The sequence below is a fragment of the Rhodococcus sp. OK611 genome, assembly GCF_003050885.1.
Classification (GTDB): Bacteria; Actinomycetota; Actinomycetes; order Mycobacteriales; family Mycobacteriaceae; genus Rhodococcus_G; species Rhodococcus_G oryzae.
The window spans coordinates 1-115,343 of record NZ_QAOZ01000001.1 but is presented as its reverse complement, the minus strand read 5'-3'; the positions used below and the strand labels follow the sequence as shown (position 1 = coordinate 115,343).

Annotated in this window: 66 protein-coding genes and 2 pseudogenes (1 of these 68 running past the window's edge); 38 read left to right on the top strand and 30 right to left on the bottom strand. The window is 68.9% G+C overall.

Going from position 1 to position 115,343, the window contains the following annotated elements; all coding sequences use genetic code 11:
* Positions 1-567 carry the 3' portion of a polyprenol monophosphomannose synthase gene (locus C8K38_RS00330; protein WP_097209717.1) on the top strand. 210 nt of this gene lie to the left of the window's left edge, so only the last 567 of its 777 coding nucleotides appear in the window; its start codon lies beyond the left edge, outside the window; its stop codon occupies positions 565-567.
* Positions 568-739: 172 nt separating this feature from the next.
* On the opposite strand, the gene C8K38_RS00325 is transcribed toward C8K38_RS00330, so the two are convergent.
* Positions 740-1,078, bottom strand: a complete 339-nt coding sequence (locus C8K38_RS00325) for an RNA polymerase-binding protein RbpA (protein ID WP_027501343.1) — start codon at positions 1,076-1,078, stop codon at positions 740-742.
* 218 nt (positions 1,079-1,296) lie between these two features.
* Between C8K38_RS00325 and C8K38_RS00320 the strand changes: the two genes are divergently transcribed.
* The 3 genes from C8K38_RS00320 to C8K38_RS00310 all read left to right on the top strand — a co-directional run bounded on the left by C8K38_RS00320 (position 1,297) and on the right by C8K38_RS00310 (position 29,231).
* Positions 1,297-1,629 (top strand): hypothetical protein, encoded by a 333-nt coding sequence (locus C8K38_RS00320; RefSeq protein ID WP_097209716.1) that lies wholly within the window; start codon positions 1,297-1,299, stop codon positions 1,627-1,629.
* A gap of 183 nt (positions 1,630-1,812) precedes the next feature.
* Positions 1,813-28,680 carry a non-ribosomal peptide synthetase gene (locus tag C8K38_RS00315; RefSeq protein WP_097209715.1) on the top strand — a complete coding sequence of 8,956 codons (26,868 nt, stop codon included), beginning with the start codon at positions 1,813-1,815 and terminating at the stop codon, positions 28,678-28,680.
* Between the two features lie 35 nt (positions 28,681-28,715).
* Positions 28,716-29,231: a hypothetical protein gene (locus C8K38_RS00310; protein ID WP_097209714.1), complete on the top strand. Its 516-nt coding sequence runs from the start codon at positions 28,716-28,718 to the stop codon at positions 29,229-29,231.
* Between the two features lie 71 nt (positions 29,232-29,302).
* Here C8K38_RS00310 and C8K38_RS00305 read toward each other — a convergent pair whose 3' ends face one another.
* From C8K38_RS00305 to C8K38_RS00270, 9 genes are all read right to left on the bottom strand, one after another.
* Positions 29,303-29,878, bottom strand: a complete 576-nt coding sequence (locus tag C8K38_RS00305; protein WP_257016943.1) for a MerR family transcriptional regulator — start codon at positions 29,876-29,878, stop codon at positions 29,303-29,305.
* Positions 29,833-30,087 carry a MerR family transcriptional regulator gene (locus tag C8K38_RS27445; protein ID WP_257016942.1) on the bottom strand — a complete coding sequence of 85 codons (255 nt, stop codon included), beginning with the start codon at positions 30,085-30,087 and terminating at the stop codon, positions 29,833-29,835. Before C8K38_RS27445 ends, C8K38_RS00305 begins: the two co-directional genes overlap by 46 nt.
* A 23-nt stretch (positions 30,088-30,110) precedes the next feature.
* Entirely contained in the window at positions 30,111-31,331 is a 1,221-nt protein-coding gene (locus tag C8K38_RS00300) for a serine hydrolase domain-containing protein (protein ID WP_097209713.1), read from the bottom strand.
* A 126-nt stretch (positions 31,332-31,457) separates the two neighbouring features.
* Positions 31,458-32,450, bottom strand: coding sequence for an AurF N-oxygenase family protein (locus C8K38_RS00295; protein ID WP_179800402.1), 993 nt, complete (start codon positions 32,448-32,450; stop codon positions 31,458-31,460).
* Positions 32,447-33,322, bottom strand: a complete 876-nt coding sequence (locus tag C8K38_RS00290; protein WP_097209953.1) for a prephenate dehydrogenase/arogenate dehydrogenase family protein — start codon at positions 33,320-33,322, stop codon at positions 32,447-32,449. The genes C8K38_RS00295 and C8K38_RS00290 overlap by 4 nt, the downstream gene beginning before the upstream one ends.
* 77 nt (positions 33,323-33,399) lie before the next feature.
* On the bottom strand, positions 33,400-35,484 hold the full coding sequence (pabB, locus tag C8K38_RS00285; RefSeq protein ID WP_097209712.1) for an aminodeoxychorismate synthase component I: 2,085 nt from the start codon (positions 35,482-35,484) through the stop codon (positions 33,400-33,402).
* Positions 35,485-35,489: 5 nt separating this feature from the next.
* Positions 35,490-35,864 (bottom strand): chorismate mutase family protein, encoded by a 375-nt coding sequence (locus C8K38_RS00280; RefSeq protein ID WP_097209711.1) that lies wholly within the window; start codon positions 35,862-35,864, stop codon positions 35,490-35,492.
* 230 nt (positions 35,865-36,094) lie between these two features.
* Positions 36,095-36,850 carry an MBL fold metallo-hydrolase gene (locus C8K38_RS00275; RefSeq protein ID WP_097209710.1) on the bottom strand — a complete coding sequence of 252 codons (756 nt, stop codon included), beginning with the start codon at positions 36,848-36,850 and terminating at the stop codon, positions 36,095-36,097.
* A 45-nt stretch (positions 36,851-36,895) separates the two neighbouring features.
* Complete coding sequence (locus C8K38_RS00270) at positions 36,896-38,386, bottom strand: flavin-containing monooxygenase (protein ID WP_097209709.1); 1,491 nt, start codon at positions 38,384-38,386, stop codon at positions 36,896-36,898.
* A gap of 105 nt (positions 38,387-38,491) precedes the next feature.
* Here C8K38_RS00270 and C8K38_RS00265 point away from each other — a divergent pair, with 105 nt between their 5' ends.
* Complete coding sequence (locus tag C8K38_RS00265; RefSeq protein WP_097209952.1) at positions 38,492-40,540, top strand: phage holin family protein; 2,049 nt, start codon at positions 38,492-38,494, stop codon at positions 40,538-40,540.
* Here the strand turns inward: C8K38_RS00265 and C8K38_RS00260 are convergent.
* Positions 40,537-41,439, bottom strand: a complete 903-nt coding sequence (locus C8K38_RS00260; protein ID WP_097209708.1) for a LysR family transcriptional regulator — start codon at positions 41,437-41,439, stop codon at positions 40,537-40,539. The two genes, C8K38_RS00265 and C8K38_RS00260, sit on opposite strands and share 4 nt — an antisense overlap.
* Before the next feature lie 137 nt (positions 41,440-41,576).
* Between C8K38_RS00260 and C8K38_RS00255 the strand changes: the two genes are divergently transcribed.
* Positions 41,577-42,893: an NAD(P)/FAD-dependent oxidoreductase gene (locus tag C8K38_RS00255; protein WP_097209951.1), complete on the top strand. Its 1,317-nt coding sequence runs from the start codon at positions 41,577-41,579 to the stop codon at positions 42,891-42,893.
* 79 nt (positions 42,894-42,972) lie between these two features.
* Entirely contained in the window at positions 42,973-44,259 is a 1,287-nt protein-coding gene (locus C8K38_RS00250; protein ID WP_097209707.1) for an MFS transporter, read from the top strand.
* A 23-nt stretch (positions 44,260-44,282) separates the two neighbouring features.
* Here the strand turns inward: C8K38_RS00250 and C8K38_RS00245 are convergent, their stop codons facing one another.
* Positions 44,283-44,669 carry a hypothetical protein gene (locus tag C8K38_RS00245; RefSeq protein WP_097209706.1) on the bottom strand — a complete coding sequence of 129 codons (387 nt, stop codon included), beginning with the start codon at positions 44,667-44,669 and terminating at the stop codon, positions 44,283-44,285.
* Between the two features lie 440 nt (positions 44,670-45,109).
* Here C8K38_RS00245 and C8K38_RS00240 point away from each other — a divergent pair, with 440 nt between their 5' ends.
* Positions 45,110-45,451, top strand: coding sequence for a transglycosylase family protein (locus C8K38_RS00240; RefSeq protein WP_097209705.1), 342 nt, complete (start codon positions 45,110-45,112; stop codon positions 45,449-45,451).
* A 108-nt stretch (positions 45,452-45,559) separates the two neighbouring features.
* On the opposite strand, the gene surE is transcribed toward C8K38_RS00240, so the two are convergent.
* From surE to C8K38_RS00215, 6 genes and pseudogenes are all read right to left on the bottom strand, one after another.
* The gene (surE, locus tag C8K38_RS00235) at positions 45,560-46,147 is read right to left on the bottom strand and encodes a 5'/3'-nucleotidase SurE (protein ID WP_257016938.1); all 588 of its coding nucleotides are present in this window, start codon (positions 46,145-46,147) and stop codon (positions 45,560-45,562) included.
* Between the two features lie 133 nt (positions 46,148-46,280).
* Positions 46,281-46,346, bottom strand: a pseudogene (locus C8K38_RS27440) (hypothetical protein); the annotation flags it as partial.
* On the bottom strand, positions 46,343-47,308 hold the full coding sequence (locus C8K38_RS00230; protein ID WP_097209704.1) for a PfkB family carbohydrate kinase: 966 nt from the start codon (positions 47,306-47,308) through the stop codon (positions 46,343-46,345). The gene C8K38_RS00230 and the pseudogene C8K38_RS27440, both read right to left, overlap by 4 nt.
* A 51-nt stretch (positions 47,309-47,359) precedes the next feature.
* Positions 47,360-47,746, bottom strand: coding sequence for a hypothetical protein (locus C8K38_RS00225; RefSeq protein ID WP_097209703.1), 387 nt, complete (start codon positions 47,744-47,746; stop codon positions 47,360-47,362).
* 31 nt (positions 47,747-47,777) lie between these two features.
* A complete protein-coding gene (ku, locus tag C8K38_RS00220) occupies positions 47,778-48,692 on the bottom strand; it encodes a non-homologous end joining protein Ku (RefSeq protein ID WP_097209702.1) in 915 nt (304 codons plus the stop codon).
* Between the two features lie 45 nt (positions 48,693-48,737).
* Entirely contained in the window at positions 48,738-48,974 is a 237-nt protein-coding gene (locus tag C8K38_RS00215; RefSeq protein ID WP_143548361.1) for a hypothetical protein, read from the bottom strand.
* 238 nt (positions 48,975-49,212) lie between these two features.
* On the opposite strand from C8K38_RS00215, the gene C8K38_RS00210 reads away from it, so the two are divergent.
* Positions 49,213-49,578 carry a DUF6292 family protein gene (locus tag C8K38_RS00210; protein WP_143548360.1) on the top strand — a complete coding sequence of 122 codons (366 nt, stop codon included), beginning with the start codon at positions 49,213-49,215 and terminating at the stop codon, positions 49,576-49,578.
* Positions 49,579-49,614: 36 nt separating this feature from the next.
* Complete coding sequence (locus tag C8K38_RS00205; RefSeq protein ID WP_097209699.1) at positions 49,615-49,842, top strand: hypothetical protein; 228 nt, start codon at positions 49,615-49,617, stop codon at positions 49,840-49,842.
* A 21-nt stretch (positions 49,843-49,863) separates the two neighbouring features.
* Here C8K38_RS00205 and C8K38_RS00200 read toward each other — a convergent pair.
* From C8K38_RS00200 to C8K38_RS26995, 3 genes and pseudogenes are all read right to left on the bottom strand, one after another.
* Positions 49,864-50,507, bottom strand: a pseudogene (locus C8K38_RS00200) (endonuclease).
* Between the two features lie 59 nt (positions 50,508-50,566).
* Positions 50,567-50,983: a Rieske (2Fe-2S) protein gene (locus tag C8K38_RS00195; RefSeq protein WP_097209698.1), complete on the bottom strand. Its 417-nt coding sequence runs from the start codon at positions 50,981-50,983 to the stop codon at positions 50,567-50,569.
* Positions 50,980-51,366, bottom strand: coding sequence for a hypothetical protein (locus tag C8K38_RS26995; RefSeq protein WP_179800401.1), 387 nt, complete (start codon positions 51,364-51,366; stop codon positions 50,980-50,982). Before C8K38_RS26995 ends, C8K38_RS00195 begins: the two co-directional genes overlap by 4 nt.
* Before the next feature lie 103 nt (positions 51,367-51,469).
* Here C8K38_RS26995 and C8K38_RS00185 point away from each other — a divergent pair, with 103 nt between their 5' ends.
* The 10 genes from C8K38_RS00185 (at position 51,470) to C8K38_RS00140 (ending at position 58,542) form a co-directional block, all read left to right on the top strand.
* On the top strand, positions 51,470-51,799 hold the full coding sequence (locus C8K38_RS00185; RefSeq protein WP_097209697.1) for an ArsR/SmtB family transcription factor: 330 nt from the start codon (positions 51,470-51,472) through the stop codon (positions 51,797-51,799).
* A complete protein-coding gene (locus C8K38_RS00180) occupies positions 51,799-52,515 on the top strand; it encodes a cation diffusion facilitator family transporter (RefSeq protein WP_097209950.1) in 717 nt (238 codons plus the stop codon). The genes C8K38_RS00185 and C8K38_RS00180 overlap by 1 nt, the downstream gene beginning before the upstream one ends.
* Before the next feature lie 24 nt (positions 52,516-52,539).
* Entirely contained in the window at positions 52,540-52,890 is a 351-nt protein-coding gene (locus tag C8K38_RS00175; protein ID WP_097209696.1) for a DUF3703 domain-containing protein, read from the top strand.
* 35 nt (positions 52,891-52,925) lie between these two features.
* Positions 52,926-53,549, top strand: a complete 624-nt coding sequence (locus tag C8K38_RS26990) for an OB-fold domain-containing protein (protein ID WP_108168795.1) — start codon at positions 52,926-52,928, stop codon at positions 53,547-53,549.
* Positions 53,546-53,818 carry a hypothetical protein gene (locus tag C8K38_RS00165; protein WP_143548359.1) on the top strand — a complete coding sequence of 91 codons (273 nt, stop codon included), beginning with the start codon at positions 53,546-53,548 and terminating at the stop codon, positions 53,816-53,818. The genes C8K38_RS26990 and C8K38_RS00165 overlap by 4 nt, the downstream gene beginning before the upstream one ends.
* Before the next feature lie 98 nt (positions 53,819-53,916).
* Positions 53,917-54,363, top strand: a complete 447-nt coding sequence (locus tag C8K38_RS00160) for a helix-turn-helix transcriptional regulator (RefSeq protein ID WP_097209693.1) — start codon at positions 53,917-53,919, stop codon at positions 54,361-54,363.
* Between the two features lie 5 nt (positions 54,364-54,368).
* Entirely contained in the window at positions 54,369-54,779 is a 411-nt protein-coding gene (locus tag C8K38_RS00155; protein WP_179800399.1) for a VOC family protein, read from the top strand.
* A gap of 19 nt (positions 54,780-54,798) precedes the next feature.
* The gene (locus C8K38_RS00150; RefSeq protein WP_097209949.1) at positions 54,799-55,416 is read left to right on the top strand and encodes a glyoxalase; all 618 of its coding nucleotides are present in this window, start codon (positions 54,799-54,801) and stop codon (positions 55,414-55,416) included.
* 54 nt (positions 55,417-55,470) lie between these two features.
* On the top strand, positions 55,471-57,861 hold the full coding sequence (locus tag C8K38_RS00145) for an ATP-binding cassette domain-containing protein (protein ID WP_097209691.1): 2,391 nt from the start codon (positions 55,471-55,473) through the stop codon (positions 57,859-57,861).
* A gap of 285 nt (positions 57,862-58,146) precedes the next feature.
* On the top strand, positions 58,147-58,542 hold the full coding sequence (locus tag C8K38_RS00140; protein WP_257016936.1) for a nitroreductase family deazaflavin-dependent oxidoreductase: 396 nt from the start codon (positions 58,147-58,149) through the stop codon (positions 58,540-58,542).
* Between the two features lie 13 nt (positions 58,543-58,555).
* Here the strand turns inward: C8K38_RS00140 and C8K38_RS00135 are convergent, their stop codons facing one another.
* Positions 58,556-59,383 (bottom strand): alpha/beta fold hydrolase, encoded by an 828-nt coding sequence (locus C8K38_RS00135; protein ID WP_097209690.1) that lies wholly within the window; start codon positions 59,381-59,383, stop codon positions 58,556-58,558.
* 125 nt (positions 59,384-59,508) lie between these two features.
* On the opposite strand from C8K38_RS00135, the gene C8K38_RS00130 reads away from it, so the two are divergent.
* Positions 59,509-60,030: a hypothetical protein gene (locus C8K38_RS00130; protein ID WP_097209689.1), complete on the top strand. Its 522-nt coding sequence runs from the start codon at positions 59,509-59,511 to the stop codon at positions 60,028-60,030.
* On the opposite strand, the gene C8K38_RS00125 is transcribed toward C8K38_RS00130, so the two are convergent.
* Positions 60,027-62,147, bottom strand: a complete 2,121-nt coding sequence (locus C8K38_RS00125) for a catalase (protein WP_097209688.1) — start codon at positions 62,145-62,147, stop codon at positions 60,027-60,029. The genes C8K38_RS00130 and C8K38_RS00125 overlap by 4 nt on opposite strands.
* A 259-nt stretch (positions 62,148-62,406) precedes the next feature.
* On the opposite strand from C8K38_RS00125, the gene C8K38_RS00120 reads away from it, so the two are divergent.
* The 9 genes from C8K38_RS00120 to C8K38_RS28025 all read left to right on the top strand — a co-directional run bounded on the left by C8K38_RS00120 (position 62,407) and on the right by C8K38_RS28025 (position 96,281).
* Entirely contained in the window at positions 62,407-89,331 is a 26,925-nt protein-coding gene (locus C8K38_RS00120; protein ID WP_097209948.1) for a non-ribosomal peptide synthetase, read from the top strand.
* Positions 89,332-89,481: 150 nt separating this feature from the next.
* Positions 89,482-90,372, top strand: a complete 891-nt coding sequence (locus C8K38_RS00115) for a universal stress protein (protein ID WP_097209687.1) — start codon at positions 89,482-89,484, stop codon at positions 90,370-90,372.
* Positions 90,373-90,503: 131 nt separating this feature from the next.
* Entirely contained in the window at positions 90,504-91,058 is a 555-nt protein-coding gene (locus C8K38_RS00110; protein ID WP_097209686.1) for a flavodoxin domain-containing protein, read from the top strand.
* 109 nt (positions 91,059-91,167) lie between these two features.
* The gene (locus tag C8K38_RS00105; RefSeq protein ID WP_373560211.1) at positions 91,168-92,346 is read left to right on the top strand and encodes a 4Fe-4S dicluster domain-containing protein; all 1,179 of its coding nucleotides are present in this window, start codon (positions 91,168-91,170) and stop codon (positions 92,344-92,346) included.
* On the top strand, positions 92,343-92,831 hold the full coding sequence (locus C8K38_RS00100; protein ID WP_097209685.1) for a Crp/Fnr family transcriptional regulator: 489 nt from the start codon (positions 92,343-92,345) through the stop codon (positions 92,829-92,831). Before C8K38_RS00105 ends, C8K38_RS00100 begins: the two co-directional genes overlap by 4 nt.
* A gap of 4 nt (positions 92,832-92,835) precedes the next feature.
* Complete coding sequence (locus C8K38_RS00095) at positions 92,836-93,666, top strand: FAD/NAD(P)-binding protein (protein ID WP_097209684.1); 831 nt, start codon at positions 92,836-92,838, stop codon at positions 93,664-93,666.
* Positions 93,666-94,457, top strand: a complete 792-nt coding sequence (locus C8K38_RS00090; protein ID WP_097209683.1) for an oxidoreductase — start codon at positions 93,666-93,668, stop codon at positions 94,455-94,457. Before C8K38_RS00095 ends, C8K38_RS00090 begins: the two co-directional genes overlap by 1 nt.
* Positions 94,450-95,742 (top strand): Ni/Fe hydrogenase subunit alpha, encoded by a 1,293-nt coding sequence (locus tag C8K38_RS00085; RefSeq protein WP_097209682.1) that lies wholly within the window; start codon positions 94,450-94,452, stop codon positions 95,740-95,742. The genes C8K38_RS00090 and C8K38_RS00085 overlap by 8 nt, the downstream gene beginning before the upstream one ends.
* Complete coding sequence (locus C8K38_RS28025) at positions 95,739-96,281, top strand: hydrogenase maturation protease (RefSeq protein WP_097209681.1); 543 nt, start codon at positions 95,739-95,741, stop codon at positions 96,279-96,281. Before C8K38_RS00085 ends, C8K38_RS28025 begins: the two co-directional genes overlap by 4 nt.
* On the opposite strand, the gene C8K38_RS00075 is transcribed toward C8K38_RS28025, so the two are convergent.
* The gene (locus C8K38_RS00075; RefSeq protein WP_257016935.1) at positions 96,214-97,950 is read right to left on the bottom strand and encodes a GAF domain-containing sensor histidine kinase; all 1,737 of its coding nucleotides are present in this window, start codon (positions 97,948-97,950) and stop codon (positions 96,214-96,216) included. The genes C8K38_RS28025 and C8K38_RS00075 overlap by 68 nt on opposite strands.
* A 49-nt stretch (positions 97,951-97,999) precedes the next feature.
* Complete coding sequence (locus C8K38_RS00070) at positions 98,000-98,638, bottom strand: response regulator (protein WP_097209679.1); 639 nt, start codon at positions 98,636-98,638, stop codon at positions 98,000-98,002.
* A gap of 214 nt (positions 98,639-98,852) precedes the next feature.
* On the opposite strand from C8K38_RS00070, the gene C8K38_RS00065 reads away from it, so the two are divergent.
* A complete protein-coding gene (locus C8K38_RS00065; RefSeq protein WP_181320849.1) occupies positions 98,853-99,311 on the top strand; it encodes a GNAT family N-acetyltransferase in 459 nt (152 codons plus the stop codon).
* Positions 99,312-99,329: 18 nt separating this feature from the next.
* Here C8K38_RS00065 and C8K38_RS00060 read toward each other — a convergent pair whose 3' ends face one another.
* Positions 99,330-100,310 (bottom strand): Acg family FMN-binding oxidoreductase, encoded by a 981-nt coding sequence (locus tag C8K38_RS00060; protein WP_097209677.1) that lies wholly within the window; start codon positions 100,308-100,310, stop codon positions 99,330-99,332.
* Positions 100,311-100,548: 238 nt separating this feature from the next.
* On the opposite strand from C8K38_RS00060, the gene C8K38_RS00055 reads away from it, so the two are divergent.
* From C8K38_RS00055 to C8K38_RS00045, 3 genes are read left to right on the top strand one after another with little or no spacing between them, the layout of a single operon-like run.
* Positions 100,549-101,424: a universal stress protein gene (locus C8K38_RS00055; protein WP_097209676.1), complete on the top strand. Its 876-nt coding sequence runs from the start codon at positions 100,549-100,551 to the stop codon at positions 101,422-101,424.
* 42 nt (positions 101,425-101,466) lie between these two features.
* On the top strand, positions 101,467-102,372 hold the full coding sequence (locus tag C8K38_RS00050; protein WP_097209675.1) for a universal stress protein: 906 nt from the start codon (positions 101,467-101,469) through the stop codon (positions 102,370-102,372).
* Between the two features lie 23 nt (positions 102,373-102,395).
* Positions 102,396-105,614, top strand: a complete 3,219-nt coding sequence (locus C8K38_RS00045) for a beta-phosphoglucomutase family hydrolase (RefSeq protein ID WP_097209674.1) — start codon at positions 102,396-102,398, stop codon at positions 105,612-105,614.
* Between the two features lie 36 nt (positions 105,615-105,650).
* Here the strand turns inward: C8K38_RS00045 and C8K38_RS00040 are convergent, their stop codons facing one another.
* The 3 genes from C8K38_RS00040 to C8K38_RS00030 form a co-directional block, all read right to left on the bottom strand.
* Entirely contained in the window at positions 105,651-106,292 is a 642-nt protein-coding gene (locus tag C8K38_RS00040; RefSeq protein WP_097209673.1) for a hypothetical protein, read from the bottom strand.
* Positions 106,292-107,296, bottom strand: coding sequence for an inorganic phosphate transporter (locus tag C8K38_RS00035; protein WP_097209672.1), 1,005 nt, complete (start codon positions 107,294-107,296; stop codon positions 106,292-106,294). The genes C8K38_RS00040 and C8K38_RS00035 overlap by 1 nt, the downstream gene beginning before the upstream one ends.
* A gap of 453 nt (positions 107,297-107,749) precedes the next feature.
* The gene (locus tag C8K38_RS00030) at positions 107,750-108,982 is read right to left on the bottom strand and encodes a serine hydrolase domain-containing protein (protein ID WP_097209671.1); all 1,233 of its coding nucleotides are present in this window, start codon (positions 108,980-108,982) and stop codon (positions 107,750-107,752) included.
* A 213-nt stretch (positions 108,983-109,195) separates the two neighbouring features.
* On the opposite strand from C8K38_RS00030, the gene C8K38_RS00025 reads away from it, so the two are divergent.
* The 4 genes from C8K38_RS00025 (at position 109,196) to ppsA (ending at position 115,149) form a co-directional block, all read left to right on the top strand.
* Positions 109,196-110,299 (top strand): 3-oxoacyl-ACP synthase III family protein, encoded by a 1,104-nt coding sequence (locus C8K38_RS00025; RefSeq protein WP_097209670.1) that lies wholly within the window; start codon positions 109,196-109,198, stop codon positions 110,297-110,299.
* Complete coding sequence (locus tag C8K38_RS00020) at positions 110,283-111,194, top strand: 3-oxoacyl-ACP synthase (RefSeq protein WP_097209669.1); 912 nt, start codon at positions 110,283-110,285, stop codon at positions 111,192-111,194. The genes C8K38_RS00025 and C8K38_RS00020 overlap by 17 nt, the downstream gene beginning before the upstream one ends.
* 180 nt (positions 111,195-111,374) lie before the next feature.
* Positions 111,375-112,778 (top strand): WS/DGAT/MGAT family O-acyltransferase, encoded by a 1,404-nt coding sequence (locus C8K38_RS00010; RefSeq protein WP_097209667.1) that lies wholly within the window; start codon positions 111,375-111,377, stop codon positions 112,776-112,778.
* Positions 112,779-112,842: 64 nt separating this feature from the next.
* Entirely contained in the window at positions 112,843-115,149 is a 2,307-nt protein-coding gene (gene ppsA / locus C8K38_RS00005; protein ID WP_097209666.1) for a phosphoenolpyruvate synthase, read from the top strand.
* Between the two features lie 99 nt (positions 115,150-115,248).
* Here ppsA and C8K38_RS27430 read toward each other — a convergent pair.
* On the bottom strand, positions 115,249-115,343 hold a 95-nt coding region (locus tag C8K38_RS27430; protein WP_257016999.1), incomplete at its 5' end, for a hypothetical protein.

Genomic DNA, 115,343 nt, shown 5'->3' with positions numbered 1-115,343 from the left:
ATCCACGTCATGCACCGGACCGAGAAGAACGGCCTCGGCGCGGCCTACATCGCCGGTTTCAAGTGGGGCCTCGAGCGCGACTACCGCGTCATCGTCGAGATGGACGCCGACGGCAGCCACGCCCCCGAGCAGCTGCACCGGCTGCTCGACAAGATCGACGCGGGCGCCGACGTGGTCGCCGGCTCGCGCTACGTGCCCGGCGGCTCCGTGGTGAACTGGCCGAAGCGACGCGAGTTCCTCTCCCGTGGCGGCAACATCTACTCCCGGCTGGCGCTGGGCGTGAAGATCAAGGACATCACCGGCGGCTTCCGCGCCTACCGGCGCGAGGTGCTCGTGGCACTCGACCTCGACTCCATCGAGTCGCACGGCTACTGCTTCCAGGTCGACCTGGCCTGGCGCGCGATCCAGCACGGCTTCACCATGGTGGAAGTGCCGATCACGTTCACCGAGCGCGAGTTCGGCGAGTCCAAGATGGACGGAAACATCGTGCAGGAAGCGTTGCTCAAGGTCACCGTCTGGGGCATGCGCAACCGGTGGCACAAGGCGAAGGCGCTGTTCGGTAAGTAGGCAAGGCGTTCGGATACGACAACGCCGCCCCCGGGGATCTCCCCGGGGGCGGCGTTGATTCGTTCAGGTGAAGCGGCGCCTGAGGCGCCGGCTCCGCTACGCTCCGCGTCGCGGTATCTCAGGCGCCGGCTCCGCTACGCTCCGCGTCGCGGTATCTCAGGCGCCGGCTCCGCTACGCTCCGCGTCGCTTGGTCTTCAGCAGGTCCAAACGCTCCTTGAGCAGCTCCTCGAGCTCCTCGACGGAACGACGCTCGAGCAGCATGTCCCAGTGGGTACGCGGGGGCTTGACCTTCTTGGCCTCCGGCGCGGTGCCCTCGAGGAGGCTGCCCTCCAGACCGTTCTTGCACAGCCAGGTGCCGGGGATCTCGGCATCGTCAGAGAAGGGGACATCGAACTCTTCGCCGTTGTCGCAGCGGTACCGGGCCATGCGGCGGGGCGCCAGGTCGTGGTCGCGATCGGTCTCATAGCTCACCGCTCCGAGTCGACTTCCTCGAAGTACGCGATCTGCCATGGTGGTGTCCTCTCCCTAGGTCGGCACGCGAGCGCACTGGATCGGCAGTACCTCACCGATCAGCAGGCATTCACTCATCTTCAACGCCACGGACGCTGGAATGGTTCCCGGGCGTCGCACAGACGCAACCGCACCATCTTACCGGTTTGTGAATGTCGAACAGCACAGCATCGTCGCCCGGCACGGCGTCGTCGGCAGGCACAGTAAGGTGACTGTCCGTGGCAGGCCCCTCTCGCAGACTTGATTCGTGCGTGTGGTGTGGGCGCGAGGTCGCCGACGTCGGCATCGGGAGACGCCGCCGCTACTGCCGCCAGTCCTGCCGACAGCGCGCATACGAACAGCGCAGCGCGGTCAAGGGCACGTCGATTCCCGCCGACGCCGTGGTCCTGACCGCAGACGAGGCGGCGGCGCTCGTGGATCGGATGTTCGAGGTCCGCTGCGCCGCGGAAGACGTCGAGACCGCCGTGGCGGAGGGCGCGGAGCAGTCCGAACTTGCGTCGATGTGCGCTCGGCTGGTCGAACTCGCGCGAGAGGCCGAGCGCTTCCGCTGATCCGGGCGAGGGGCCGCCGCGCGCGAACGTGCAGGCCATGTAACCAAAGGCCGAAACGGACGACAATAGCAGCCCACGGCCGATACTCTGTGTAACGCGGCCGACACAAATCTGGACATACAAAATAGTGCGCAACCTGCGCCGAATACACCTTCGAGTTTGTCTACTCGCTTGGGGAGTGCGATGACGACTACACCTTCGCAGGGGCCAGCCCAAGACCCTTACGGGCAGTACACGGCATTTCCGCTGTCGGCAGTCCAACGGAGTATGTGGTTCGCACAGCAACTCAGCCCCACCGTCCCGGAGTTCATCGCGCACTACATCGAACTGCACGGCGACCTGGACCTCGAACTGCTCCGCCGGTCGGTCGATGCCACCGCGCTCGAATTCGAATCCCCGATGCTGAAGATGGTGGACGTCGACGGCGAGCCCTATCAGGTGATCGACCCGAACTGCGACACCTCCACCGGATATATCGACTTCCGTGGGGAACCCGATCCGACCGCCGCCGCCCACGCGTGGATCGAGGGGGAGTACACGACGCCGGTCGACCTGGCCCGTGACCGACTCATCGATACCTCCGTCCTCCAGGTCGGCGACCGAGATTACTTGTGGTACGCGCGAATTCACCATGTGGTCCTCGACGGTTACGGCGGCGCGACGCTGATCAACAGGATCGCGGCGCACTACACGGCGGCGGTCAACGGCACCGAGCCGCCACCGAATCGCGCCCTGCCCGTGCGCGACCTCTACGACCTGGATCAGAAGTACCGCAGTTCCGACCGATTCACCGCGGACCGCAACTACTGGGCGGAACACATCGTCGGCATCGAGTCGGGTTCCACGCTGGCGCAACGGGAGGCAGCCGCGACCGCGCGTGTCTCGCTGGTGAGTGCTCGCCTGTCGGATGCGGGCCTGTCCGCACTCGAGGACTCTGACCACCGGGTCGGAGCGACCTCGGCCGCGGTGATCATCGCGGCCTTCGGCTGCTACCTCGGGCGGATGACGGGCGAGCGCGACCTCCTGATCAACCTGCCCGTGTCCGGCCGGACGACGGCACAGTTGCAGCGATCCGGGGGCATGCTCGCCACCGTCGCGCCGCTGCACATCACGGTGGACGAAACCGACACCGTGACCGAGCTCGTCGGGCGGGTCCAGCTCGAGCTCATGGGGGCACTCCGGCATCAGCGGTGCAGCGTCGAGGACATCCGCCGCGATGCCGGGCTGACCGGCTCCTCGCGTGGGCTCGCGGGCCCGATGGTCAACGTCATGCTCTTCAACCAGGTGGTCACCCTCGGTCCCATCGTCGGCGGCTATCACATCGTCACCTCCGGACCCGTTGAAGACCTGCTGGTCAACATCTACAAGAGCGGTGCCGACGAGCGCACCCTCGTCGACTTCCGTGGCAACCCGAACCGATACGACGACGACGAGCTGCGGACGCACCACGCCCAGTTCGTCGAGCTGCTCGAGGAGTTCCTGGCCGCCACACCGAGCACCCGGCTCGGCGACATCCACGCGACCAGCGCGGAGGCGGGCGTCCGCCAACGCAGGATCAACGAGGACCGCGACTATTGGACCCGCGCACTCGCCCACCTGCCAACGGCCGCGTCGGTTCCCCTCGATCGTCCTCGGCCCGTACGGCAGTCGGGACCGACGGGGCACGTCGACCTCGAGATCGACCGACGCATCCACCGCCGGATGGCCGACCTGGCCTGGCGGTCGGACTCGAGCGTCTTCGCGGTGATGCACACCGCGCTCGCCGTATTGCTCGGCCGGCTCGCGGACACCGACGACGTCGCCCTCGGCACCGTGGTCAACCGCAGGCAGGCGACCGAGCCACCCGACACCACCGACCCGGACAACCCGGTGGTGTTGCGAAATACGGTCTCGGGGGCCTCCACGTTCACCGACCAGCTCGCCGCCGTCCGCGATTCGGACCGGATGGCGCTGCGACACTCCGATCTTCCGTACGAGAAGGTCGTCGAGGAACTGGTCGCCGCTGCGGGTGGACCGATTGAACCGCCCTTCCGGGTCCTGTTCGAATTCGGGAACAAGGGCGACCCCGAATCCGGCCCGGACAGCCTGCGGATCGGGACGGGAGAGGTCGACGTCCGCCTCGTCTTCACCGAACTGACCACCCACGCCGGGGAACCGGCCGGGATCGCGGGCCGCATCCTCTTCCAGACAGACCTGTACGACCGCACCACCATCACCGAGTTCGCGGACCGGATCGACCGGATCCTGCAGAGCGCCACCGCCGACCCCGATCTGCCGGTCGGCGATATCAGACTCCTCGGACCGGCCGAGTTCGATTCGCTCACACCCGTCCTGGGCGCGCCAGGAGTCCCGCCACGGCCACTGCCCGACCTCCTCTCCGCTGCCGCCGCGATCACACCCGGCAACGACGCCATGAGGTTCGAGGGCACCAGCCTGACGTATCGCGAACTCGACGATCGGTCCACCCAGCTGGCACGTCTGCTGATCGATCGCGGGGTCGGCCCGGAATCCGTTGTCGCGCTGTCGATCGCCAGATCGATCGACTCGGTGCTCGCGCTGTGGGCGGTCACCAAGACCGGCGCGGCCTTCGTGCCGATCGACCCCAACTATCCGCAGGACCGCATCGCGCACATGCTCACCGATTCCGGCGCGGTCCTCGGACTCGCCGCAGGCGACGGCGAACGGTCCGACACCACCCCGTGGCTGGATCTGCACGACCCCGAACTGGGTCGCCTGTGGTCCGAGCAGTCGACGGCGCCGATCGCCGATGCGGACCGCACCGGCCCACTGCGGATCGACCATGCGGCATACCTGATCTACACGTCCGGGTCGACCGGCCTGCCCAAGGGTGTCGTCGTCACCCACCGGGCCCTGGCGAACCTGGCCGCCGATGCTCGCGAGCGGTTCGCCGTCACGCCCGAATCGCGGACCCTGCACTTCAGCTCGCCCAGTTTCGACGCGTCGATCATGGAGCTGTTCATGACCGTCTGTGCCGGTGCGACGATGGTCATCGCCCCGTCCACTCTGTACGGCGGTGCCGAACTGGCCGAGTTGCTCAGCCGCGAGCGGGTCACGCACGCGTTCGTCATCCCGGCCGTACTCGCATCGGTCGATCCGGCAGGACTCGACCACATCGAGTGCATCCTCACCGGGGGAGACGTCTGTCCACCGGCACTCGTCGAACAGTGGGGCCGGGGCCGGACGCTGTTGAACGGGTACGGCCCGACCGAGGCCACCATCATCGCGAGCGCCAGCGGGCTGCTGTCACCCGGAGAGCGGGTCGGCATCGGCCGCCCCTTCGTCGGCTTCGGCTTGATGGTGCTCGACTCCCGCCTGAACCCGGTCCCGGTCGGTGTACCCGGCGAGCTGTACATCTGCGGTCCCGGGGTGGCCAGGGGCTACCACCGGCGACCGACGACCACCGCCGAGCGATTCGTCGCGAACCCGCACTCGCGCTCCGGGGCACCGATGTACCGCACCGGTGACCTGGTGCGGTGGACGGATACCGGCGGCGGGATCTCCCTCGAGTATCTGGGGCGCACCGACTTCCAGATCAAGATCAGGGGCTACCGGATCGAGCTCGGGGAGATCGACGCGGTGCTGCGCTCGCACCCGAGCGTCGGTTTCGCGCTGACCACCGGCCACCCGGGCCCCTCGGGCGACACCGTGCTGGTGAGCTACCTCGTGCCCGAACCGGGACAAGAGGTCGACGAACCCGGAGTCCTCGCCCAGGCCGCGGCCGCGCTGCCTGCGCACATGGTGCCCGCCAGCATCACCGTCCTCGACGAGGTGCCCTTGACCCCGGCGGGCAAGGTGGACCGAAAGGCGCTGCCCGCGCCTCGTTTCGACGGGAGCGTCGCCGGATACCGTGCGCCGAGGGGCGAGACCGAGGAGGCGATCGCGGCGGTCCTCGCGGGCGTGCTGCAGCGCGAGCGAATCGGCGTCGACGACAGCTTCTTCGATCTCGGTGGCAACTCACTGGTCGCCACCAAGGTGGTGACCCGGATCAACGCCGCCCTCGGCACCGAGATCGGGGTGCTCGACCTGTTCGAGGCACCGACCGTCGCGAGCCTCGCGGAGCGAATCGGAGCCGGCGGCGTGCGCACGGCGCCGGGACCCGTCCTGCGGGCGGTACCGCGGACCGGTCCGGTGCCGGTATCGCTGGCCCAGCAACGGATGTGGATCGTCAATCAACTCGACACCTCCTCGGCCGCCTACAACATCCCGATCGCCGTGTCCCTGTCGGGCGAGCTGGACGTGGCCGCGCTCCGGATGGGGCTCGTCGATGTCCTCACCCGTCACGAATCGCTGCGCACCGTATTCCCGAACAGCGAGAACGGCCCGGTCCAGGTGGTGCTCCCCGCCGAGAGGGCAATCCCCGATCTCGAGGTGACCGCCACCGGCGAGGCCGAGCTCGACGAGCGCCTGAAGCTGATCGCGACGGCGGGATTCGACGTCGCCGAGGACCTCCCGGTCCGGATCAGGCTGCTCAGCACCGGCCCCACCGAGCACGTCCTTGTCATCGTGGCCCACCACATCGCGGCGGACGGACTGTCGATGCCGCCGCTCGCGCGCGACGTCATGACTGCATACGTCGCCCGTACGGCGGGCCGGGCACCGGAGTGGGCGCCACTCGAGGTCCAGTACTCGGACTTCGCGGTGTGGCAGCGCGAGATCCTCGGCTCCGAACGCGATCCGGAGAGCCGGCTCTCTCGGCAGCTCGACTTCTGGACACACGCACTCGACGGCGCACCGGAGCTGCTCGAACTGCCCACAGATCGACCTCGGCCCGCTCAGCCGACCGTTCGCGGTGGCGTCGTCGACTTCACCATTCCGGCGCACCTGCATCGCGGGCTGCTCGAGATCGCGGGAGCGCGGAACGCCAGCCTGTTCATGGTCTTGCACGCGGCGCTCGCGGTGCTACTGGCGAGGGCGAGCGATTCGACCGATATCTCGATCGGCACCCCGGTCGGCGGTCGCGGCGAGGCGGCGCTCGACGACGTGGTCGGCATGTTCGTCAACACCCTCGTGCTTCGCACGCAGGTGGACGGCGGCGGCACCTTCTCGGACCTGCTCACCCAGACCCGCACCACCGACCTCGAGGCCTTCGGACACACCGACCTCCCGTACGAACTACTGGTGGAGGCGCTGCACCCCAATCGCTCCGCCGCGCATTCGCCGCTGTTCCAGGTGATGCTCGTCCTGCAGGGGCTCGAGGGCACCGAACTCGAACTGCCCGGCCTCGACGTGCGGGTCAGCGATGTGGACACCCAGACCGCGAAGTTCGACCTCCAGGTGATCCTCACCGAGAACTGGGAGGACGCGGACTCACCCGATCGCGACGGTCAGCGCGAACCAGGGCCGATCACCGCCCAGTTCTCCTATGCCCGTGACCTGTTCGACCCCGCCTCGATGTCCGGGCTGGCCGAGCGGTTCGTCCGCATCCTCGAGGCGGTGACCGCCGACGCCGACGCTACGGTCGGCGACATCGCATTGCTCGGTGCCGACGAGCGGGAGCGGGTGCTGGAGGGATGGAACAACACCGCCGCCCTGGTCCCCGACACCACGCTCGTCGGGCTCCTCGACGACCAGGCGGCGCGCACGCCGGATGCGGTCGCCCTCGTGGTCGACTCCGAACAACTCACCTACGCGGAGTTCGACGCGCGGGTCAACCAGCTGGCCAGGGAGCTGATCTCCCGGGGTGTCGGGCCCGAATCGCGCGTGGCCGTTGCCATCCGGCGCTCCACCGAGCTCGTGATCGGCATCCACGCGATCGTCAAGGCAGGCGGTGCGTACGTTCCGCTCGACCCCGACCACCCCGCGGCCCGAACCGAGTACGTGCTCGACAGCTCCGCACCCGTGTGCGTGCTCAGCACCACGGCCGACCAGGCCGAACTGCGCAGCACCGTCGAGATACTGCAGATCGATTCGATGGACCTGTCCAGGCACTCGACTGCTCCGATCACCGACGCCGACCGGACCGCACCGCTGCGACCCGACAACACCGCCTACGTCATCTACACCTCCGGCTCCACCGGCCGGCCGAAGGGTGTCGCGGTCTCCCACCGGGCCATCGTCAACCGCCTGATCTGGATGCAGGAGACGTACGGTCTGGATCCGACCGATGCGGTCCTGCAGAAGACCCCGGCGACGTTCGACGTGTCCGTGTGGGAGTTCTTCTGGCCGTTGCAGACCGGCGCCAGGCTGGTCGTCGCGGCACCCGACGGACATCGTGACCCCGGCTATCTCTCTCGCATCGTCGAGGCCGAGCAGGTCACCACCATGCACTTCGTGCCCTCGATGCTGGCCGCATTCACCTCGGAGGCCGACCCCGCGCGGTGCGGCTCGCTGCGCCGGGTGTTCTGCAGCGGCGAGGCGCTGCCGCCCGCCACCGCCGATGCCTTCCGCCGGTTCAACGGTGCGGACCTGCACAATCTCTACGGCCCCACGGAGGCCGCGGTCGACGTGACCTCGTGGGAGTGCAGCGAATACGACCGTGTCACCGTGCCGATCGGCGCACCGGTGTGGAACACCGGCGTGTACGTCCTCGACTCGCGTCTGCACCCGGTTCCGCTCGGGATCCCCGGCGAGCTCTACCTCGTCGGTAGCCAGCTGGCCCGCGGCTATGTGGGCCGCAGCGGGCTCACCGCGGACCGATTCGTGCCCAGTCCCTTCGGCGCCCCCGGCGAGAGGATGTACCGGACCGGTGATGTGGTCCGGTGGCGGCGCAACTGGGAGGCCGTCGGATCGCTGGAGTACATCGGTCGATCCGATTTCCAGGTCAAACTCCGCGGGCTGCGAATCGAACTCGGCGAGGTCGAGTCGGCCATGTTCGTCGACCCCGCGGTGGCGCAGGCCGTGGTTGTCGTGCACGAGAGCCCCATCACCGGGGAGAGCCTGGTCGGCTACGTGATCGCGGAAACCGGCTCCGAGGTGGACACGACCGAACTGCGGGAGTCCCTGGGGAAGATACTGCCCGGCTACATGGTGCCCGCGCAGATCATGGTGCTCGACGAGTTCCCGCTCGGCGCGACCGGCAAGCTCGATCGAAAGGCCCTGCCCGCACCCGATTTCCTGGTCTCCGGCGCGGAATACCTGGCACCGCGCAACCCGATCGAGGAGATCCTCGCGACGATCACCGCGGACCTCCTCGGCAGGCCGCGGATTGGGGTGCTCGACAACTTCTTCGATCTGGGTGGGAATTCGCTGATCGCCACCAGGCTCGTCGCGCGCGCCAACTCGGCGCTCGGGTCGCAGCTCGGGGTGCGTGAGGTCTTCGACTCCCTCACGGTGGCGGGCATGGCGGCCCGCATCGAATCCCAGGCCTCCCACGAGAGCGGCAGGCCCGAACTGGTCGCGGGGGCACGCCCCGCCCCGGTGCCGGTTTCGCTGGCCCAGAAGCGAATGTGGTTCATCAACCAGTTCGACACCGATTCGCCTGCCTACAACGTGGCGATGGCGGTGCGGCTGACCGGACGGCTCGACGAGGACGCGTTGCGGGCGGCCGTGACGGACGTACTCGAGCGGCACGAATCGCTGCGCACACTCTTCCCGTCCGTGGACGGCGAACCGACCCAGGTCATCGTGTCGACCTCCGAGGCTTTGCCGGATCTTCCCACCGAGGAGGTGCTCGCGGCGGAGCTCGACACCCGGATCGCCGCGCTGGCAGGCTCCGGTTTCGATGTGACGGCCGCGGTTCCGTTGCGCGCAGGGTTGTTCCGCACCGGCCCCGATGAGCACGTGCTTTCCCTCGTCGTGCACCACATCTGCGCGGACGGATTCTCGCTTGCCCCCCTCGCGCGGGACCTGATGGTCGCGTACACCGCCCGCTCCGACGGGCACGGCCCGCAGTGGGCGCCGCTTCCCGTCCAGTACGCCGACTTCACACTGTGGCAGCACCGGGTTCTCGGTGACTTCACGGATCCGGGCAGCCTGCTCTCGATTCAGCTCGACCACTGGCGACAGGAGCTCGACGGCATGCCGGAGCTGCTGGCGCTGCCGACCGATCGCCCGCGGCCACAGGTCCCGTCGATGCGCGGCGCCGTGCAGGAATTCGCCGTCGACCAGCAGGTTCACCAGCAGTTGGTGCGGCTGGCCCGCGAACACAGTTCCAGCGTGTTCATGGCCGTGCATGCGGCACTCGCGGTGTTGCTCGCGCGCTCGTGCGACACCGACGACGTGCCCATCGGTACCCCCATCGCGGGCCGCGGCGAGGCCGCCCTCGACGACATGGTCGGCATGTTCGTCAACACCCTGGTACTGCGGAGCAGGGTGGGGAGCGACACCAGCTTCGCCGACCTGCTGGCGCGGACCCGCGAGACGGACCTGCGTGCCTTCCATCACGCGGACCTCCCGTTCGAGCGTCTGGTCGACGCCCTGTCTCTGGAGCGTTCGACCTCCTACACCCCGCTTTTCCAGGTGGTGTTCGAGTTCCGTAACAACGACCGGGCGCGGCTGGAGCTGCCGGGTCTGACGGTCGAGGGCATCGATCTGGGCACCGAGATCTCCAACTTCGACCTCCAGCTCACCTGCACCGAGGAGTTCGACGAGACAGGGGCACCCGCGGGCATCTCCGCCGGGTTCACTTACGCGACCGACCTTTTCGACCCCGCCACCGTCGCCGGGTTCGGTCGGCGACTGGTGGCGATCCTCGCCGCGGTCACCGCCGATCCCACCGTCGCGATCGGAGACATCGATCTGCTCGATGCCGCCGAACTCAGCGCGCTGGCTCCCGCACGCGGTCCGGAGTCCGTGCCCGCGCGCACCCTTCCCGAGATCCTCGCCGCCCCGCTCGCGCTCGCGCCCGACTCGCTCGCACTGGTCACCGAGGATCACGAGCTGACCTACCGCGAGATCGACGAGCGGGCGAACCGGCTGGCCCGCATCCTGATCGCGGAGGGTGTCGGTCCGGGCTCCGTGGTGGCGATCGCGATACCCAGGTCGGTCGAGTCGGTGCTGTCGGTGTGGGCCGTGGCGAAGACGGGTGCCGCCTTTGTCCCCGTCGACCCGGACTATCCGGCGGAACGGATCGAGCACATGCTCGCCGACTCCGGCGCGACCGTGTGCCTCACGGTCACCGAATACGGCCGGCGGCTACCCACGCTCGCCCGATACCTCGAACTCGATGCGCCGGACATGCAGGCGGGACTGGCCGCCGCAGCGGCCGCAGCGGTGACCGATGCCGACCGGATCGCCCCGCTGACCCTCGACCACCCGGCGTACGTGATCTACACATCGGGGTCCACCGGCACGCCGAAGGGTGTCGTCGTCCCGCACCGAGGGCTGGCCAATCTCGCGGCCTCGATGCGAGACCGGTTCACCATCACCCCGCCGTCGCGAACGCTGCATCTCGCCTCGCCCAGTTTCGACGCATCGGTCCTCGAGTTGGTGATGGCGTTCGGCGCGGGCGCGACGATGGTCATCGCCCGACCGGGCGTCTACGGCGGAACCGAACTCGCCGACCTGCTCCGCAGCGATCGGGTCTCACACGCCTTCGTCACCCCCGCCGCACTGGAATCGGTGGATCCGCACCAGCTGGACGACCTGGAGTGCGTGGTGACCGGCGCCGACACCTGCCCACCGGACCTCGTCGGTAAGTGGGTCACGGCCAGGAGGCGGATGTTCAACGGCTACGGCCCGACCGAGGCGACGGTCGTGGCGACCGTGAGCCCGCCGATGAGCCCCGGCGACCCCGTGGTCATCGGGCGGCCGATCCGGGGCTGCGGCCTGCTGGTCCTCGATTCGAGGCTGCGAGCGGTGCCGCTCGGGGTCCCGGGCGAGCTGTACATCAGCGGGCCCTCGCTCGCGCACGGCTACCGCAATCGCGCGGGCACCACCTCCGACCGGTTCGTGGCCAACCCGTTCGGCGGACCGGGGGAGCGGATGTACCGGACCGGGGACCTGGTCCGGTGGGTTCGCGCCGTCGGCGACACGACGGGGGTCGACGGGACCGTGCCGGTGGGCGACCTCGAGTACCTGGGCCGCACCGACTTCCAGGTCAAGATCCGCGGGTTCCGGATCGAGCTCGGCGAGATCGAGGCGGCGCTGGCCAGCTACGAGGGCGTCTCCAGCGCGGTCGCGACCGCGCACTCGAACGGCTCCGGCCCCGGCCGGCTGGTCGGCTACGTGGTCCCCGAGCCGGGGGTGGAACTCGACGAGGCCTCGATCCTCTCGTTCGTCAGCGGCATCCTGGCGCCCTACATGGTGCCCGTCGCGCTGATCGTGCTCGACGGCCTGCCGCTCACCCCGGTCGGCAAGCTCGATCGGAAGGCGTTGCCGAAGCCGGACTTCGGTGCCCTTGCCACGCCCGGCCGGGCGCCGGACTCCGAACTCGAGGCCGTCCTGGCGACGTTGTTCGCCGACGTGCTCGGTCTGGATGCGGTGGGCGTGGACGACTCGTTCTTCGCGCTCGGCGGCGACAGCATCATGTCGATCCAGCTCGTGTCGCGAGCCAAGGCCGCCGGTGTGGTGCTGACCCCGCGAGACGTGTTCGAAGCCAAGACTGTCTCGAAGCTGGCCCTGGTCGCAGGGCTCGGCGAGACCTCGGCGGCCGTCACCCTCGAGGAACTGGCAGGCGGCGGCGTCGGCGAGATGCCCCTGACCCCGATCGTGGCCTGGCTGCTCGAACGCGGCGGCAACTTCGGCCGGCTCACCCAGTCCGCTCTGCTCGTCGCCCCCGAGGACCTCACCGACACAGGGGAACTCGGCCGCGTGCTCCAGACCGTGCTCGATCGACACGACATGTTGCGGGCCAGGTTGCACACGAACCGGGCAGCCGGTCCGGACACGCGTGCGGACGCGAGGATGGAGGTGGCCGAGCCGGGGTCGGTCGACGCCGCCGACCTCATCCGCCGGATCGAGGTGGCCGCGACACCCGAGGATCCCGAATTCGACGCCGAGGTGGTCGCGCAGTTCGAGGCGGCCGAGCAGCGACTGGACCCGGCCGCGGGCGTCATGATGCAGGTCGTGTGGCTCGATTCCGGCGCGGGCGTCGGCCGAATCCTGATGGTGGTCCACCACGCCGTGATCGACGGGGTGTCGTGGCGCGTGTTGGTGCCGGACCTGGCGTCGGCATGGGCGCAGATCCGCGCGGGCCAGGATCCGGAGCTGGACCCAGTGGGAACCTCGATGCGGCGCTGGGCGCACGCCCTCGTACAGGAAAGCGAGAACAGGACCGACGAGCTGGTCCGCTGGCGCGAGATGCTGTCCGGGACCGACCCGGTGATCGGTTCGCGCGCACTGGATCCCGCGGTCGACACGAACCAGACCGTGCAGAAGATCAACGTCGAACTGTCGACCGAGGTCACGGACGCGGTACTCACCCGGATTCCCGAGGCATTCCACGGCAGCGTCAACGACGGACTGCTCACCGCGCTGGCGATGGCCGTGTCCCGGTGGCGTCGCGACCGCGGAGTGCATGCGACCGCGACGGTGGTCAACCTCGAAGGGCACGGCCGCGAGGATCAGGTGGTCCCCGGCGCCGACCTGTCACGCACCGTGGGCTGGTTCACCACGGTCTTCCCCATGCGGCTCGAGCTGTCCGACATCGATCTCGACGACGCCTTCGCAGGCGGCCGCGACGCCGGTGCCGCGGTGAAGGCTGTCAAGGAACAACTGCTCGCGGTCCCCGACCACGGCATCGGCTTCGGCATGCTGCGGTACCTGAGCGAGCATGCGCTCGAACTGGGAGAGCTGCCGACGCCACAGATCAGCTTCAACTACCTCGGACGCCTGACCGCGGGCGGCACCGACGACGGGCCGAGCATCGGGTGGAGCCCGGTCGCGGACACCGATCTGGACCTGGTCGGCACCGTCGACATGCCACCGTCAGCGGTCCTGGACATCAACGCGGTCACCACCGAGACCCCCGACGGCCCTCGCCTGCGGTCCACCTGGGCATTCCCCGGCGAGGTCCTCACCGCCGCGGAGGCGATCGACCTCGCGGACCTGTGGGCCGAGGCGCTGACCGCGCTGACGCGGCACGCCGCCACCCCAACCGCGGGCGGGCTCACCCCGTCGGACCTCGACCTGGTGGACCTCGAGCAGGGCACCATCGAACGGCTCGAGGACCGCTACCCCGACCTCGCCGACATCTGGTCGCTGTCGCCGCTGCAGACCGGACTGCTCTTCCACGCGCTGCTTGCCGAGCAGTCGGTCGATCAGTACACCGTGCAACTCGCGCTGGATGTTCGGGGCGCGGACCCCGAGCGAATCTGGCGGGCGGGCCAGGCCCTGATCGACCGGCACCCGAACCTGCGCACGTCCTTCATCGCCGACATCGACGGTGTGACCGTGCAGGTGCAGCACCGGCACGTGCAGCTGCCGTGGACCGAGCTCGACCTGACGACGCTCGACGACGGGGATCGTGAGGCCGAGGTCGCACGCGTCCTGGACGAGGACAGGCACCACGGATTCGACATGGAATCGCCGCCGCTGCTGCGATTCCTGCTCATCCGGACCGGCCCGGACACCCACCGACTGGTGATGACGAACCATCACATCCTGCTCGACGGCTGGTCTGCGCCGCTGATGCTGCGGGAATTGCTGGCCCTGTACGCGACCGACGGCGACGCGACGGCGCTGCCGCGGGCCAACGCCTACCGGGACTACCTGAAGTGGTTGTCCCAGCGCGACTCCGAGAAGTCGATGGACGTGTGGATGCAGGCCCTCGCCGGAGTCGATGAACCCACGCTCGTCGCACCGCTGGACCGCGCCAGGCTGCAGTGGGACAGCGCGCTCTCGGTTCTCGTCGAGATGGGGGTCGAACGGACGCAGCGCCTGCGGGCCGTGGCCCGCGAGCGCGGTCTGACCCTGAACACGCTCATCCGTGCCGCGTGGGGCATCATCATCGCCGAGCTGACCGGCCGCGACGACGTGGTCTTCGGCAGCACCGTCTCCGGGCGACCCCCGCAGATCCCCGGCATCGAGTCGATGATCGGCCTGTTCATCAACACGCTGCCCGTCCGGATCACCCTCGACCCGTTCGAGAACCTCGGCGAGCTGCTGAACCGAATCCAGGACGAGCAGACCGCCCTGCTCGATCACCACTACCTCGGACTCAGCGACATCCAGGACGCGGCGGGGCCCGCGGCCACCTTCGACACGTTGACCGTCTTCGAGTCGTACCCGTTCGACCGGGCGGCGCTGACCGCCGACGTCGACATCGCCGGGCTGCGCGTGCTCGGGATCCCCGAGATCAACGATGCCGCCCACTATCCGCTGGCCCTGGTCGCCTCCGCGGAGGAGCAGTTGCGGCTCAAGGTCGAGTACTTCCCGGATCTGTTCGAGCGCGCGGACGCGGAGACCATCGCCGCGCGCACCGCGCGGGTGCTGGACGCCTTCGCCGACACCCCGGACCTTCCACTGTCCCGGCTGCGGCTGCTCTCGCCCGAGGAGGAAATCGAACTGCTCCCGGTCGACGGCGGCGCGATCGTGAGCGCGCGGACGCTGCCCGAGCTGTTCACGGACGGAGCGGGGATCGACCCCACCGCGGTGGCGCTGACGATGGCCCGCCGCGAGATGTCCTATCGCGAGCTCGACGAGCGGTCGAATCAGATCGCCAGGAGTCTGCTCGCGCGGGGCCTCGGGCCGGGTTCGGTTGTCGCCCTCGCGATCAGGCGTTCCATCGAATCGGTCATGTCGGTCTGGGCGATCACCAAGACGGGAGCAACCTTCGTCCCGGTGGACCCGAACTACCCGTCCGATCGGATCGAGCACATGCTCTCCGACTCGGGCGCGACCTTCGGACTGACCGTCGCCGAGTACCGCGACCGCCTACCCGGGACCGCAGCATGGTCGGTCATCGACGATCCGGAGGCCTCGGCCGAGTTCGACGGCAGGTCGGCGGCCGCGGTCACCGACGCCGACCGCCCGCGCCCCCTGCGGGTCGACGACATCGCGTACGTGATCTACACGTCCGGCTCGACGGGGCTCCCGAAGGGCGTGGTGGTCTCGCACCGGTCGTTCGAGAAGCTCGTCGCCGTGCAGCACGATCTGTTCGCCCCGAACTCGGCATCACGCACCCTGCATTTCGCCAGTCCCAGCTTCGACGCGTCGGTCTTCGAGTACCTGCTCGCCGCGGGCGCGGGAGCGACGCTGGTGATCGTGCCGCCCACGGTGTACGGCGGGATCGAACTGGCCCGGCTGCTCAAGCAGGAACGGGTGACCCACGGCTTCATCATCAGCTCGGCGCTCTCGGGGATGGACCCCGCCGGTCTCGACGACTTCCAGGATGTCCTGTTCGGCGGCGAGGCCGCGCCACCGGAGCTGGTGCCGCGCTGGGCTCCAGGGCGCCGACTGTGGAACGCGTACGGCCCCACCGAGGGCACGATCGTGACGAACTTCAGCGATCCGGTGTCGGTGGACGAACCGGTCACCATCGGCGGACCGCTGCGCGGGATCCAGGAGATCCTGCTGGACGCCTTCCTGCGTCCCGTCCCGATCGGGGTGCCCGGCGAGCTGTACATCGCAGGGCACAACGTGGCGCTCGGCTATCACCGTCGCACCGGCCTCACCGCCGGTCGATTCGTGGCGAATCCGTTCGGCGGCCCCGGCGAACGGATGTACCGCACCGGCGACGTCGTTCGGTGGCGGCGCTCCCCGGAATCCGGCCGACTCGTGATCGAGTACATCGGACGCAGCGACTTCCAGGTGAAGGTCCGCGGGTTCCGCATCGAGCTCGGCGACATCGACAGCGCCCTCGGCGAGCACGAGGGCATCGACTTCTCCGTGACCATCGGGCACGGATCGGCGAGCAACGCCGTCCTGGCCTCGTACGTGCTGCCGGCAGCCGGACACCGGATCGAGCCGGCCGAGGTCCGCGAGTTCCTCTCGACCCGGCTGCCCTCGCACATGGTGCCCTCGAGCGTGATGATCCTCGACGACATCCCGCTGACCCCCGTCGGCAAGCTGGACCGCGCCGCGTTGCCCGCGCCGGAGTTCGCCGCCACCACCGAGTTCCGGGCGCCGACCACTGCCCTCGAACGCACCATCACCGATGTCTTCGCCGCCGTCCTCGGCCTCGACCGCGTCGGCCTCGACGACAGCTTCTTCGACCTCGGCGGCAACTCGCTGAGCGCGACCCGCGTCACCGCGCGGCTGTCGTCCGCACTCGAGGTCGACCTCAGCGTCCGCGCCCTGTTCGAGGCGCCCACCGCAGGCACCCTCGCACAGCGTGTCGCACTGTCCGACGGTGAGCACCGGCGCCCGTCGCTCGAGGCGACCGACCGGCCCGAACGACTGCCGCTGTCGTTGGCGCAGCAGCGGATGTGGTTCCTCAACCAGTTCGACACCGAGTCCGCCGCGTACAACATCCCGCTCGCCGTACGCCTGACCGGGCACCTCGACACCGACGCGCTGCGCAGCGCCGTCGCCGACGTCGTCGACCGGCACGAATCGCTGCGCACCCTGTTCCCCATGGTCGACGGTCAGCCCACCCAGGTGATCGTGCCCGCGGCAGCCGCGGTACCGGACCTCACCGCGATCGACACCACCGAGTCCGAACTGCCGCAGCGCATCTCCGACCTGATCTCGGGCGGATTCGATGTCACCGACGCGGTGCCCGTGCGCGCGGCCCTGCTGCGCATCGGCTCAGACGAGCACGTGCTGGTGCTCGTCGTCCACCACATCAGCGCCGACGGTTTCTCGATGTCCCCGCTGGCCCGGGACGTGATGGCCGCCTACACCGCGCGGGTGTCTGGTGCCATGGCACCGTGGTCCCCGCTGCCGGTCCAATACGCCGACTACGCGCTGTGGCAACACCGCGTCCTCGGCTCCGAGGACGATCCCGAGTCCCTGCTCGCGCGCCAGCTCGACCACTGGACGGAAGTCCTCTCGGGGTTGCCGGAGGTGATCGCGCTGCCCACCGACCGACCGCGGCCGGTCTACCAGAGCTTCCACGGCGAACGATTCGACTTCACCGTGCCGCCAAGGGTGCACCGCGCCCTCGTCGACCTGGCACGGCAACACAACTCGACGATGTTCATGGCCGGCCACGCCGCGCTGTCGCTGCTGCTCGCGAAGCTCTCCGGAACCACCGACGTCGCCGTCGGCACCCCGATCGCGGGACGCGGCGAGGCGGCGCTCGACGATCTGGTCGGCATGTTCGTCAACACCCTGGTGCTGCGCAACGAGGTGGATCCACGGGCATCGTTCGGGGAGCTCCTCGACAACGTGCGCGAGGTGGACGTCGCCGCGTTCGCGCATGCGGACCTGCCGTTCGAGCGACTCGTCGAGGCACTCGCCCCCGAACGGTCCACCGCACACTCGCCGTTGTTCCAGGTACTGCTCGAGTTCCAGAACAACGAGCCGCCCCACCTGGAGCTGCCCGGACTGACCGCGGACGGAATCGATCCCGACCTGGCCGTCGCCAAGTTCGACCTGCAGCTGACACTCGCCGAGCGGTACGGGGAGGACGGGCGCCCGGCCGGGATCTCGGCGATGTTCACCTACGCCGACGATCTGTTCGACCCAGGCACCGTGCACGGCTTCGCCCGGCGACTGTGCGACCTCCTCGAATCGGTCACCACGGATCCCGACCGCGCGGTCGGGGACATCGAGATCACCGACCCGGCCGAGCGCGACGCGATGGCCTCGCTCTGGAACGTCGCGGGCGTGCCTGCACCGACGGGCACCCTGGTGGACCGGTTCGCGAGCACGGTCGCCCGGCAGCCGGCAGCGGTCGCCGTGTCCTGCGACGGTGAAACCCTGACCTACGCGCAACTCGACGACCGGGCCAACCGGCTCGCCCGGGTCCTGATCGGCAGGGGCGCCGGACCCGAATCCCTCGTCGCGGTCGCGCTGCCGCGCACCAACGACCTGATCGTGGCGCTGCTGGCCGTCGTCAAGTCCGGTGCCGGCTATCTGCCCGTCGACGTGACGTACCCGGCCGACCGGCTGATCTTCATGCTCGAGGACGCGGATCCGATCTGCATGATCTCCACCGGTGCCGACCTCGAACGCCTGCCTGACACCGACGTGCCCGTCGTGGTGCTGGATTCGGACGAGTTGACCACCCGACTCGCCACGGAATCGGGCGCGCCCGTCACCGACACCGATCGGCTGGCCCCGCTCGACCCGGCGGACACCGCCTACGTGATCTACACCTCCGGGTCGACCGGGCAGCCGAAGGGCGTCGTCGTCTCGCACCGCAACGTGCTCACCCTCTTCGCGAACACCGAAGAGAAGTTCGGGTTCGACGAGTCCGATGTGTGGACGATGTTCCACTCCTACGCATTCGACTTCTCGGTCTGGGAGCTGTGGGGCCCACTCCTGTACGGCGGCACCCTGGTGGTCGTCGACTACTACACCGCCCGCTCGCCGGAGATGTTCCTCGAACTCTTGCGGCGCGAGCGGGTGACGGTGCTCAATCAGACGCCGACCGCGTTCTACCAGCTGGCCGAGGCCGACCGGCTGGCCACGGGTGACTCACCGGCTTTGGCCCTGCGTTACGTGATCTTCGGTGGTGAGGCGCTCGATCTCGGTCAGCTCGGCCGCTGGTACGCCAGGCATGGCGAGACTGCGCCTGCGCTGGTCAACATGTACGGCATCACCGAGACCACCGTGCACGTCAGTCACCTCCCACTCGACCGCGCCTACGCCGCCGAGGCGTCCGCGTCCGTCATCGGCCGGGCGATCCCCGGTTTGCGGGTGTCGGTGCTCGATCAACGACTGCATCCGGTCCCGCCAGGGGTGACGGGGGAGATGTACGTCGCGGGAGATCAGGTCTCGCGTGGCTACCTCGGCCGGGCGGCGCTGACCTCCGCGCGGTTCGTCGCGGATCCCATGGGTGCCGCCGGTGCACGGATGTACCGAACCGGTGATGTGGCCCGCTGGAATCGGGATGGTCAACTGGAGTACCTGGGCCGCAGCGACTTCCAGGTGAAGGTCCGCGGGTTCCGGATCGAGCTGGGCGAGATCGAGGCGGTCCTGCTGCGGTTCCCTGGCGTCGCGCAGGCCGTGTCCCTCGTGAGCGAGGACCCGCGGGGCAACCGGTTGATCGCCTACGTGGTCCCGGAGCCGGGGTTACGCCCGGACGAGAACGAGGTGCTCGAGTTCGCGGGCACTCAACTCGCCTCGCACATGGTGCCCGCGGCGGTGCTGGTCATCGACGAACTCCCGCTGACCGCGAACGGCAAACTGGACAGAAAGGCACTGCCGGAACCGGATTTCGCGACGCGGGTCCATGCCGGCCGCGCGCCGAGCACCGAGACCGAGACCGTGTTGGCGACCCTGTACGCCGAGGTGCTCGGTCTGGATTCGGTGGGCGTGGAGGATTCGTTCTTCGCGCTCGGCGGCGACTCCATCATGTCGATCCAGCTCGTGTCCCGGGCCAAGGCTGCCGGTGTCGCGATCTCGCCGCGGGAGGTCTTCGAACACAAGACGGTCGCCGCGCTCGCCGTCGTGGCCGAATCGGCCGAGGTCGGGGACGCGATCGTGCTCGACGAGCTCGCGGGCGGGGGCGTCGGCGAGCTGCCGTTGACCCCGATCATGCACTGGCTGACCGATCGGGCCGGGGCCGCTGGGGACATCAACCGCTACACCCAGACGGCACTGCTCACGCTGCCGCCAGGGGCGGACGCGGACACCGTCGAGCGCACGCTGCAGGCAGTGCTCGACCACCACGACATGTTGCGGTCCAGGCTGATCCAGCGCGATCCCGACCGCGAACCGGCGATGACGGTCGCCGAACAGGGGTCGGTGCCCGCCGCGTCGGTACTGCGTAGGGTCGCGGTCGCAGGTGTGGAGGGCCCCGAGTTCTCCGCGATCGCGGCGGCCGAACTCGACGCGGCGGCGGACCGACTCGACCCGTGGACAGGCACGATGCTGCAGGTGGTCTGGTTCGATCCCTCGGACTGCGGCGAACCCGATGCCCCGGGCCGACTGCTGATGGTCGTGCATCACGCGGTGATCGACGGGGTGTCGTGGCGCGTGCTGGTGCCGGACCTGGCGTCGGCGTGGGCACAGATCCGCGCGGGTCAGGATCCCGTCCTGGCCCCGGTGGGGACCTCGATGCGCCGCTGGACGCACGCCCTGGCCGAGGCGAGCGCGACCAGGTCCGGGGAGATGGACCTGTGGCGGCGGATGCTGGCCGGTCCGGATCCGGTGATCGGTTCGCGTGCACTGGATCCGGCGGTCGACACCAACGAGACCGTGCAGAAGATCACCGTCGAACTCCCGAGCGAGGTCACGGAGTCGCTGCTGACGCGGCTTCCGGAGGTATTCCACGGCAGCGTCAACGACAGCCTGCTCACGGCGCTTGCGATGGCCGTGTCCCGGTGGCGCTCCGCCCGCGGCGAAGAGGTGTCGGCGACGGTGGTCAATCTGGAGGGCCACGGCCGCGAGGATCACGTGATCGCGGGCGCCGATCTGTCGCGGACAGTGGGCTGGTTCACCACGATCTTCCCGGTCCGGCTCGATCTGTCCGACATCGATCTCGACGACGCCTTCGCGGGCGGGCCGGACGCGGGCACCGCGGTCAAGGTCGTGAAGGAACGGTTGCTCTCGATACCCGATCACGGCATCGGCTTCGGGATGCTCCGATACCTGAGCGAACACCGGAACGAATTGCGCGAACTGCCTGCGCCGCAGATCAGCTTCAACTACCTCGGCCGGATGACGGACGGAGCCGGGACGCTGGACCCCGGCACCGGCTGGACCCCGGTCACCGACACCGGCCTCGACGACGCCCCGAGCAAGCAGATGCCGGTCGCGTCGGTCCTGGACATCAACGCGCTGACCCTCGGATCCCCGGACGGGCCGCGGCTGCGCGCAACCTGGTCGTTCCCGACGCGGGTCCTGCGCGCCCTCGAGGTCCGCGAGCTGGCGGACCTGTGGGCCGAGGCGCTGACCGCGCTGGCCCGGCACGCCGCGGCGCCGACCGCGGGCGGGCTCACACCGTCGGACCTCGCCCTGGTGGATCTCGAGCAGGACACCATCGAGCGACTCGAGGGCCGGTTCCCCGGCCTCGCCGACGTCTGGTCGCTGTCCCCGTTGCAGTCCGGCCTGCTCTTCCACGCGCAGATGTCGGACGCGTCGGTCGATCCGTATCTCGTCCAACTCACCATCACCCTGCGGGGCACGGTCGACCCGGACCGCATCCGCAGGGCCGGTCAGGCACTGCTCGATCGGCACCCGAACCTGCGGGCGGCGTTCGTCGCCGAACAGGGCGGTGTCGCCGTCCAGGTCATCGCGGATCACGTCGAGCTGCCGTGGCGTGAGATCGATCTCGCCGAGACGGCATCCGAGGACCGCGAGGACGCCCATGCCGCGGTCGTGGCGGCCGACCGGGCAGCGAGGTTCGACATGTCGTCCGCGCCGCTCCTGCGCCTGATGCTCGTGAAGTTCGACGAGGACGAGTACCGGTTGACGCTGACGAACCACCACATCCTGATCGACGGCTGGTCGACACCGATCGTCATCCGGGACCTGCTGACCCTGTACGCGACCGACGGGGACGCCTCGGCACTTCCGCCCGTGCACCCCTACCGCGACTACCTGGTCTGGATGTCCCGGCGTGACATCGGTCAGTCGACAGAGGCGTGGCGGCAGGCACTCTCGGACGTCGAGGAACCGACCGTGCTGGCGCCCGCGAACGACGGTCGTCCGCATTCGGGCAGCCAGGAGTTCGGGCTGACGCTGTCCGAAGCGGAGACCAGCCTGCTGCGACTGTTGGCGGGCGAGCGCGGCCTCACCCTCAACACGATGCTCCAGGCCGCATGGGGAATCGTGCTCGGCGCGCTGACCGGCCGCGACGACGTGGTGTTCGGCAGCACCGTCTCGGGCAGGCCGCCGGGGATCGCCGGCATCGAGTCGATGGTCGGCCTGTTCATCAACACCCTTCCTGTCCGGGTCATCCTCGATCCGTACGAGAGCCTCGGCGGATTGCTCGACCGGGTCCAGCACGAGCAGGTCGCGCTGCTCGACCACCACTACCTCGGGCTGGCGGACATCCAGAAGGTCGCCGCACCCGCCGCCGCGTTCGACACCCTCACCGTGTTCGAGTCATACCCGATCGATCGCGCCGGCCTGACCGAACAGACCGACATCGCGGGCATGCGCATCGCGGGCTTCGACGGACGGGATTCGGCTCATTACCCGCTGGCCATCGTCGCCTCCGGTGAGGAGAACCTGCACCTGAAGCTCGAGTACCTCGCCACGGCCTTCGACGTCGCCGCCGTGGAGTCCATCGCGGCCCGGGTACGGCGGGTACTGGTCGCGATGGCCACCCACCCCGACCTCCAGCTCGCGCGGATGGACCTGCTGTCGGCGGACGAGCGCGTCGCCCTTGTCCCCGTGCACGGCAGGCCGGGTGTCTCGGCCAGGACGCTCCCGGAGTTGTTCGAGGACGCGGCGGCCGCGAGTCCGGAGGCCACCGCGCTGGTCCACGAGGGACGCCACGTCAGCTATCTCGAGCTCGACATGCGTTCGACGCAGTTGGCGCGCCTGCTGATCGCGAGGGGCGCGGGTCCGGAAACCTATGTTGCTCTTGGCATCCCTCGATCCATCGAATCGGTGCTCGCGGTGTGGGCGGTGGCCAAGACCGGCGCGGCGTTCGTGCCCGTCGACCCCAACTACCCGCAGGACCGGATCGAGCACATGCTCACCGACTCCGGCGCGACCCTCGGACTCGCCATGACCGCGGATCGCGCGCGGCTGCCCGACTCCGTGCCGTGGCTGCTCCTCGACGGGCCCGACTGCACCGCCGAACGGGCGGCCCAGTCCACCCGTCGGGTGGTCGACGCGGACCGGGTCTCGCCGATCGGCATGAACAACGCCGTCTATGTCGTCTACACCTCGGGTTCGACCGGAACACCCAAGGGCGTGGTGATCACCCACGTCGGCCTGGAGAACTTCGCCACCGACCAGCGCGAACGGTTCAACACGACGCCGATGTCGCGGACCCTGCACTTCTCGACGCCGAGCTTCGACGGCGCCGTCTTCGAATACCTGCAGGCGTTCGGGCTGGGTTCGACGATGGTGATCGCACCGCAGTCCGTGTACGGCGGAGCCGAACTCGCGCACCTGATCAAGGTCGAGGGGGTCACCCATGCCTTCGTGACGACCGCCGCGCTGGCGACGGTGGACCCGGGGGGACTCGTCGAATTCCAGCACGTGGCCTTCGGCGGTGAGGCCTGCCCGCCGGAGCTGGTCACGCGGTGGGCGCCGGGACGCAAGCTGACCAACGCGTACGGCCCGACCGAGACCACGATCATGGCCAACATCAGCGACCCGATGACGGTGGGGGAGCCCATCACGCTCGGCGGCCCGATCCGCGGGGTGTCCGAGGTCGTACTGGACGGGTACCTGCGGCCGGTTCCCGCCGGCGTCCCCGGCGAGTTGTACATCGCGGGTGTCGGACTGGCGCGCGGATACCACCGGAGGGGCGCGCTGACCGCGGACCGCTTCGTGGCGAATCCGTACGGGCAACCGGGAGATCGGATGTACCGCACCGGGGACATCGTCCGCTGGCGGGTGGAACCCGGGTCCGGCGAACGCACGGTCGAGTACATCGGGCGCAGCGATTTCCAGCTGAAGGTGCGCGGCTTCCGGATCGAGCTCGGCGAGATCGACTCCGAGATCATGGCGTACCCAGGAGTGAGCTTCGCGGTGACCGTCGGCGTGCCTGGTCCGTCCGGCGACACCGTGCTGGCCAGCTACGTGGTGCCGATGGCGGACGTACCGGTGCGGGTACCGGCGTTGAGCGATCACCTGGCGGGCCGGCTGCCGTCCCACATGGTGCCGTCGAGCATCGTCCTGATCGACGAGATCCCACTGACCCATGTCGGCAAGCTCGATCGGTCGGCGCTGCCGGAGCCCGAGTTCCTCGGCACCGCCACCGAGTACCGCGAACCGAGCACACCGCTCGAACGCACCATCGCCGAGGTGTTCGCCGCGGTCCTCGGTGTCGATCGGATCGGCCTCGACGACAGCTTCTTCGACCTCGGCGGGAACTCGCTCATCGCCACCCGCGTCACGGCACGACTCGGGACCGCGCTCGGTGCCAAGATCGGCGTCCGTGCACTCTTCGAGTCGCCGACGATCACCGCGCTGGCCGCCCTGCTCGCGCCCGAGCGCACCGGCACCGATGCGCGGCCTCCGCTCACCGCGATCGAGCGCCCGCCGGTGATCCCGGTGTCACTGGCCCAGAAGCGGATGTGGTTCCTGAACCAGTTCGACACCGCCTCGCCCGCATACAACATCCCGCTGGCGGTCAAGCTGTCCGGTCGCCTCGACACCGAGGCGCTCGGCGCCGCGATCCGGGACGTGCTCGACCGACACGAGTCGCTGCGCACGATGTTCCCCGTCCACGACGGCGAGCCCACACAACTCGTGGTGCCCACCGACCAGGTCCTGCCCGCACTGACGACGATCTCCGTCACCGACGCCGAACTGAACTCGCGCATCATCGAACTCGCGGGCGCAGGCTTCGACGTCACCGCCGCGGTACCGGTGCGGGCCGCGTTGCTCCGGCTGGGCGAGCTCGAACACGTTCTGACCATCGTGGTGCACCACATCTGCGCCGATGGTTCCTCCCTCGGTCCGCTCGCCAGGGACGTGATGGTCGCCTACAACGCCCGGGTCAACGGCTCGGCCCCGGGATGGGACCCGCTGCCGGTGCAGTACGCCGACTACACCCTTTGGCAGCACCGGATGCTCGGCGCCGAGGACGATCCGGGGTCACTCATCACCGCGCAACTCGAGTACTGGAACCAGAACCTCGCGGACCTGCCGGACGTGATCGCGCTGCCGACCGACCGCCCGCGTCCGCTGCAGCAGACCTTCCGCGGCGACCGCATCGAGTTCGCGATCGACGCCGGGCTGCACGCCCGCATCGGCGACCTGGCGCGGGCGAACAACTCGACCGTCTTCATGGTGATGCACGCGGCACTCGCGGTCCTACTGGCCCGGCTCGGCGACACCGACGACGTCGCCATCGGTACCCCGATCGCCGGCAGGGGCGAGGCCGAACTCGACGAGATGATCGGCATGTTCGTCAACACCCTCGTGCTGCGCACCCACGTCGACCCCGACGCCGACTTCCTCGAGCTGCTCGAATCGGCCCGTGAGACGGACCTCGCGGCGTTCGCACACGCCGACCTCCCGTTCGAGCGGATCGTCGAGGCGCTGAACCCGGCCCGATCCACGTCCTACCAGCCCCTCTTCCAGGTCGCGCTGGAGTTCCAGAACACCGAACGGCCGCACCTGGCACTTCCGGGCCTCGAGGTCGACGGCGTCGACCTCGACATCCGGGTGGCGAAGGAGGACCTGGAGCTGATCCTCGCCGAGAACGTCGCGGCGGACGGCACGCCCGCGGGTGTTCGTGGCGGTATCGACTACGCGACAGACCTGTTCGACCCCGAGTCCGTGCACGCCTTCGCGGATCGTTTCGTCCGGGTTCTCGATGCGGTGACCGCCGACCCGCACCGGGCGATCGGCAACATCGGCATCCTCGGCGAGGTCGAGATGTCCGATATGGCACCGGCGCTCGGACCCGAGGGTGGTGCGCCGCAGCTGTGGCCGGACATCCTGTCCGCCGCCGCGGCCGCGGCACCCGAGTCGCTCGCGTTGTCCTTCGAGGATGAGCACCTGACCTATCGTGAGCTCGACGAGCGGTCGAACCGGTTGGCCCGGGTGCTGCGAGGGTCCGGGGTCGGCCCGGAGACCTTCGTCGCGCTCGGCCTGCCCCGCTCGATCGAGGAGATCGTGTCGATCTGGGCGGTGGCGAAGGCAGGCGCCGCGTTCGTACCCGTGGATCCGACCTATCCGCCGGAACGAATCGAGTACATGCTGGTGGATTCCCGCGCCGTCGTCGGGCTGACCGTCGCATCGCGGCGCGGGCAGCTCCCCGACACGATTCCGTGGCTCGTGATGGACGCCCCCGACTTCCTCGCGTCCATGTCCGCGTCGTCGCCGGCCCCGGTCATCGATGCGGACCGGATCGTCCCCCTGCACCTCGCCCACCCGGCCTACCTGATCTACACCTCCGGATCCACCGGTCTGCCCAAGGGCGTCATCGTCACGCATCAGGGCATCGCGAACCTGACCGCGGAGGAGAACAGCCGGTTCGGCGTCACCGAGCGGTCGAGGGTCTCGCACCTGGCGTCCCCGAGCTTCGACGCCTCCGTGTTCGAGCTGATGATGGCGTTCGGCACGTCCGCGGGCGTGGTGATCGTGCCGCCCACCGTGTACGGCGGCCCCGATCTCGAGGACCTGCTCCGGCGCGAGCACGTCACCCACGCCTTCATCACCCCGACCGCCCTGGCGTCGATGGAGGACCGGGATCTGTCGGAGCTGGAGGTCCTCGCGGTCGCCGGGGAGGCGTGCCCGCCGGACTTGGTGGACGTCTGGGCGCGGGGGCGCCGGATGTTCAACGGCTACGGGCCGACCGAGACCACCATCCAAGCCAGCGTCAGCGACCCGATGGAGAGTGGGGTGCCGGTCAACATCGGCAACCCGGCCATCGGTTTCGGCGAGGTCGTGCTCGACGCCCACCTGCAGCCGGTCCCGGTCGGGGTGCCCGGCGAGATGTACATCCTCGGTCTCGGGCTGGCCCGCGGTTATCACAACCGGATCGGGTTGACCTCCGAACGCTTCGTGGCGAGCCCGTTCGGTGATCCGGGGCAGCGGATGTACCGCACCGGGGACATCGTCCGCTGGCAACGCGACCCCCGCACCGGAGATCACACCATCGAGTACATCGGCCGCAGCGACTTCCAGGTGAAGGTGCACGGCTTCCGCATCGAACTCGGCGAGATCGACACCGTGCTGACGCACCACCCCGACATCGCGTTCTCGGCCACCATCGGTCAGACCGGGCCGTCCGGGGACACACTGCTGGCGTCTTACGTGCACCCGGTCGAGGGTCGCACGCTGGTGCCCGCCCAGGTCAGGTCCTTCGCCTCGGGCCGCCTGCCCGCCCACATGGTGCCGTCGGCCGTCGTGGTCCTCGACACGATACCGATGACGCCCGTCGGCAAGCTCGATCGAAAGGCATTGCCGACACCCGAGTTCGGTGCTCGCGCCGACGAATACCGCGCGCCGGTCACACCGAGCGAACTGGCGATCACCGAGGCCTACGCCGAGGTGCTCGGCGTCGAACGCGTCGGTGTCGACGACAGCTTCTTCGACCTCGGAGGCACCTCGATCGTGGCCACCCGGGTCGTCACCGAGCTCCGCGCGCGGTTCGGGGACCGGATCCAACTGCAGTCGATCTTCCTCGATCCGACCCCGGCCGGGCTCGCGCACCGCCTCGACGAGGAGTCGGCGCAGTCGGCCGCCGATGAGGCTCTGCAGGTGGTGATCCCGCTGCGGCCGAGCGGTACCAAGCCCGCCCTGTTCTGCGTGCACCCCGGCATCGGTCTGAGTTGGGGTTACGCCGGGCTGGTCCAGCACCTCGCCCAGGACCGCCCCGCGTTCGGCCTGCAGCTGCCGCTCATCAGCGGGGGGCCGCGCTTCGAGTCGATCGAGCAGCTGGCGCACCGGTACGTGCAGGAGATGCGCGCGGTCCAGGGCCACGGCCCGTACCACCTGCTCGGCTGGTCCCTCGGCGGCGTGATCGCGCACGCCATGGCCGTGGAGCTTCGGCGGGACGGCGACGAGGTGGCGACGCTCGCCATCATGGACAGCTATGTCACCGCCGACGGGATCCCGCAGGTGCTGACAGTCGAGGAGCTGTTGCAGGGCCTCGGGCTCGACCTCCGCACCCCCGACGGCGAGGAGCTGACCTACGCGCGGGCGGTCGAGCTGCTCGACGAGTCCCTCGGACAGCGCACCGGCCTCACCGCCGCGCATCTCGAGCGGATCAGCGCCGGCTTCACCAATTCGGCGCAGATCATGGACCGATTCCGTCCCGCGGTCTTCGACGGCGACCTGCTCTTCTTCAGCGCGGCAGGCGGTTCCGGGAACGGAGAACATTCCCCCGAGGAGTGGCGTCCGGCGGTCACCGGCGGAATCCGCGAGGTCCAAGTGGACTGCGGCCACAACCAGATGATCGAACCCGAGTCGTTGGCCGTGGTCGGTCCCGCGCTCGAGAAGTACCTCTCCTCACATTGATCGGTCACGGTCGCCGGGTCGCCACATCTCCCGCCATGCTTGCGATCATCCTGGCAGGAGTCTTGCTGACGGGTGGGTGCGGACAACCAGGGACGAACCAATTGCCACAGGAGGTTCTGGTCCCGTTGGAGGCCGTACAGAATCACTTCCCGGAGATCGCCACCCAGAACCCGCCGAGTGAGAACACCAATGCCGCCGGCATCCCCGATGCGACGCGAATGGCGATCTACGAAGGGGACGACGGCAAAAAGGTGACTGTTTCAGTCGATCGATATCCCGGCCCCGACTCGGCCTCGACCGCATTCGAGGAGGCGATCGACAAAAGCGAGGCCGTCCAAGGTTTCGCCGCGCTGCCTCCGCCGATCGACGTCGGTGACAGAGCATTCGCCGGCACCGTGAGTCAGGGAGATGACACACACATCGGATACGGCGCGCTCGCAGGCGAATACGTCATCGGAGTGACCTCGGCCGGCTATCCGGCTACCACCGAGAACACCGCAAAACTGATCGATCTCACCCGCGAGGCGGTCGGGAAAGCAGGAACGGCATAGGGGGCCGCTCGAGCGAAGCCTGTGGGCAGGCCCGGCAGGTCGTCGAGCCGAAGGACCGGAGCACGGCGCCGTCAGCGGGAGTCCGGTCTGGGGATTTGGATGCCGGCGGCGCGGAGTCTGGTCTCGAAAAGCGCCGTCGCCCGCATCGTGGCCGGTATCTGCTCTTCGCCGTGGTGGGCAATGAGCCTGTAACGAGTCGCAGTGTCGCTGCGAGCTTGCAGAGCGGTCACGACTTTCAGGTGTGCGGGGTTGGCGAGGTAATGGTCGGCTAGGGCGGTGGCGAGCTCGTCGACGCGGGGGTCGTCGGGTTCCCAGGCCACGGCCTCGGCGGCACGCTTGATCAAGGCGACGTACTGGGCGTCGTCGAGGGCGTGCTCAAGGTAGGTGAGGTAGTCGTCGAAGCCTTCCGGGACCAGGGCCTTGGCCAGCACCCAACCCTGCCTGGCGTTCGCGACCTCGTCCACAGGGAAGCCGAGGTCGGCCATCCGCTGAAGCAACGCCACGGCGCGGTCGCCCAGTAGCGCACGGTCGCCGTCGGCGAGCCGTTGCAACGTGTCTCGTCGCGCGATCAGCTCCTCGATCCGTTCGGTGAGCTGTCGCTCTACGCCGGCGAGCGCGGCGGCGTAGAGCGTGGCGTCGGCGTCCACCAGGGGCGGGATCTGGCCAGCGGCACCCCGGCAGCGGCGAGCGTCCGGACCTGCACCAACCGCAACAACTCGGCCGATCCGTATCTCCGGTACCCGGAGCTGTCACGTTCGGGCTCCTTCACCAGGCCGAGCTTGTGGTAGTGCCTCACCGTCTTGACTGTGACACCGCCGAATGCTGCCGCCTGCCCGATCGTGACTCCGTTCCTCATCTGCTCAGCCTGCCTTAGATGGTTCATTCAGTCGGCTGCGCCGGATCGGCCTGTCCACCGCAGAAGACGGCGTTGAGGAGCCCTTGCTGAGCGGTCTGGAACGCTGCCGCGATGGACAGGTCGGCGTCGTCCACACAGTTCAGCGCTGCGGTCAGGGTCTGGCTGCCGTCGGGTGTGCTGTACATCAGTGCTGCGTGGCCCACGGCGGCGCCATTGTGTGAGATGACGGTGCCGCCGCCGTCGGTAGACACCACGAACACCCCCAGGCCGTAGTCCATGTTCGGAATGCCCGTCGGGTGCGGAGTGCACATCTCGGTGAGCAACGGGGCGGGCAGGAGCTTGCCGCTCATCAGCGCGGAGATGAAGGTGTGCAGGTCCTTGGTGGTCGAGATCATGTCACCACCCGTGGAGATCCAGGACGGGTTCTGGCGGGTGATGTCGACCGTCTTCTGCTCGCCGGCCTCCTCGTACCGGTAGTAGGCGTGGGCGTGGGGCTCGGGGATCTCCGGCGAGGCGTCCGGCACCGCGGTGCCCGACAACCCGAGCGGGTCCAGGATCAGCCGCTGCATCTCCTCGGCGAGCGCGCGGCCGGTGACCTTCTCGATCAGCAGCCGGGCGAGCACGTAGTTGGTGTTGGAGTAGCTCCAGTCCGTCCCCGGCTCGAACCGGGCCGGCTTGGACAACGCCAACTCCACCAGCGCCTGCGGCCGATAGGTCTTCAGCCGGTTATCCATCCACTCGGTGCCCGCGGGGCCGTAGGGCATGGGGCTTCCCAGCACCATCGTCCCGTCGTTGTAGACCTCGCCGGTGAAGTTGAACAATCCGCTGGTGTGCTGCAACAGCATTCGCACCGTGATCCGCGCATCCAGCCCGAACTCTGGCAGGTACTCGGTCACCGGGGTATCCAGCCCGATCTTGCCCTCGGCCACCAGTTGCAGCACCACGGTCGCGGTGAAGGTCTTCGTGTTGCTGCCGATCCGGATGTGCCCGTCTACCGGAGGCTTCGTAGTCCCGCCCAGCTCGGCCGCCCCTGCGCTGCCGACCCATTCGCCCCGCTTATCGTGCACGCGCAGCGACACCCCGACGAAACCGGAATCGACGATGTCTTCGATGGCCTTCTGAAGTTCCGGGCAATCCTGCCCAACAGCGGCCTTCAGCACGGCCCCGCTGTTCGGGACCGAGGCGGCGTCGAGGGCTGCGGCCCGCAGGGTGCACTTGTCCTGGTCGGAGAAGGTGATGGACATGGTGGTTTGCTCCCAATCTGTTCCGTCCGGTCGGCGTCGTGCCGCTGAGACGAGCTTCCACCCTGACCCAAGGTCAACCTCAACCATGATCTAGATCACAGTTGCTTTCGGAGGGACCGGGACCCCTCACCATTCGTCGCGAATGTCCTCAGCGACGCCCAGTCGCTCGCACAGCCGCCGAATCGCGCTGCAGTCCTGCACCATCGGCTTCCGGTCGCCGTCCGCCGTGACGTCCGCGATGATCGTCCCCGCGCCGGTGACCCGTTCCTGGTCCAGGATGGCCCGCCAGGTGGTGAGGTCGCTCGCGGTGAACGCGTCCACCCCCTCGCGCAGACCCTCGAGCAGGGTGTGCCGGTCGTCCGCATCGAGAGTGTCGTACACCAGCGTCACCAGGTCGCCGGTGATGGAGGAGTGGCACTGCTCGTCTCGTCGGTGCAGCGCCACGGTCGCCCGGTTCAACGGCTGCACCGCCTCGTCCCCGGTCATCAGGCCCAGGTAGGCGCTGATCGATGTTTCGGCGACCGTGGTGTAGGCGAGGGTCGTCAGCGCCGCGGCCCGCGGATCGGTGTGCCGGGCCACGGCCGCGTGATGGCGGCGGACAGTCTGGGCGGCGGGCAGCGCGTCCTCGCGCAACGGCCACCCGCGGTGGCGACGCGTCGCGGCGCTCGCGTTGAGGTGCATCAGGGTGTGGTACTCCTCGTCGACCATCGACTGCAGCGCCGCCGCGCGGTGGCCGTCGCCGAGCCCGGTGCCGAACGCGTCGCGGGAGAGCAACTGGAAACCCGGGTTGACCACGAACTGCTCGATGTCCATCACGTTCTTGTTGTAGGCGATCCACCCCCAGGCCCGCAGCCGGTCCTTCTTCGACTCGTCCAGGCAGCGGTAGAGGTCGTGCTCGCGGAACGGGAGCAGCGCCTCGGGGAAGTCGGCCTTGGCCGGATCGAAGAAGTCGTCGAGCTCGGGTTCGACCCTCCGCACCGTGGCTCGGCGCGGCCAGCTCCTGACCAGGCCGCGGATCACCGCGCTCTCGACCGGATTCGACTCTTCGCATTCGGGCAGGGAGGGCGGCGACAGCAGGCCCTCGAACGTCCCGCCGTGTAGCTCGAACGGACCGGTCACGACTCGATCACCTCCGATCGCACCGACACGTCCTCGGATGCCAGGCCGTGAAAGATCTCCGCACACAAATCCCCGTACCGGCGGGCGCGATCGCCGAGGGGTCGACTCGCCGCGGCCACCAGCGCGTCGAAATCGGCCTCGGTGCCGTGCTCGACCACCGACGACAATCGGGTCACCGCCGCCGCCAGCGCATCACGTGCCCTGCCCGCCAACGGATTCCCGGCCTGGACGTCGCGGTACACCGCCGGGTTCCCGAGCCCGATCCGAGCCAACAGCGCCAGCGCCACCGTGTGCGGCGGGGTCGCGCTGGCGGCCAGCTCCTCGTTCGTCACGTCGAGCTCGGTCAGCGCGAGGCCGAAGGCCAGCACCGCCGCGTGCGTGAGCGCCTGCGTCGCCGCCACGATCCGGTCGTGCTGTTCCGGTGCGAGCCGGACGATCTCGGCCCCCCATCCGGACAGGGAGGCGAGGAACCGGTCGACCTGCTGACCCCCGCAATACGTGACCGCGGCCACCGGCCTGCCGGCCATACCCAGGTCGGGTGCGAACATCGGGTTGACCCCGACGGCCGCAGTCCCCGGCGCGGATTCCGTGAGCGCACACGCGAACCGCGTCTTGACCGACAGCGTGTCGACGAGCACCGCGCCGGGGGAGAGAAGTCCGGGGAGAGCCGGGGCGGCGGCCAGCGCGACCGACTCCGGCACGGCCAGCACCACCAGGTCCGCGGAGCGCAGCGCCGCGACGAGCTCCCCGGTCGGGGCCGTCAGGTCCGCGGCCATGGCATCCGGATCGGTGATGGCGTCCGTGCGTGCCGCACAGCGGGGATCGACCACCAGGACCCGGACCCCGTCGCCGCGCAGCAACGCCACCAACATCGCGCCGACCGATCCCGCACCGCCGACGACGGCGGCGGTGCGGAACTGCGACGATGCCCGCGCAGATCCCGTGTCGATCACGGTCCGGCCTGGTCCTGATGGTCGGTGTTCATGGACAGGCAACGTTTCATGGTGACGGCCTTGACCATCGTCTCCTCGTACTCCTCGTCCGGGTCGGACATCGCCATGATCGCGCCACCGGCACCGAACGTCACCTCGTCGGCGGTTGCGACCAGGGTCCGGATCACGATGGAGAAGTCAGCGGTGCCGGTGAGCGAGAAGTACCCGATCGCACCCGAGTAGACCCCGCGCGGGCCGTCCTCGAGCTTGTCGAGGATCTCGAGGGTCCGCACCTTCGGTGCCCCGGTCATCGAACCGCCGGGGAAGGTCGCCCGGATGCAGTCCACCACCGATACACCCGGCCGCAGGGTGCCGCGGATGGTCGAGACCAGTTGGTGCACGGGCGCATAGGTCTCGACGTCGAACAGCTTCGGGACGTGCACCGAGCCCGGCACGCAGACACGCGAAAGGTCGTTGCGGACCAGATCGACGATCATCAGGTTCTCGGCGCGATCCTTCTCGGCCTCACCCAGGTCGCGGCGCAGGGCCTCGTCGGTGTCCGGCGAGAACGACCGCCGCCGGGTGCCCTTGATCGGCTTGGACTCGATCACCCGATCCGCGCCGATCCGCAGAAAGCGCTCGGGCGAGGCGCTCAGGACCGAGATCCCCGAGAACTGCAGGAGCGCGTTGTACGGGGTCGGGCTGATCTCGCGCAGGCACGCATAGCGGTCCAGCGGGTCGATCGGCCCGTCCACGGTCCCGGTGTTGGTGAGGCACACCTCGTAGGACTCGCCGGACCGGATCTCGCTGAGGCACTGCTCGATCAGCGCGAGATAGGCGTCCCGGCTGTGCCGGAACCGTGGCTCGGGGTCGGCATCGAGATGGACCAGCGGGGGCGGCGCCGGCGGTTCGTGGGGGACCACGTCGAACTCCGACAGCGCGGCGGCCGTCTCGGTCAGCCAGCGGGTGCCCGCCGGGTCTCCGGAACCGTCGTCGAGCGCGAGCAGGTAGCAGCAGTCGGCCTCGTGGTCGAGCACCAGGGCTCTGTCCGCGAAGACGACGGCGGCGTCCGGGTTCGACGAGGTGTGGACGAGCTGCCCACAGGTGTCTGCCTTCAGCTCGTAGCCGAGGTACCCGACGTACCCGAGGCAGAAGCCGAACGGGAGGTCGGGGCGGGGGGCCACCGCGCGGGCGCGCAGCTGCTTGTCCATGTAGTCGAAGAAGGTGCTGTGGACCTCCCGCGCGAGCTTTCCCTGCTGGTGCACCCGCACCGTGGTCTCGGTGACGCTGTAGGTGACGTACTCGGCCAGCGGGCCCGAGCAGTCGCCCATGACGGAGAACCGCGAGTCCGGCTCGAGCGCCGCGCTGCCGTCCAGCCAGAAGCTGTTCGGGCCGTGGGCGAACAGCGCCTCGTAGATCTCTTTGGGATCGAATGGCCGGTCGATGCGCATGCTGTCGACGCGATAGCGGGGTTCGGCCAGCGGCAGCGGTATCGGGCGTGCCGTCGCCCGGCGGGAGCGCGCCCGCGGGGTCAGGTCCCGGAAATTGGTCAGCAGCGCGCGACCGTGATCGGTGCAGATGGACTCCGGGTGGAACTGAACGCCCCAGAGCGGCCGCTCCTTGTGGCGCACCGCCATCAAGAGGCCGTCGCGCGTGTGTGCCAGCGCCTCGAGCCGATCGTCGAGATCCTCGACGATCAGGGAGTGGTACCGGACCGCGCGGAAGGGCGAGGGGATTCCCGCGAACAGTCCTTCCCCGGTGTGATGGACCTCGGAGACCCGCCCGTGCATGGGGAACGGCGCGGGCAGGACCTGGCTCCCGAACAGGTGGCACAGCCCCTGGTGCCCGAGACACACTCCGAGAACGGGCAGATCGCCCTCGGTGATCGTGGCGGCGCTGATGCCGAAATCCCGATCCCGGTCCGGCCTTCCCGGCCCCGGCGAGATGACGATGTTGTCGTGGTCGGCCAGGTTCACCGACGCCCAGTCGACATCGTTCGACACCACGGTCGGCGGTACGCCGTTCACCTCGGCCAGCAGACTGTAGAGGTTGTAGGTGAAGGAGTCGTAGTTGTCGATGAGGAGCGTTCGCGTCGGCGTCATGGGCGTCAGCCCCCACGTCCAGACGGCCCGCGCGCCCCCTCGGGCTCGGATCCGTCGGCGTCGATGATCAGGTCCTCGACCCGGCAGGTCTCACGGATCAGCAGCTCGTAGAGCGAACGAAAGAAGTCCGGGGACAGCTCGTGCTCGACCGCATAGGTCTGCGCGCGGTCCTGGACCACCCCGATGCGCTGCGGCTGCATCATCGGTATGGAGTTCCGCCTCTTGAGTCGGGCGATCCGGGTACACACGTCGATACGTGCGCGGACGTCCTCGAGCAGGTGCTGGTCCACGTCGTCGAGCTCGGTTCGCAACACCTCGAGCTCGCGCTGCGCCGCCGAGAATCCGTTTCCGGCCCCGTGGGAACCATTCGACGTGTCCATCCGCCGCCGCCTTAGCAATCTGGGCTGACCTGCACCGACTTCGATCGATGCACACCAGCCGAGGTTCGTCAGCCTCGAGCAGAACTCCGGGTAGAGAATCTTCCAATCTTCTCACGGGGGAATACGCCCAAGCCACCCTTTTCATCGAATCCTCGACCCCCGACGTTACCCAGTTCCTGGTCTGTCCTGCGGCCGATGCGGTCTCTCTTGGGTTGCTCTTGCCGGTCGCCTCAGCTCGACTCGCCAGGACGCAGTTCGGTGGCGGTGAGACCCGCCTCCTCCATCCGGCGGACGAACTCGGCGCCGGGCCCGTAGAAGCGATCGGGGCGCACGGAATCGAACCCCATCGGCCAGAGCGTGCCGAAGTGCACCGGGATCGCGGTGCGGGCACCGACCGCGACCGCCGCGCGGACGGCCGCGGCCGGGTCGAGGTGCCCCGGCCCGAGACTCGGCCCCCACCCGCCGACCGGGACGAGCGCCACATCGCACTCGGGGATCCAGTCCGACATCGATCCGTACAGCGCGGTGTCCCCGGCGAAATACGTACGCCCCTCGCCCTCGATCACGTAGCCGAGCGCCCGCACCCGGTGCGGCCCGCGAGGCCAGCGACGACCGTCGTGTTCGGCAGGGACGGCGCGGACCAGCACCCCGCCGATCCGCACCTCGTCGCCGGGACTCACCTCGATCAACCGATCGCCGAACGCCCGGAGCCCCGACACCTGGCCGACCGCGCCGGTGGGAACGAGGATCGGGACGTCGCCGCCGATCAGCCTCAGCGAGGGCAGATGCGTGTGGTCCGCGTGCAGGTGGGACAGCACGACCGCGTCCGGGAGCAGGGGAGTGTCGAGCGGGTTGGGCCCGCGGCGCCGCCGCAGGTGCGCGACCCGGTCGGTCAGGATCGGGTCGGTGAGGATGGTGGTCCCGCGGTCCGTGATCGAGACGGTGGCGTGCCCGTGCCATCGGGCCCGCGGTGTTCGATCAGACATGGCACCCACGATCCCAGACCAGCCGATCCGCCGCCCGGCGAGTGATCAGCCCACGACGTCCGCACGACGGGCACCCGCAGCATCGGCCCGGACGAATTCCATCGCGTCCTCGACGGATCCGAACTTCAGCATCGCGATGTCGAGGGCGTAGTTCTGGTAGAGCCGCCACGGCTTCTTCGATCCCTGTTTCGGGAACTCGTGGATCGAGCGCTGCACGTACCCGGACGAGAAGTCGATGATCGGCATCGTGGTGATGGACGGATCGACGTTGCGGGGCGTGCACTGCCGGTAACCGTCGGCGGCCATGTGATTGAGCAGCCTGCACACGTACTCGCATGTCAGGTCGCACTTGAGCGTCCACGACGCATTGGTGTAGCCGATGCAGCTGGCAAAATTGGGGACGTCGCTCAGCATCATCCCCTTGTAGCTCAGTGCCTTTGCGGCATCGACGGGGGCGCCGTCCACGCTCAGCTCGACCCCGCCACCGACGATCAGCTTCAGCCCGGTGGCCGTCACGATGATGTCGGCCGCGAGCTCCGTCCCCGACGCGAGGCTGATTCCCCGTTCGGTGAACGTCTCGATCCGATCGGTGACGATGTCCGCCCGGCCGTGCCGGATCGCCCTGAACAGATCGCCGTGCGGCACGAAGCACATGCGCTGATCCCACGGGTCGTAGCGAGGCGTGAAGTGGGCATCGACGTCGAACCCGGCGGGCAGTTGCGCCTGCACCTGCCTGCGGAGCAGTCGCTTGACAACTCCGGGCGCCCGGCGGCTCATCGTGAAGAAGAGCATGAAGCGCAGCACGTTCTTCCAGCGGACGATGCCGTAGGCGAGCTTCGACGGCAGGACCGCGCGCAACCGATTCGCCATCACGTCCTCGTCCGGCACGGACAGGACATAGCTGGGCGAACGCTGCAACATCGTGACGTGGGCGGCGGACTCCGCGATCGCCGGGACCAGCGTCACCGCGGTCGCGCCACTGCCGATCACGACCACGCGTTTGCCCGCCCAATCGATGTCGTCGGGCCAGTGCTGTGGGTGCACGACCCGGCCCGCGAATCGGTCGACCCCCGCGAACTCGGGGGTGTAGCCCTCCCGGTAGTCGTAGTAACCGCTGCACATGAACAAGAAGTTGCACGTGAGGCGCACGACCTCGGCGGTGGGGCCGCGCTGCGCCTCGACCGTCCACCTGGCGTCCGCGCTGGACCACTCCGCGCGGATCACCCGATGGTCGAACCGGATCTTCCGGTCGATTCCCTGTTCCCGCGCGGTGTCGCGGACATAGCTCAGGATCGACGGGCCGTCGGCGATGGACTTCGCGTCCGTCCACGGCCGGAACGAGTACCCGAGGGTGTACATGTCGGAGTCCGATCGAACACCGGGATATCGGAACAGGTCCCAGGTCCCGCCGATCGCGCCGCGCGCCTCGAGGATCGCGTACGTCTTGTCCGGGCATCTCGCCTGCAGGTGATACCCGGCCCCGATCCCGGACAGGCCGGCACCGACTATCAGGACGTCGAAATGGTCGATCGCCATGGCTGCCACCGCCGTCGTGGGGAGTGTTCCACCTCGAACCTAGCACCGCGCCACACTGCATTCCGGCCCGTTGGACACCTACGATCCAGGTGAATGGAGGTGTGCATGCGCACTCTGGGATCGGCGGCCCGAACCGTCACCGAGTTCCTCGTGCTGTGGCTGATATCGGCCGCGGCACTGATGGTGATCGACGCGGTGCTGCCCGGCGTCGAGCTGGCCAGCACCGGCGCGCCGGGCCCCCTCGGATCGGCTCCGAGCGCGCTGGCACTGGCCCTGCTGTTCGGTCTGCTCAGCACGGTGCTCTGGCCGATCCTGCTGAGAGCCATGCTGTGGGTCGGACCGGCGCTGCTCTTCCTGTTCGTCTTCGTCGGCAGCGGTCTGATCATGCTGCTCTCCGTGCGCATCCTGCCGCTCGCCACGGCGGAGAGCGTCACCGACATCATCATCCTCGCGGTGCTGTTGTCGCTGGTGAGCTCGGCGGTGTCCGGTGCCATCGCTTCGCGGCGCGACGACACCTACCGCATGATGCTGGTGCGTCGACAGCGGTTTCGATTGCGCCGCAAGAGGTCACCCGACAGTGGTTCGGATCGTCCGGGACTGCTGTGCATCCAGATCGACGGGCTTGGTCACAAGGTGTTGCAGCGCGCGATGCGATCGGGGGTGGTCCCCACCCTCGCCGCGATGGTCCGCGACGAGTCCCACCGTCTGATGCCATGGCACACCGACTGGAGCAGCCAGACCGGTGCCAGCCAGCTCGGGATCCTGCACGGCAGCAACCACAACGTGCCGGCCTTCCGGTGGTACGACAAGGCCACCAAGAGGATTGCGGTGTTCAGCAATCCGAGCGACAACGCCGAACGCGAGCGTGAACGCGCGTCGATACCCGGACTGCTCGCCGACGGGGGAGCGAGCCGCGGAAACCTGTTCTCCGGCGGCGCCGAGGACAACGTCCTGGTGGTCAGCAGAATGAAGGGCGCCCGGATGGGCGGCGGCGGCACCGGATATGCGGACTACTTCATCGATCCGGCGAGTGCGGTCCGTACCTTCATCCGACTGGTCGCCGAGGTGCTGCGCGAGATCCGCCAGGCCTGGCACCAGCGCAGACGGGACATCCGGCCGCGGGTCCGCCGCGGCGGGATCTACCCGCTGGTGCGGGCCTTCACGACCGTCGTCGAGACCGACGTCGTGGTGGCCGCGGTCATCGGCGACATCATCAAGGGCCGCAACGTGATCTACGTCGACCTCGTCGGCTACGACGAGGTCTCACACCATTCCGGGGTGGAGCGGCCGGAGACCCTCGCGGTGCTGCGCAAGCTCGACGCGGAGATCGGCATGATCGCCGCCGTCGCGGCACAGGCCGACCGCCCGTACAACATCGTCGTCCTCTCCGATCACGGCCAGAGTCAGGGCGAGACGTTCACCGGCCGCTTCGGCGAGACCCTCGAGGCCCTGGTCCTACGCGAGTGCGAGGCGGGTCGGCCGCAACCCCAGCACGGTCGGTGGCTGCACCACGACAAGGATGTCCCGGACCTCGGCGCGCAGGGCCGAGGCGCCGAGGGCCTCGGGTACGCCGCCGCGAGCCTGCGGGCCACGCCGCCGCCGGACCGGGTCACCGCGCCGCCCGAGCGACCGGTGGTGCTCGCGTCGGGGAACGTCGGACTGGTGAGCTTCCCGCTCGCCGCCGGTCGCGCGACGATGCGCTGGATCACCGAGCACCATCCATCCTTGCTGCCCGCCCTCACCACTCATCCCGGGGTGGGGTTCGTCCTCGTGGCCCGCGAGGGCAAGGGATCGATCGTGCTGGGAGCGCACGGCAGCGTGGAAGTCGACACCGGATTCGTCGCGGGCCAGGATCCGTTGGCGGACTTCGGCCCCGGCACCCTCGAGCGGATCCGCAGGACCGACGGCTTCGACAACGTCGCCGACATCATGATCAACGGCCGGTACTGGCCGGACACCGGCGAGATCGCGGCGTTCGAGGAACAGGTCGGCTCGCACGGCGGGCTCGGTGGTCCGCAGACCCGGCCGTTCCTGCTCTATCCCGCGCACCTGCCCGAGCCGCCCGACGAGCTGCACGGCGCGGAGCAGGTACACCGGGTGTTGAGCGGCTGGCGCGACCTCGCGGCGGCCGAGGCGCGCGCCGGCTTCGGCTAGTCCTCGGTCTGACCCGTCGGGCCGCCGTCCATCGATTGGCGGAGCGCGTGCATGACGCTGGCAAGGGCGGGCGAGTCCGCGCCGCCGGTACGCACCACCCCGCACACCGGGATCCGGAGCCTGCTGTTGGCCTCGCGCATGAAGCAGAGCCCGGTTCGGGGCGTCTCGGCCGCCGTGCTCGCGTACAGCACGGTCCACGCCCGCGGGTTGGTGATGACCTCGAGCGTCGCGGCGTGGTCACTGGCGATCGACGGCCCCAGCGAGACGCGGCGCCCGATCTCACGGAAGGCGTCCTCGACCACGGTGTGCAGCAGCACCTGGCTGCTGCGCGGCGGGAGCAGCAGCTGATACGGGGCCAGCTCGCCCAACTCGACCGTCGAGAACGCGGACAGCGGGTGTCGGCGCGAGGTCACGATCACCAGGTCGTCGACGCCGAGCCGCACCGTCTCCAAGCCCGGCCGATCCGCCCGCCCGCGGATCAACGCGATGTCGGCGTCGCCCGAGGCGACCGCGTCGATACGCTCGGTGAAGCTCTTGATGACGAACTCGATGTCCACGTCCGGATGCGACTCGCGCACGCGGGCGATCGCGTCGAGGCTCTGCGCCGCGAAGCTCATGTTCGCGGTGATCCGGATCCGGTTCCTGGGCTCGCGCACGACGGAGTACGCCTTGGTCTCCAGACTCAGCACCTGCTGGGCGATGGGGATCAGGCGGGACCCGGCCGGGGTCAGCCGCACCACCCGCGTCGACCGCTCGAACAATGGGGCGCCGAGCTCCTGCTCGAGCCGGGTGACCTGGTGGCTGACGGCGGATTGCGAGATGAAGCACCGTTTCGCGGCCCGACTGAAGCTCAGCTCCTCGCTGACGGCCAGGAAGTAGCGCAGCTGCCGAAAGTCCATGCTCACATTCTATTCATTAGCAATCCAGATAAGAGAATTCTCGATACCCGGAGCTAGCTGGCGAAACACCGGAATGCATCCCTACGGTGTAACTCATACATCAGATCGAGCTGGAGGTTGTCGTGGTCGACGCAGGGATGGACCGGACCGAGGTCGTCATCGTGGGCTCGGGGTTCGGCGCGCTCGCGGCGGCGAAGAAGCTGGCGAAGGCCGGCACGCCGTTCGTCCTCATTTCCGAGACCACCGAGCACCTGTTCCAGCCGCTGCTCTACCAGGTGGCGACCGGCGTGCTCTCGGCAGGCGAGATCGCTCCCTCCATCCGCGCGATCCTCGCGAAGTACCCGAACGCCGACGTCCGGCTCGGCCGGGTCGTGGATGTGCACGCCGACGCGAAGGAACTCGTCTACGAGGCCGCGGGTGAACGGCACACCCTCGGCTACAACTTCCTCATCGCGGCCACCGGTGCGCGCCAGTCGTACTTCGGCCGCGACGAGTTCGCCAAGGTGACCTACGCGCTCAAGACCGTCAACGACGCGAAGCGGCTGCGCGACCAGATCGTGCGCTGCTTCGAGGAGGCGCACACCACCACCGACCCGGAGCGCGCCAAGAACCTGCTCAGCTTCATCGTGATCGGCGCGGGCGCGACCGGCGTCGAGCTCGCCGGTCAGATCAAGGAGCTCGCCGGCCGGTACTTCGAGCAGTCGATCCGCGGCATCACCGCCGACGACGTCACCGTCACCCTGGTCGAAGGCGCCGGTGTCGCGATGCCCGCGTACGGCGGCAAGCTCAGCGAGTACACGAAGGCCTCGCTGGAGAAGTCGGGTGTCGAGGTAGTGCTGAACACGCTGGTCACCGACATCGACGAGCACGGCGCCACCTTCAAGGCGCACGGCAGCGAGGCCGGGGTGCGGCGCACCGCCGAGACGATCGTCTGGTCGGCGGGCGTACAGGCCAACGACTTCGCGGGCGTGCTCGCCGAGCGCACCGGCTGCGACACGGACCGGGCGGGCCGGCTGCTGGTCAACCCGGACCTGACGGTCGGCGGCCGCGCGGACATCTTCGCCGTCGGCGACATGACCTCGCTGAACAACCTGCCGGGCCAGTCCCCGGTGGCCATGCAGGGTGGACGCCACGTCGCCAAGACCGTTCTCGGCAAGACCCCGCGCGGCACCGCCTTCAAGTTCCGCGACAAGGGCTCGATGGCGATCATCAACCGCTTCCGTGCGGTGACGAAGGTGAAGAGCATCGAGCTCACCGGCTTCATCGCCTGGGTGCTGTGGCTGGCCGTGCACATGGTCTACCTGGTCGGGTTCCGCAACCGGTACATCGCGGTGATGTCGTGGTTCGGCTCGTTCCTCGGCCACCGGCGCCCGCACTTCCACTACGCGCAGGAGCCGTCTCCGGTGGGAACGGTCGACGCCGACGCCGACGACGAGGTGCCGGTCGCCGCCTAACCGGGCGTGACCGTCGGGGTCGGACGCGCGGCGCAATAAGCTGAGTGCGCCCGCGCGTCCCGACCCCCGAAAGACACTGATGGACACCACCTCTCCCGTCCTCGTCGACGATCTCCGGGCGAGCACCCAACGCCGCACGCTGATCGTGGTGGTGACCTCGCAGATCCTCGGCGGCGCCGGACTGGCCGCGGGCGTCACCGTCGGCGCGCTGCTCACCAAGGAGATGCTCGGGTCGAGCCGATACGCCGGGCTGTCCTCGGCCCTGTTCACCCTCGGGTCCGCGGCCGCGGCGCTGCTCGTCGGGCGGGTCTCGCACCGCCTCGGCCGCCGGACCGGGCTCAGCATCGGCTACCTCGCGGGCGCGGCGGGCGGCGCCGGGGTGGTGCTCGCCGCGGTCATGGACAGCCTCCCGCTGCTGTTCGTGTCGATGTTCGTCTACGGATCCGGTACCGCCACCAACCTCCAGGCCCGGTACGCGGGAACCGACCTGGCCGAGGCCTCGCATCGGGGCCGGGCGGTCAGCACGATCATGGTCGCGACCACCTTCGGCGCGGTGGCGGGGCCGAACCTGGTTGAGGTGATGGGTGACCTCGCGGACGGGTGGGGCATTCCCGTGCTGGCGGGCCCGTTCATCCTGTCCTCGGCCGCATTCGCCGCCGCGGGCATGTTCCTCTTGGCGTTCCTGCGGCCCGATCCGCTGCGCGTCGCGCGACAGCTGCAGTCCGAGCCGGTCGTCGCGGGCGGGGAAGTACCGCCGGAGCCCGACCGGGACACGCAGCGCCGGGGCATCCTCGTCGGCGCCACCGTGATGGTGGTGACGCAGATCGTGATGGTCGCGATCATGACCATGACCCCGATCCACATGATGGATCACGGACACGGCCTCGGACAGACCGGGATGGTCATCGCGATCCATGTCGCGGCCATGTTCCTGCCGTCGCCGCTGACCGGCATGCTCGCCGACCGGTACGGACGGATCCCGGTCGTGGTCGCGGCCGGTGTCACCCTGCTCGCGGCGGGCATCCTCGCGGCCCTCGCACCCGCCGATTCCGTGGTGCTGCTCTCCGTCGCGCTGGGTCTGCTGGGGCTCGGCTGGAACTTCGGGCTGATCAGCGGCACCGCCATCCTCACCGACTCGACCCCGCTGGCGACGCGGGCCCGCACCCAGGGTTCAGTCGACCTGTGTATCGCGCTCGCCAGTGCGGGTGGCGGCATCGTCAGCGGGATGGTGGTCGCCTCGAGCAGCTTCGCGGTCCTCTCGCTCGGCGGCGGGCTGATCGCGCTGGCGCTGATCCCCGTGCTCGCACTGAACCGCAGGCAGGCGCAGGCGGCACCCGAACCCGCTCGGGCCGGCACCACGTCATGACCTCGGACTGACCGCAGCGCCTCTCATGGCATCCGCAACCGGGGCACCGGCGGGACCCAGTCGGGGTCGCGGGTCGTGACCGCGAGCTCGTCGATCACATGGGTGGACCAGGCCAGGAGCCCCGTGATGTCGAGGGCGTGCGGCGGCCGGTCCTCGTACGACCCGACCAGATCCCGTCCCCTCCGCAGCCGGGCCGCCGCCACAAGGGATTCACCCCGCAGCGCCCGCTCCATGCCATCCGCCAGCTGCCACAGGCCCTGCCAGAGTTCCAACTCCTCAGGGGGCGCGAGCACCGATTCGGCCTCCAGCAGGTCCCGCGCCCGCGCGGGATCGCCGTGATCCATCAGTCGCTGCGATTCGGTGATCGCGGCGCCGAGGTCGAGCTGTGGCCCCCAGGAAACATCGGCCATGTACCGAATCTAACCCCTCCGACACGCGGCGACCAGGGTCCACGGGGGACATCACGACCGAACTGAGAGTGTCACGAACGGGTCCAACGCAACCCGACATGCGGTACCATACGAGTGACCTTCGTCACATTCAGGTAACGAAATGGATACGTTTCGAGATGTTTAGATCTCGGTCGTGACCTGCGGGGGAGGCGGAGACAGCCCTCGGATCTGGACGGGTGTCCGTGCGTCGGGACCGCCAACCGAGGGGTGCGAGGGCCCCCGAACTGCGGCTACCGTCGCTTCCGGTTCACAAACGAGAACCGCCACCGGCTCGCCCACCTTCGCGAACTGCCCAGCGAGATCCGGTCCGACGCAACACATCAGGGCAGTGACGAGGCCAACATCGCCGCGGGGCAAGACCCCGCCGCCCGCCTCGGATGCAGGAGAGGACCCATCACATGTCGATCAACCATGCACGCCGGACCGCCACCAAGACCCTCGGCTGGATCGCCGCGACCGGCGCCCTCGTCGCCATCCCGATGGGACTGGCCGGCGGCACCGCGAACGCGGCAGGTCACAATTGGGACGCGGTCGCCGAGTGCGAGAGCAGCGGCAACTGGGGCATCGATTCGGGCAACGGATTCTCCGGTGGCCTGCAGTTCACCCCGAGCACCTGGGCCGCCTACGGTGGCCAGGGCCACGCCGCGAACGCCTCCCGCGAGGAGCAGATCCGCGTCGGCGAGAACGTGCTCGCGAGCCAGGGCCCGGGCGCATGGCCCGTGTGTGGCCAGTACCTCTGATCCGACCCGGTTGCCGCCCGAGATTCTCGGGCGGCGGCCCCAACGGGCACTCCGGCGCCCTGCGGGTGTGACAGGCAGTGTCCCGAGCGGGCACTGACCCAGTCGACCTCACGCGCTCCCCGGCATCGGGTCGAGGTCCTCGCCCGCACAGGTCAGCGCCTCGATATCGATCTCCGCGGGCTCGAACGATGCCCGCACCGCGGTCGCGGTCACCCAGCCGCGGCGCAGGAGCCCCGCGTCGGTCCTCTCCGCCTCACTGATCTCCGCCTCACCGCGGCGGATCTGGGTGAAGGTGACCGTGAAATGGTGCTGGTCCCGCCGATCCAGCTCCGCCTGGACCGCGCCGAAGGCGGCAAGTGGAGCCGCCCGCAGGCCGCGTACCTCCGATAGCGGGAGGTCAGCCGCATTCACGTTGAGCACGACGCCCGGTACACCCCTCGAGGCCGCCCACTCGATCGCGCGCCTGGCGACGGCGGCCGCTGTCTCCCAATGCTCCGGGCGAGGGCTGTCGACCGACAGGGCGACCGCCATTGCGCCCAGACCGGCGCCGGTGAGCGCGGCACCGACCGTCCCCGAGTGCAGGATCGCGTTGCCCGTGTTCGGCCCGTGATTGATCCCGGAGAGCACGAGATCCGGCGCAGGACCGAACGCGCCTTCGGAAGCGACGAACACGATCAGTGCCGGAGACGCCTCCACGGCGGTCACCTCCACATCGGGCGTTCCGTCGAACCGCCGCGGAGACAGCACCAGGCGACCCCCGTCCTCCAACGCACTGAACGCGGTCGACGTGCGGCGCCGCCACCACCACCTCCAGACCTGCGTCGACGGCGACGCGGGTCAGCAATTGGATGCCGGCGCTGTCCACGCCGTCGTCGTTCACGACCAGCGCCCTCATCGACGGGACCATCCCGCGGCGGGCCTGACGACGACCGTGTCGGCCAGCTTCGTGATCACCTCTCGCTGCCCGGACCCCAGACCCCGCCGGGTCACATTCAGAGCGCCTGCGGCCGCGCCGAGCTTGAGCGCGTCCCTCATACACGCCCCGGACGCGACCGCAACGGCGATACCGGCAGTCATCGAATCTCCCGCGCCCCGGTGATCCGCCGGTCGTAGCGGCGGGGGCGGCACCTCCCACAACTCTCCGCCCACCAGTGCGAGCGCAGGATCGCCCGCGCGGGAGACGACGACGGTCTCGGCGCCCTCCGCGTGCAGCCGTTCCATCGCCGTGCCCAGCGAACCGACGTCCGCCGAGGCCGCGAATCCGTCCTCGACGAGTTCTGTGTGACTGACCTTGAGGACCGTCAACCCGCCGCGCAGCGCGGCCGACAGCGTCGCTCCCGACAGATCGGCGATCACCGGAACACCGAGCTCCCTCAGGTCACCGACCAGGCGCGTGTAGACCTCGACCGGAACCACGTTCTCGGACCGGCTCCCCGCGAGCACCGCAACGCTCGACGACATGCCCTCACCGAGTGCCGTGCCGTACAGATCGTCCGCCTCATGCCTAGACAGACCGATCGGATCGATCTCGACGATGACCTCCCTCGTCCCATCGCGGCGATCGTGGATGTAGGACCCGTTCGGGCCTGCGACCGGCACGCCGCGCACGTCGATGCCTTCCCCGGCGATCAGGTCGGTCAGGATTCCACCCGTCTCGCCGCCGAAAGGGCCGCACAGCCGCACCGCGAGTCCCAGCGTCATCGCCATCCGGCCGATCCAGCAGCCCTGGCCGCCCGCGTGGACGTGCAGCTCCGGACCACCATCGGGTCGCGGCTCGATCGTGATGGTCAACACGGGGTCGGGAGCGAACACGAAGGCAGAACGTTCCTCCGTGGCGCCGCTGTCGCCGGCGGCCATGGGCGACTCCTCAGATGCCGAACCGCCCAGACGCAGGGCGGTCCCGCGCTGTCAGGTTCGCTGCTCCCGGTCTGGCGGCGCGATCCGCTGGGTCGCGTCGGGGTCGATGGCGTCGGCCCGTTCGAACTGCCCGTCCAGTTCCTCGCGTGACTTGGCGGCATCGGTCGCTCGGGCTCGAGCGCGCTCCTGCAACCGCTCGGCTTCGGCCTTCTTCACGTCGGCCTCTGCCTCGGCGATTCGTGCACGCGCGGCTGTCTTGTCCGCCAGCGCCTCCTCCTGACCGACCTCGTGAGATTGCGCGGTGGCCCGTTCACGAAGGTCGGCTGCCTCGGCGCGCTGATGCCGTGCCCGTGCGTTCCTCGTCATCCAGACCGCCGCGGCCGCGAGCACCACGATCACCACAATCACGACGATCCAGATGACAACGTCCCTGTCCATGTCGATGTGCCTCCTCGTACGGAGTCCGGCCTCACGATGAGGCCGACTTCTTCTTCGAGCGCGTACTGCGACGTCGCCCGTCCTTGCTCCCCGACTTCCTGGTTCCCGCTCTGGCCCTGCTGCCACCCGACTTGCTCGTCTTGCGTGACTTGGGCGACGTGGCGTTGCGTCCTCCCGAGGCCTCCACGCTCGCGGACAAGGCATCCAACAACGAGGAGATCTCCTCGTCGGCCTCGGCGGCCGGCGCCTGGGGCTCGGTGACCTCGTCGCCCGCGACCTTCGCCTCGATCAGCTTCTGCAGTGCCGCGCGGTAGTCGTCGTCGAATCGCTCCGGTTCGAACACCGGCTCGGACATCGCCTCGATGAGCGAACCCGCCATCGCCTTCTCCTTCGGCTTCACCTGGGGCGCATCCTCTTTCACGAAGGCGAAGTCGGGCGTCCGGACCTCGTCGGGCCACCGCATGGTGTTCACCATGATGACGTCGCCGTAGACACGGAGCACCGCAAGGGATTCGCGCTGCCGGATCGCGATCTTCGACACCGCGACCTGACCCGACTTGTGCAGCGCATCGCGCAGCATCACGTACGGCTTGAGTGCAGATTGCTGCGGCGCGAGGTAGTAGCTCTTGTCGAAATAGATCGGATCGATCGATTCGAGCGGCACGAACTCCACCACCTCGACGGTTTTGGCGCTGGACAGCGGGAGGACGTCGAAATCCTCATCGGTGAGGATCACGACGCCGTCGTCGGTCTCGAAGCCTTTCGCGATCTCCTCATAGGGCACCTCGGCGTCGTCGAGGGTGCAGACCCGTTGGTATCGGATCCTGCCCCCGTCGGCGGCGTGCACCTGGTGCAGGGGGACGTCCTTGTCCTCGGTCGCCGCGTAGAGGCTGACCGGGATCGCGACGAGTCCGAACGTCACCGTGCCCTTCCAGATCGAGCGCACACCGTCACCCTCTCCACCTCGTATTGGCCACGCCTGCCGGCAATGTCAGAGCGTGCAATCGATGATGCGCATGCCGTGCATCGACGGCTTGGCGCTCACTGCATGGGTGCTCTCGGTGTTCTCGAGCAGCCTGCGTCCTTCGGCCGTGTTCAAGCAGCACACCCCCAGCTTGGCCGCCGCGCTGAGCACGAGGGCGTCGTCCGGGGTGCAATTCCCATCGAGCACGTCCTCGGTCGCGATCGCGCACAGCGAATCGGAGCCGACGTCTTGGGTCACGCTCACGCCGTGAGCGCTCGCCCATTCCGAGAACTCAGACAGTTCCGACGGGTCTCCGATGAGCACGACACTTCGCCTGCCTGGCTCGGATCTCATGAGGTAGCCCTTCTCGCCGGGGCGGCAGTCATCTCCGCCCTCTATCCCAGGATTGCCCGTAAGGACCCCACCGAAACCCGCGCACGGGAACGCGACGATGTGCATCCCGACCGGTTTCGGGATCCCCTGGGATGGGAACACCCGTGGCATGAGCAGGCGGAGGCGGCGAGCGCACGACAGTGCGGATTTCGACGTCAGCAACGAACCCGGGTTCCGGCGCTACGTCGAGGCGGTTTCCGCCGCGGTCGGGGCAGATCCCGAGCACGTGCACTGCACGTTCTGCACAGCGGGGCCGGCCTCGGAGGCCTACATCGCGGTGCCGGGCCGGCGGGACGCGTTCCCTGGGCGGGAGGTCGCGTTGCTCTGGGTGCCGTCCGGCGGATGGCAGCTCGCCGTCGAAACCTCCTCGACCGAGGACATGATCATCCTCGGGAGTACGACCGGAAGCCCGGTACCTCAGCCGAGTGCCGTGATGGCGTTGTGCGAGGACTACCTGCACCCGAGTCCGAGATGACCGTCGACGAACCGCCCACGGGCGAGGGGAGTGACCATGAGTAGCAAACCGGAGTTCGTCGCGAACCGGCTCGACGAGATCATTCACGAGTACGAGTCGGACGCCCCGGCAGGTCCCGGCGCCGGGGCACCCGATGGGACGACGGAAGGCCCCCTGGTGATCGCGCAGCGCCGCAGGGCGGAGCTCGATACCGCCACCGACGAGCGCGTCGACGAGATCGCCGCGGAGTATCCCTCCATCGCGGAAGCCTGGTCCGCAACCTGATCCGCCCTGCGTGCGTGGACGTCACGTCCGGCCTGTCTGCGCGCGAAGGTCCTCGTCGAGCGACGCCCGGACGAGCGCTGCGGCCAGTTCGCCGAGCCGGTCGGGCGGGGCGAGTTCGGCGAGCCTGTGCGGATCGGTCGGCAACCGGAGGCCTTCGGCCGATTGCGCGGCTCGCTCGTCGAAGTACGGCCGAACCCAGCTCCACACGTCCTGGACCGCAGGAAGATCGCGGCTCCGACCGGCCCGATCCCGTCGAAGTCGGTGAGAAGCCGGGTCGCCTTCGCGACATCGTGATCGCTCTCGCGGGCGAGCCTCCGTAGGTCGTCGCGGTACAGATCCTCGACGCGGGCGGCTGCGTTCTTGAGACGGGTCGCCGTGCGCTCGTCGTATCGGACATAGTGGCCGCGCCCCAGCGCGGCGATGATGGTGCGGCGCTCTGCCGCGCGCACGGCGCGTGGGCTGCGGAGACGCGCGCGGAACAGCTCTGCCGCGGCAGCGACCGCGATGTCGGCGGAGATCCTGGTGCTGAGCAGCAACGCGAGAATCAACAACTGGAACAGCGGCGCGGGGGTGTCCTTCAACCGGATTCCGGCTTGCGCCGCGTAGGTGTTCCCCGCCTCGTCCAATAGCGCCGAGACGATCGTGCGGTCGGTGTCGCTTCGCATGAACCGAGGGTTGCCCGGAAGTCGGGATCGAAACCGCGCAGGCCGCCCCGACCCGCTCGTCACTCGACGGTGAGCATGTCCCCGGCGCGGGTGACCGCGTAACCGGCGAGCGCCTCCCGCGCCGGTGTGCGGACCACCGAACCGTCGGCGATCGAGAAGCGACTGCCGTGGCAGGCGCAGTTGATGGTGCCGTCGCTCACCTCGGACACGAGGCAGCCCTGGTGGGTGCACACCGCCGCGAACGCCCGGTAGACGCCCGGTTCGGGCTGGGTCAGGACCAGTTGGTGCTCGGCCAGGACGATCCCGCCTCCGACCGGGACCTCGGAAACCGGAACCCGCGCGGGTTCGGTGCTCCGGTCCTTGCCGACGGCCGCCACCCCGGTGCTGCAGCCCGCGACGGCCAGGCAGCCGGTCGCGCAGGAGGCGGCCAGGAAGGCTCGGCGGGGCATCGAGCCCGCCTGATCGACGTCGGTCATGCGGGAACCACCAATCCGGTCAGGTACATCAGCATGATTCCAACGCCGATCCCGCCCAGGACCACCGGGTCCACGGACGTGCGATCGCGGCCGTGCAGGGACGGCGTGATCTGGACGATCACCTGGATGATCGCGCCGACACCGACACCGACACCGACACCGAGCAGCAACGCGGAGACCTCGGCGTTGCTGACGCCCGCCCCGAGGGCGAGCTCACCGACGGCATAGGCGGATCCGTTGGCCAGGCGCCCAGCAGCAGGCCCGCCGAACCCGCCAGCGCCCCTCCGATCAGCAGCTGACGCCGCGACGGCGCGCTCGCCGAGCCGCCCTCGATCGGGGCGACGGGCATGGCGCGCGCAAAATTTCGATTGATCACATCGCAAAGTTTGAAACACCTAACTTAAGTGTTCATGCCATCTTCATCGCCGGAGCCGGCAAGTTCGATGCAGGGTGTTGTTAATACAGATAAATCTGTATTATTGACATATGGACACCCTGGTGAGCAGCGACGCACTATCGCGGTTCGGATACGCGCTGTCGGACTCGACGCGGTCGCAGATCCTCTTGAGCCTGCGCAACGGGCCCGGATACCCGTCCGATCTCGCCGACAAGATCGGCGTCTCACGACAGATCCTGTCCAACCATCTCGCGTGCCTGCGCGGCTGCGGCCTCGTGATCGCGGTTCCGGAAGGCCGCCGTAGCCGGTACGAACTCGCCGATCCGCGGATCGGCAGAGCGCTCGAGGACCTGATCGGCCTCGTCCTCGCGGTCGATCCGTCGTACTGCCCCGACGCCGCGACCGAGGAATGCTGCTGATGGCGTCGAACCTCGGACTGCCCGCAGCGCGTCCACGGCCAGGGGCACCCGCACCCGACGAGGCACGTAAGCGGGTCCTCTCGCGCCGGATCCGGCTGTTCGTCGGCGCCACGATCAGTTACAACATCATCGAGGCAGCGATCGCGCTGACCGAGGGCACCCGGGTCTCGTCGGCGGCGTTGATCGGGTTCGGCCTCGACTCGGTGATCGAGGTGTCCTCCGCGGCGGCGGTTGCCTGGCAGTTCGCGGGCCGCGATCCCGAGGCCCGCGAGAAGGTCGCCCTGCGGATCATTGCCTTCTCCTTCTTCGCCCTGGCCCTCTACGTCAGCATCGACGCGCTCCGGTCCCTGTTCGGTCTCGGCGAGGCCCGCCACTCGACCGTGGGCATCGCGCTCGCCGCCGTCAGCCTGGCCGTCATGCCCGTCCTGTCCTGGGCGCAGCGGCGAGCCGGCCGCGAACTGGGGTCGCTCTCCGCGGTGGCGGACTCCAAGCAGACCCTGCTCTGCACCTACCTGTCGGCGGTGCTGCTGGTCGGGCTCGCCCTCAACAGCCTGTTCGGGTGGTCCTGGGCCGACCCGATCGCGGCCCTCGTCATCGCCGTGATCGCGGTGAGGGAGGGAATCAACGCCTGGCGGGGCGATCCCTGCTGCCCCACTCCGGCGGCCGGACGGCCGAGCGACGACACGGCCGATCCCGACTGCGACTGCTGCGACTGAGCACCGAGACACCGGGAGACCCCGATGCGGGCCATCACCCCACCCGCCCGAGCGCTGTACGACCACGAGATGACCGCTGGCCGGACCGCGCCCACCGCGCAAGAAAGGTGGCGGCACCTCGAGCGCGCCCACATCATTTCGCAGCCACACCCCTGGTTGCACACCCGCAACCATGTCGCGATGCTCGCACTCGCGCTGGCCCAGCGGGATCGGGGAGAGGCGCTCGGCCAGGTCGTCCGGATCATCGTGGCCGCCCCAGGCTCACTGTCCGGGCGCTACCCGGAGGGGAACACCGGGCGCGCATCCGCGGGACTCACGACCCCCATGCGGATCCCTGACGACCTGGCCGAGACCGTCACCTCGTTCGTCGCCTGACACCTGGTCCACACACCCCCGGACCGGCACGTGTGATGCACCTCACACGCAATACAGGCATGTACCCAGGTAGTCCGACCGTTGTCGGGTACCCGCGCCTGCGGGCAATGTGTCGTACACGGGGCGAAGGTTACGAAGGTGAGGTTTCCGCGATGTACCAACACCAACTGCTACACCCGCGCGTGACGTGTCGGGTCGACGAGATCGGCCGGCGAGACGCCCGCGCCGGGAGTGGTGAGGTAACCGAGGAAGCCACGTTCACCGGAGCTCCGTCGTCGGGATCCGGTTCGATCGTGTCGTGGATGGTGGTCGAACCCGCCATGAACGAGATGCACGCGGAACCGCTGCCGACCACGATCGCGATCGTCGATCTCGACAGCGGCGGACGGATCTACGCGTCGATCGAGGGCGAGGTCCTGGTTCGAACGGGCCAGCGAGTGCGCGTGCTGCTGCACCCGGCGATCCGGGGCGCGAGATTCCCCCTCCGCGGCGTGGTCGGCTCGATCGCCTGCGATTGCCGTCGGGAGAAGGCGCCAACACACGAACCGCCACCCCGACAGCACCACACGCACAACGCGGGCGACATCCTGGAGTGGTTCCTGCGCCGGCGAAGCTGGACCACCTGGACGCGTACGACCGAGGTAGAGAGGTCGCGATGATGTGGAGCCCATGCACATACGCGCGGCGTTGGCCCGAGTTGTGGGAGCCGCTGAGCGAAGCGGACCGGTGGGTGCTGTCGCAGACGCTGGCAGACGATCATTCCGAGGACGTGAGCCGCGAGGAGGTCGCGGATCTGGCTCGGTATCTGGCCGGCGACATCACGGCCGACGAATACGAGCTGCGAGCAGCCTGGCGACAGGTCGGCGCGGACACCGTGCAGCTCGATCGCGGTGCGGTCGGCCCGCTCCGCCTCGACACCGTCGCCTGAGCCGTCGCCGACCCGGTGACACCGGGGGAGCCGGACGCAACCGGGGTGGGACGCCTGCGGTGCTAGGCAACCGCGGTGGGACGTGCCACCATCGTGAGGTGACCAGCACACCCGCCGAGCCACAACGCCTTCGTGACCTCGCCCGGCTGCGCGGTGTCCGCGACCGGATGGACCGGGAGTATGCGCAGCCACTGAATGTCGAGGCGCTCGCCCGCGACGCGCACATGTCGGCCGGGCATCTCAGCCGCCAGTTCCGTCTCGCCTACGGCGAGTCGCCGTATTCCTATCTGATGACGCGGCGCATCGAGCGCGCGATGGCATTGCTGCGTCTCGGCGATCTCAGCGTCACCGAGGTCTGCTTCGCGGTGGGCTGCTCGTCGCTGGGCACCTTCAGCACCCGATTCACAGAGTTGGTCGGTATGCCGCCGAGCGCATACCGGGACCAGACGCGCCCCGGGGGGGAGATGCCGTCCTGCGTCGCGAAGCAGGTGACCAGACCGATCAGGAATCGAGAAGCGCAGGCGGTGTCACCCCAATTAGCGTGACTGCCATGGACATCAGAATTCACTCGGCCTTCCTCCCACACAACGACCGCGACGCCGCCCTGACCTTTTACCGCGACACCCTCGGCTTCGAGGTCCGCAAGGAGGTCGGCTACAACGGGATGTACTGGATCACCGTCGGCCACCCGGACCAGCCCGACACCTCGCTCGTCCTGCACCCGCCCGCCGCCGACCCCGGCGTCACCGACGACGAGCGGCGCATGATCACCGAGATGATGGCCAAGGGGACCTACGCGATCCTCACGTTGGCCACCCCCGACCTGGACGACACCTTCGGCAAGCTGGTGGCCAACGGCGCGGACATCGTCCAGGAACCGATCGAGCAGCCGTACGGCATCCGCGACTGCGCTGTGCGGGACCCCGCAGGGAACCTTCTCCGAATCAACGAGGTGCGCTGACATGACTTCCACCAAGCCCATGACCGCCATCAAGTCCGTCGTCCTCGAGGTGCCGGACCCCTCGTCCGCCGAGGCCTTCTACGCCGCATTCGGGGTCGGCGATCATGTCGGCGTACGCGCCGCGGAGGCACCGACCACCGGATTCCGCGGCTACACCCTGTCGCTCGTGGTGTCCCGGCCGAACATCGTCGATGCCTTCGTCGGGGCCGCCCTCGACGGCGGCGCCACCGCCATGAAGCCGGCCAAGAAGGGGTTCTGGGGCTACGGCGGCGTCGTGCAGGCCCCGGACGGCGCGATCTGGAAGATCGCGACGTCCACGAAGAAGAACGACGGACCGGCCACCCGGCAGATCGATGACATCGTGCTGTTGCTCGGCGTCGAGGACGTCAAGGCGACCAAGCAGTTCTACGTCGACCGCGGACTGGAGGTGGGGAAGAGCTACGGCCGCAAGTACGTCGAATTCGCCACCCCGCCGTCGAACGTCAAGCTGGCGCTCTACGGCCGTCGCGCCCTCGCGAAGGACGCGGGCGTGTCCCCGGACGGAACCGGATCGCACCGGATCGTCATCGGCAGCGATGCCGGACCCTTCGTCGACCCGGATGGCTTCGCGTGGGAGACCGTGCCCGGGAGGGCGTGATCGGTGGAATATAGGGACAACGGGTCGCGACGGCGGCCTGACAGAAGGGGAACGATGAGCTCTGCCACGAGGACCGCTACGCAGTCGCCTGAGCTGCACGCCGCCGACAGCCACGATCTGATCCGCGTGACCGGGGCGCGGGAGAACAACCTCAAGGACATCAGCGTCGAGCTCCCGAAGCGGCGGCTGTCGGTGTTCACCGGCGTCTCCGGCTCGGGCAAGAGTTCGCTGGTGTTCAGCACGATCGCCGCGGAGTCGCAGCGGATGATCAACGAGACCTACAGCTCCTTCGTGCAGGGCTTCATGCCGACCCTGGCGCGGCCGGAGGTCGACGTCCTGGAGGGGCTGACGACCGCGATCATCGTCGACCAGGAACGGATGGGGTCGAACCCCCGGTCCACGGTCGGCACCGCCACCGACGCCAACGCGATGCTGCGCATCCTCTTCAGCCGGCTCGGGCAGCCGCACGTCGGCTCGCCCCAGGCGTTCTCCTTCAACGTCGCCTCCGTCAGCGGTGCGGGCGCGATCACCACGGAGAAGGGCGGACGGGAGATCAAGGAGCGTCGCGCCTTCAGCATCACCGGCGGCATGTGTCTGCGCTGTGAGGGTCGCGGCAACGTCTCCGACTTCGACCTGACCGCGCTGTACGACGACAGCAAGTCGCTGAACGAGGGCGCGCTGACGATCCCCGGCTACAGCATGGACGGCTGGTACGGCCGCATCTACCGTGGCTGCGGCTTCTTCGACCCGGACAAGCCGATCTCGAAGTTCACGAAGAAGCAGGTGAACGACCTGCTGTACAAGGAGCCGACGAGGATCAAGGTCGACGGCGTCAACGTGACCTTCGAGGGCCTTATCCCGAAGATCCAGAAGTCGTTCCTGTCCAAGGACCGCGAGGCGATGCAGCCGCACATCCGGGCGTTCGTCGACCGCGCGATCACCTTCCAGACCTGCCCCGAGTGCGACGGCACCCGGCTCAGCGAGGGGGCTCGATCCTCCAAGATCGAGGGCAAGAGCATCGCCGACGCCTGCGCGATGCAGATCAGCGATCTGGCCGACTGGGTCCGGGGTCTCGACGAACCCTCGGTGGCGCCGCTGCTGACCGCGCTGCGGCACCTGCTCGACTCGTTCGCGGACATCGGGCTGGGGTACCTCTCGCTTGACCGACCGGCGGGCACGCTGTCGGGCGGCGAGGCGCAGCGCACCAAGATGATCCGGCACCTCGGCTCGTCGCTCACCGACGTCACCTATGTATTCGACGAGCCGACCATCGGCCTGCACCCGCACGACATCGAGCGGATGAACGCCCTGCTCCTGCAGCTGCGCGACAAGGGCAACACGGTGCTGGTCGTGGAGCACAAGCCGGAGACCATCGTGATCGCCGACCACGTCGTCGACCTCGGCCCCGGCGCAGGCACGGCGGGCGGCACCGTCTGCTTCGAGGGCTCCGTGGAGGGGCTACGGGGGAGTGACACCATGACCGGCCGCCATCTCGACGACCGCGCGGCGGTCAAGGAATCGGTGCGGTCCTCGTCCGGTGCGCTGGAGATCCGCGGCGCGACGTCGCACAACCTGCAGGGTGTGGACGTCGACATCCCGCTCGGGGTGCTCTGCGTGGTCACCGGCGTCGCGGGCTCCGGCAAGAGCTCACTGATCGACGGCTCGGTGTCCCGCAGGGACGGTGTGGTCTCGATCGACCAGGGCGCGATAAAGGGCTCCCGGCGCAGCAACCCGGCGACCTACACCGGGCTGCTCGAGCCGATCCGCAAGGCGTTCGCGAAGGCCAACGGCGTGAAGCCGGCGCTGTTCAGCTCCAATTCCGAGGGCGCGTGCCCCACCTGCAACGGCGCGGGCGTCATCTACACCGACCTGGGGGTCATGGCCACCGTCGAATCCCCCTGCGAGGAGTGCGAGGGGAAGCGGTTCCAGGCGTCGGTGCTCGAGTACACGCTTGGCGGCCGGAACATCGCCGAGGTGCTCGCGATGCCGGTGGCCGAGGCGGAGGAGTTCTTCGGCGCCGGCGAGGCCAAGATTGCCGCCGCACACAAGATCCTGCAACGGCTCGCCGATGTCGGGCTCGGCTACCTCAGCCTCGGCCAGCCGCTCACCACGCTGTCCGGCGGCGAGCGGCAGCGACTCAAGCTCGCCACCGCCATGGCCGAGAAGGGCGACGTCTACATCCTCGACGAGCCGACGACCGGGCTGCACCTCGCCGACGTCGAGAACCTGCTCGGCCTGCTGGACCGCATCGTCGACTCCGGCAAGTCGGTGATCGTGATCGAGCACCACCAGGCGGTGATGGCGCACGGCGACTGGATCATCGACCTCGGCCCCGGCGCGGGCCACGACGGCGGCCGGATCGTCTTCGAGGGCACCCCCGCCGACCTGGTCGCCGCCCGCTCCACCCTCACCGGCGAGCACCTCGCGGCCTACGTCGGCGCCTGACCAAGGTCGAGATCGCCCCCCAGATCAACCCTGTGACGCGTTGATCTGGGGGGACCTGGCACTGGATGAGCGAACGATGGAGTCGAGCGTCGTACTCGCGCCCGGCAGGTGTCAACAATGCCGAGACGCATCAACTGTTGACACCATCGGAACCGTGCGAGTCAACTTGTTCATGGCCGATTCACCGTTTCCCGATATCCGGTGGGCACCGAGAACAGACTTTTGCGGAAACCGGGCCTCGCCTTTCTCTCGACTCGGGCGGGCGCATGGGCGAACCGCAAGCTCGTGCCCATCGATCGGTGGCTGCTGAAGCGGAGCGCCGGTCGGTACACGGTCTTCGGTCCGTTCGCCACGCCGTTGATGCTGCTGACCACCACCGGGCGCAGGAAGGGGGAGCCGAAAACGATCCCTCTGGTGTACTACCGCGAGGGCAGCCAGATCTTCGTGGTCGGCAGCAACTACGGCCAAGCGAACCATCCCGCCTGGTCCGGCAATCTGCTCGCCGACCCGAGCGCGACAGTGGCCACAGGCGGCAAGGCCATCCCTGTCACGGCGACTCTCCTCGCCGAGCCCGAACGGACGCGAATCTTCCAGGCGTTCAAGGACATGTTCTCGACTTACCATGGGTACGAACACCGCACGACCCGCTCCCTGCGGGTGTTCGCGCTCACCGCCGCATGAAAGCGATCCGCGCTCAGGCTGCCCCGCCCCAGAATTCGACGAGCACCTTCGTGAGCTCCTCGGGCTTCTCCTCGTTCGGCGTGTGAGCGGCCCCCGCGATGATCTCGAGTTTCACGCCGAGGCGCGCCGCGGCGTCGGCCTGGATGTCCACCGGAATGACGTCGTGCTCGCCTGCGACGACGAGGATCGGCACGCCGGTCGCGGACAGCTCCCCGACACGGTCCGGCTCGGTGCCCATGGTAAGGGCGATCCCGGCGATGTTCGCGGTCTTGGTCACCATGATCCGGTTGTGCAGGAACTCCTTGACCGGTGCAGGGAAGATGTCCTCGAAGGTGCCGAACATGGCTTGCCACAAGGCCTCGTTGCCGCCCGCCCACAGCAGCTCCGGGATCGGGCCCATGTCCATGGCGCCGCCCAGGTTCTGACCACTCGGCGGCGAGTCGAGGATCACGTAGTCCAGGAATCGCTTCGGGTCGTTCAGCACAGCCGCCCTGGTGACGAGGCCACCGAAGCTGTGGCCGAGGAGGTGAACCTTCTCGCCTGGCGCAACCTGGTCGAGCACCTCGGCGAGGTCAAGCGCGAACTTGGCGATCGTGTACTCGCCGACCGCCTCGGGGCCGTCCGGTCCGTCCGAGTCGTACTGGCCGAGCTGGGAGTACGAGATCAGCCGGTAGCCCTCGGCGGTGACGAACGGCGCCATCGGGAGGAAGTCCTCCCGGGAGCCGGTGAAGCCGGGAACCATGACGACGGTGCCCTTGACCTCCGAGCCCGCTTCGGGCGTCGCCTCGAAAAGGGACAGCTCGCCGCGCGAGATCGTGATGCGGGACAGACTGACGGTCATGCCTTCTCCTTGATTACCGAGTGATCATTAGGTTACTGGCACCGCGCGGACGAGACGGCCGCCACGCCCCAACGCCGTGTTGACGAATGTCAACACGGCGTTGGACCAGCAGTTACGCTCGCCGGGTGGACCACGAGGAGAACAGCTATCGGTACTCGTTCATCACCCCCCTGTTGCCGGCCTCCGTGGAGAATCGGATCCGCGACGACCTCGGCGCCACGGTGACCGTTCACGGGCACCTCAATGTCGTCACCGTGGTCGGCGCCGCGTACCGACGCGCCGTCGCGGGCATGAATCTCGCCGAGGCCCTTGCCGAGCGCGGTGTCGCCGCGGAACGAACGCAGCCCGACCTCGTGAATCGCCGGATGATCGCCGAGCGGGCCCGCTGCACCAGGCAGGCCGTCGCGCTCTGGGTGACAGGGCAGCGGCACCAACACGATCCGTTCCCGCTGCCGGTCACGCTGGTCCCGGGGGAGACCTGGGCGTGGGCCGAGGTCAATTCCTGGCTGGCGCGCAACGGGTACCCCCACGAGACCGACTGCACCATCCCGGGACTCGAGGACCATGCGCGGCTCGACGCGCACCTGCTGACCCATCGCGATGAATACCGCGAGGCCGCCGCGGCCGCGCGCCGGAATCTCGGCTAGGAAGGACCCCCCGTCTCCGCCGCCACCAGGTCCGACGTGCGGTCCCACGCCCGATGGCAGGCAAGCGCGTCCCCGAAGTCGGTGAACAGCCGGGTGGGCAGCGCATCCGAGGCCGCGGCCGATGTCACCACGCCGGATGCCGTGACCACATCCGATTCCTCGGCGATCGGCTCGCGCACCCCAGCGGCGAGCAGCAGGCGGAGCCCGGACCCGAACCCCGCGAGCGGCTTGGCGTGATCGTAGGCCTCGGCGACGAACCGGACGGCTGCGCGGCTCTCGAGGAGGGCCGCGACGGCCGCGGGGCCACAAGGGACCACGACTCCATCGAAGAGCACGGAGGCCGTGGTCGGGAGGGCGCGGTCGATGATCAGCTCACCGCCGGAGCCGCCCGGCACGACCCCCTCGGCGGGACCGATGATCTCGACGACCGCACCGCGCTCGCTCAGCCACTCGGTCAGGCGCTCGACGCCGGTCACATCCACACCCTCCGCGACCAGGACCGCCACCCTCCTGCTCACGATGCCCGATGGTTCCTGACCGATCTGGGACAGTGCCGGCGATCTGGCCCCGTTGCCAAGAAGGAGATCGTGGGAGGGGCAGGGAAGCCCGAGCTGGGGCGCGACCCGGGCGGCCAGCGGGTGGCAGATGAGATTCAATTGCGACAGCACCCGGTTGCGGACCTCGCCGTTGCGGACCTTGCCGAGCTCGAAGCCGAATGCGGCGACGATGTGCTCCTGCTCGATCGGGGACATGGAATTCCAGAACAGCCGCGGCTGACTGTAGAAGTCGCGGAAGCTGTCGCTGCGGGCACGGATCTTGTGGCCCTCCACCTTCTCGGCCCGATGCCGGAAGGCCCCCTCGTCGGCCAACGCAGGACACCCCGCACCCAGACTGTTCTTCGTGTAGGCGCTGCGACCCTGCGGGATCTGGTGCTGCCCGTAGCCGTCTCGCTGGTTGGTGCGGACCTCGGCGAGCGGCCGGTTCACCGGGAGCTGAGCGAAGTTCGGACCTCCCAACCGGATCAGTTGGGTGTCCAGGTAGCTGAAGTTGCGGGCCTGCAGCAGCGGATCATTGGTGAAGTCGATGCCCGGCACCACGTTGGCGGTGTGGAACGCCACCTGCTCGGTTTCCGCGAAGAAGTTGTCCGGATTGCGGTTGAGCACCATTCGACCGACCGGCCGGACCGGTACCTGCTCCTCGGGGATGATCTTGGTCGCGTCGAGCAGGTCGAAATCGAAGGCGTGCTCGTCCGATTCGGCGACGAGCTGAACTCCGAGTTCCCACTCCGGATACTGACCCGCCTCGATGGCCTCCCACAGATCGCGCCGGTTGAAGTCGGGGTCACGGCCCGCGATGAGCTGGCATTCGTCCCAGACCAGCGAGTGGGTCCCGAGCGCAGGCTTCCAGTGAAACTTGACGAAAGTGCCTCGACCATCGTCGTCGATCAACCGGAAGGTATGCACCCCGAACCCCTGCATCATCCGGTAGCTGCGTGGGAGGGCGCGATCCGACATCAGCCACATCACCGCGTGCAGGGTCTCCGGCTGCAACGAAACGAAATCCCAAAACGTGTCGTGCGCGGACTGAGCCTGCGGGATCTCGTTGTCCGGTTCGGGCTTCACCGCGTGGATCAGATCCGGGAACTTGATGCCGTCCTGGATGAAAAAGACGGGAAAGTTGTTCCCCACGAGGTCATAGTTGCCCTGCCCGGTATAGAACTTGGTGGCGAAACCGCGCACGTCCCGCACCGTGTCCGCGGAGCCGCGCGAGCCGACCACGGTGGAGAACCGCACGAAGACGGGAGTCGCGATCGACGGATCGCGGAGAAACTGCGCTGTCGTGTACTCACCGAGCCAGCCGTCGTATGGTCGGAACTCACCGTAGGCACCCGCCCCGCGCGCGTGCACGACACGTTCGGGAATGCGCTCGTGGTCAAAGTGGGTGACCTTCTCCCGCAGATGGAAGTCCTCCAGGAGCGTTGGGCCCCTCTCACCCACCGTGATCGCATCGTCGGTGTGACCGATGCGCACCCCCTGCTGGGTAGTCAGACGGCCGGACTCCGCGGGCACTCGGGAGGGGTTCAGGTCGTCATACTTCGGATCATCGGGCGGGCACATGGGACTTCCTTTCTGTTCACGGCGGGTACCCGAGGGCCACCATGCGAAAACCCGTTTCGTTTCGAGCGGCAGGGGGAACTTTCGAACGGGTGAACTCCCACCGGGCCGCGGGTCTCGCGGCGAAGGAGCTACGCGCCCTGGCCGCGACACCGGCCGGCCCGAGCACTGCAGACGACAACCGTCACATGCCGTTAGTCTGAACAGAAAGATGGCGACACGCCGACCGCGAAGCGATGCTGCCCTCTACACGAGGTTGATGATGAAAGATCGATCATCGGATCAAGATCAGGGCGTCGAGTGGCCGCAGACCGCCGATCGCAGACCGGACGGTTCGTCTGATGCGTTTCCGCTGTCGGCGGTCCAGCGGAGTGTGTGGTTCGGTCAGCAACTCAACCCGACGGCGCCGATCTTCATTGCGCAGTACGTGGAGCTGCACGGCGACGTCGACCTCGACCTGTTGCGTTCGGCGGCGGTGACTGCGGCCCGTGAATTCCAGTCGCCGTTCCTGCGTCTGGTGGACACCGGCGGGGAACCGCGCCAGATGGTCGACCACTCGATCGACACCTCGATCGCGTCGTTCGACCTCCGGCAGGAGAAGGACCCGCTCGGTGCGGCGCATGCGTGGATCGACCATGACTACGTCACCCCGATCCAACTGACGCGGGACCGGCTGGTGGAGATGACCATTCTCCAGGTCGCCGACAGGGACTACCTGTGGTACTCGCGAATCCACCACGTCGCGCTCGACGGCTACAGCGGTATGACCATGGTGAACCGCATCGCGGCCCTCTACACCGCCGCGTCAAAAGGCGTCGATCCGGAACCGAGCCGGGCTCTCGACCTGCGCACGCTCTACGAGCTGGATCAGAAGTACCGCTCGTCGAGCCGGTTCGAGGTCGACCGCGAATACTGGGCCGAGCACGTGCGGGGGATCGAGGCCGGCTCCACGCTCGCGCACCGGGACGGGCCTGCGGCGGCCCGTTGCCGGCTGGAGAGCGCGCAGTTGACCGACGCGGCGCTCGATCGGCTGAACTCCTCCGACACCCGGGTCGGCGCGACGCCCGCGGCGCAGCTGATCGCGGCGTTCGCCTGCTATCTGTCGAGGATGACGGGGAGCCGCGACGTCCTGGTGAACGTGCCGGTGTCCGCACGCACAACCGCGCCGCTGCAGCATTCCGGTGGCATGCTCGTCAACGTCGCGCCGCTCCGGATCACGGTCGACACCGACGACACCGTCGCCGACCTCGTCCGGCGGGTACAGCTGGAACTGATGGGCGCCCTGCGCCACCAGCGGTGCAGTCTCGAGGACATCCGGCGCGACGCCGGGCTGACCGGTGTGCAGCACGGGCTGGCGGGGCCGATGGTCAACGTGATGCTCTTCCGCCAGGAGATCACCCTCGGGCCGATCGTCGGCGAGTATCACATCGTGACCTCCGGACCCGTGCAGGACCTGCTGGTCAACATCTACCAGAGCGGCACGCCGGCCAGGGCGCTCGTCGACTTCCGCGGCAATCCCAACCGATATGGCGAGGAGGAGTTGCGCACCCACCACCGGCGCTTCGTCGAACTCGTGGAGGCCCTGCTCGCCGCCGAGCCGACCACCGTGCTGGCGGACCTCCATGCCGAGTCGGCACTGATCGGGGAGCGCATGCGGCGCGAGACCGACGAGCTGGCGTTCTGGACGCAGGAGCTGGCCGGGCAGCCGGAATCGGCGGTGTTGCCCCGCGCAGGCCCGGCGACCGGCCGGACCGGTCGGGGCTCGATCTCGTGCTCGCTCGACCGCGACCTGCACGCTGCGGCGACGGTGCTCGCCCGCGACCTCGACGTCGAGACGTTCACCATGCTGCACACCGCGCTGGCCGCCGTGCTGAGCAGGCTCACCGACACCGACGACATCGTCGTCGCCGCTCCGGTGCCGAACCGGTCCGGCGCGAACCGGGACCGGCCCGCCACCGCCCCCACCTGCAACACCGTGGCCCTGCGCACCCCGATCGACCCGTCCGCCGCGTTCACCGACCTGGTGCGTGAGACGGACCAAAGCGAGCACCGCGCCTTCGCGCACCAGGAGACTCCGTTCGAGCGGGTCGTCGCGACGCTGGGCGCGCCCCGTCCGCGGGTGACGTTCAGCGCCCACGCCGCCCCGCCCGCCGTGATCGCTCCGGAGAACACCGAACTCACGGTCGACCTCACCGAGCGTTTCACCACGCGGGGCACGCCCGCCGGTATCGACGCGCGACTGACCTACGACAACGCCACGCTCGACGAGCAGACCGTGACCTCCCTGATCGATCGGTTCGAGCGGCTGCTCGCCGGGGTCACCGCGGATCCTGGCCGGCCGGTGGGGGACGTGCCCATCTTGACCGCCGCTGAAACCGCGGGGCTGACCCCGGTAGCGGGTCCGGCCGACGTCGCCCCGCGGACACTCGCCCGGATCCTCGCCGACGCGGTGGCCGCCGATCCGGACCACGAGGCAATCGTCGCCGACGGACGCAGGCTTTCCTACCGTGAACTCGACGAACTCGCCGACAGGCTGTCGAGGCGTCTGCTCGATCACGGTCTGGGTCCGGATTCCGTTGTGGCCCTGGCGATCGCGCGTTCAGTCGAGGCGGTGACCGCGGTCTGGGCGGTGGCTCGCATCGGGGCCGCGTTCCTGCCCGTCGACCCGAACTACCCAGTGGACCGGATCGAGCACATGCTCTCCGACTCCGGCGCCGCGCTCGGTCTGACCGTCCGGGCGCACAGCGGGCGGCTGCCCGAGACCATCACGTGGTTGGTCCTCGACGACCCGATCGAGGCGCCTGGCCCCACGGCTTCCGTTGCCGCGGCAACCCGTCCGGTCCGCCTCGACGACGCGGCCTACCTGATCTACACCTCCGGATCGACGGGCCTGCCCAAGGGAGTGGTGGTGACACATCGCGGGCTGGCGAACCTCGCTGCGGAGGAACGCGAACGGTTCGCGATCACCGCGGACTCCCGCACCCTGTCCTTCTCCTCGCCCAGCTTCGACGCGTCCGTGCTCGAACTGCTGATGGCGGTGGGGTCCGGCGCGACGATGGTCGTGGCCCCGCCGGACGTGTACGGAGGCGTGGAACTGGCGGACGTCCTACGCCGTGAGCGGGTCACGCACGCGTTCGTCACCCCCGCGGCACTGGCGTCCGTCGACCCCGCCGGGCTAGATCATCTCGAGTGCGTGGTCACCGGTGGTGACGTGTGCCCGCCCGCGCTGGTCCGGCAGTGGGCTGCACCGACATCCCAGAGCTCCCGCGGAGCAGCCCGACGGATGTTCAACGCGTACGGCCCCACGGAGGTCACCGTGGTCGCCGGGATCAGCGCCGCATTACGGCCCGGCGCCCCGGTCACGGTCGGCGGACCGTCTCGCGGGTGCGGTGAGATGGTTCTGGACCGGCGGCTGCAGCCGGTGCCGGTGGGCGCGGTCGGTGAGCTGTACGTGACGGGCGACGGGCTGGCCCGTGGCTACCGGCACCGGCCGGGGCAGACCGCGGAACGCTTCGTAGCGGACCCGTACAGCGCGGGCGGCGGACGGATGTACCGGACCGGCGACCTGGTGCGGTGGATTGCTCGAACGCGCGACGGGAGGCCGAGCGCGGCAGCGCTCGAACTCGAGTACCTCGGCCGCAGCGACTTCCAGATCAAGATCCGCGGCTTCCGGATCGAGCTCGGCGAGATCGACAGTGTGCTCGTGGCTCATCCGAGTGTCGCGTTCGCGGCGACCACCGGGCACACCCGTCCCTCCGGCGACGTCGTGCTGGTCGGCTACGTGTTGCCCCAGGCCGACGCCCAGATCGACGAGGCCGAACTCCTCGCTCATGCCGCCGCGTCGCTGCCCGCGCACATGGTGCCCGCGACGATCGTCGTCCTCGACCGCGTGCCGCTGACCCCGGCGGGCAAGCTGGACCGGAAGGCGTTGCCTGAACCTCGCCGGCGCGGGACCACCGCCGAGTACCGGGCGCCGCACACCCCGACGGAGAAGACGGTCGCCGCGGTGTTCGCGGAACTGCTCGGGCAGGCCCGGGTCGGTGCCGACGACAGCTTCTTCGATCTCGGCGGCGACTCCCTGATCGCCACGAGAGTGATCGGACGGGTGAATGCGGCGCTGCCGGTGCGGCTGAGCGTGCGGGACCTGTTCGCGGAACCGACCGTCTCGGGACTGACGCACCACATCGACCGGATTCTCGAGAACGCCGATCCCGGTCGGCCGACGCGAGACCGGCCCGCGCTCGTTGCGCGGAATCGCCCGGACCGGCTCCCACTGTCCCCGGCGCAGCAGCGGATGTGGCTGGTGAACCAGTTCGACATCGCTTCGCCGGCGTACAACATTCCGTTCGCCGTGACGTTCACGGGCGAGCTCGACCGTGCGGCGCTGCAGACCGCGTTGGGTGACGTGATCGACAGGCACGAGGCACTGCGGACGGTGTTCCCGGCCGATGTGCGGGGCCCCTACCAGGTGATCCTGCCGGCGCCGGACGCGGCGGTGGACCTGACACCCGTCGTCGTGGACCCGGAGCGGGTGGAGGAGTCGGTCGCGGCGGCGGCCGCCTCCGGTTTCGATGTCCGCGAGCAGATTCCGCTGAGAATCGCCCTGTTCCAGACCGGGTCGCGTCGACACGTCCTGGCCGTGGTGCTGCACCACATATCGGCGGACGGGCAGTCCGTCGAGCTGCTGGCCCGAGACGTGGCGGCGGCGTACGCCGCGCGGGCGGCCGGGCGCGCGCCCGAGTGGGATCCACTGCCGCTGCACTACGCCGACTATGCCCTGTGGCAGCGCGAACTGCTCGGGGCGGAGGACGATCCGCAGTCGCTCGCCGCCCGGCAACTCGCCTACTGGGGTGACCGGCTGGCCGATCTCCCGGCGGCGATCTCGCTGCCGCACGACCGTCCCCGGTCGCCGCGGACGACCGCCTCCGGCGGCCGGATCGAGTTCGATGTCGAGGCCGGGATCCACCGTGGCCTGGTCCGGATCGCTCGCGAGCACGGCTGCACGCTGTTCATGGTCTTACACGCCGCGCTCGCAGTTCTGCTCGCCCGGCTCGGCGCCGGGCCCGACGTCGCCGTGGGCACACCGGTCGCCGGCCGCGGCGAACCCGAACTGGACGACCTCGTCGGCATGTTCGTCAACACCCTCGTCCTGCGCAGCACGGTCCGACCCGAGACCACCTTCTCCGACCTGCTCACGCACGTGTGCGAGACCGACCTCGGAGCGTTCGCCCACGCCGATCTGCCGTTCGAGCGGCTGGTCGACGAGTTCGCCTCGGACCGGTCTCCCATCCACGCGCCGCTGGTGCAGGTGCTGCTCGAGTTCCAGCACGGCGAGCCCACGACGGTGGCCATGCCGGGACTGTCCGCGGAGGCGGCCGAGGTGGACACGGGTGTCGCCAAGTTCGACCTGCAGCTGGGGGTACGGGAACGGTTCGACATCTGGGGTCGCGCCGCCGGCCTGTCCGCGACACTGCGGTTCGCGACCGACCTGTTCGACCGAACCACGGTGGCCGAGATCGGCGACCGCCTGGTGCGGATCCTCGCCGCGGCGGCCGCCGATCCGGCCGCCGTGGTGGGCGACATCGAGATCACCGACGAGCAGGAGAGGTCACTCGTCGCGCGGGAGCGGCCCGGCCGCGCGGTGCCGCCGACCACACTGCCGGAGCTGTTCACGAGCGCCGCGGCGCGCAGCCCGGGCGCGTGCGCGGTCGTCGCGGGCACCGCCCGCATCCGGTATTCGGACCTGGCGGCGCGTGCGAACCGGTTGGCCCGCTTGCTGATCGGCCACGGAGTGGGGCCGGCGTCACTGGTGGCGGTCGCGCTGACGCGTTCGGACGACCTACCGGTCGCTCTTCTCGCGGTCCTCACCGCCGGTGCCGCGTATGTCCCCGTGGACGTCGACTATCCGGAGGACCGCATCGCCTACATGCTCGCCGACGCCGCACCGGTGTGTGTCCTGGTCGACGGCGGCGCGAGCGGTTCGGCTCTGCGTCGCACCGACATTCCGGTCGTCGACATCGGCGATCCAGGGGTGACGACCACGATCGGCACGCTGTCGCCTGCGCCGGTGACCGATGCCGACCGGACCGCGCCGTTGTACCCGGACTCGCTCGCGTACGTGATCTACACGTCCGGGTCGACCGGTCGGCCCAAGGGAGTGGCGGTCTCGCACCGCAGTGTGACCACGCTGTTCGCCAACGCGGCGGAGTTGTTCCGATTCGGCGGCGACGACGTGTGGACGATGTTCCATTCGCACGCCTTCGATTTCGCCGTGTGGGAGTTGTGGGGTGCGCTCATCCACGGCGGCACGGCGGTGCTGGTCGACCACGCCACGGCCCGCACGCCACACGATCTGCTGCAGCTGTTGCAGGACGAGGCTGTCACGGTCCTGTGCCAGACCCCGAGTGCCTTCCACCAGTTGGCCGACGCCGAGCGGACCCGCGCCGACGCCGGGGACGCCGCGTTGCTGCGCCTGCGGTATGTGATCTTCGGTGGGGAGGCGCTGGATCCCGGGCGGCTCACCGAATGGTTCTCTCGCCGAGGGGACTCGGCACCGCAGTTGGTGAACATGTACGGGATCACCGAGACGTGCGTGCACGTGACCCACGGCCCGTTGTCCGGGGCGCCGGGGGCTCGTCGTCGAGGGTTTATCGGCTACGCGCTGCCCGGGCTGCGGGTGCGCGTGCTCGACGAACGGCTCCACGTGGTCCCGCCGGGTGTGGTGGGCGAGCTGTACGTGTCCGGCGCTCAGCTGGCGCGGGGCTATCCGCGTCTCGCGGGGGAGACCGCGGCGCGATTCGTCGCCGACCCGTCCGGGGCAGGCACCCGGATGTACCGCACCGGCGATCTGGGCCGGTGGCGGGTGGACGGCACGCTCGAGTACGCCGGCCGCAGGGACCATCAGGTGCAGGTGCGCGGCTACCGGGTGGAGCTGGGCGAGGTGGAGGCGGCACTCGCGGCCGTGTCGGGTGTGGCGTCCGCGGTGGTGGTCGCGGACGAGGGACCCGTCGGGATCCGGCTGATGGGGTACGCGGTGCCGGACGCCGGTGTGGTTCTCGATCCGGACGAGGTGAGAGCGTCCGTCGCCCAGTTCCTTCCGGGCTACATGGTGCCGTCGACCGTGATGATCCTGGACCGAATCCCTGTGACCGCGCACGGCAAACTCGACCGCGCGAGCCTGCCGGTCCCCGGTGCTCCCGAGGGCTCCCACGTCGCGCCTCGGGACCCGGTCGAGGAGATCGTGGCGGGCGTGATCACCGATCTGCTCGGTGTCGACCGGGTGGGTGCGGACGACGGGTTCTTCGTCCTCGGCGGCAATTCGCTGGTGTCGGCGCAGCTGGTGGCCCGGATCAACGACGCGACCGGCGCCTCGCTCGGCATCCGGGACGTCTTCGACGGCCCCACCGTCGCCGAGCTCGCCAGGAGGGTCGGCGGGGAGGGCAGCGGGGTGCGCCGATCGCCGCTGATCCCGCAGCCCCGGCCTGCCCGGATCCCGTTGTCCCCTGCGCAACTGCGGATGTGGTTCGTCAACCAGTACGACCCGCAGTCCCCGGCCTACAACATCTCGTTCTCGCTGCGATTGTCGGGCGACCTCGACGCCCCGGCGCTGCGGGCCGCGCTCGGCGACGTCATCGCCCGACACGAATCCTTGCGCACGGTCTACCCGCTCACCGACGACGGGCCGTGCCAGGAGATCCTGCCCGCCGAGTCGGCCGAGCCCGGACTCGAGGTCATCCAGGTACGTGATGCGGACGACCTGCACGCCCGGATGTGGGCGGCGATGGCACGCGGCTTCGACGTCGCGGAGCAGATTCCGCTGCGGGCGATCCTGTTCCGGGCCGACGAGACCAACCACGTGCTCACCGTGGTGCTGCACCACATTCTCGCGGACGGCTTCTCACTGAACCCGCTGGCACGGGACGTGGCCGCCGCGTATGCCGCGCGGATGTGCCACGGCGCGCCGCAGTGGCCGCCGTTGACCGCGCAGTACGCGGACTACACACTGTGGCAGCTCGAATGGCTGGGCAATGAGGACGACGCATCGTCCCCGCTCGCACGTCAGCTCGACTACTGGACCACCACGCTTTCGGGCCTGGACGAGGTACTGGATCTGCCGAGCGACAGGCCCCGGCCTGCGGTCCGCTCGCAGTCCGGCGGGCGCGTCGCGTTCACAGTCGACGAGGGCCTGCACCGGGGCCTGATCGCGCTCGCCCACAGCCACGATGCGAGCGTGTTCATGGTGGTGCATGCGGCGCTGGCCACCCTGCTGTCCCGGCTTGCCGGCACCGACGACATCGCGATCGGCACCCCGATCGCCGGGCGCGGGGCCGCGGCTCTCGACGACATGGTCGGGATGTTCGTCGGCACCCTCGTGCTGCGGTGCGATGTCGGCGGGGCGTGCTCGTTCGGTGAACTGCTTCGCCGGGTCCGGGAGACCGACCTCGGCGCGTTCACGCACGCGGACATCCCGTTCGAACGGGTTGTGGAGGCGCTGGATCCGCCCCGCTCGCACGCACATACGCCGTTGTTCCAGGTGATGCTCGAGTTCCGGACCATCGCGCGGCCGGATCTCGCGCTGCCGGGCCTGCGGGTGGAGGCGCTCGACTCCGGCGACGTGGCCGCCAACTTCGACCTGCAGCTCACCGTGGCCGAGGAGTTCGACGCCACGGGCGCCGCAGCCGGGATGGCCGCCGGTCTGGTGTTCGCCACCGACATGTTCGACGAGGCCACCGCGCGGACCTTCGCCGACAGATTCGTGCGGATCCTGGAGGCGGTGGCCCAGTCCCCGGGCATGCCGGTCGCGGACATCGACATCCTCGACGGTGCGGAGCGCGCCGCGCTCACGGAGGTGCGGGGTGAACCCGGCGCACCACCGCACACGCTGGCCGCCGTGCTCGCGGCCGGGGCAGCGATCGATCCGCACGCGCCTGCGATCCGGTACGACGGCAACGAGATCTTGTACCTCGACCTCGACCGCGCATCGACCATGCTCGCCCGCAGCCTGATCGACGTGGGTGTCGGACCCGGTTCTGTGGTGGCGCTCGGCATGCCCCGCAGCGTCGAGTACATCATCAGTCTGTGGGCCGTCGCGAAGACCGGGGCCGCCTTCGTCCCGATCGACCCGGCGCACCCGGAGGATCGGATCGCCTTCATGCTCGACGATTCGGGTGCGGTCCTCGGGCTGACCGTCGCCCAGTCCCGGGACGTACTCCCCGATGGGCTGCGGTGGTGGACGCTCGACGCCGCCCGTCTCATGCACGACCACACCGCCGTCTCGCCGGTCCGTGACACCGACCGGACCACCCGACTGCGGCTCGACCAGGCCGCTTACCTGATCTACACCTCCGGCTCGACGGGAATCCCGAAGGGTGTCACGGTAACTCACCGTGGTCTCGCGGCGTTCGCCGACCACGTGCACAAGCGCTGTCGGACGACGCCCCACTCCCGCGCACTGCACTTCACGTCGCCCAGCTTCGACGCCTCGATCCTCGATTTCATCCTCGCGTTCGGTGCGGGGGGGACCCTCGTGATCGCGCCCCCCACCGTGTACGGCGGTGACGAGCTGAGGGAGCTGCTCCTGGCCGAACGCGTGACCCACTGCTTCCTCACCCCGACGGCGCTCGCCACGATGGACCCCGCCGGACTCGACGACCTGGTGTGCTTGGTGTCGGGCGGCGAGGCCTGCCCGCCCGACGTGGTGGCCCGCTGGGCCCCCGGACGGCGGATGCACAACGGGTACGGCCCGACGGAGGCGACCATCGCGGCGAGCATCAGCTATCCGTTGACCCCGGGCGAGCCCATCACGATTGGAGACCCGGCACCGGGATTCCGCGTGCGAGTGCTCGATCGCAGGCTGCAGCCGGTGCCGGTCGGGGTGCTCGGAGAGCTGTACCTTGCGGGCCCGGCGTTGGCCCGCGGCTATCACCGGCGTCCGGGGCTGACGGCCGGCCGGTTCGTCGCCGAATCCGGCGGGGCTCCCGGCGAGCGGATGTACCGCACGGGGGATCTCGTGCGGTGGACCACAGACGGTCAGTTGGTCTGTCTGGGTCGCGACGATCGGCAGGTCAAGGTGCGCGGCAATCGGATCGAGCTCGGCGAGGTCGAATCGTGCCTGACGGCAGCCGGATCCGTCGGTCAGGCGGTGGCGGACGTGCGCGCCGTCGGGCACCGGGGAGACCTGGTGATCGCGTACGTGGTGGCCGCGGCCGGGGCGGTGGTGGACACGGCGCGTCTGCACGAGGCCCTCGCGGCACGGCTGCCCGGGTACATGGTTCCCGCGCACATCGTGGTGATGTCCGAGATGCCGATGACCGTGCACGGCAAGCTCGACCGGGCGGCACTGCCGACGCCCGATCTCGGGGCGGAGGTGTCGGTGGGCCGGGCGCCGTCCGGCACAGCCGAGGAGAACCTGGGCCTGCTGTTCGCGGAGGTTCTCGGCCTGGACATGGTCGGGATGGACGACTCGTTCTTCGCCCTTGGCGGCGACAGCATCATGTCGATCCAGCTGGTGGCGCGGGCGAAGGCGGCGGGGCTTTCCCTCACGCCGCGTGACGTGTTCGATCACCCGACCGTCGCCGGGCTCGCCGCGGTGGCGGACTCGCGCACCGCAACCCGGCCGGCGACACTCGAAGAGTTGCCCGGCGGCGGTATCGGGCAGATGCCGCTCACCCCGATCCTCGAGTGGGTGCTCCGCCGCAGCGCCGGCCGGATCGACAGGTTCTCCCAGTCGGTGATGCTGACGCTGCCCTATGGAGTCGACCGGATCGCGCTCGAGGTCGCGGTGCAGGCCGTATTGGACGAGCACGACATGCTCAGGGCCCGGCTCGCACCCGACGGCGAAGCCGACGGTGACACACCCCGTCGCTCCGCTCGCCCCGGTGACTGGAGGATGACGGTTTCCGGCATCGGCAGTGTCACCGCCAGGGACGTGCTGACGCGTGTCGAGGTGGATTCGGTGGACGACGCGGCGTTCGACGTCCGCGCCGCCGCGGAGGCGGATGCCGCGGCCGACCGGCTGGATCCGGCCGCAGGCACGATGGTGCAGATCGTGTGGTTCGACGGACCGTCCGGCACCGGACGGCTGCTGCTGGTCGTCCACCACGCCGTCGTGGACGGCGTGTCGTGGCGCGTGCTGGTGCCGGACCTGGCGTCGGCCTGGGCGCAGGCGTCGGAGGGGCGGCTTCCCGAGTTGGCGCCGGTGGGCACGTCGATGCGCCGGTGGGCGCACGCTCTGGAAGATGCTGCCCCGCAGCGGGTCGGCGAACTGCCGATGTGGGAGCGGATCCTGGACGGCGACGACCCGGCCATTGGATCGCGACCGCTGGATTCCGCGCGCGATGTCATTGCCACGAGCGAGGTGCTGACCAGCGAGGCGTCCCCCGAGGTCACCGAGGCCGTGCTCGCCGCGCTGCCTGCGTCGCTCCGTGCCGACGTGCTCGACGGGCTGCTGACGGCCCTCGCGATGGCGGTGGTCCGCTGGCGCGCCGAGCGAGGCGTCGAACGGTCCGACGTCCTGCTCGGCGTCGAGGGGCACGGGCGGGAGGAGGCGGCGGCGCCCGGTGCGGACCTGACCCGCACGGTCGGATGGTTCACGACGCTCTCGCCGGTGCGCCCCGATCTGTCGTCGATCGACCTCGGCGAGGCGTTCGCCGGGGGAGCGGCGGCGGGAGCGGCGGTCAAGCTCGTGAAGGAAGAGCTACGGGCGATCCCGGATCGGGGGATCGGCTACGGGCTGCTCCGTGGGCTTGGCGGGGAGTCGGGGGCGCGGGTCCGCGGGTGGCGCGAGCCCCAGATCGTCTTCAACTACTTGGGCCGGATAGCCGGCACCGCCGGCGTTGGCAGGATCACCGCGGGGGCCGGCGACGATCCGCAGGCGTGGCTGCCCACCCCGCGTCACGGGCTCGGCAACGCCCACGATCCGCAGATGCCCGTGACGGCCGTCGTCGACATCGCGGCGGGGTTCGTGCCGCGGCCGGGAGGCGCTGTCCTGCAGTCGTCCTGGACGTTCCCGACCGGAGTTCTGGATGCCGCAGATGTGCACCGGCTCGCGGACCTGTGGCACCGGGCACTTGGGGCGCTCGCCGCCTACGCCCACACCGAAGGCGCGGGCGGGCTCACCCCATCGGACCTCGATCTCGTCCCGCTCGACCAGGCGGCGATCGACGCCCTCGAGGCACGGCGACCCGGGCTGACGGACGTGTGGCCGCTGACCCCGCTGCAGTCGGGACTGCTGTTCCACGCCCGTCTCGCGGAGCGATCGGTCGACGCGTACATGGTCCAGCTCGTCGTCGAGCTGCACGGCCGGCCGTCGCCGGAGCGGATGCGCCGGGCCGCGCGGACTCTGCTCGATCGCCACCCGAACCTGCGGGTGTGCTTCGTCGAAGACGATGCGGGCGAGGTGAACCAGGTCGTCGAGGGTCGTGTGTCGTTGCCGTGGAGTGAGATCGACCTGTCCGGCCTCGAGGGGTCGGCTGGCCGGGAACGCTGGCGGCAGCTGCTCGCGGAGGAACGTTCGACGCCGTTCGTGATGGACCGCGCACCGCTGCTGCGCTTCACACTGGTCCGGACGGGAGCGGAAGAGCGCCGGCTGCTGCTCACCCACCACCACATCCTGCTGGACGGCTGGTCGACGCCGCTGCTGCTCGAGGAGTTGCTCGCCCTGTACGCCGCCGACCGGGAGCCGACGTCGGCACCGGCGGGCGACTACCACGACTACCTGACGTGGCTGGCCGCGCAGGATCACGTATCCGGTGTCGCGGAGTGGCGTCGGGCCCTCGCCGGCGCCGACGGGCCGACGCTGCTGGTACCCGGGGACGGGTCTGTGCTCGCTCCGCAGGCTCCGCTCGACGGAGTCGTGATTCCGGCCGAACCAGGAGAGGCGACCCTGACCGTACCCGCCGAGGAGACCACGGCGCTGGTGGCGGTGGCCCGGGAGCACGGGGTCACGGTCAACACCGTCGTACAGGTCGCCTGGGCGCTGGTGCTCGGTGCACTGACCGGCCGCACCGATGTGGTGTTCGGTGCGACGGTGTCGGGCCGTCCCCCGCAGGTGCCCGGGATCGAGGCGATGATCGGACTGTTCATCAACACCGTGCCGGTCCGGATCGCGTTCGATCCCCGCGAAAGCGTCGGCGAGCTGCTCAGTCGTGTGCAGTCGGAGCAGGCGGCGATGCTCGACCACCACCACATCGGGCTCGCCGAGATCCAACGGGAGGCGGGTCCGGCGGCGACGTTCGACACCCTGACGGTCTTCGAGTCGTACCCCGTCGACCGCTCGGCGCTCGCGCGCGGCACCGACATCGCCGGCCTACGGGTGGTCGGTGTCGAGGGTTTCGACGCCACCCACTACCCACTGACCGTGCTGGCGCGCGTGGACGACCGCCTGCGGCTGCACCTGAAGTACCGGCCGGACCGGCTCGACCCGGCCGAGGTGGACTCGATCGCCGACCGGCTGCGGCGCGCGCTCGCGACCGTCACGCACGACAGGGCGCGCCCCGTCGCCCGGGTCGACCTGCTGTCCGAGCGCGAGGCGGCCGCGCCGATTCGGGGCGGCCCGGCGAACCCGCCACGGCTGCTGCCGGAGATCCTCGTCGCCGGGGCCGCGATCGAGCCCGACGGTGTCGCGGTGGACTCGGAGGACGCTCGGCTGTCGTACCGGGACCTCGACGAGGAGTCGAATCGATTGGCGCGGTACCTGATCGGTGCGGGGGCACGGCCGGGCACGGCGGTGGTGATCGCCCTGCCGCGTTCGGTGCGGTCGGTGACGGCCGTGTGGGCGGTGGCGAAGACCGGTGCGGCGTTCGTACCGGTGGATCCGACCTACCCGCGTGCCCGCGTCCAGCACATGCTCACCGACTCGGACGCCGCCGTGGGACTGGCACTCGCCTCCGATCGCGGCAATCTGCCGGACTCCGTGCATTGGCTCGTACTCGACGATCCGGGATGCGCGGCGGACCTCGCCGCTCTTCCGGCGGACGCCATCGCCGAGGTAGAACGGCCGGGCACCCTGCGCGTCGACGACGCGGCGTACCTGCTCTACACGTCGGGATCGACGGGCCTGCCAAAAGGCGTGAGTGTCACCCACCGCGGCCTGTCGAGCCTGCTCGCCGCGCAGCGGGACCGCTATGTTGTTCCGTCGACGGCGCGCTGCCTGCACGTGTGCTCACCGAGTTTCGACGTCTCGGTCCTCGAACTGCTGCAGGCCGCCACTGCGGGCGCGTGCCTGGTGATCGCGCCGCCGCACGTGTACGGCGGTGCCGATCTGGGCCGACTCCTGCGCCGCGAGCGGATAACCCACGTCTGCATCACACCTGCCGCAATCGCCACAGTCGATACCGAGCGCCTCGACGACCTCGAGGTGCTGGTCGTCGCGGGCGACGCCGTCGGTCCGGAACTGGTGGCCGACTGGGCGCCCGGACGGACGATGCTCAACGGCTACGGGCCGACCGAGTCGACCGTCCTGACGACGATCAGTGCACCCCTGGTGCCCGGGGCGAGGGTGCCGATCGGGGGCCCGGTGCGCGGCACCGACGTGTTCGTCCTCGACGGCTTCCTGCGCCCGGTCCCGGCAGGCGTGCCAGGAGAGCTGTACATCGCGGGAGCGGGGCTGGCCCGCGGATACCATCGCCGGGCCGCGTTGACCGCGGCGCGATTCGTGCCCGCCCCCGGCGGCGCGCCCGGCGACCGGATGTACCGCACCGGTGACGTCGTCCGGTGGTGGCCGGACGGCACGCTCGACTACCTGGGCCGCAGCGACTTCCAGGTGAAGGTGCGGGGACTGCGCATCGAACTCGGGGAGATCGACGCGGTCTACGCCGCACACCCGGCGGTCGGGTTCGCCGTCACGGTCGCGCGGCCACGGGAAGCCGGCGACCCGATGCTGGTGACGTATGTCATGCCGAACTCCGCGGACGGCGTCGATGTCGCCGACCTGACCGACCACGCGCTCCGGCTCCTGCCGGTGCACATGGTGCCGACCACGGTGATGATGCTCGACGCGATACCGCTGACCCCGGTGGGAAAGCTGGACCGCGCCGCGCTGCCCGAACCGGACTTCGACTCGCTGACACCGCGATTCCGGGAACCGCGCAACTCCACCGAGGCCGGTCTGGTCACCGTGTTCGCCGAGGTGACCGGCGTCGACCGGGTGGGAGTCGACGACGACTTCTTCACGCTGGGTGGCAACTCCCTCAGTGCGACGCGGGCCGTGGCCCGCATCAACCGCGCGCGCGGCAGCAGGATCGGGGTGCGTGACCTCTTCGAGTGCCGGACGGCGGCGGCGCTCGCGCCCCGGTGTGTGCGCGTCACCGCGCCGCACGGGGACGAGTTGCGCACGGGCACCCGGCCCACCCGCATCCCGCTGTCATCGGCCCAGGAACGCATGTGGTTCGTCAACCAGTTCGATCCGGCATCGGCGGCGTACAACGTGCCGATGGTGTTGCGGCTCTCGGGCGGCCTCGACGCTCCGGCCCTGCGGCGCGCGCTGGTCGACGTGGTGGAGCGACAGGAATCGCTGCGGACGGTGTTCCCATCGCCGGCCGCCGGCCCGTCCCAGCCTGCTGCCGGCCCCTCCCAGGTGACGGTGCCCGCGCCCGGTGTGGTCGGCGACCTGACGCCGGAACAGGTTGCCGCGGACCGGGTACCCGCCCGCATCGCCGAGATCGTGCACGAGGGATTCGATGTGGCACAGGAGGTTCCGGTGCGGGTGCGGCTGCTGCGGATCGCGGCGGACGACCACCTCCTCGTGCTGGTGGTCCATCACATCGTGGCCGACGGATTCTCGATCGGACCCCTGGCCCGGGACGTAGCGACGGCGTATGCGGCGCGGGTCAGCGGTGGTGCACCGAACTGGGCGCCGCTGCCGGTCCAGTTCGCGGACTTCGCCGTGTGGCAGCACTCGATGCTGGGCTCGCGGGATGACCGGGACTCACGGATCGCCCGCGAACTCGCCTGGTGGGAGGACCGACTGGCGGCGGCGCCGCCGGTGACCGGGTTGCCGCTGGACCGCCCGCGCGAGGTCCGGCGCTCGACGCGCGGTGGGCGGGCGGCACTCTCGGTGGATCCCGGCGTCCACCGCGGGCTCGTCGAACTCGCCCGCAGACACGATTCGACGGTGTTCATGGTGGTGCACGCCGCGCTCGCGGTGCTGCTGTCCCGCGTGGGAGCCGGCCGTGACGTCGTGGTCGGAACCCCGGTCGCCGGGCGCGGCGAGGCCGAGCTGGACGATGTGGTCGGCATGTTCGTGAACACCCTTGTGCTGCGCACCGCGGTCGAACCGGCGGACTCCTTCGCCGCGGTGCTCTCCGGGACGCGGGACGCGGACCTGGACGCCTTCGCACACGCCGACGTGCCGTTCGAGCAGCTCGTGGAGCGGTCGGCGTCGGCGCGATCCACCTCGCACACCCCGCTGTTCCAGGTGATGCTCGAGTTCCGCAACGTCGAGCGTCCCCACGTCCGGCTGCCTGGACTGACGGCCGAGGTTCTCGACGTCGAGATGGGCGAGGCGAAGTTCGACCTCCAGTTCGGGATCGGCGAGCGGTTCGAAGCCGGGGCCCCGGCGGGACTGTCGGGCGAGCTGCTGTTCGCATCCGACGTGTTCGACGAGTCCACCGCGACGGCGCTCGCGGACATGTTCGGCCGCGTGCTCGCCGCCGTCGCGGCCGATCCGTCCGTCCTGGTCGGGGACATCGACGTCGCGGGGGCGCTGGCGCGCGAGGAGGCCGCAGAGCGCGCGTCCGGCCCGGTGTCGGCGGACGGGACGCTGTCGGCGGACGGGACGCTGTCGGCGGTGCCGACGTACGAGACCCTGCCGGACCTGTTCGCCGCGACCGTCGCGGCCGATCCCGACACGATCGCCGTGGTCGCCGCGGACTCGCGGATGGCCTACCGCGAACTCGACGCGCGGTCGAACCGGCTGGCGCGCTGGCTGATCGACCGCGGCATCGGTCCGGAGTCGCTGGTCGCCGTGATGATGGAACGATCGGCCGACCTGGTGGCCGCGCTCGTCGGGGTCGCGCGGTCGGGTGCGGCCTACCTGCCGGTGGACCCGTCGTACCCGGCGGCGCGCATCGAGTTCCTGCTGGGCGATGCGGCACCGGCCTGCGTGCTGGTCGACGCGAGCGTGCCGGGGGACCTGGTCGCCGGCGCACCCGTGGTGCGTCTCGACGACCCGGACATGCGCACACAGCTCGACTCCCTGAGGGCCACACCGGTCACCGACGTCGATCGCACGGGCCCGCTGCACGCGGATTCCGTTGCCTACGTGATCTACACGTCGGGTTCGACCGGGAGACCCAAGGGTGTCGCGGTGACGCATCGGAACGCGGTGACGCTGCTGACCGGCGCCCGCGCCGTGCTCGGCTTCGGTGCGGGCGACGTGTGGACTATGTTCCATTCGTTCGCGTTCGACTTCGCGGTGTGGGAACTGTGGGGCGCCTTGGGGTTCGGCGGCCGGTTGGTTGTCGTCGGGCACGACACCGCGCGTTCCCCGGACGAGCTGCGCCGCCTGCTGGTCTCCGAGTCGGTGACGATGCTGAGCCAGACGCCGTCGTCGTTCTACCAGTTCGTACAGGCCGATGCCGCGGCCGACGACGCCACCCTCGCGCTCCGCTGGGTGGTGTTCGGGGGCGAGGCGCTGGACATGGCCCGCCTGGCGGGATGGGTCGAACGGCACGGCGTCACCGCGCCTGCTCTGGTGAACATGTTCGGTATCACCGAGACCTGCGTGCACGTGACGTGGCGGATGATCGACCTCGCGGCGGTCACCGGGCCGCGTTCCACCGGATCGGTGATCGGTCTCGGACTACCGGGTGTGCGGGTGTGGGTGCTCGACGAGCGGCTGCGCCCCGCGCCGCTCGGGGTGGCGGGCGAGCTGTACGTGTCGGGCGCGCAGGTGGCACGGGGATACCGGGGACGGCCCGGGCTGACCGCGGGACGCTTCGTCGCCGACCCGTTCGGTCCCGCGGGGCGGATGTACCGCACAGGGGATCGGGCCCGGTGGACCTCGGACGGCGAGCTCGCGTTCCTGGGACGCAGCGACTCCCAGGTCCAGATCCGGGGCTTCCGGGTGGAGCCGGGGGAGGTCGAGTCGGCGCTGACCGCGGTTCCGGGCGTCGGATCCGCCGTGGTGCTGGCGCGACCCGGGCCGACCGACGGCGCCGCACGCCTGGTGGCCTACGTGGTCCCCGAGTCCGGCGCCGCCCTCGATCCGGCCTCGGTGACCGAGGCCGTCGGCCGTCGTTTGCCCGGATACCTCGTGCCGTCCGTGACGACGGTCCTCGCGGAGTTCCCGATCACCGCACACGGCAAGCTCGATCGCGCCGCACTCCCCGAACCGCGACCGGGGACCGTGAGTGGGAGAGCACCCGGCACCGGGACCGAACGCCTGCTGGCGAGGCTGTTCGCGGAGCTTCTCGGTGTCGAGACGGTCGGTACCGACGAATCGTTCTTCGGGCTCGGCGGCGACTCGATCATGTCCATCCAGCTGGTGTCGCGGGCGAAGGCCGCGGGGCTGACGTTCACGCCGCGCGACGTGTTCGAGCGCCGCACCGTCGCAGGCCTCGCCGAGGTCGCCGACCTCACCGGCACAGACGACGTCGTCGTGCTGCCGGAACTTCCTGGCGGCGGCGTCGGCGACGTGCCACTCACCCCGATCATGCGGTGGCTGGTCGAGCGCTCGGGCACGCGGCGCGGTGGCGACTTCCGCCGCTACTCGCAGTCGGTCCTGCTCGCGGTGCCCGCCGAAATCGACCGCGAATCCCTCACCCGGGCGGTCGGCGCGGTCCTGGACCGGCACGACATGCTGCGGGCCCGGCTGCGCCCGGACGCCCGCTCCGAGTCCGGGTGGCGGCTCGAGGTACGCCCACCGGGGGCGGTGCCCGCCGACACGATCGTGCGAGAGGTCCCGATCGACGGCGTCGCCGGAGCGGACCATGCGACCCAGGGTGCGGTGGAGGCGGCCGCCGACCTGCTGGATCCGGAGTCCGGCATCATGATCCAGTTCGTGCACCTCGTCGGGGGAGACGCGGCCCGGTTGCTCGTCGTCGCCCACCACCTCGTGATCGACGGGGTCTCGTGGCGGATCCTGATCCCCGACCTCGCGCTCGCCTGCGCGCAGGCCGCGGACGGCGCGCAGCCGGACCTACCGCCGATCGGCACCTCGATGCGGACATGGGCGGACGGGCTCGTGCGGGCGGCGCGGGACCGCGCAGGCGAGCTGGACCTGTGGCAGTCGACGGTCTCCCGAGCATCCGTGGGACGCGCTGCGGGAGAACTCGATCCGTCGGTCGACATCGCGGGCACCCTCGAGCGCGTCGAGGTGGAGTTGCCTGCCGACGTGACCCTGGGCCTGACGACCACGGTGCCGCGGGTGTTCCACGGCGTCGTCGAGGACGGACTGCTCGCCGCGCTGGCCCTCGCGCTCGTGCACTGGCGGCGCGGCCGCGGCGTCGACACCGACGACGTCGTGGTGGCGCTCGAGGGACACGGCCGCGAGCCCCAGGTGGTACCGGGCGCCGACCTGTCCCGCACGGTGGGGTGGTTCACCTCGATCTACCCGGTGCGGCTCGATCTGTCCGGCATCGACATCGACCAGGCCCGCGGCGGGGGAGCCGCCGCGGGTGCGGCGGTGAAGTCGGTCAAGGAGCAGTTGCGCGCCGTGCCCGACCACGGGATCGGGTACGGCCTGCTCCGGTACCTCGGCGACGAAACCGGTGCCGAGCTGCGCGGGTTGCCCGAGCCGGAGATCAGCTTCAACTACCTCGGTCGGCTGGACGGCGGCACCGAACCTCGCGGTGACGGAATCTGGCTTCCGGTCACGGAATCCGGGCTGCACGATGCGGTCGCGGCGGACATGCCGGTGGCGTTCGCGATCGACGTCAACGCGGTGACGGTGCCCGGTCCGGACGGCCCGCGGATCAGGGCGACGTGGGCCTTCCCGCGCCGCGTGCTCGATGCCGCGGACGTGGAACGGCTCGCGCAGGGCTGGATCGCTGCCGCGCGCGGGGTGGTCGAGCGGGCGAGCACGCCTGGTGCGGGCGGGCGGACCCCGTCGGATCTGGGTCTGGTGCACCTGGACCAGGCGGCCGTCGAGCGGTTCGAGGCCCGGTTCCCTTCGCTGTCCGATGTGTGGCCGCTGACACCGATCGAGCGCGGCATGTTCTTCCATGCCGAGCTCGCCGGCGCCTCGGTGGACGCGTACCTGGTGCAGCTGATCCTCACGCTGGGCGGCGAGGTGGACTCACTGCGTCTGCATCGGGCGGTCCGGAGCCTGCTCGACCGGCACGCGAATCTGCGCACGGCGTTCGTGCGCACACCGGAAGGGGAGGCCGTACGGATCGTCACCGGCGATGTGGCCGCGCCGTGGACCGAGACCGACCTGCGCGCGCTCACCGAACCGGCGGCATCGGAGCGGTTCGGTGAGATCCTGGCCGAGGACCGCACCCACCCGTTCGACATGGCATCGCCGCCACTGCTGCGGATCGGCCTGGTGCGCATGCCCGATGGCACGAACCGGCTGATCCTGACCAACCACCACATCCTGCTCGACGGGTGGTCGACGCCGCTGCTGCTCGAGGAACTCGTCGTCCTCTATGCGACCGACGGTGACACCTCCGCGCTGCCACGGGTCCGCCCCCACCGCGACTATCTCGAATGGCTCGCGGCGCAGGACCGGCAGGCGGCGCTGCGTGCGTGGGCCGATGCCTTCGTCGGGGCGGACGAGCCCACCCTGCTGGTCCGCGACGGGTCCGCCACGACAGCGCAGTCCGCGCCGTCGCGGGACATGCGGTACGAGTTGGACGGCCCGGCGACCGAGCGACTGCGTGCCCTCGCGCACGAACGCGGACTGACGCTCAACACCGTCGTCTCGGTCGGGTGGGCGATCGTCCTCGGCCTCCTCACCCGTCGCGACGACGTGGTGTTCGGCGCCACCGTGTCCGGGCGACCGCCGCACGTGCCCGGCATCGAATCGATGATCGGACTGTTCATCAACACCGTGCCGTTCCGGGTCCGACTCGATGCCGCGGAAACCCTTGGTGCGTTGCTGGATCGGGTACAGGCGGAGCAGGTGGCGCTGCTCGATCATCACCACGTCGGGCTCACCGATGTCCGGCGCGCCGCGGGACCGGCCGCAGCCTTCGACACGCTCACCGTGTTCGAGTCCTATCCCGTGCGCAGCACGCTATCCGCGGACGCCGACATCGCGGGGCTGCGACTGCAGGGCGTCGAGGTTCGCGACGCCGCTCACTACCCGCTGAGCGTGGTCGCGTCCGCGACCGACCGTCTGCGCCTGACGATGAAGTTCCACCCCGACCTCCTCGACGGGACGGCGGTCGACGCTGCCGCCCGCAGGCTGCTGCACGTCCTGCGCGCGATCGGTGACGATCCCCGGCGACGCCTGGCCGGACTCGGACTGCTGACCGCCGACGAACGCCGGATGCTGGTTCCGGTGCGGGGCGGACCTCGCAGCGCCGCCCGGACGCTCCCGGAGATCCTGGTGGAGGCGGCCGCCCACGATCCGGAGGCGGTCGCGCTGGTCGCCGGCGGACACGAGGTCACCTACGCGGACCTCGACGCCCGGTCCAATCGCCTGGCGCGCGCACTGATCGACCGTGGAGCGGGGCCGGAAACCTCTGTGGCGCTCGGTATACCGCGTTCCGTCGAGTCGGTGCTCGCAATGTGGGCGGTGGCCAAGACCGGGGCCGCGTTCGTCCCGGTGGACCCGGACTATCCCGCGGAGCGGGTCGAGCACATGCTCGCCGACTCCGGTGCAGGCGTCGGGCTGACCGTCGCGGCGCACCGGCACCGGCTGCCCGACACGGTGCCGTGGTTGACGCTCGACGACCCCGGATTCGCCGCGGACTGTGCGTCCCGACCGGCGGAGCCGGTGACCGACGCCGAGCGCACGGCGCCCGTGCGGATCGACCATCCGGCGTACCTGATCTACACATCCGGCTCCACCGGCCTGCCCAAGGCGGTCACCCTGACCCATCGGGGCCTGGGGAACTACGCCGACGAGCAACGGGATCGGTGCGCGGTGACCGCGGACTCCCGGACGCTGCACTTCTCGTCACCCAGTTTCGACGTCTCTGTGCTCGAGTACCTGCTGTGCTTCGCCGCAGGCGCGACCATGGTGATCGTGCCCCGTGGCGTCTACGGCGGCGCGGATCTGGCCGCGTTGCTGAAGAACCAGCGCGTCACGCACGCCTTCATCACGCCTGCCGCCCTCGCCTCGATCGACCCGGCGGGGCTCGACGACCTGCAGTCCGTGATGGTCGGCGGCGAGGCGTGGCCACCGGAACTGATCGCGAACTGGATGCCGCAGCGGCGCATGCTCAACGGGTACGGGCCGACGGAGACCACGATCGTGGTGAACATCGAGGACTGCGTGCCGGAGGTCGTGCCCTTCACCCTGGGCCGGCCGATCCGCGGCGTCGCCGAGATCGTGCTCGACGCGCGACTGCAGCCGGTGCCGGTGGGTGTCGAGGGGGAGATCTACATCGCCGGTCCCGGTCTGGCCCGCGGCTACCACCGGCGGGCAGGCACGACCGCCGGACGATTCGTTGCCGACCCCTTCGGCGCGCCCGGCGAGCGGATGTACCGCTCCGGCGACGTCGGGGCGTGGACCCCGGACGGGAAGCTCGAGTACCGCGGGCGCAGCGACTTCCAGGTGAAGGTGCGGGGCTTCCGCATCGAACTCGGCGAAATCGACGCCGCACTCTCCGCGCATCCCGACGTCCGGTTCGCGGCCACCCTCGACCGCCCCGGGCCGGGCGGCGACACCGTGTTGGTCTCCTATGTGGCTCCGGTCGCCGGCCGGGACATCGCCGTCGACGACCTCCGAACCCGGTTGTCCGCCCAGGTCCCCGACTTCATGGTGCCGGCATCGATCGTCGTGCTCGACGAGATCCCGCTCGGTCCCACCGGGAAGCTCGATCGCCGCGCACTGCCCGATCCCCAATTCGGCCACACCCCGATGGCGTTCCTGGCGCCGACCAACCCGGTGGAGGAGGCGGTGACCGAGGTGTTCGCGACCACGCTCGGGGTGGACCGCGTGGGGATCGGCGACGACTTCTTCGAACTCGGCGGCAATTCACTGTCCGCAACGCGCGTGGTCGCCCGGCTCCGGGAGACCCTCGGCGTCGAGCTGGGCGTCCGCGCGCTCTTCGCCGCGCCGACCGCGGCGGCACTGGCAGAGCGCATCGAGCATGCGGAAACGGGAGCGTCCGGTCGCCCCGCGCTCGAGGCGCTCGAACGACCGGACGTTATCCCGCTGTCCGCGGCGCAGCAGCGGATGTGGTTCATCAACCAGTTCGACCCGGCGTCGCCCGCCTACAACGTCCCGCTGGTGGTGCGCCTGTCGGGTGCCCTTGACGCCCCGGCCCTCGACGCCGCACTGGCCGACGTGGTCGACCGGCACGAGTCGTTGCGGACCGTCTTCCCGACCGGACGAGACGGCCCGGTGCAGGAGGTTCGCCCGGCGGCCGAGGCGGCGCCCGTCCTGCGGCCGGTGCCGGTCGTCAGGGAGGAGGAGCTCGCCCGGCGGATCCACGCCGAGGTGTCCGCGGGGTTCGACGTCACCGCGCGCGTACCGATCCGCGGCGCGCTGTTCGAGCTCGGTGCCGACGAGCACGTCCTGGTGCTGGTGGCGCACCACATCTCGGTCGACGGGCTGTCGATGGGACCGCTGTCCCGGGACCTGGTCCGCGCATACGCGGCGCGGGCGTCGGGGCGCGCACCCGAGTGGTCACCGCTAGCGGTCCAGTATGTCGACTACACGCTGTGGCAGCACCGGCTGCTCGGCGACGCCGACGACCCGGGGTCGCTGGCCGCGCGGCAGCTCGACCACTGGACGTCGACCCTGGCGGGGGCACCGGATCTGCTTGGCCTGCCGACGGATCGACCGCGCCCGTCGCAGCAGTCGTTCCGCGGCGCGCGCACGGGCTTCGCGATCGATCCGCAGCTGCACCGCAGGCTCGAGGAGTTCGCCCGGCGGCACGGGACGAGCGTGTTCATGACCGTGCACGCCGCGCTCGCGGTGCTGCTGAGCCGCCTCGGCGACACCGATGACATCGTGATCGGCACGCCGGTCGCGGGCAGGGGAGAACCGGCGCTCGATGACCTGGTCGGCATGTTCGTCGGAACGCTGGCGCTGCGCACCCGGATCGATCCCGCGCAGTCGTTCGCGGATCTGCTGGCCGCCGTGCGGGAGGTGGACCTCGGCGCCTTTGCACATGCCGACCTCCCGTTCGAGCGGGTGGTCGAGGCGCTCGACCCGCCGCGCTCGACGGCGTACTCGCCGATATTCCAGGTGGCATTGGAGTTCCAGAACGACACGCGGGCCCGCCTCGATCTGCCGGGCCTGACCGTCGAGGGCCTCGCCCCGAACTCCGGTGTGGTGAAGGAGGATCTCGAGTTCGTGCTCGCCGAGCAGTTCGACGACTCGGGCGCACCGGCCGGTATCGCCGGGAGCATCGAGTACGCGACGGACCTGTTCGACGCCGTGACGGTGCGCGATGTCGCCGAACGATTCCTCCTGCTCCTCGAATCCGCGCTCGCCGATCCGCACGGCGCTGTCGGCGACATCGGGATCCTGCGCGACGACGAACTCCGCGACCTCACCGCGGCGCACGGCGACCCCGACGCCCAGGAGCTGTTGTTCCCCGAGCTGCTGGCCGAGGCCGGGCACGATCCCGATGCGATCGCGGTCGCCTGCGACGGCGTCGAGGTCTCCTATGGGGAGCTGGATCGGCGGTCGAACCGGCTGGCGCGGATGCTGATCGGCCGCGGTGCCGGTTCGGAGCGCTACGTCGCGCTCGCCTTGTCGCGCTCGCTCGAGTCGGTGCTCGCGGTGTGGGCGGTCGCGAAGACGGGGGCGGCGTTCCTGCCGGTCGACCCGGGCCACCCGGCCGGGCGGATCGCGCACATGCTCGGTGATTCCGGTGCGGCGCTGGGGGTGACCGTCGACGAGACGCGGAATCGCCTGCCTGACGAGGTCGACTGGGTGGTGCTCGACGATCCCGACACCACGGAGGTGGTCGCGGTCATGCCGGACGCGGCGATCGTCGATGCCGAGCGGATCGGCACCGTACGCGTCGACCACCCCGCGTACCTGATCTACACCTCCGGGTCGACCGGCGTCCCGAAGGGCGTCGTGCTCACCCACCGGGGTCTGGCGAACCTCGCCGCCGAGGAGCGCACCCGCCTCGATGTCACTCCGGATGCCCGCACCCTGCACTTCGCGTCCCCGAGCTTCGACGCATCGGTGTTCGAGATCGTGATGGCGCTGAGCGCGGGCGCGACCATGGTGATCGTCCCACCGCACGTGCGCGGGGGCGCGGAGCTGGCCGCGGCCCTCGAGATAGGTCGCGTCACACACGGATTCGTCACCCCGACCGCGCTGGAGTCGGTGGATTCCGGCGGGCTCGACGCGCTCCGGGTCCTCGTCGTCGCCGGTGAACCATGCGCCCAGGAACTGGTGGCGCGGTGGGCTCCGGACCGCACGATGCTCAACGCATACGGCCCCACCGAGACCACGATCATGTCGAACATCAGCGACCCGATGGCCGCAGGTGCCCCGATCACATTCGGTGGACCGATCCGCGGCGTGTCCGAGCTGGTGCTCGACAAGCGCCTGCACCCGGTGGCACCCGGTGTGGTGGGGGAGCTGTACGTCGCGGGGTCGGCCCTCGCCCGCGGCTACCACCGTCGGCCCGCGTTGACCGCCGACCGCTTCGTCGCCGACCCGTTCGGCCGGCCCGGTGAGAGGATCTACCGCACCGGCGACCTGGTCCGTCGACGGACCGACGGCACGCTCGAGTACATCGGCCGCAGCGACTTCCAGATCAAGGTCCGCGGCTTCCGCATCGAACCCGCCGAGATCGACGCCGTGCTCACCGCGCAGCCGGGCGTCGGGTTCGCGGTGACGATCGCGCGCACCGGACCGGCGGGCGACACGCTGCTGTGCTCGTATGTACGCGCGACCGGGGACTCGCATCTCGTGCCCGACGAGCTCCGCCGCGCCGCGGCGCAGCGACTTCCGAGCCACATGGTGCCGGCCTCGGTCATGGTGCTCGACCGGATCCCGTCCACCCCGACGGGCAAACTCGACCGGGACGCGCTGCCGATGCCGACGTTCACCTCGGCCGCGTTCCGAGAACCTGCCGGTCCGGTGGAGTCGGCGGCCGCAGACGCATTCGCGTCGGTACTGGGGGTGGAACGGATCGGCGCCGACGACAGCTTCTTCGACCACGGTGGCAACTCGCTGTTGGCGACCCGCGTGGTCGCCGAGCTCCGTGAGCGGCTCGGACGGGAGGTCTCGTTGCAGATGCTCTTCCTGGATCCGACACCGGCCGGGATGGCAGGCCGGATCGGTGCCGAGGACGCTCTCCAGGGCGTGAGCGTCGAGGACGCCCTCCGGGTCGTGATCCCGCTGCGCGGCAGCGGAACCGGCCGCCCGCTGTTCTGCGTCCATCCCGGAATCGGGTTGTCGTGGGGATACGCCGGGCTGGTCCGATACCTGCCCGCCGATCGACCCGTGTTCGGACTGCAACTGCCCGCGATCACCGGCGGTCCGGGGTACGGATCGATCGAGGAGCTCGCACGGCGGTACGTCGACGAGATGCGCGCGATCGCCCCCGAGGGGCCGTACGACCTGCTCGGTTGGTCCCTCGGCGGCGTCCTCGCGCACGCGATGGCTGTCGAACTGCAGAGTCGGGGTGAGTCCGTCTCGACCCTGGCGGTCATGGACAGTTACCCCGACGACGGCTCGGACCCCCTGCTCGGACGGCTCGAGGTCGCGGACCTGCTGCGTGGTCTCGGGCTGGACGTCGGTGCGCCCGAGCGGCATCGGGATCTGACCTACGACTCCGCTGCGCGCATGCTGGGCGAGTTCCTCGGCAGTTCGGGGATCACGGCGGCGCACCTCGAGCGGATCAACGACGGATACGCGAACTCGCGGCTGCTGGTGCACCGCTTCGTGCCCGGTGTGTTCGACGGTGACCTCCTGGTGTTCCCGGCGCAGCGCGGGCAGGGTGGGGGCACCGATCGCTCGGCGCAGGAGTGGCAGCCGCTCGTCACCGGTGGCATCGACGAGTGCCCCGTGGACTGCGGGCACAACGAGATGATCGAACCATCGTCGTTGTCCGTGATCGGTCCCGCGCTCGCCGCCCGCCTCGGAGGTCACACCTGACCACCAGAGAGCTCATTTGAGGCGCAAAGGCCACGTACTTGGGTCCGTTGCCGTCGTGCCCGCCAGAACAAGGGGCGAGGACCTCCGGCCCTACTCGGCTTCGTCTGTCGGGGCGATGATGGGGGAACTCGCGGTTGTGGAGGTCCTACTGTGGACGCTGTCGAACTGAACGCCCCGGTCGTCGTCGGAATCGACGGATCCACTGGCGCATACGCGGCCGTCAGCTGGGCCGCCAGGGAAGCCCAACTCCACGGGTGCGCGCTGCACATCGTCTCCGCTCTCGGCGACTCCAGCCCATACGGGGATGGGATCCGTCCACCACCAAGCTATTTCGCCGACCGGGATCGCGCGGTCCACGCCCACCTCGACGAGGCCGCCGCGATCGCCCGCACCACACGCACCGCGACGTCCACGACCGAGATCACCACCAGCGTGCTCGATGGGCCGGCGCGACCGGCCCTGCTCGAAGCGTCGAAGTCCGCCCGGATGGTCGTCGTCGGAAGCCGCGGATTGGGCCAGATCACCGCGGCGCTCGCGGGGTCGGTCGCCGTCGCGCTCGCCGCACACGCCCACAGCCCCGTTGTCATCATCCGTGGCCATTCAGGGCAGACCTCCGGGACCGGCGATGTCGTCGTCGGGGTGGACGGAACCGAGAACAGCCTGCCGGCTCTCGAGACGGCGTTCGAGGAGGCCTCACTGCGCGCGACCGGCCTGGACGCGGTCCACACCTGGTCGCCGTTCACCTTGTCCAGGGCGTTCGACGACCAGCTCGACCTGCCGTGGGACGAGGTCGAGGCGGCCGAACAGGCGGCTCTCGCCGAGAGCCTCGCCGGTTGGTCAGAGCGCTACCCGGCGACCTCGGTGACGCGGACCGTCGTGCGCGGGAGATCGGCCGCGGAACTGCGGGACCGGGCGGCAGGCGCGGAACTGCTGGTGGTCGGCAGCCACGGCCGGGGCGGCTTCGCGGGCATGCTGATCGGCTCGACCAGCACAGTGCTGCTGCACACCGCGGACTGCCCGCTCATGATCGTCCGGTCGTGAGCGAAGAAGGTCGTCGACTTCCCATGACCAGCCCACGACATAGTGGACCTTGGTCACTATCGCGGGCTGGACCCAACGAGGTGTGATGGTGACGTGGTCAACGCATTCGCACACTACGACGGGGAATCGTCATGACAGTTCTGGTCGTCTATGCCAGCAAGCACGGCGCAACGGCCGAGATCGCCGAACGTGTCGCGTCGACTCTGTCGGCCTCCGGCCGGGCCGCCGAAACCCACCCGGTCGACGCCGTCGGTGATCTCACCGGCTACGAGGCGTTCGTCCTCGGTTCCGCCCTGTATTACGGACACTGGCTCAAGCCGCTGACCAGCTTCGTGCGGAACCACTCCGAGGAACTCGCCACCCGCCCCGTGTGGCTGTTCAGCAGCGGCCCGCTCGGCACCGAGACCACTGAACCGGATGGCCACGAGAAGGTCGATGAGGCCGAGTTCGCCGAGGTGGAGGACCTTCGCAAGACGGCGCACGCACGCGACCATCGCGCCTTCAAAGGTGTCCTGGACCCTGGACGACTGACCGTCGTCGAACGGACCATCCGGCGGCTCCCCGCCGGGCGCCGACTGCTCCCCGCAGGCGACTTTCGGGACTGGGCTGAGATCGACGGCTGGGCAGGGGAGATCGCTCGGGACCTGTCGCGGGACTCGCCCGGCTCGGGCCAACCAGGCGATTGACCGTCGTCCACCGACCATCGATACTGGGAAAACACACCGGCGAGCCCGACCAACGGCGGAGATCGAGTGATGTACCACGCGTCCCCGCTCAGAGCGCGAGGAGGGGCCTGTGGAAGACATCGCACATCCCGAGACACCAGGGTCCGACCCCGCGGAGGGCGAAGCAGTACTCGAGCGCCGCGGTCTCGACCGCCTGATCGCGGTGCTGCGCCACGACGGCTACCGGGTAATAGGGCCGACCCTTGACGACAACGCCATCGTCCTGCGCGAACTCGAGTCCGGCGATCGTCTACCGGACGGGTGGGGAGTGACTACCGCGCCCGGGCTGTACCGCGTGCACCGGCGGGATGACGCAGCCGTCTTCGGGCATTCGTCAGGACCGCAGTCCTGGAAGCAGTACCTGCATCCTCCGCGTCGCCAACTGTGGTCGACCGATGGCGACGGTGATTTCGAAACCCCTCCGGACGAGGAGGTGGCATACGCGTTCCTCGGCGTTCGGGGCTGCGACCTCGCCGCGATCCGCGTCCTCCGGAAAGTGCTGTGCGAGGGAACCCCCGCCGACGGCCGCACCGCCGCATTGTTCTCGCGGTTGTTCATTGTTGCTGTCGACTGCACCGAGCCGGGCGGGGTGTGCTTCTGCGCATCCATGGGTACCGGGCCCGGCGCCCACGGCGAGTATGACCTGCGGTTGACCGAACGCCTCGGCGACGGCGGGCCACGCTATCTGGTCGATGTTGGGACCAGTCGTGGAGCCGACGTGCTGGCCCGGGTACCGCACGGTACCGCCGCATCTGAGGAAGTCGAGCGCGCCGCGCAGGCCGTCTGCGCAGCAGCAGAGCACATGGGCCGGCACATGCCGGACGTCGACCTGCGGGAGCTGTTGCGCACCGCCCGTGATGCCGAGGTGTGGGACGACGTGGCTTCCCGATGCCTGACATGTGGCAATTGCACGATGGTGTGCCCCACGTGCTTCTGCACCACTGTCGAGGACGTCACGGACCTGTCCGGAACGCATGCCGAACGCTGGCAGCGCTGGGCCTCGTGCTTCGAACCGGAGTACTCGCACCTGCACGGCGGCGACGTCCGGGAGTCCGGACAAAGCCGCTACCGGCAGTGGATCTCCCATAAACTCGGCACCTGGTACGACCAGTTCGGCTCGTCCGGGTGTGTGGGATGCGGACGGTGCATCGACTGGTGTCCGGTCGGCATCGACATCACCGAAGAGGCCGCACGTCTCACCGGCGCCCTCCCGACAATCGGCCCGGACCCTACCGAAGGATCGGGATGAATCATCCCGCATCTGAACCGAACCCGCGACTTGCCGGGCTGGATCCGGAACACCTGCAGACCCTGCTGGGGTTGTCACGGCTTGTCCAGTTCGCCGCAGGCGAGCACGTGTTCCGTGAGGGTGACCTCGCTCGTCGCCTCTGGCTGGTGCAGGACGGCAGGGTCATGCTCCACACTTACGTCCCCGGACGCGGTGACGTTCCGATACAAACGCTCGGCGCCGGCGACGTGCTGGGCTGGTCATGGCTGACCGCACCGCACCGGTGGCATTTCACCGCTACCGCGCTGTCGGAGGCGCGGGCACGTGAGATCGATGCCGCGATTCTCCACGAGTCGAGTTCCGCCGATCCGGCGTTCGGCTACGCCGTTGTACGCGCGTTGTCCGGCGCCCTCGTCGATCGCCTGCAGGCCACCCGGGCGCGACTGCTGGACCTGTACGGCGAGCCGGATTCTATACCGCGACAAACGAACCCAGCGGCGCGGTGACGACATGGCCCCCGCGTCGGATCCGATGGTGCCCACCCGGTATCGGGTGGGCGACAGAACGACCGAGACCCACGACTCCGTGACTCTCACTCTCGTTCCGGTCAGAGCGGCACTGCCCACCTTCGATCCGGGGCAGTTCATGATGCTGGCCGTCCCGGGAGTCGGTGAGGTCGCGATCTCCATCAGCGGAGACCCGGCGGCCCCCGAACTGCAGCACACCGTCCGTGCCGTCGGCGCCGTCAGTCGCGCAATTCACGACGCACCCGTGGGGTCGGCGCTCGGCGTTCGCGGGCCATTCGGCACCGGATGGGATCTCGGTTCGTGCGCGGGCCGCGACGTGGTGATCGTGGCCGGGGGCGTCGGGTTGGCGGCGGTGCGATCCGCTCTGCTGGCAATCCTTGCTGGACGTGAGGCATATCGCCGGGTGGTCCTGGTGGTCGGTGCGCGTAGTCCCGATGAGTTCCTCTTTCGCAGAGAACTGGACGCGTGGGGCGCTTCGGGGGCCATCGATCTGGAGATCACCGTCGACCAGCCGACCGGCGACTGGGACGGTTCGGTCGGGTTCGTGACCGAACCGGTCGGACGGCTCTCTCTCGACCCGGGACGGACAACCGCCCTTTTGTGTGGGCCGGAACCGATGATGCGATTCGCAGCACGGGTACTGATCGGCAACGGGGTCGCCGCTGAGGATGTCCGCGTATCGCTCGAGCGGAACATGCAGTGCGGCATCGCGTTGTGCGGTCACTGCCAACTCGGGGAACTCCTCCTCTGCCGCGACGGCCCCGTCGTCGACTACGCGACCGCAGGGCCATTACTCCATGTTCGGGAGCTGTGATGACGAAACCGATTCTGGCGGTATGGAAGTTCGCCTCGTGTGACGGATGTCAGCTCTCACTGCTCGATTGCGAGGACGAACTCCTCGCACTGTCCGAAAAGATGACCATCGGTTACTTCCTCGAGTTCTCGAGCGCGACCGTGGACGGACCCTATGACCTCTCACTCGTCGAGGGTTCGATCACTACCGCTGAGGACATCGAACGCATCCATCGAATCCGGGAACAGTCGAGGTTTCTGGTGACGATCGGGGCGTGCGCGACGGCCGGTGGGATCCAGGCGCTGCGCAATTTCGCCGACATCAAGGAGTTCACGGAAAGTGTCTACGCCTCACCCGAGTACATCGACACCCTCGCGACGTCCACTCCGATCGCTGCTCATGTGCAGGTCGACCACGAGCTACGCGGCTGCCCCATAGACCGGCGCCAGCTACTCGAGGTGCTCACCGCATTTCTCGCAGGTCGACGACCCGACACTCCCAACACCAGCGTCTGCAACGAATGTAAACGGCGCGGCCTGACCTGCGTCATGGTGGCGGACGGGACACCGTGCCTTGGCCCCGTCACCCACGCCGGCTGTGGCGCGCTGTGCCCGGCGCACAACCGCGGCTGCTACGGGTGCTTCGGACCGATGAAAGGGCCGAATCTCGCCTCGATGGCCACCTGGCTGCGCATCTGCGGCATGGACGACGCGGCCATCCACAGGGTGCTGGCCACGTTCAACGTCGCCGCACCCGAGTTCATATCCTTCACCCACCGCGACACCGACGAGCAGGGGACGGTTCATGGGTGACGAGGACAGACGCCTGATCGTACGTGCCCTGGCTCGCGTCGAAGGCGAGGGCAGGCTACGCATCTCGGTCCGAGACGGCCGCGTCGAACGCGCCGAGCTGAGCATCTACGAACCACCCCGATTCTTCGAGTCCTTCCTGCGCGGCCGCGACTTTCGAGAGCCGCCGGACATCACCTCACGGGTATGCGGAATCTGTCCGGTCGCATATCAAGTCAGTGCGTGCAACGCCATCGAAGACGCTTGCAACGCCCCACCCGACGACGCAGTTGTCCGGCTGCGCCGACTGCTCTACTGCGGGGAGTGGATCGCCAGCCACGTGCTGCACATCTTCTTCCTGCATGCCCCGGACTTCCTCGGCGTCGCCGACTCGATCGCGCTCGCACGCACCGAGCGCGCACATCTGGAGCGGGGATTGGCCCTGAAGAAGGCCGGTAACGCGATCCTCGAGCTGCTCGGCGGTCGTCCGATCCACCCGGTCAACGTGCGGGTCGGCGGCTTCTACCGAACGCCCACCCGCGATGAGCTCACACCCCTGCGAGAACAACTGCGATACGCACTCGACGACGCATTGGACACGGTCGCGTGGGTCGGCCGATTCGGTTTCCCCGACCACGAACTCCCGTACGAGATGATCGCCTTGAATCAGCCCGACCGCTACGCCATCGAGTCCGGCACCGTGCACACCTCGACCGGCACCGAGTTCCCTGCCACCGATTTCCCCGACCACGTCATCGAACATCAGGTACCCCACTCCACTGCGCTGCACGCGCGGCTGGACGGACAGCGCTTTCTGGCCGGACCACTCGCACGGTATTCACTCAACAACGCGCATTTGTCGGTAACCGCACGCCAGGCCGCCGCCGCGGCGGGACTGGGTGATCAGTGCCGAAATCCATTCCGCAGCATCGTCGTCCGAGCCGTCGAGGTCGTCTATGCCGTCGACGAGGCACTCCGGCTGATCGATTCCTACGAGCGGCCGACACAGCCGGCCCGTGACATGCGTCCGCGGGCAGCGGCAGGCCACGGGGTCAGTGAGGCCCCACGCGGCCTGCTGTACCACCGGTACGATCTCGACGACAGCGGCGTGATTCAACGTGCGGTGATCGTCCCGCCCACCTCGCAGAATCAATCCGCGATCGAACACGAGCTCGCCGGCGTCATCGAGCGGCACCTCGATCTCGACGATGCTGAACTGACATCCCTGTGCGAGCGGATTATCCGCAACCACGACCCGTGCATCTCCTGCGCAACACATTTCCTCGATCTCACGATCGCCCGACGATGACGGCGGTACTCATCGCTCTGGGCGACGAGTTCCGCCGCGACGACGGTGTTGGCCCGGCAGTGGCACGTGCGCTCCGCAGTGGCGGGCTCCCCGCTCAGGTCCTGATCTCACAGGGCGATCCGGTTGAGTTGATCGAGTCGTGGAGCGGCGCCGCTGTCGCCGTGGTGCTCGACGCGGTGAGGATGGAGTTTCCGCAGCCCGGTCGGGTCCACGTCCTGGATCCGGCTGATCTTGACACCACCGCCGCCACTGGCACCCACGGATTCGATCTGGGCGCAGCGATCGCACTGGGACATGCGATCGGTCGTATGCCGGACAGGTTGGTGATCATCGGCGTGGAGGTCGCTGACATGGCACACGGCCCGGGTTTGTCACCCGACGTCGCGCGTGCCGCACCGATCGTCGCTCGCGCAGTGGTCGACACACTGTTCCCGGGGAAAGACGTTCCGCTGTTGTCCCCAGGGGCGTTGGTCAGAGATTCGGGAGCGGCGCCGACCACAGCAGAGTCGTCCCTCCGGACCCCCCCCTCTCGACGGTGATCGATCCGTTGCTGTCGATCGCCCGAGACGCCAGATTGTTGAGGCCGCTGCGGCGAGCGTCGGCCGAGATACCGATCCCGTCGTCCGTCACCTCGATGGTGAGATCGTCGAGGACGCTCACCGAGATGGTGACCGCGGTCGCGGAGGCGTGCCTGACCACATTGCTCAGGGCTTCCCGTAGGACGGCCTCCGCATGATCGGCAAGGTTCGGGTCGACCACCGACAAAGGCCCGGACATATGAATCGTGATGCGCAGTCCGGCATCTGCGGTCGTCTCGGCGATCACCTCGTGCAGTCGTCGTCGGAGCCTGCCCGCCCCCTCGTCTCCAGAATGCAGATCGAAGATGGCCGTCCGGATGTCCTGCACGATCTCCTGGAGGTCGTCGATGGAGTTCGACAGTCGCCGCTGTACCTCCGTCGACTTGGCCCGTTGGTGAGTGCTCTGCAGGGACAGTCCGACCGCGAAGAGGCGTTGTATGACATGGTCGTGCAAGTCGCGGGCGATTCGATCCCGGTCGGCAACGACATCGAGCTCGCGCATCCGCCGCTGCGTGTTCGCCAGCTGGAGTGCGACCGCCGCCTGGTCTGCGTACGCGGCCATCAACGAGAGTTGCTCGGGATCAAACTGCTCCCGCCCCTCGGCGCGCAGGACGACGAGCACCCCGGCGACCGAATCCTGCGCGCGCAGGGGAAGCACCATTGCCGGTCCGACCTGCTCGGAGTCCTCGAACCCCGGGTCGAAGGCGAGTCTGTCGACCAGGAACGGCTGACGAGTCCTGAATGCCTCACCAGAACTCGATCCCTTGAGTGGGATCTTCGTACCGACGACTGCATCGGAGAGCGCGCCGTTGGAGACACTGACCACGAGCCTATCGACCTCGTCGGCGGGCAGGTCCGGATCGTCGGGAACCGCCAGGAGGACGCTGTCGGAGGCGGTGAGCGTTCGTGCTCGATCCGCAACCGTCTGGAGAACGTCTACGGGCGCGCCGCCGGCGAGCAGCTGGGTTGCGATCTCCCTGGTGGCCTCGAGCCAGGACTGTTTGATTCGCGATTCCTGGTACAGACGCGCATTGTCGATCGCGATTCCCGCTGCCGCGGCGAGTGCTTCGACGATGACCTCGTCGTCCGCGGTGAAGACCTGCCCGCCCGACTTTTCGGTGAGGTACAGATTGCCGAATACTTCCCCCCTGATCTGAATCGGCACGCCAAGGAAGGTCCTCATGGGCGGGTGGTGCTCCGGGAAGCCAACGGAGCTGGGGTGAGCCGTGAGGTCGTCGAGCCGAATGGGTTTGGGCTCCTGGACCAGCAACCCCAGCACTCCGCGCCCGCGGGGTAGGTCACCGATGAGTGTGTGGGTCGCCTCGTCGATGCCTTCGTAGATGAAGGCGACGAGGTCATCGTCCGATCCGCGGACACCGAGGGCGCCGTAGCCGGCATCCACGAGGCCGATCGCCGCATGCACGATGGAACGGAGGGTTTCCTCGAGGTCCAGCCCCGACGCGACAGCGAGCATGGCATTCATCAGTGCATCGATGTGATCCCGCGCATCGACGATCTGCTCGATGCGGTCCTGAACTTCGGTCAGAAGTTCTCGCAGCCGCAGTTGGGAGAGGGCGGACAGCCTCGGAGGGCCCTGTCCGTCGCCGGTGCCGGGTTCGCCAGGCGTCACCTGGCCGATTCTTCCACTTGACCGGGGCGAATAGGCGTACTCAGCCCGATCACCCGTGCCGAGGCGTCATCTTCGCGGCCAGTACGGCGGCTTGGGTACGCCGTTCGATGCCCAGTTTGGTCAGCAATCGGGAGACGTAGTTCTTCACGGTCTTCTCGGCGAGGAACATGCGCGCGGCGATCTGCCGATTGGTCAAACCCTCGCCGATCAAGGACAACAACACCTGTTCCTGATCGGTCAGGCTCGGCAGGGGATTGGGGTCCTCGTGCATCGACCGCAGCCTCGACATCAACGCCTCGGCTGCGCGCGTGTCGAGCAGCGACCGGCCCGTTCCGACGTCGTGAACGGCCTTCGCCAGTTCCATTCCCCTGATGTCCTTGATGACATACCCATGCGCGCCCGCCAGCACCGCGTCCAGCATCGCCTCCTCATCCGTGTACGAGGTGAGGATCAGGCAGCGCAACTCGGGCATCAAGCACATGAGCTCCCGGCACAGCTCGATTCCATTGCCATCGGGCAGGCGCACGTCGAGCACAGCGACGTCGGGGCGGACCGTGGGAATCAAGCTGTGTGCCTGCGCGTAGGTGGCGGCCTCACCCACCACCTTCAGGTCGGGGTCCACCTCCAAGAGGTCGCACAACCCCTTGCGCACGACCTCATGGTCGTCCACCAGAAACACGGTGATCATGCGGTACCTCCCGCCAGCGGCGACGTTCCTCCACCGTACGACAACGGATGGTGCGCGGACCGGTCGAAAGGTCACCGAATCCGACGACAAAGGTCTCTTTCCCCGAACGGACAGCGAACTAGTCTGATCTTCGAACCGTGAGGGAGTCACCATGCCGGACCCGCGCCCCAGTCCATCGCCTGCGCGGTGTGCGTCCTCGGTCACGATCAGGGAGTTGGGGCCGCACGATGCGTCCGAGGTCCAGGCACTGTACGAATCGCTGGACGACCACGACTCGTATCTACGGTTCTTCACCACTCGGCCCGGACGACTGAACTCGGTGGCCGAGCAGGCAACGCGGCACGATCCGGCCCACTGCGGTCTCGGTGCGTTCGAGTCCGGCGTGCTGATCGGCGCGGCGAACTATGTGATCCTGGATGATCCCTCGACAGCCGAACTCGCCATGGCGGTCGAACACGGCCATCAGCAGCACGGTGTGGGATCCGAACTGCTGGCACGGCTGACGTGCCTCGCGGAGCGAAACGGCGTCCGAACATTCATCGCCGAGGTACTCGCGGTGAACCAGACGATGCTCCGTGTGATCGCGGAGTCCGGGTTGCCGACAACTCGACGGCGGGAAGGGTCGGCAGTACACATCGAGATCAGGCCCCCCGAGTACGGTGCATCGACCTGATTGCATCGGATACGTCGATCAATCGATGCTGAGAACTTCGATCAGGGGGCGACGTGGGGTTTCTGGGACGGAAGCGGGTGCGCCCCCCGTGCCGACGCGGATCAGGATCTGAGGCGTACCCACTCCCGACACCAGGCCCCGGATGAGTTCGCGGCTCTGCCTCACCTCGGTGAGGTGGGTCAGGGGGCAGGTCGCCAGCTGACGCACGGTGGCATCGAGAACAATGGCGGAGAATGCCCTTCCGCTGGCAAGCCATTCGGCTTTCGTGTCGGAGTGTGTGCTGAGCAGAAGCACGCTCGACTCATCGGACCCTCGTGACTGCGTCGATTCGCTCCTCATCGGCGTCGGGAAGGGGCGTCCGGCCGCGACATCGGCGCTCTCGGAGGCGGTGGCCAGGGCGCCCGACGGAATTCCCTCGTCCGGCCGATCGTGCCCCGCCCACCAGTGGAGTTCGGCTTGGTATCCGGCTTCGTACCGCCTGGCCGCGGCACTTGCCTGGGTCGCCGCTGCCAGGGCGCTCCTTTCCTGTGGTCCGAGCGCGTCGAGGTCTACGCCGTACTGCGCCGCGAGATCCTGGTAGCGATCCAACTGGCCGAGGAATGCAGGCGGGGGAGGAGCGAAGGGCCGTCGGTCGCTGCGCCGGCGCCGGATGGCCGTGAGCAGGTCGAAATCGTGGGATTGCGGGTGCGCGTCACGGTGAAACAGAAGCGACGCGAGGGGCCCGGGCGGCTCCCGCCGGGGGAGTATCGTCACCTCACTTCGCCACCGTAGCGAGGTCATCGCGATCTCGAGGTGATGTAGGGCGGCGCCACAACTGATCGCGAGCTGACGGCCCGAGGGGTCGGCTTCACCGAGCAGGCGCGAGCGGTCGCCGAAGAGGTCCAATCGACCGCTCGAATAGTGCCAGCGCCAAGGCTGGCTGTTGTGCAGAGATGGCGCGCGACAGGCCAGGTCGACGGCAATCTGGATCACGTTCGCGTCAGGAACGGTCGTGTTCACTGTTGCCTCCGTGCCGGTCGAGGTGGGCGAGATGTGTCGGCGATGCCTTCTGAGTACGAGTCTCGTCAGGGTCCCGTGGTGTCCGTAGGGCCGATGGTCATCAATCCCGGCGCCGGTCACGGACAACGAGCGCGCCGTGACCGGCAATGACCAAAGACCCTTGTCGAGCGCCGCGCCAGGCGAGAACGATGAGGGAGAGCGCCACGCAGTGCGTCGCATGCGAACCCGAGGAGGGGACATGAAAGCCCATTCACCTGTCGTGGTCGGAGTCGACGGCTCGCAGTCAGCCACCGACGCGGCGTGGTGGGCGGCCGAGTGCGCCGTCGCACGTGGTGCACCACTGAAGATCGTCACGACGATGTACGTCCCGGGCTCCTACGCGGTGCCGATCGGAATGCCGCCCGAGTTCTACAACGAACAGGAAACGGCGGCGAAGGAGAGACTGAGCGCCGCGGCCGCGCACGCCAGGCTCGCCGCCGGGGAGGGCCTGAGCATCGACACCGAACTGTTTACCGGGCCCGCCACCGCCACGCTCCTCTCGCAGTCCGAGACCGCGAGCATGCTGGTCGTAGGATCTCGAGGTCTCGGCGAGTTCACCGGTGGACTCCTCGGCTCGGTCAGCTCCGCCGTCGTCGGGCACGCCCGGTGTCCGGTAGCGGTGGTCAAGGCGCTGGCGGAGCCGGAAGGGGTCACGCGCCGACCGGTCGTCGTCGGTGTGGACGGCACCCGCAACAGCGAACCCGCAATCGCAGAGGCCTACCTCGAGGCGTCTCTGCGCAAGGCCGACCTCATTGCTGTCCACGCCTGGTCGGACCTCACCCTGCCGCCACGGTTCTCTGACGATGGACTGGACTGGGAGCCGATCCAGTCCCGTGAGGCCGCGGCCCTGTCGGAAAGCCTTGCCGGATATGCCGATGACTATCCAGACGTGCATGTGCACTCGATCGTCGTCAGGCAGGAGCCGGTCAAGTCGTTGCTCGAATACTCCCGGCGCGCTCAGCTCGTCGTCGTGGGCAGCCGGGGACGCGGCGGCTTCGCAAGCATGCTCCTGGGCTCGACCAGTCGGGCGCTACTGCACTCGGTCTCGTGTCCCCTGTTGATCGTGCGGGCCTGAGATCCGAGGTAGACCGGCGCGCACAATGGAGGAGGTCGCTCGATGACCACGGCAACACCCATCCTGGTCGGGGTCGATGGTTCGGCCGGGTCTTACAACGCGGTGCGGTGGGCCGCAGTGGACGCGGCGCTACGGCACAGCCCACTGTGGCTCGTTGCCATCTATGCGAAGCCGTTCGACGTCTTCAGATCGGCGTCCTCGGCGGAAATCTACATCGGGGAGCAGGAGGTCGCGGGGGGACGACTTCTTCGCGATGCCACGGACATCGCGCACTCCGAGAGCGAGCGCCTCGGTGAGGTGACGGTACAGACCGCACTGCTCGGCGGCCGCCCGGCACCCCTGCTGCTCGACCTTGCGCAGGACGCACGGATGCTCGTCGTCGGCTCGCGTGGGCTCGGGGAACTCACCGGCGGAATCGTGGGATCAGTCAGTTCGGCGGTTGCGGCCCACGCCCCGTGTCCAGTTGTCGTCGTCAAAGGTCTTCCGGAGCCAGGAAAGCCGGTGCTGGATGGACCGGTGATCGTTGGTGTCGACGGAACACCAACGAGCGAGCCCGCGATCGCGGCCGCGATGGAGGAGGCGTCTTTGCGGCAGGCCGACGTCACCGCAGTCCACGCCTGGACCGACGTAGACCTGTCGTCGACCACCTTCGGCGACCGGGAGACTTGCCTCCCGGTCAACTGGTCCGCCGTCGAAGCCCAGGAACACGTGGCGCTCGCCGAACGGATGGCAGGCTGGAAGGAACAGTTTCCCGAGGTGGGCATTCGCCGAGTCGTCGTGCAGGACAAACCCGTCCGGGAACTGGCTGCCATCTCAAACGACGCGCAACTGTTGGTGGTCGGCAGTCGCGGGCGGGGCGGGTTCAAGGGGATGCTGCTGGGATCGACCAGCAGGGCCCTGCTGCACCTGGTCGACTGCCCGCTCATGATCGTCCGCGCGCCCGAGTAGCCTGCCGACCCCCAGGTGGAGGTATGACATCTGAGTGGCGAACCGAACCCGATTCGGGCGTGCTCATCGCCGGGCACACCTATCGGGCGGTGTTGTTCGACCTCGACGGGGTCCTCACCGACACCGCAACCCTCCACCAACGGGCGTGGAAATCGGCCTTCGACGAGTTCCTCGCACGGAATCACCCAGCACAACCGCCGTTCGAGGCCGCGGACTATCGGGCGTACGTCGACGGAAAGGGCCGCTCCGACGGTGTCCGTTCATTCCTCGCCGCCCGGTCGATCTCCCTCCCCGACGAACCGGATCCCGACGCGGCCAACCCGCTGTGCGTACGGTCCCTGGCCGAGCGCAAGGACCAGTTGTTCCACGACCTGCTCCGGACCGAGGGCGTGCGCACCTTCGCACCGGCAGTCGAACTCCTGCACAGCCTCCACAGCGTGGGTGTCGGCGTCGCCGTTGTCAGCGCCAGTCGAAACGCCGCGCAGGTTCTGTCCCGGGCAGGCCTGCTCGACGAGGTGGACGTCCGGGTCGACGGAATCGATGCCGCACGTCTGCAGTTGCCCGGGAAGCCCGATCCCGCACTGTTCCTGGAAGCCGCGAGGAGGTTGGAGACGGACCCCAACCGAACGGTCGTGATCGAGGACGCCGAGTCCGGTGTCACCGCCGCCCACAAAGGTGGCTTCGGATTGGTCATCGGAATCGCTCCACCGGAAAGGGCCTCGGCCTTGGCGGGCAGTGGTGCGCAGATTGTCGTGGAAGGACTCGACGAACTCGACTGGAGCATAGGAGGAACGGTGCGTGCGGGCTCGTCCCCCGACTCGTCGTGCGAACTGTGCGCGCACACCACCTCGCCGGCGTGGTTTCTCGAGCACGTCGGTTTCGAACCGGCCGTTCAGGGTGCACGAGAGTCACTTTTCGCACTGGGCAACGGATTTCTCGCGACCAGGGGAGCATTGCCCGAGGCGAGGGCCGATGCGGTGCACTACCCGGGCACATACGTTGCCGGATGCTACAACCGCGTGACGTCGAGGATCGGGCGCATCGAACGCGAGGACGAGAGCATCGTCAACGTTCCCAACTGGCTACCGGTGGCCTTCCGAATCGACGACGGCCCCTGGCTGACGCCGGAGCACACCGCAATGGACCATCACCACATCGGTCTCGATCTGCGGCGGGGACTGCTCATGCGCGAGACGGTGTATCGGGATCCGGACGGCAGACGAACCCGGATACGGCAGCGGCGCCTCGTATCCATGGCGACGCCCCACCTCGCGGCATTGGAAACGACCATCGTGGCCGAGAACTGGTCCGGAAGACTCACGGTGCGGTCGGGCCTCGACGGCGATATCGAGAACACCAATGTCGCGGAGTACCGCCCCCTCAACGGCCGCCACCTGGAGTCGGTCGAGTCGGGCGTCGAACCCCCGAACATCATGTGGCTCAGCGCTCACACCTCACAGTCGCGTGTGCGGGTGGTAGTAGCGTGCAGAACCACGTCGTCGATGAACGACGAGAACTCCGGCACGGAGAACCAACGAATCGATGCCTCGCACCACGGGATCCATCTCGAGCAGTCCTTCGCCGCGGGTCGCGCGGCGAAAGTCACCGTGTACAAGGCAGTAGCCGTCTACACGTCGAAGGACAGGGCGATCTCGGAACCGCTCGCGGCCGCAGTGCAGGCGGTTGCCTCGGCCGGTTCCTTCGACGAACTGCTCACCGCCAGCGCTGCCGCCTGGAGCAACCTCTGGGCACGATGTGAGATGACGCCGGACGCGGATCACGGGACCAAGCAGGCGGCAAATGTCGACGTGTTTCACGTTCTGCAGACCCTGTCGCCACACACGGCAGACCTGGATGTGGGCGTTCCGGCGAGAGGGTTGCACGGCGAGGCCTACCGTGGCCACATCTTCTGGGACGAACTGTTCGTTTTTCCATTCCTCACACTGCGACTTCCCGAACTCACGCGCGCACTGCTGCTCTACCGCTTCCGGCGACTACCGGTCGCTCGGCAACACGCCAGGGCACTCGGATATGCGGGTGCACTTTTCCCCTGGCAGAGTGGCAGCGACGGCCGCGAGGAGACGCCGTTGGCACTGCTGAACCCGATCTCCGGCCGATGGGTGCCCGACAACTCGCGACGGCAGTTCCACATCAACCTCGCGATCGTCTACAACGTGTGGCACTACTGGGAGACCACGGGCGATCTCGGCTTCCTCACCGCCTTCGGCGCGGAGCTCCTCGTGGAGAACGCGCGATTCTGGGCGAGCCTCGCGACATACGATGCCGAGGCCGACCGCTACGACGTACGCGGGGTGATGGGCCCGGACGAGTTCCACGACGGATATCCGGACAGTCCGGGTAGCGGCATCGACAACAGCGCCTACATCAATGTGATGCTGGCGTGGTCGCTCGCCCGCGCTCTCGACGCCCATCGGATCCTGGGTCCGGACGCCGACCGTCGCACTTGGGACAAGCTGGGTGTCGATGGCGACGAGCTCCGGCTCTGGGACCACATGGCGCGGCGGCTGCGTCTCGAGTTCCTCGACACTGGCGTGCTGAGTCAGTTCGAGGGATATGGCCGGCTCACGGAGCTGCCGCTGGACGACTACCGCAGGCGGTACCGGGATATCGGAAGGCTCGACCTGATCCTCGAAGCGGAGGGAGATTCGACGAGTCGATACCAGGTGTCCAAACAGGCCGACGTCCTCATGCTGCTCTATCTGTTCAGTGCCGAGGAGCTCACATCGCTGATCGAAACACTCGGCTACGCCTTCGATCCCGCGGTGATTCCCGCGACAGTCGACTACTACCTCCAACGCACGACGCACGGATCGACGCTGAGCAGAATCGTGCACTCCTGGGTGCTGTCGCGGAGGAACCGCCGACAGTCATGGCAGATGCTGGGCGAGGCGCTCGCCTGCGATCTCGGTGAGCGGCCGGTCGCGAGCACGCGAAAGGGGATACACCTTGGCGCGATGGCGGGCAGCATCGACATCCTGCAGCGCTGCTATTCCGGCATCGACGTACGGGAGGGCGTGCTGTGGCTACACCCCCAGCTGCCGACCGAGTTGCGTGCCCTCGCATTCGACATCCATTACCGCGACCACTGGATGCACATACGGTGCGACCACACCGCCGTGACGGTCTCCACGAATCAGAGTGCCGCAGCACCGGTCCGGGTCGCGATCCACGACACGGTCCACACCCTCCCGGCAGGCGCGACGATCTCCGGTCCCGCATGAGCGATGGCCTCGTCCTTGGGAGCGGAGCGGCTTTCCTCACTGAGCTTTGTACACCGCGTACCAGGTGCGCCGCGACACCCGAAGGATCGCGTCATGCAAGTGTTCGGCCCGGCGATACAGCTCCCGCCGGCGCGCCTCCGTCCGGAGGTCGGGCTCATGCTCGAGGTCGGCGATCGCGGCGCGGTACGCGTGCTCTGCGGGCGACAATGCCTCAATCGCGCGATCTGCGTAAATCGCTGCGGCGCCACCCGGCAGTGCTCGAAGTCCCTCCGCAAGGGGGACAGCCGCCGCGGCGAGTGTGTCGAGTAGCGCGACCAGGCACGGGTCCGGTTCGGTGCATGTCGGCCCTGAGCACGACAACTCCGACTCCCGGATCAGCGCATACCCGGCCTCGGTGACCTCGCCGAGACGTTCCCCTAGTTCGAACAGGTCTTCCGCCTCGAGCGGAGTACTGAAACTGTCGCGGACCGCGATGTTGAGATCGCGACGTGCGGCATGCTCGGCCGCGGCGATGACCCGGAGCTCCGTGACGGCATCGCGGGTCGCGGCCTCCCCGTGTCCCCACCGTTGGAGGACCTGCATGCCCTGCTCCACGATCGCGAGCTGCGCATGCAACTTGCTCAGCACGTCGAACGAACGTGGCAGGAACCAGGATGTCGGTAGGCGGGGCCAGCGCATCAGATCGCCTCCCACACCGGGAAGAGCGCCGCCCCGAGCAGTGCGGTCACCGGTAGCGTGACGATCCATGCCGAGCCCATCTCCTTGACCACCTTCCAGTGGACGTGCTGCTTGCGATGCTGTGCCCCCACACCTACCACGCCGGCCGCGACGACGTGCGTGGTGCTCACCGGTGCGCCGACCAGCGCCGCCCCGAGGATCACACTGCTGGCGCCGCCCTGACTGACCAGTCCATCGAGCGGAGTCATCCGGTACACGCCGCGGCCCACGGTCCGTACGATCCGCCAGCCTCCGAATGCGGTACCGGCGGTCAGGCTCGTCGCGGCGGCAAGCTTGACCCACAACGGCACCGTGAATTCTGTGAGCTGCCCGCCCGCGACCAGAAGGAGTGTGATCACGCCCATGGACTTCTGCGCGTCGTTGGCTCCGTGGCTGAACGCGAGGGTGGCGGCCGTGACCCATTCTCCCTTGCGAACCGGGTCGAGTGTGCGATGCCGGGCCCGTCGCATGAGCCTCCACGCGAGCGCCCCGAGAAGTGCACACGCGAGCGCACCCAAGGCGGGGGAGATTGCAAGGCCGACGAGAATCCCCACGATGCCCGTGGGGTGCCCGTCGGTGAACCCGCCCCAGTGGACACCGCTTGTGCCCGCGGCGACCAGAGACGCGCCGACCAGTCCACCGACGAGAGCGTGCGACGAACTCGACGGCAGCCCCAGCCGCCACGTCAGCAGGTTCCACGCGATCGCCGCCGTGACCGCGGCGCCGACCGCCGTGATCGTTGTATCTGCGGGCAACTCGACGACCCCGCCGACTGTGTCGGCTACGGCCGTTCCGACGAGCAGCGGTCCCGCGAAGTTCCCGGCCGCGGCGAGCATCAGTGCGTGTCCGGGGCGGGCGGCCCGGGTGGCGACGAGCGCGGCGATCGAGTTTGCCGAGTCGTGGAAGCCGTTGGTGAGGTCGAACGCGAATGTCGTCGCGATCGCCAGGAGCAGGGCAATCTCCATCGTTCAGTCCGTGGGGCAAGCGCCGCTGGGTGCGCGTCGCAGTCGAGGTACAGGGGATTCAGGCCTGTCGGTAAACGTCGTCGCCGCAAGTCCACGCGGACCACAGGAAAGCACGGCTGTCATGGCGGCCTCGATGACGTCGGGACCGAGGTCCCGCAACGGATCGCGGGGCACCCTGTCACGGACACACGCCTTCAACGACACAGCCCCAGCAAAGCACAAAGCCCTGTGGCCGAACTTCTCTCGTCGATCGGCTCGCACGGCACGGGGCAATCACGACGGACGTCGACAGTCGCCGAACAAGACGCGCGCCCACCAGTTGGTCAGCGGACTCGGATCGGGCCAGGTCACGCCGAGGCCCCGATCGCCGTCACGAACAGCGCCGCGTTGCCGAACTCGAGCAGGCGATCGCCCGACACCGCACCGGATGTGAAGCGCGACCAGGAGTCCTGCCTACAGTCGCCGCGCGATCGACTCGGCCTCCGCACCCAGTTTCGCCAACCGCAGGTCGGCGAGGGGGGTGAGGGTGTTGCCCATCCGGTTGGTCACGAACGCCACCGACAGACCCGTGTCCGGGTCGGCGAAGGCCCCAGAGCCGCCGAGGCCGTAGTGACCGAAGGCGTAGGGCGACTGTGTTCGGCTCGCGACGAACGCGGCGTGATAACCGAGCCGCCAGTTCATCCGGATTCCGAGCACGTAGTCCCTGGCCGTTGTCTGCACCTCGCCGATCTGACCGAGGCCGTCCTCGCTCAGGAATCGGGTGCCGTCCACCATGCCTTGGTTAGCGATCGCCCCGTACATGCGAGCCAGGCCACGGGCGCTGAAGACCCCGTTCCAGCCGGGCATGACGTGGTCGTGGATTGCCGGGTTCCTGACGAGTTCGTCGAACCCTTCCGGCATGCCTGCGGCGGCGAGGTTGTGCAGCCCCGGGGTCCGCGACAGGAGGAGGGACGCCACATCCCAGGGGATCCCGAATGGAGTGATTCGCGGAAAGGTTTTCGCGATGCGTCGGCGCTCTTCATCTGGCACCTGGAACCAGAACTCGGGGATGCCGAGGGGGTCGGCGATCTCGGTTCGGACCAAGTCGGTGAACGACATTCCGGTGACCCGGGTGGCCAGTTCGGCGACGAGCGATCCAAAGGTCACCGCGTGATAGCCGGGCATGACACCGCGCCGTCGGTCGGGGACTGCCGCTGCCAGCGCGGTCACCACCCCGTCGTGATCCAGGAGCGCCAAGCGTCCCGGTACCAGGCCACGCACACGATGGAGTCCGGCGCGGTGGCTCAGTAGTTCGCGCACCGTGATGGAGTCCTTTCCCGCGCTCGCGAATTCAGGCCAGTACTCGGCGACTGCGGCGTCGTAGCCGATCAGCCCGCGGTCGGCGAGGCGGTGAAGGACGGTGCTCGCGACGCCTTTCCCTGTCGAGAACGACACAGAGACGGTGCTGGACCGCCAGCGCGTGGTGGGGGTGGACCAGCCAGACCAGATATCGACGACCGGTTCGCCGTGCAGGTACACCGCCAGTGCGCCACCACCGTCCGACGTCCGGTTGAACAGCCCGAAGAACTGGTCCGCCAACGGCGCGAAGGTCGGGGCCACCGCCATCGCTGTCGGCGTATGCAGCCCGCCACGCGAGTCCGGGCGTCCGGATTCGTTGTCGTCCGACCTTTCGTGTGCGTGCCTCATGGCGTCCGCTTCTCGCTGTTCGGGGGCCGCCCTCACACGTCCCCTATCTGTCTATACAACGCTGAGATACCCCCGGGGGATTCCCGCTGAGGCATCGACAGACAAACCGGCGTCGCTGCCGGGCACGGCTGTGAGAAACCCGAAGAGAGGCCGAAATACTCTGGTCCGCACGCCAGCGCTGCGAGATCGTAGATGGGCGGAGGTGGCAGTTCGATGGTCAAGCATTGGCTCGTGATGGAGACCGAGAACCCAGATGGTCGGTTGCCCTTCCACACCCGGGTGGCCGGTGCCGGACGGCATCTGCCGGCGACGCGGCTGACAACCGACGACCTGATGGCGGCCACCCGCCATACGACGCACATCGACCTCGAACGACTGACCGGCATCCACGAACGCCGGATCTCGGTCGGAGACGAAGACTCCTACACACTCGCGACAACTGCTGCGCAGGATGCGCTGCGGCATTCCGGGCGGACCGCGGAATCGATCGACGTCGTGATCAGCTGCAGTATCACCAAGTTCCGTGACGGATTGACCCAGTGGCTCGAACCGACCATGAGCAGCGCCGTCGCCCGTGCCCTCGGCGCCGTGACAGCGATGACTTTCGACCTCGCGAACGCCTGCGCCGGGATGTTGACCGGTGTCACCGTGGCGAACAACTGGATTCGGCAGGGACTGATCGAACGGGCCCTGATCGTCAGTGGGGAGTACATCTCCCAGCTCGGCCAGAACGCGGCCCAACACATCCACAACATCATGAGCAAGGAGTTGGCGTCGCTGACCCTGGGCGACGCAGGCGCTGCTCTGCTTCTCGAGCGTGCCCCTGCCGGGTCTGCCGGGATCCGGCTGGCCGGGTTCACGACGGTGGCCGACTACAGCCGGCTGTGCCTCGCGTACCCGAAGGGTGACGATCCCGGCGCCCGCATGTTCACCAACTCGCGGGGGATCCAGAAGGCTGCCATCGCAGACACCCCCCTTCTGCTGCACGAGGTCCTCGACACCCTCGGCCTGTCCATTCACGACATCGACCACGTGATCACACATCAGACTTCTGCTCGAGCGATCCGTAAGGGGATGGCCGAAGTGATGGCATCGTTCGGCGACTCACCCCGGCACGACGCCGTCATCACCGTCGACAAATACGGGAACACGGCCTCCACGAGCCACACCGTCGCACTGGTAGAAGAGCTCGAGGCTGGCCGAATCCGACCGGGGGAGACGGTTGCACTGATCGCCCTCGCGTCCGGCCTGGAGATCGGAATCGTCCTGGTGGAAATCGACGAGGAGTTGGTGGCAGGTTATGGGCACCGTCATTGATCGACTGGAGATCGTGCACGGTCGGTGGCGATCACGGCACAGCGCCCTGCATCTTGCCGTGGCCGCGGCGAAGTCCTGCCTGGAGGGTGCCGGGCGCAGTGCGAACGATCTCGATCTGCTCGTCAACACGGGCTTGTACCGGGATCGGAACCTCGGTGAGCCCGCACTCGCCGCGATGATCCAGGAAGACATCGGCGCGCACCCCGAGGACCCGCACACCGATTCCCACGGCACGTTCTCGTTCGACGTCGCGAACGGCACCTGCGGAATGCTGACAGGCCTGCAGATCGTCGATGGATTCCTGCGCTCGCATGCGATCCGATGCGCGCTCGTCGTGGCCAGTGACGCCGATCCCGGTCATGGCATGAGCGAACACTTTCCGTTCTCCGCCACCGGGGGAGCGATGTTGTGCAGCTGGCGTGGCGGTGGCTACGGGCTGGGTTCGGTGACCTGGGTGAACGAGCCCGACGACGGCGAGTCGTTCCGAGCCACGGTCGCTCAAGGTGACAACCGGAACGTCCTCCACATCAGCCAGTCCGATTCCCTGGACGAACGCTATGCGTCCGCGTCCGCTGCGGCCGTGACCTCGTGCCTGGCGCGCGCCTCCCGCGGCCTCGACGAAGTCGACACGATCGTGGCCGCACCGGCCCGCCCTGGCTACCGAGCAGCGCTCGCGACCCGACTGGGTGTTCCCGAGACCCGGATCAGCGTGGCCGAAGACGTTCGCATGCACACGGCCGCGTTGGTGGGCGCGCTCGACCACGGCCGTCACCGCATGGCGGCCGGCACCCGCACGCTGATCGTCGCGGCGGGGGCGGGTGTGACTGCCGGTGCCGCCCTCTACGAGGAGCCACCGGTGCCGGACACAGTCCGGAGGCATCGTGATCGGGAATGAGACCGCCGCGATGGGACACTTGACGATCCCGACGATCCCGAACCGACGGACAGTCGAATCGGCCGTCGCACTCGCCTGTAGGGCACCGTCGATACACAACAACCAGCCCTGGTGGTCGGTCACCGGCCCCGACCACCTGATGTTTCAGGATGACGACCGCCCGAAGCCGAGGTGAGACAGATGGCATCCGACAACCTCAGCTTCCTCGACGCGGGCTTTCTCGAGACAGAGGATTCCGATCGACACGCGAGCCTCAACATCGGGGCACTCTCGATCATCGAAGGCCCGGCTCCCGACCAGGACGAGTTCCGCGAGGCCGTCGCCGTCCGTCTGCTGAACCTTCCGCACGCGGAGCAGAAACTGCACACCGCCCCCATGGATGTGGGCGCCCCGTCGTGGGCAGACGACCCGAGCTTCGACCTCGACCGACACCTGCGACGCGTCGCGCTCCCCGAGCCCGGAGGGGACGACGAACTGTTCGGCTTCGTCGGACGGGTGATGGCACACCGGTTGGACCGCGACCATCCACTCTGGGAGTGCTGGGTTGTCGAGGGCCTCGCCGACGGCAGGTGGGCAATCCTCGCCAAGCTGCATCACTGTCTGGCAGACGGCATCACCGGGACGAAGCTGTTCGATGCCATGTGTGACGAGCCGGACCCGCGAGTCACCCCGGAGCCCGGACCGGCGCCGCCGCGGGTGCGGGCTGCGGGACTCGTGGAGTCCCTGATGTCTCCGCGCCGTCAGCTTCGGCTTCTGTCCACCGTCGTGACCGCTCCACAGCGAATGGCAGCGGTGGCCGCCGGAGCTGTCGAAGGACTCGCACGGCTACTGACGGGAATGGTGACCACCTCGTCCGCTACCTCTCTGAGCGGGCCGATCGGCCGGCAGCGTCGGTACTGCGGGGCCCGAGCCAGGCTGGCGGATGTCCGCGAGATCTGCGACGCCTACGACGTCACCGTCAACGACGTCGCCCTGTCGGCAATCGCGAGCGGGCTACGCACAGTCCTTCTGCAACGAGGCGAGCAGCCCGACGCCCACGCGGCGCGAACACTCGTACCCGTGTCGGTGCGCTCAGGACGCGACCGTGACTCGACGCACAACCAGGTCTCGCTGATGCTGCCGTTCCTTCCCGTCGACATCGAGGACGACGTCGAACGCCTTGTCGCGGTGCACGAACGGCTCGCGGCGCACAAGAACCAGGGCGAGGCGGAAGGGGGTAAAGCGTTCACGTCCCTGGCGCAGTTCGGGCCGTTCATGCCGATGGCCTGGGCCGTTCGACTGGCCCTTCGCTACCCGCAGCGCAGTGTCGTGGCCGTAGCCACGAACATTCCCGGACCACGCGACGAACGACATGTGTTGGGACGGAGGATCCTCGACGTCTTCCCCTACGTGCCCATCGCGGTGCGCCTGCGTATCGGCATCGCGATTCTCAGCTACCACGACCGCCTCGCCTTCGGACTCACCGGCGACTACGACACCACTGCCGACCTCGGCGACCTGGCCCGGGCAATCGAGCGCGCGGTCGAGTCTCTCCTTCCCGCACCCGCGCGCCACGCCGACGTCGATTTGCCATTCAGGGACTAAATGCCCTGGATTCGGCCCCTGCACTGGCGTTTGCTGAGTGTCAGCGGCCACTAGGAGGCGAGCCATGCCTGACCAAGGTGCGACGACATCGAAGTACGTACTCGGACTCGACGAGGTCGGACTCACCGACGCCGCAACAGTGGGCGGGAAGGCCGCCAACCTCGGTGAGCTGACCCGGTTGAGGCTGGCGGTGCCGACCGGATTCGTAGTCACCACCGACGCCTACCTCGAGACAATGGGGCAGGGCGGTGTCCGGTCTGAGCTGTACGCACACCGGGTTCCGGACGCCGGGGCTGGGCCGTTGAGCGACCAGGCCGAGCGGCTGCGGGGAATCGTTCTGGCCGCGCCGATACCGGATGATGTGCGAGACGGGATCGCGGGTGCGTATCACCGCCTCGGCGACGGCATTCGGGTCGCGGTTCGGTCGTCTGCCCCCGCCGAAGATGCGGCGGACACGTCGTTCGCGGGAATCCACGACAGCTTCACCAATGTCAGCGGCGACGATGCGGTGCTCGATGCGGTGCGGCGGTGTTGGGCGTCGCTGTGGTCCGAACGGGCCCTGAGCTACCGGGCCGCACGCGGCTACGGTGAGGAGCCGTCGGTCGCCGTCGTGGTGCAGACGATGGTGTCCTCGGACCGTTCCGGGGTCGTCTTCACGGCGGATCCCCGGACCGGCTCGCGCGAGCGGATCGTCATCGAAGCCGCGCGCGGTCTCGGCGAGGTGGTGGTCGGTGGACAGGTCGAACCGGATACCTACACGATGGACAAGGACTCCGGCACGCTCGTCGAGATGCATCTGGGCACCCAAACGTTTCAGATCCGAGGCGATTCCGCCGGCGAGAGTCAGGAAGAGATCGCGCCGGCGGCACAGCGGCATCGGGTGCTAGACGAGGGGATGCTGAGCCGGATCGCCGAGCTGGCCACGACCATCGAGAAGAGTTACGGCGCACCGCAGGATCTCGAGTTCGCCATTGCCGGTGATGACCTGTGGGTGGTGCAGACCAGGCCGATAACGACATTGGAGACATCGGTCCAACCGACACAGCCCAGCGAGGCGGCCCCCGTCGACGTCCTGGCGAGCGGCCTCGGGGCAGGACCAGGGTCCGCGAGCGGCCGGGTCTGTGTGCTGACGTCTCCGAAGGACGGCGATCGTCTCCGCTCCGGCGACGTCTTGGTGGCCCCGATGACGAGACCGGATTGGATTCCGATTCTGCGGCGCGCGGCCGCGATCGTCACCGATCGAGGGGGCATCACGTGCCACGCCGCAATCGTGGGCCGAGAACTCGGCCTGCCGGTCGTGGTAGGTGCGCACAATGCGACGACGGTCCTGACCGATGGGCAGGTCGTCACGGTCGACGGCAGCAAGGGCGTCGTGGTTGCCGGAGCCGACGTCCACGACCGCGCCGTTGCGGCGCCTGCGACGCCCTCCACCAGAACAGGTGGCAGCCGAGCGGGACAGACCGCCACCGCGATATATGTCAACCTCGCGTCCCCCGACACCGCGGAAGCCGCGGCCGCACTTGCCGTTGACGGAGTGGGCCTGCTCAGAGCCGAATTCATGATCACCGAGGCGCTGGGCGGGAAGCACCCGAGCAAGTTGATGGAGGAGGGGCACAGGGATGACTACGTCGAGTCCATGGCCGAGGGCGTGGGCCGGATCGCGGAGGCCTTCTCGCCTCGGCCCGTCATCTACCGCGCGATCGATCTGCGGAGCAACGAGTTCGCCAATCTCGACGGCGGCGAATGCGAGCCGGTCGAGGAGAACCCGATGATCGGGTACCGGGGTTGTTTCCGGTATGTCCGTGAGCCGGAACTGTTCGCCCTCGATCTCGACGTGCTGCACCGGGTACGCCAGCGGTTCGACAACGTGCACCTGATGATCCCGTTCGTCCGCACTCGGTGGGAGCTCGCCCGGTGCCTCGAACTGGTCGACGCTCACCCGCTGGGGCGAGACCGGAGCATGCTCCGCTGGATCATGGCCGAGGTTCCCTCGGTCGCGTACTGGCTGGACGAGTATGCCCGTCTCGGGATCGACGGCCTGTCGATCGGAACCAACGACCTCACCCAGTTGGTCCTCGGCGTCGACCGGGACTCGGACATCTGCGAAGACCTGTTCGACACGATGGATCCGGCGGTCCTGGCGACGATCGATCTCATCCTGGATCGCGCCCGAGCGGTGGGGATGACGACGTCGCTCTGCGGTCAAGCGGTGTCGAGCGCGCCCGCACTGGCCGAGCACCTCGTCCGGAGGGGCATCAACTCGGTGTCGGTCACACCGGACACCGTCGAGCAGACCCGCCGCACGGTCGGCATGGCCGAGCGCCGAATCCTGCTGGAACACGCCCGGATCGGCGACCGACCACGCGAATGAACTCAGGCCGAATCGTGCGCCGCCCGACAGTCGACGAGGCGGTCCACATTGTGACCTGGTGTCGGCCGGCGGACCCATCCGACGGCCGACACCACGAGGTCAGATCCGCTCGATGATGGTGCCGGTGGCCAGCGCGCCGCCGGCGCACATGGTGATCAGTGCGGTGGACTTGTCCGTCCGCTCGAGTTCGTGCA

What these genes read in the sequence shown, in the direction of transcription:
- C8K38_RS00150 (WP_097209949.1), top strand. Translation starts at nt 54,799, where the DNA reads ATGACCGCCATCAAGTCCGTCGTCCTCGAGGTGCCGGACCCCTCGTCC.
- pabB (WP_097209712.1), bottom strand. Translation starts at nt 35,484, where the DNA reads ATGACGCCGACGCGAACGCTCCTCATCGACAACTACGACTCCTTCACC.
- C8K38_RS00195 (WP_097209698.1), bottom strand. Translation starts at nt 50,983, where the DNA reads ATGACCGACGTCGATCAGGCGGGCTCGATGCCCCGCCGAGCCTTCCTG.
- C8K38_RS00280 (WP_097209711.1), bottom strand. Translation starts at nt 35,864, where the DNA reads ATGGACACGTCGAATGGTTCCCACGGGGCCGGAAACGGATTCTCGGCG.
- C8K38_RS00290 (WP_097209953.1), bottom strand. Translation starts at nt 33,322, where the DNA reads ATGTTGGTGGCGTTGCTGCGCGGCGACGGGGTCCGGGTCCTGGTGGTC.
- C8K38_RS00125 (WP_097209688.1), bottom strand. Translation starts at nt 62,147, where the DNA reads ATGTGCCCGCCCGATGATCCGAAGTATGACGACCTGAACCCCTCCCGA.
- C8K38_RS00315 (WP_097209715.1), top strand. Translation starts at nt 1,813, where the DNA reads ATGACGACTACACCTTCGCAGGGGCCAGCCCAAGACCCTTACGGGCAG.
- C8K38_RS00245 (WP_097209706.1), bottom strand. Translation starts at nt 44,669, where the DNA reads ATGGCCGATGTTTCCTGGGGGCCACAGCTCGACCTCGGCGCCGCGATC.
- C8K38_RS28025 (WP_097209681.1), top strand. Translation starts at nt 95,739, where the DNA reads ATGACGGCGGTACTCATCGCTCTGGGCGACGAGTTCCGCCGCGACGAC.
- C8K38_RS00300 (WP_097209713.1), bottom strand. Translation starts at nt 31,331, where the DNA reads ATGTCCATCACCTTCTCCGACCAGGACAAGTGCACCCTGCGGGCCGCA.
- C8K38_RS00325 (WP_027501343.1), bottom strand. Translation starts at nt 1,078, where the DNA reads ATGGCAGATCGCGTACTTCGAGGAAGTCGACTCGGAGCGGTGAGCTAT.
- C8K38_RS27445 (WP_257016942.1), bottom strand. Translation starts at nt 30,087, where the DNA reads ATGAGGAACGGAGTCACGATCGGGCAGGCGGCAGCATTCGGCGGTGTC.
- C8K38_RS00240 (WP_097209705.1), top strand. Translation starts at nt 45,110, where the DNA reads ATGTCGATCAACCATGCACGCCGGACCGCCACCAAGACCCTCGGCTGG.
- C8K38_RS00185 (WP_097209697.1), top strand. Translation starts at nt 51,470, where the DNA reads ATGGACACCCTGGTGAGCAGCGACGCACTATCGCGGTTCGGATACGCG.
- C8K38_RS00070 (WP_097209679.1), bottom strand. Translation starts at nt 98,638, where the DNA reads ATGATCACCGTGTTTCTGGTGGACGACCATGAGGTCGTGCGCAAGGGG.
- C8K38_RS00270 (WP_097209709.1), bottom strand. Translation starts at nt 38,386, where the DNA reads ATGGCGATCGACCATTTCGACGTCCTGATAGTCGGTGCCGGCCTGTCC.
- C8K38_RS00165 (WP_143548359.1), top strand. Translation starts at nt 53,546, where the DNA reads ATGATGTGGAGCCCATGCACATACGCGCGGCGTTGGCCCGAGTTGTGG.
- C8K38_RS00180 (WP_097209950.1), top strand. Translation starts at nt 51,799, where the DNA reads ATGGCGTCGAACCTCGGACTGCCCGCAGCGCGTCCACGGCCAGGGGCA.
- C8K38_RS00020 (WP_097209669.1), top strand. Translation starts at nt 110,283, where the DNA reads ATGGGCACCGTCATTGATCGACTGGAGATCGTGCACGGTCGGTGGCGA.
- C8K38_RS00230 (WP_097209704.1), bottom strand. Translation starts at nt 47,308, where the DNA reads ATGGCCGCCGGCGACAGCGGCGCCACGGAGGAACGTTCTGCCTTCGTG.
- C8K38_RS00265 (WP_097209952.1), top strand. Translation starts at nt 38,492, where the DNA reads ATGCGCACTCTGGGATCGGCGGCCCGAACCGTCACCGAGTTCCTCGTG.
- C8K38_RS00095 (WP_097209684.1), top strand. Translation starts at nt 92,836, where the DNA reads ATGGCCCCCGCGTCGGATCCGATGGTGCCCACCCGGTATCGGGTGGGC.
- C8K38_RS00210 (WP_143548360.1), top strand. Translation starts at nt 49,213, where the DNA reads ATGAGCAGGCGGAGGCGGCGAGCGCACGACAGTGCGGATTTCGACGTC.
- C8K38_RS00055 (WP_097209676.1), top strand. Translation starts at nt 100,549, where the DNA reads ATGAAAGCCCATTCACCTGTCGTGGTCGGAGTCGACGGCTCGCAGTCA.
- C8K38_RS00110 (WP_097209686.1), top strand. Translation starts at nt 90,504, where the DNA reads ATGACAGTTCTGGTCGTCTATGCCAGCAAGCACGGCGCAACGGCCGAG.
- C8K38_RS00175 (WP_097209696.1), top strand. Translation starts at nt 52,540, where the DNA reads ATGCGGGCCATCACCCCACCCGCCCGAGCGCTGTACGACCACGAGATG.
- C8K38_RS00310 (WP_097209714.1), top strand. Translation starts at nt 28,716, where the DNA reads ATGCTTGCGATCATCCTGGCAGGAGTCTTGCTGACGGGTGGGTGCGGA.
- C8K38_RS00100 (WP_097209685.1), top strand. Translation starts at nt 92,343, where the DNA reads ATGAATCATCCCGCATCTGAACCGAACCCGCGACTTGCCGGGCTGGAT.
- C8K38_RS00120 (WP_097209948.1), top strand. Translation starts at nt 62,407, where the DNA reads ATGAAAGATCGATCATCGGATCAAGATCAGGGCGTCGAGTGGCCGCAG.
- C8K38_RS00225 (WP_097209703.1), bottom strand. Translation starts at nt 47,746, where the DNA reads ATGGACAGGGACGTTGTCATCTGGATCGTCGTGATTGTGGTGATCGTG.
- C8K38_RS00035 (WP_097209672.1), bottom strand. Translation starts at nt 107,296, where the DNA reads ATGGAGATTGCCCTGCTCCTGGCGATCGCGACGACATTCGCGTTCGAC.
- ppsA (WP_097209666.1), top strand. Translation starts at nt 112,843, where the DNA reads ATGCCTGACCAAGGTGCGACGACATCGAAGTACGTACTCGGACTCGAC.
- C8K38_RS00090 (WP_097209683.1), top strand. Translation starts at nt 93,666, where the DNA reads ATGACGAAACCGATTCTGGCGGTATGGAAGTTCGCCTCGTGTGACGGA.
- C8K38_RS00025 (WP_097209670.1), top strand. Translation starts at nt 109,196, where the DNA reads ATGGTCAAGCATTGGCTCGTGATGGAGACCGAGAACCCAGATGGTCGG.
- C8K38_RS00155 (WP_179800399.1), top strand. Translation starts at nt 54,369, where the DNA reads ATGGACATCAGAATTCACTCGGCCTTCCTCCCACACAACGACCGCGAC.
- C8K38_RS00205 (WP_097209699.1), top strand. Translation starts at nt 49,615, where the DNA reads ATGAGTAGCAAACCGGAGTTCGTCGCGAACCGGCTCGACGAGATCATT.
- C8K38_RS00250 (WP_097209707.1), top strand. Translation starts at nt 42,973, where the DNA reads ATGGACACCACCTCTCCCGTCCTCGTCGACGATCTCCGGGCGAGCACC.
- C8K38_RS00085 (WP_097209682.1), top strand. Translation starts at nt 94,450, where the DNA reads ATGGGTGACGAGGACAGACGCCTGATCGTACGTGCCCTGGCTCGCGTC.
- C8K38_RS26990 (WP_108168795.1), top strand. Translation starts at nt 52,926, where the DNA reads ATGCACCTCACACGCAATACAGGCATGTACCCAGGTAGTCCGACCGTT.
- C8K38_RS00260 (WP_097209708.1), bottom strand. Translation starts at nt 41,439, where the DNA reads ATGGACTTTCGGCAGCTGCGCTACTTCCTGGCCGTCAGCGAGGAGCTG.
- C8K38_RS00135 (WP_097209690.1), bottom strand. Translation starts at nt 59,383, where the DNA reads ATGACCGTCAGTCTGTCCCGCATCACGATCTCGCGCGGCGAGCTGTCC.
- C8K38_RS00010 (WP_097209667.1), top strand. Translation starts at nt 111,375, where the DNA reads ATGGCATCCGACAACCTCAGCTTCCTCGACGCGGGCTTTCTCGAGACA.
- C8K38_RS00145 (WP_097209691.1), top strand. Translation starts at nt 55,471, where the DNA reads ATGAGCTCTGCCACGAGGACCGCTACGCAGTCGCCTGAGCTGCACGCC.
- C8K38_RS00045 (WP_097209674.1), top strand. Translation starts at nt 102,396, where the DNA reads ATGACATCTGAGTGGCGAACCGAACCCGATTCGGGCGTGCTCATCGCC.
- C8K38_RS00040 (WP_097209673.1), bottom strand. Translation starts at nt 106,292, where the DNA reads ATGCGCTGGCCCCGCCTACCGACATCCTGGTTCCTGCCACGTTCGTTC.
- C8K38_RS00255 (WP_097209951.1), top strand. Translation starts at nt 41,577, where the DNA reads ATGGACCGGACCGAGGTCGTCATCGTGGGCTCGGGGTTCGGCGCGCTC.
- C8K38_RS00275 (WP_097209710.1), bottom strand. Translation starts at nt 36,850, where the DNA reads ATGTCTGATCGAACACCGCGGGCCCGATGGCACGGGCACGCCACCGTC.
- C8K38_RS00050 (WP_097209675.1), top strand. Translation starts at nt 101,467, where the DNA reads ATGACCACGGCAACACCCATCCTGGTCGGGGTCGATGGTTCGGCCGGG.
- C8K38_RS00030 (WP_097209671.1), bottom strand. Translation starts at nt 108,982, where the DNA reads ATGAGGCACGCACACGAAAGGTCGGACGACAACGAATCCGGACGCCCG.